At 61.0% G+C, this 115343-nt stretch carries 109 protein-coding genes and 1 other RNA gene (2 of these 110 running past the window's edge); 60 read left to right on the forward strand and 50 right to left on the reverse strand.

What is annotated here, in order from left to right; all coding sequences use genetic code 11:
• The 5 genes from PW792_02055 to PW792_02075 all read left to right on the forward strand — a co-directional run.
• Positions 1-1477, forward strand: the end of a protein-coding gene (locus PW792_02055; protein MDE1160709.1) for an FG-GAP-like repeat-containing protein. 1976 nt of this gene lie to the left of the window's left edge; 1477 of the gene's 3453 nt are visible here — the last part of the coding sequence; its start codon lies off the left edge, out of view; its stop codon occupies positions 1475-1477.
• 99 nt (positions 1478-1576) lie between these two features.
• Complete coding sequence (locus PW792_02060) at positions 1577-1933, forward strand: cytochrome c (GenBank protein MDE1160710.1); 357 nt, start codon at positions 1577-1579, stop codon at positions 1931-1933.
• A gap of 23 nt (positions 1934-1956) precedes the next feature.
• Complete coding sequence (locus PW792_02065; GenBank protein ID MDE1160711.1) at positions 1957-2343, forward strand: hypothetical protein; 387 nt, start codon at positions 1957-1959, stop codon at positions 2341-2343.
• A gap of 176 nt (positions 2344-2519) precedes the next feature.
• Positions 2520-3446: a lipoyl synthase gene (gene lipA, locus PW792_02070; GenBank protein MDE1160712.1), complete on the forward strand. Its 927-nt coding sequence runs from the start codon at positions 2520-2522 to the stop codon at positions 3444-3446.
• Positions 3447-3509: 63 nt separating this feature from the next.
• Positions 3510-3890 (forward strand): hypothetical protein, encoded by a 381-nt coding sequence (locus tag PW792_02075; GenBank protein ID MDE1160713.1) that lies wholly within the window; start codon positions 3510-3512, stop codon positions 3888-3890.
• Positions 3891-3910: 20 nt separating this feature from the next.
• Here the strand turns inward: PW792_02075 and PW792_02080 are convergent, their stop codons facing one another.
• From PW792_02080 to PW792_02090, 3 genes are read right to left on the reverse strand one after another with little or no spacing between them, the layout of a single operon-like run.
• A complete protein-coding gene (locus tag PW792_02080) occupies positions 3911-4285 on the reverse strand; it encodes an RNA-binding S4 domain-containing protein (protein MDE1160714.1) in 375 nt (124 codons plus the stop codon).
• Between the two features lie 12 nt (positions 4286-4297).
• A complete protein-coding gene (locus PW792_02085; GenBank protein MDE1160715.1) occupies positions 4298-5200 on the reverse strand; it encodes an SDR family oxidoreductase in 903 nt (300 codons plus the stop codon).
• A 51-nt stretch (positions 5201-5251) separates the two neighbouring features.
• On the reverse strand, positions 5252-7369 hold the full coding sequence (locus PW792_02090) for a molybdopterin-dependent oxidoreductase (GenBank protein MDE1160716.1): 2118 nt from the start codon (positions 7367-7369) through the stop codon (positions 5252-5254).
• 21 nt (positions 7370-7390) lie between these two features.
• On the opposite strand from PW792_02090, the gene PW792_02095 reads away from it, so the two are divergent.
• A complete protein-coding gene (locus PW792_02095) occupies positions 7391-7846 on the forward strand; it encodes a DUF4440 domain-containing protein (protein ID MDE1160717.1) in 456 nt (151 codons plus the stop codon).
• A gap of 37 nt (positions 7847-7883) precedes the next feature.
• Positions 7884-8657 (forward strand): ATP-binding cassette domain-containing protein, encoded by a 774-nt coding sequence (locus tag PW792_02100; GenBank protein ID MDE1160718.1) that lies wholly within the window; start codon positions 7884-7886, stop codon positions 8655-8657.
• A gap of 144 nt (positions 8658-8801) precedes the next feature.
• Here the strand turns inward: PW792_02100 and PW792_02105 are convergent, their stop codons facing one another.
• The 5 genes from PW792_02105 to PW792_02125 all read right to left on the reverse strand — a co-directional run bounded on the left by PW792_02105 (position 8802) and on the right by PW792_02125 (position 12479).
• A complete protein-coding gene (locus PW792_02105) occupies positions 8802-9218 on the reverse strand; it encodes a DUF971 domain-containing protein (GenBank protein MDE1160719.1) in 417 nt (138 codons plus the stop codon).
• Positions 9215-10000, reverse strand: coding sequence for a sulfite exporter TauE/SafE family protein (locus PW792_02110; GenBank protein ID MDE1160720.1), 786 nt, complete (start codon positions 9998-10000; stop codon positions 9215-9217). Before PW792_02110 ends, PW792_02105 begins: the two co-directional genes overlap by 4 nt.
• 135 nt (positions 10001-10135) lie before the next feature.
• The gene (locus tag PW792_02115) at positions 10136-10681 is read right to left on the reverse strand and encodes a TIGR00730 family Rossman fold protein (protein MDE1160721.1); all 546 of its coding nucleotides are present in this window, start codon (positions 10679-10681) and stop codon (positions 10136-10138) included.
• Between the two features lie 20 nt (positions 10682-10701).
• Entirely contained in the window at positions 10702-11970 is a 1269-nt protein-coding gene (locus PW792_02120; GenBank protein ID MDE1160722.1) for a glycosyltransferase family 4 protein, read from the reverse strand.
• A gap of 179 nt (positions 11971-12149) precedes the next feature.
• Positions 12150-12479, reverse strand: coding sequence for a hypothetical protein (locus tag PW792_02125; protein ID MDE1160723.1), 330 nt, complete (start codon positions 12477-12479; stop codon positions 12150-12152).
• A gap of 292 nt (positions 12480-12771) precedes the next feature.
• On the opposite strand from PW792_02125, the gene PW792_02130 reads away from it, so the two are divergent.
• Entirely contained in the window at positions 12772-15696 is a 2925-nt protein-coding gene (locus PW792_02130) for a UvrD-helicase domain-containing protein (GenBank protein MDE1160724.1), read from the forward strand.
• A 161-nt stretch (positions 15697-15857) separates the two neighbouring features.
• Positions 15858-16010, forward strand: a complete 153-nt coding sequence (locus PW792_02135; GenBank protein ID MDE1160725.1) for a hypothetical protein — start codon at positions 15858-15860, stop codon at positions 16008-16010.
• 77 nt (positions 16011-16087) lie between these two features.
• Here PW792_02135 and PW792_02140 read toward each other — a convergent pair whose 3' ends face one another.
• A complete protein-coding gene (locus PW792_02140; GenBank protein MDE1160726.1) occupies positions 16088-16468 on the reverse strand; it encodes a type II toxin-antitoxin system death-on-curing family toxin in 381 nt (126 codons plus the stop codon).
• Entirely contained in the window at positions 16465-16692 is a 228-nt protein-coding gene (locus PW792_02145) for a hypothetical protein (GenBank protein ID MDE1160727.1), read from the reverse strand. The genes PW792_02140 and PW792_02145 overlap by 4 nt, the downstream gene beginning before the upstream one ends.
• Before the next feature lie 168 nt (positions 16693-16860).
• Here PW792_02145 and PW792_02150 point away from each other — a divergent pair, with 168 nt between their 5' ends.
• Positions 16861-18408, forward strand: a complete 1548-nt coding sequence (locus tag PW792_02150; protein MDE1160728.1) for an amino acid permease — start codon at positions 16861-16863, stop codon at positions 18406-18408.
• Between the two features lie 9 nt (positions 18409-18417).
• Positions 18418-18816, forward strand: coding sequence for a ribonuclease E inhibitor RraB (locus PW792_02155; GenBank protein ID MDE1160729.1), 399 nt, complete (start codon positions 18418-18420; stop codon positions 18814-18816).
• Positions 18817-18829: 13 nt separating this feature from the next.
• On the opposite strand, the gene PW792_02160 is transcribed toward PW792_02155, so the two are convergent.
• From PW792_02160 to PW792_02170, 3 genes are read right to left on the reverse strand one after another with little or no spacing between them, the layout of a single operon-like run.
• Positions 18830-19297: an RES family NAD+ phosphorylase gene (locus tag PW792_02160; protein MDE1160730.1), complete on the reverse strand. Its 468-nt coding sequence runs from the start codon at positions 19295-19297 to the stop codon at positions 18830-18832.
• Positions 19297-19731: a DUF2384 domain-containing protein gene (locus tag PW792_02165; protein MDE1160731.1), complete on the reverse strand. Its 435-nt coding sequence runs from the start codon at positions 19729-19731 to the stop codon at positions 19297-19299. The genes PW792_02160 and PW792_02165 overlap by 1 nt, the downstream gene beginning before the upstream one ends.
• Before the next feature lie 42 nt (positions 19732-19773).
• A complete protein-coding gene (locus tag PW792_02170; GenBank protein MDE1160732.1) occupies positions 19774-20715 on the reverse strand; it encodes a catalase family peroxidase in 942 nt (313 codons plus the stop codon).
• 114 nt (positions 20716-20829) lie between these two features.
• Here PW792_02170 and PW792_02175 point away from each other — a divergent pair, with 114 nt between their 5' ends.
• The 5 genes from PW792_02175 (at position 20830) to add (ending at position 25656) form a co-directional block, all read left to right on the forward strand.
• Positions 20830-21504, forward strand: coding sequence for a Bax inhibitor-1 family protein (locus tag PW792_02175; protein MDE1160733.1), 675 nt, complete (start codon positions 20830-20832; stop codon positions 21502-21504).
• Between the two features lie 132 nt (positions 21505-21636).
• On the forward strand, positions 21637-22710 hold the full coding sequence (locus PW792_02180) for a Dyp-type peroxidase (GenBank protein ID MDE1160734.1): 1074 nt from the start codon (positions 21637-21639) through the stop codon (positions 22708-22710).
• Positions 22703-23506, forward strand: a complete 804-nt coding sequence (locus PW792_02185; GenBank protein ID MDE1160735.1) for a family 1 encapsulin nanocompartment shell protein — start codon at positions 22703-22705, stop codon at positions 23504-23506. Before PW792_02180 ends, PW792_02185 begins: the two co-directional genes overlap by 8 nt.
• A gap of 138 nt (positions 23507-23644) precedes the next feature.
• Positions 23645-24370 (forward strand): DUF2071 domain-containing protein, encoded by a 726-nt coding sequence (locus tag PW792_02190; GenBank protein MDE1160736.1) that lies wholly within the window; start codon positions 23645-23647, stop codon positions 24368-24370.
• 266 nt (positions 24371-24636) lie between these two features.
• On the forward strand, positions 24637-25656 hold the full coding sequence (gene add, locus PW792_02195) for an adenosine deaminase (protein ID MDE1160737.1): 1020 nt from the start codon (positions 24637-24639) through the stop codon (positions 25654-25656).
• A gap of 44 nt (positions 25657-25700) precedes the next feature.
• Here add and PW792_02200 read toward each other — a convergent pair whose 3' ends face one another.
• Both PW792_02200 and PW792_02205 read right to left on the reverse strand, forming a co-directional pair.
• A complete protein-coding gene (locus tag PW792_02200; protein MDE1160738.1) occupies positions 25701-26261 on the reverse strand; it encodes a hypothetical protein in 561 nt (186 codons plus the stop codon).
• Positions 26262-26561: 300 nt separating this feature from the next.
• Complete coding sequence (locus PW792_02205) at positions 26562-27581, reverse strand: VWA domain-containing protein (GenBank protein MDE1160739.1); 1020 nt, start codon at positions 27579-27581, stop codon at positions 26562-26564.
• A 209-nt stretch (positions 27582-27790) separates the two neighbouring features.
• On the opposite strand from PW792_02205, the gene PW792_02210 reads away from it, so the two are divergent.
• Complete coding sequence (locus tag PW792_02210) at positions 27791-28852, forward strand: purine nucleoside permease (GenBank protein MDE1160740.1); 1062 nt, start codon at positions 27791-27793, stop codon at positions 28850-28852.
• Between the two features lie 302 nt (positions 28853-29154).
• On the opposite strand, the gene aspS is transcribed toward PW792_02210, so the two are convergent.
• Positions 29155-30990, reverse strand: coding sequence for an aspartate--tRNA ligase (aspS, locus tag PW792_02215; GenBank protein MDE1160741.1), 1836 nt, complete (start codon positions 30988-30990; stop codon positions 29155-29157).
• 222 nt (positions 30991-31212) lie between these two features.
• Here aspS and PW792_02220 point away from each other — a divergent pair, with 222 nt between their 5' ends.
• Both PW792_02220 and PW792_02225 read left to right on the forward strand, forming a co-directional pair.
• Positions 31213-31629 (forward strand): helix-turn-helix transcriptional regulator, encoded by a 417-nt coding sequence (locus tag PW792_02220; protein MDE1160742.1) that lies wholly within the window; start codon positions 31213-31215, stop codon positions 31627-31629.
• A gap of 283 nt (positions 31630-31912) precedes the next feature.
• Complete coding sequence (locus tag PW792_02225; protein ID MDE1160743.1) at positions 31913-35299, forward strand: carboxypeptidase-like regulatory domain-containing protein; 3387 nt, start codon at positions 31913-31915, stop codon at positions 35297-35299.
• Positions 35300-35591: 292 nt separating this feature from the next.
• Here the strand turns inward: PW792_02225 and PW792_02230 are convergent, their stop codons facing one another.
• On the reverse strand, positions 35592-36914 hold the full coding sequence (locus PW792_02230; GenBank protein ID MDE1160744.1) for an RluA family pseudouridine synthase: 1323 nt from the start codon (positions 36912-36914) through the stop codon (positions 35592-35594).
• Positions 36904-37725, reverse strand: a complete 822-nt coding sequence (locus PW792_02235) for a prolipoprotein diacylglyceryl transferase (GenBank protein MDE1160745.1) — start codon at positions 37723-37725, stop codon at positions 36904-36906. Before PW792_02235 ends, PW792_02230 begins: the two co-directional genes overlap by 11 nt.
• 419 nt (positions 37726-38144) lie before the next feature.
• Between PW792_02235 and PW792_02240 the strand changes: the two genes are divergently transcribed.
• The 14 genes from PW792_02240 (at position 38145) to PW792_02305 (ending at position 52890) form a co-directional block, all read left to right on the forward strand.
• Positions 38145-39041 carry a cytochrome c3 family protein gene (locus PW792_02240; GenBank protein MDE1160746.1) on the forward strand — a complete coding sequence of 299 codons (897 nt, stop codon included), beginning with the start codon at positions 38145-38147 and terminating at the stop codon, positions 39039-39041.
• On the forward strand, positions 39038-42148 hold the full coding sequence (locus tag PW792_02245) for a TAT-variant-translocated molybdopterin oxidoreductase (GenBank protein MDE1160747.1): 3111 nt from the start codon (positions 39038-39040) through the stop codon (positions 42146-42148). The genes PW792_02240 and PW792_02245 overlap by 4 nt, the downstream gene beginning before the upstream one ends.
• Position 42149: 1 nt before the next feature.
• Complete coding sequence (gene nrfD / locus PW792_02250; protein ID MDE1160748.1) at positions 42150-43583, forward strand: polysulfide reductase NrfD; 1434 nt, start codon at positions 42150-42152, stop codon at positions 43581-43583.
• A 2-nt stretch (positions 43584-43585) separates the two neighbouring features.
• Positions 43586-44128, forward strand: coding sequence for a DUF3341 domain-containing protein (locus PW792_02255; GenBank protein ID MDE1160749.1), 543 nt, complete (start codon positions 43586-43588; stop codon positions 44126-44128).
• 29 nt (positions 44129-44157) lie between these two features.
• The gene (locus PW792_02260; GenBank protein ID MDE1160750.1) at positions 44158-44898 is read left to right on the forward strand and encodes a cytochrome c; all 741 of its coding nucleotides are present in this window, start codon (positions 44158-44160) and stop codon (positions 44896-44898) included.
• Between the two features lie 65 nt (positions 44899-44963).
• The gene (locus PW792_02265) at positions 44964-46286 is read left to right on the forward strand and encodes a hypothetical protein (protein MDE1160751.1); all 1323 of its coding nucleotides are present in this window, start codon (positions 44964-44966) and stop codon (positions 46284-46286) included.
• Positions 46276-46962 carry a hypothetical protein gene (locus tag PW792_02270; protein MDE1160752.1) on the forward strand — a complete coding sequence of 229 codons (687 nt, stop codon included), beginning with the start codon at positions 46276-46278 and terminating at the stop codon, positions 46960-46962. Before PW792_02265 ends, PW792_02270 begins: the two co-directional genes overlap by 11 nt.
• A gap of 102 nt (positions 46963-47064) precedes the next feature.
• Positions 47065-47940 carry an SCO family protein gene (locus PW792_02275; GenBank protein MDE1160753.1) on the forward strand — a complete coding sequence of 292 codons (876 nt, stop codon included), beginning with the start codon at positions 47065-47067 and terminating at the stop codon, positions 47938-47940.
• A gap of 8 nt (positions 47941-47948) precedes the next feature.
• Positions 47949-49001: a cytochrome c oxidase subunit II gene (gene coxB / locus PW792_02280; protein ID MDE1160754.1), complete on the forward strand. Its 1053-nt coding sequence runs from the start codon at positions 47949-47951 to the stop codon at positions 48999-49001.
• Between the two features lie 4 nt (positions 49002-49005).
• Positions 49006-50682 (forward strand): cytochrome c oxidase subunit I, encoded by a 1677-nt coding sequence (gene ctaD, locus PW792_02285; GenBank protein MDE1160755.1) that lies wholly within the window; start codon positions 49006-49008, stop codon positions 50680-50682.
• Between the two features lie 31 nt (positions 50683-50713).
• Entirely contained in the window at positions 50714-51463 is a 750-nt protein-coding gene (locus PW792_02290) for a cytochrome c oxidase subunit 3 family protein (GenBank protein MDE1160756.1), read from the forward strand.
• Between the two features lie 31 nt (positions 51464-51494).
• A complete protein-coding gene (locus PW792_02295) occupies positions 51495-51857 on the forward strand; it encodes a cytochrome C oxidase subunit IV family protein (protein ID MDE1160757.1) in 363 nt (120 codons plus the stop codon).
• A 153-nt stretch (positions 51858-52010) separates the two neighbouring features.
• Positions 52011-52457 (forward strand): DUF3224 domain-containing protein, encoded by a 447-nt coding sequence (locus PW792_02300; protein ID MDE1160758.1) that lies wholly within the window; start codon positions 52011-52013, stop codon positions 52455-52457.
• 10 nt (positions 52458-52467) lie between these two features.
• A complete protein-coding gene (locus PW792_02305) occupies positions 52468-52890 on the forward strand; it encodes a hypothetical protein (protein MDE1160759.1) in 423 nt (140 codons plus the stop codon).
• Between the two features lie 10 nt (positions 52891-52900).
• Here PW792_02305 and PW792_02310 read toward each other — a convergent pair whose 3' ends face one another.
• Together PW792_02310 and PW792_02315 are read right to left on the reverse strand one after the other, a co-directional pair.
• On the reverse strand, positions 52901-53677 hold the full coding sequence (locus tag PW792_02310; protein ID MDE1160760.1) for a TrmH family RNA methyltransferase: 777 nt from the start codon (positions 53675-53677) through the stop codon (positions 52901-52903).
• Between the two features lie 82 nt (positions 53678-53759).
• Positions 53760-55202, reverse strand: a complete 1443-nt coding sequence (locus PW792_02315) for an alpha/beta fold hydrolase (GenBank protein ID MDE1160761.1) — start codon at positions 55200-55202, stop codon at positions 53760-53762.
• Between the two features lie 64 nt (positions 55203-55266).
• On the opposite strand from PW792_02315, the gene dnaG reads away from it, so the two are divergent.
• Together dnaG and PW792_02325 are read left to right on the forward strand one after the other, a co-directional pair.
• The gene (gene dnaG / locus PW792_02320; GenBank protein ID MDE1160762.1) at positions 55267-57066 is read left to right on the forward strand and encodes a DNA primase; all 1800 of its coding nucleotides are present in this window, start codon (positions 55267-55269) and stop codon (positions 57064-57066) included.
• Positions 57067-57090: 24 nt separating this feature from the next.
• A complete protein-coding gene (locus PW792_02325) occupies positions 57091-59535 on the forward strand; it encodes a DPP IV N-terminal domain-containing protein (protein ID MDE1160763.1) in 2445 nt (814 codons plus the stop codon).
• A 174-nt stretch (positions 59536-59709) separates the two neighbouring features.
• Here the strand turns inward: PW792_02325 and gluQRS are convergent, their stop codons facing one another.
• On the reverse strand, positions 59710-60606 hold the full coding sequence (gene gluQRS / locus PW792_02330) for a tRNA glutamyl-Q(34) synthetase GluQRS (protein ID MDE1160764.1): 897 nt from the start codon (positions 60604-60606) through the stop codon (positions 59710-59712).
• An 80-nt stretch (positions 60607-60686) separates the two neighbouring features.
• On the opposite strand from gluQRS, the gene PW792_02335 reads away from it, so the two are divergent.
• Complete coding sequence (locus tag PW792_02335) at positions 60687-61256, forward strand: RDD family protein (GenBank protein MDE1160765.1); 570 nt, start codon at positions 60687-60689, stop codon at positions 61254-61256.
• 99 nt (positions 61257-61355) lie between these two features.
• Here the strand turns inward: PW792_02335 and PW792_02340 are convergent, their stop codons facing one another.
• From PW792_02340 to PW792_02355, 4 genes are all read right to left on the reverse strand, one after another.
• Positions 61356-62156: an alpha/beta hydrolase gene (locus PW792_02340; GenBank protein ID MDE1160766.1), complete on the reverse strand. Its 801-nt coding sequence runs from the start codon at positions 62154-62156 to the stop codon at positions 61356-61358.
• 100 nt (positions 62157-62256) lie between these two features.
• Positions 62257-63597: a DNA polymerase gene (locus PW792_02345; protein MDE1160767.1), complete on the reverse strand. Its 1341-nt coding sequence runs from the start codon at positions 63595-63597 to the stop codon at positions 62257-62259.
• Between the two features lie 116 nt (positions 63598-63713).
• A complete protein-coding gene (locus PW792_02350; GenBank protein MDE1160768.1) occupies positions 63714-64151 on the reverse strand; it encodes a carboxypeptidase-like regulatory domain-containing protein in 438 nt (145 codons plus the stop codon).
• Positions 64099-64323 (reverse strand): hypothetical protein, encoded by a 225-nt coding sequence (locus PW792_02355; protein MDE1160769.1) that lies wholly within the window; start codon positions 64321-64323, stop codon positions 64099-64101. Before PW792_02355 ends, PW792_02350 begins: the two co-directional genes overlap by 53 nt.
• A gap of 234 nt (positions 64324-64557) precedes the next feature.
• Between PW792_02355 and PW792_02360 the strand changes: the two genes are divergently transcribed.
• Both PW792_02360 and PW792_02365 read left to right on the forward strand, forming a co-directional pair.
• Entirely contained in the window at positions 64558-65379 is an 822-nt protein-coding gene (locus PW792_02360) for a rhomboid family intramembrane serine protease (protein MDE1160770.1), read from the forward strand.
• A gap of 124 nt (positions 65380-65503) precedes the next feature.
• Positions 65504-66454, forward strand: a complete 951-nt coding sequence (locus PW792_02365) for an aldo/keto reductase (protein ID MDE1160771.1) — start codon at positions 65504-65506, stop codon at positions 66452-66454.
• 77 nt (positions 66455-66531) lie between these two features.
• Here PW792_02365 and PW792_02370 read toward each other — a convergent pair whose 3' ends face one another.
• From PW792_02370 to PW792_02400, 7 genes are all read right to left on the reverse strand, one after another.
• Positions 66532-67782 carry an MFS transporter gene (locus PW792_02370; protein ID MDE1160772.1) on the reverse strand — a complete coding sequence of 417 codons (1251 nt, stop codon included), beginning with the start codon at positions 67780-67782 and terminating at the stop codon, positions 66532-66534.
• A gap of 125 nt (positions 67783-67907) precedes the next feature.
• Complete coding sequence (locus PW792_02375) at positions 67908-68453, reverse strand: carboxymuconolactone decarboxylase family protein (protein ID MDE1160773.1); 546 nt, start codon at positions 68451-68453, stop codon at positions 67908-67910.
• 101 nt (positions 68454-68554) lie between these two features.
• A complete protein-coding gene (locus tag PW792_02380) occupies positions 68555-69088 on the reverse strand; it encodes a peroxiredoxin (GenBank protein MDE1160774.1) in 534 nt (177 codons plus the stop codon).
• 110 nt (positions 69089-69198) lie between these two features.
• Entirely contained in the window at positions 69199-69582 is a 384-nt protein-coding gene (locus PW792_02385; GenBank protein ID MDE1160775.1) for a transcriptional repressor, read from the reverse strand.
• Between the two features lie 291 nt (positions 69583-69873).
• The gene (locus tag PW792_02390) at positions 69874-70959 is read right to left on the reverse strand and encodes an FUSC family protein (GenBank protein ID MDE1160776.1); all 1086 of its coding nucleotides are present in this window, start codon (positions 70957-70959) and stop codon (positions 69874-69876) included.
• Positions 70960-71189: 230 nt separating this feature from the next.
• Positions 71190-72509, reverse strand: coding sequence for a histidine--tRNA ligase (gene hisS, locus PW792_02395; protein ID MDE1160777.1), 1320 nt, complete (start codon positions 72507-72509; stop codon positions 71190-71192).
• 268 nt (positions 72510-72777) lie between these two features.
• On the reverse strand, positions 72778-73233 hold the full coding sequence (locus PW792_02400) for a hypothetical protein (protein MDE1160778.1): 456 nt from the start codon (positions 73231-73233) through the stop codon (positions 72778-72780).
• A gap of 92 nt (positions 73234-73325) precedes the next feature.
• On the opposite strand from PW792_02400, the gene PW792_02405 reads away from it, so the two are divergent.
• The 3 genes from PW792_02405 to PW792_02415 all read left to right on the forward strand — a co-directional run bounded on the left by PW792_02405 (position 73326) and on the right by PW792_02415 (position 75268).
• A complete protein-coding gene (locus PW792_02405) occupies positions 73326-74033 on the forward strand; it encodes a sigma-70 family RNA polymerase sigma factor (GenBank protein MDE1160779.1) in 708 nt (235 codons plus the stop codon).
• Positions 74033-74371: a hypothetical protein gene (locus tag PW792_02410; GenBank protein ID MDE1160780.1), complete on the forward strand. Its 339-nt coding sequence runs from the start codon at positions 74033-74035 to the stop codon at positions 74369-74371. Before PW792_02405 ends, PW792_02410 begins: the two co-directional genes overlap by 1 nt.
• Positions 74372-74923: 552 nt before the next feature.
• Entirely contained in the window at positions 74924-75268 is a 345-nt protein-coding gene (locus PW792_02415) for a hypothetical protein (GenBank protein ID MDE1160781.1), read from the forward strand.
• Between the two features lie 119 nt (positions 75269-75387).
• Here the strand turns inward: PW792_02415 and PW792_02420 are convergent, their stop codons facing one another.
• Positions 75388-75915, reverse strand: a complete 528-nt coding sequence (locus tag PW792_02420; GenBank protein ID MDE1160782.1) for a gamma carbonic anhydrase family protein — start codon at positions 75913-75915, stop codon at positions 75388-75390.
• A 166-nt stretch (positions 75916-76081) separates the two neighbouring features.
• On the opposite strand from PW792_02420, the gene rpsU reads away from it, so the two are divergent.
• Positions 76082-76279: a 30S ribosomal protein S21 gene (gene rpsU, locus PW792_02425; GenBank protein ID MDE1160783.1), complete on the forward strand. Its 198-nt coding sequence runs from the start codon at positions 76082-76084 to the stop codon at positions 76277-76279.
• Positions 76280-76510: 231 nt separating this feature from the next.
• Complete coding sequence (locus PW792_02430) at positions 76511-77011, forward strand: zinc-ribbon domain containing protein (GenBank protein ID MDE1160784.1); 501 nt, start codon at positions 76511-76513, stop codon at positions 77009-77011.
• A gap of 422 nt (positions 77012-77433) precedes the next feature.
• Here PW792_02430 and PW792_02435 read toward each other — a convergent pair whose 3' ends face one another.
• A complete protein-coding gene (locus PW792_02435) occupies positions 77434-78750 on the reverse strand; it encodes an MFS transporter (GenBank protein ID MDE1160785.1) in 1317 nt (438 codons plus the stop codon).
• Positions 78751-78839: 89 nt separating this feature from the next.
• On the opposite strand from PW792_02435, the gene PW792_02440 reads away from it, so the two are divergent.
• Positions 78840-79082 (forward strand): type II toxin-antitoxin system VapB family antitoxin, encoded by a 243-nt coding sequence (locus tag PW792_02440; protein MDE1160786.1) that lies wholly within the window; start codon positions 78840-78842, stop codon positions 79080-79082.
• Positions 79079-79474: a PIN domain nuclease gene (locus PW792_02445; protein ID MDE1160787.1), complete on the forward strand. Its 396-nt coding sequence runs from the start codon at positions 79079-79081 to the stop codon at positions 79472-79474. The genes PW792_02440 and PW792_02445 overlap by 4 nt, the downstream gene beginning before the upstream one ends.
• 304 nt (positions 79475-79778) lie before the next feature.
• Here PW792_02445 and pyrR read toward each other — a convergent pair whose 3' ends face one another.
• Genes pyrR through PW792_02460 form a run of 3 tightly spaced genes read right to left on the reverse strand, consistent with a single transcriptional unit; the run spans position 79779 to position 81861 of the window.
• Entirely contained in the window at positions 79779-80381 is a 603-nt protein-coding gene (gene pyrR, locus PW792_02450) for a bifunctional pyr operon transcriptional regulator/uracil phosphoribosyltransferase PyrR (protein MDE1160788.1), read from the reverse strand.
• A gap of 53 nt (positions 80382-80434) precedes the next feature.
• Positions 80435-81199 (reverse strand): hypothetical protein, encoded by a 765-nt coding sequence (locus PW792_02455; protein ID MDE1160789.1) that lies wholly within the window; start codon positions 81197-81199, stop codon positions 80435-80437.
• Between the two features lie 41 nt (positions 81200-81240).
• A complete protein-coding gene (locus tag PW792_02460; protein ID MDE1160790.1) occupies positions 81241-81861 on the reverse strand; it encodes a hypothetical protein in 621 nt (206 codons plus the stop codon).
• A gap of 517 nt (positions 81862-82378) precedes the next feature.
• Here PW792_02460 and tkt point away from each other — a divergent pair.
• Both tkt and rpiA read left to right on the forward strand, forming a co-directional pair.
• Positions 82379-84373 carry a transketolase gene (gene tkt / locus PW792_02465; GenBank protein MDE1160791.1) on the forward strand — a complete coding sequence of 665 codons (1995 nt, stop codon included), beginning with the start codon at positions 82379-82381 and terminating at the stop codon, positions 84371-84373.
• Positions 84374-84745: 372 nt separating this feature from the next.
• Positions 84746-85426, forward strand: a complete 681-nt coding sequence (gene rpiA / locus PW792_02470; GenBank protein ID MDE1160792.1) for a ribose-5-phosphate isomerase RpiA — start codon at positions 84746-84748, stop codon at positions 85424-85426.
• A gap of 92 nt (positions 85427-85518) precedes the next feature.
• On the opposite strand, the gene htpG is transcribed toward rpiA, so the two are convergent.
• Positions 85519-87402, reverse strand: coding sequence for a molecular chaperone HtpG (gene htpG, locus PW792_02475; GenBank protein ID MDE1160793.1), 1884 nt, complete (start codon positions 87400-87402; stop codon positions 85519-85521).
• 164 nt (positions 87403-87566) lie between these two features.
• Here htpG and PW792_02480 point away from each other — a divergent pair, with 164 nt between their 5' ends.
• The 3 genes from PW792_02480 to PW792_02490 are packed head-to-tail and all read left to right on the forward strand — an operon-like array spanning position 87567 to position 91197.
• The gene (locus PW792_02480) at positions 87567-88667 is read left to right on the forward strand and encodes a TonB-dependent receptor (protein ID MDE1160794.1); all 1101 of its coding nucleotides are present in this window, start codon (positions 87567-87569) and stop codon (positions 88665-88667) included.
• A gap of 4 nt (positions 88668-88671) precedes the next feature.
• Positions 88672-90009, forward strand: a complete 1338-nt coding sequence (locus PW792_02485) for a TonB-dependent receptor (GenBank protein MDE1160795.1) — start codon at positions 88672-88674, stop codon at positions 90007-90009.
• 27 nt (positions 90010-90036) lie between these two features.
• The gene (locus PW792_02490) at positions 90037-91197 is read left to right on the forward strand and encodes a PepSY-associated TM helix domain-containing protein (protein ID MDE1160796.1); all 1161 of its coding nucleotides are present in this window, start codon (positions 90037-90039) and stop codon (positions 91195-91197) included.
• 59 nt (positions 91198-91256) lie between these two features.
• On the opposite strand, the gene PW792_02495 is transcribed toward PW792_02490, so the two are convergent.
• The 3 genes from PW792_02495 to yiaK all read right to left on the reverse strand — a co-directional run bounded on the left by PW792_02495 (position 91257) and on the right by yiaK (position 94339).
• The gene (locus tag PW792_02495) at positions 91257-92165 is read right to left on the reverse strand and encodes an RluA family pseudouridine synthase (GenBank protein MDE1160797.1); all 909 of its coding nucleotides are present in this window, start codon (positions 92163-92165) and stop codon (positions 91257-91259) included.
• Between the two features lie 384 nt (positions 92166-92549).
• Positions 92550-93149 (reverse strand): HNH endonuclease, encoded by a 600-nt coding sequence (locus tag PW792_02500; protein ID MDE1160798.1) that lies wholly within the window; start codon positions 93147-93149, stop codon positions 92550-92552.
• Positions 93150-93328: 179 nt separating this feature from the next.
• Positions 93329-94339 carry a 3-dehydro-L-gulonate 2-dehydrogenase gene (gene yiaK / locus PW792_02505; GenBank protein MDE1160799.1) on the reverse strand — a complete coding sequence of 337 codons (1011 nt, stop codon included), beginning with the start codon at positions 94337-94339 and terminating at the stop codon, positions 93329-93331.
• A gap of 41 nt (positions 94340-94380) precedes the next feature.
• On the opposite strand from yiaK, the gene PW792_02510 reads away from it, so the two are divergent.
• Positions 94381-95784 (forward strand): metallophosphoesterase, encoded by a 1404-nt coding sequence (locus PW792_02510; GenBank protein ID MDE1160800.1) that lies wholly within the window; start codon positions 94381-94383, stop codon positions 95782-95784.
• A gap of 3 nt (positions 95785-95787) precedes the next feature.
• Here the strand turns inward: PW792_02510 and PW792_02515 are convergent, their stop codons facing one another.
• On the reverse strand, positions 95788-96297 hold the full coding sequence (locus PW792_02515; protein ID MDE1160801.1) for a cupin domain-containing protein: 510 nt from the start codon (positions 96295-96297) through the stop codon (positions 95788-95790).
• 69 nt (positions 96298-96366) lie between these two features.
• On the opposite strand from PW792_02515, the gene PW792_02520 reads away from it, so the two are divergent.
• On the forward strand, positions 96367-97674 hold the full coding sequence (locus PW792_02520; protein ID MDE1160802.1) for an NCS2 family permease: 1308 nt from the start codon (positions 96367-96369) through the stop codon (positions 97672-97674).
• Between the two features lie 238 nt (positions 97675-97912).
• Positions 97913-98338 (forward strand): OsmC family protein, encoded by a 426-nt coding sequence (locus PW792_02525; GenBank protein ID MDE1160803.1) that lies wholly within the window; start codon positions 97913-97915, stop codon positions 98336-98338.
• An 80-nt stretch (positions 98339-98418) separates the two neighbouring features.
• Here PW792_02525 and PW792_02530 read toward each other — a convergent pair whose 3' ends face one another.
• Positions 98419-99090, reverse strand: coding sequence for an epimerase (locus PW792_02530; GenBank protein MDE1160804.1), 672 nt, complete (start codon positions 99088-99090; stop codon positions 98419-98421).
• A gap of 37 nt (positions 99091-99127) precedes the next feature.
• Complete coding sequence (locus PW792_02535; GenBank protein ID MDE1160805.1) at positions 99128-100102, reverse strand: cation diffusion facilitator family transporter; 975 nt, start codon at positions 100100-100102, stop codon at positions 99128-99130.
• Positions 100103-100169: 67 nt separating this feature from the next.
• Between PW792_02535 and PW792_02540 the strand changes: the two genes are divergently transcribed.
• Positions 100170-100889: an MBL fold metallo-hydrolase gene (locus PW792_02540; protein MDE1160806.1), complete on the forward strand. Its 720-nt coding sequence runs from the start codon at positions 100170-100172 to the stop codon at positions 100887-100889.
• Positions 100890-100895: 6 nt separating this feature from the next.
• On the opposite strand, the gene PW792_02545 is transcribed toward PW792_02540, so the two are convergent.
• A complete protein-coding gene (locus tag PW792_02545) occupies positions 100896-102041 on the reverse strand; it encodes a Rieske 2Fe-2S domain-containing protein (GenBank protein MDE1160807.1) in 1146 nt (381 codons plus the stop codon).
• Between the two features lie 82 nt (positions 102042-102123).
• Between PW792_02545 and PW792_02550 the strand changes: the two genes are divergently transcribed.
• From PW792_02550 to hpnI, 3 genes are all read left to right on the forward strand, one after another.
• Entirely contained in the window at positions 102124-104034 is a 1911-nt protein-coding gene (locus PW792_02550; GenBank protein MDE1160808.1) for a glycosyltransferase family 39 protein, read from the forward strand.
• 73 nt (positions 104035-104107) lie between these two features.
• Positions 104108-104968, forward strand: coding sequence for a DUF1003 domain-containing protein (locus tag PW792_02555; GenBank protein MDE1160809.1), 861 nt, complete (start codon positions 104108-104110; stop codon positions 104966-104968).
• An 18-nt stretch (positions 104969-104986) separates the two neighbouring features.
• On the forward strand, positions 104987-106156 hold the full coding sequence (hpnI, locus tag PW792_02560) for a bacteriohopanetetrol glucosamine biosynthesis glycosyltransferase HpnI (GenBank protein ID MDE1160810.1): 1170 nt from the start codon (positions 104987-104989) through the stop codon (positions 106154-106156).
• 160 nt (positions 106157-106316) lie between these two features.
• On the opposite strand, the gene PW792_02565 is transcribed toward hpnI, so the two are convergent.
• From PW792_02565 to PW792_02580, 4 genes are all read right to left on the reverse strand, one after another.
• A complete protein-coding gene (locus tag PW792_02565) occupies positions 106317-107564 on the reverse strand; it encodes an ABC transporter permease (GenBank protein ID MDE1160811.1) in 1248 nt (415 codons plus the stop codon).
• 54 nt (positions 107565-107618) lie between these two features.
• Positions 107619-108008: a four helix bundle protein gene (locus PW792_02570; GenBank protein ID MDE1160812.1), complete on the reverse strand. Its 390-nt coding sequence runs from the start codon at positions 108006-108008 to the stop codon at positions 107619-107621.
• A gap of 72 nt (positions 108009-108080) precedes the next feature.
• Complete coding sequence (locus PW792_02575) at positions 108081-109307, reverse strand: ABC transporter permease (GenBank protein ID MDE1160813.1); 1227 nt, start codon at positions 109305-109307, stop codon at positions 108081-108083.
• A 216-nt stretch (positions 109308-109523) separates the two neighbouring features.
• A complete protein-coding gene (locus tag PW792_02580; protein MDE1160814.1) occupies positions 109524-111440 on the reverse strand; it encodes an NHL repeat-containing protein in 1917 nt (638 codons plus the stop codon).
• A 390-nt stretch (positions 111441-111830) separates the two neighbouring features.
• On the opposite strand from PW792_02580, the gene rnpB reads away from it, so the two are divergent.
• Positions 111831-112263: RNase P RNA component class A (gene rnpB, locus PW792_02585), an RNA gene on the forward strand.
• Positions 112264-112366: 103 nt separating this feature from the next.
• Entirely contained in the window at positions 112367-114286 is a 1920-nt protein-coding gene (locus PW792_02590; GenBank protein MDE1160815.1) for a hypothetical protein, read from the forward strand.
• 66 nt (positions 114287-114352) lie between these two features.
• Here PW792_02590 and PW792_02595 read toward each other — a convergent pair whose 3' ends face one another.
• On the reverse strand, positions 114353-115036 hold the full coding sequence (locus PW792_02595; GenBank protein MDE1160816.1) for a DUF4396 domain-containing protein: 684 nt from the start codon (positions 115034-115036) through the stop codon (positions 114353-114355).
• A gap of 74 nt (positions 115037-115110) precedes the next feature.
• Between PW792_02595 and PW792_02600 the strand changes: the two genes are divergently transcribed.
• Positions 115111-115343: the 5' portion of a glycoside hydrolase family 75 protein gene (locus tag PW792_02600; GenBank protein ID MDE1160817.1), read on the forward strand. 451 nt of this gene lie beyond the right edge of the window; only the first 233 of its 684 coding nucleotides appear in the window; its start codon is at positions 115111-115113; its stop codon lies beyond the right edge, outside the window.

A 115343-nucleotide genomic window follows, 5' to 3' on the forward strand; every position in this document is an offset into this window, starting at 1 on the left:
TCTCGGCAACGGCGACGGCACGTTCTCCGCACCTACCTTCACCGCGACCGGCACCGAACTCTACAAGATCGTACTCGGCGACATCAACAACGACGGCAAGCTGGATATCGTCATCGACGACGTCCCGTTCATCTACGGTTCGGGCTTCGAGGTCTCCACCGCTCTTGGCAACGGTGACGGCACCTTCGGCACGCCGAGCATCATCGTGCAGAACTACCTGGTGGCTGATGTCGCTGTGTCGGATATCAACAACGACGGCAACCCGGACCTCGTCATGAGCGCTGAAGAAGTTACCGGTACGAGCGTTTCCACCGGCGGCATCCTCACCGTCACAGGCAACGGCGACAACACCTTCAACTCCTCCAACATGATCGGTATGGGCAACTTCTTCTACGGTATCCAGGTCGCCGACATGAACAACGACGGCAACCAGGACATCGTGGCGACGCTCTACTCCACGGTCGCTCAGCCCGTGAACTACTATGGCATGGTCACGCTCCTCGGCTATGGCAACGGTCAGTTCACTGCTCCGTATAACTCTCTCGAAAGCCTCGGCAGCGAAAACCCGATCGTCGGCAACTTCGTCAACGATGCGGCTCTCGACGTCATCACGGCCAATGGGTACGGACCGGCACTCTTCATCGGTCAGGGAAGCTCCGCACTCACGCTTACCACCTCGGCTTCTTCCATCCCGTTCGGTACAGCGGAGACTCTCACCGCGGCACTGACCTCCAGCATGACCGGCCGCCCTGCAGCCACCGGCGCCGTCTCCTTCTATGACGGCACCACGCTGCTCGGGACCGGAACTCTCTCCTCCACGGGTACGGCGACGCTCACCGTCACCACGCTCGCAACCGGCACGCATGCGGTCAAGGCCGTGTACGCCGGAGACACCAACTTCAACCCTGCCACCTCCACCACGTCGTCGGTCAACGTCACGGCGGTAACCGCAGCCTTCACCCTCACCGGCACACCAGCCACCGTCAGCGTCAAGGGCGGAGCACAGGGCGTCGTCACGCTGAACCTCGCAGCAAACGCAAGCTTCAGCGGTGCGGTCACTCTCACCTGTGCGGGCATGCCGACCAACGGCACCTGCTCGATCAACCCCGGCAGCGTCACACTGACGGCTGGTGGTTCTTCGACGGCAACGCTCGTCATCGGTACGACTGGAACGCACGCTGCGCTGCAGCAGCGCTCGACCCCCTGGGAAGCTCCGGCAGCAGGCCTCAGCCTGGCCTCTCTGCTTGCTGTCTTCTTCGGTCGTCGCAAGCGCGTCCGCATGATCGCCGCTCTGGGTCTCGGCCTGGTGTTGTCGATGGGCGTCATGCTCACCGGCTGCAGCGATAACGGCAGCAACAGCAGCACTTCGTCGGCACCCACGGTGACAGCAGGAACGTACACCGTCACAGTAACGGCGACGGCAACCGGTAGCACTGCCACGGCACAGACCACCACGGTCAGCGTGACAGTTAACTAGCTTGCAGGGCTTTGCCTCCCGGGAGCCGGATCATCCGGCTCCCGATTTTTTTCCCCGAACCCCGAAAGTACGTCTTGATTTGCTACGCTAACGCCTAAGATGCGCTTCCGCCGCCTGATTCCGTTTCTGTCCTGTGCCTTGGGAGCGCTTGCGCTCTCCGGTTGCCATCGTCTGCCTCCGCCCAAGCCGCTCTCGCAGTTAAACGCAGAGGAGTCGCACGGCCATGCCGTCTTCCAGGCGCACTGCGCGCAGTGCCACTTCGACCGCTCCGACGGCTCGTTGCGCGGCCCCAGCCTGCTCGGCCTCACCAAGAAGCCCTACCTGCCCAGCGGAGCGCCTTCCAACGACGAACGCATCACCGCAACCATCCTCCACGGCCGCGACATGATGCCCGCCCAGCAGGACATCGACGACCTCGAAATGCACGACCTTCTCGCGTATCTGCACACGCTCTAGCCCGCGACCTACAATAGAAAGCGATGAGCACACCGCAAGAGTCCCAGCCGCAGCAGCCTCAGTTCCGCGTCCGTAAAGCCATCCTTCCCGGCATGGCCGCCATCGCAATGTTCCTTCTGCTGGTCACCATGCTCAACGCCTTCGCGGCGATGCGGGGCCTCTTCGGCACCGGCGCCCCCCGCGCAGGCATCCTGGGCGTCTGCACCTTGCTCCTGATCGGCATCTTCGGCCTGCTGCGTATGCGCCGCTGGGGATGGGCCCTGGTCACCGGTGGCTGCCTGGTCATCTCGATCGGCGACATTTACTTCTTCACGCACACGCACGCAGCCTTCTTCGTCGTCCGCGGCCTGCTGGAGCTCTGCTTCTTCCTCTACATGGTGCGTTCCGACGTCCGCGACCGCGTCAGCTAGAGCTTTTCACTCTGTCCTCCACCATCTTTGTCATCCCGAGCGGAGCCGCGGGCCCGCTTATCGCCCGCATAACCAGAACCACCACCCAGCCGCTACACGCTGGACCCTACCCCTAAACCTCACCTCTGCCGCTTACCGTACATCCCGCCCGTTTAAAGGCATAAAATAAGAGAGCAATGCTGCCAGTCGCCTCCGAACTCGTACAGATTGACCTCTCCCCGCGCAAGCCGCAGCCGAAGCCCGAGTGGCTGAAGGCGCGTGCGCCCATGGGCGAGACCTTTCACAATCTGAAGAAGCTGGCCCGCGAGCTCAATCTGCACACCGTCTGTGAGTCCGCACACTGCCCCAACATCGGCGAGTGCTGGAACCACAAGACTGCCACCTTCATGATGCTCGGCAACCTCTGCACGCGCCGCTGCGGCTTCTGCGCGGTGCCCAAGGGCCGCCCCGAACCCATCGACCACAGCGAGCCCGAGCGTGTTGCCTACGCCGTCGCTTCTCTCGGCCTCAAGCATGCCGTCATCACCAGCGTGAACCGCGACGACGACAACATTGGTGCGGCCTCTGCCTTCGTCAAAGTCATCGAAGAGATCCGCCGCCAGGCACCCGGCTGCCAGGTGGAAGTCCTCACCCCTGACTTTCAGGGCGTCGAAGAAGCGCGCCGCATGGTCGTCGCTGCCCGGCCCGAAATTCTGAACCACAACATCGAGACCGTGCCGCGTCTCTACCGCGTCGCCAAATCCGGCGGCCGTTATGAGAAGTCGCTGCACTTCCTCGATGCCGCCAAGAAGGAATCGAGCGAGCACCCTGACGGCCCCATCGTCACCAAGACCGGCATCATCGTCGGTATGGGTGAGGAGATGCACGAACTGCTCGCCGTCTTCCGCGATCTCGCCGACCGCAAGGTCGACATCCTCACCGTCGGCCAATACCTCCGGCCCTCGCGCGACCATCTCCCGATGGCTCGCTTCTACACTCCGGACGAGTTCGCCTTCCTCAAGCATGAAGCTTTAGGCATGGGTTTCCGCCACGTGGAGTCCGGTCCTCTGGTACGCTCCAGTTATCACGCTCACGAGCAAGCGCAGTCCACGGGCCTCGCGTAAAACCATTCCCCCGGCATCATCCTTCACGGCATGCCGTGTTGAAGGATGAAAGAAGGAGTTTCCATGCGTCGTGCCCTTCCGCTTGTACTGGCCTTTGCCGCTCTCGCTCTCACGGGTTGCCGTCAGCACACCACCGGCGACGTCACTCTGCGCGACCATAACAGCGATGACGTGTGGGATAAGCACGTAGACGACTGCCACCTCGGCCCCAACGGCCAGATCGTGCTCTACGAGAACCAGAAGCCGCTCCTCACGGTTTACCCCGATCAGCACGCCGTACTGCATGCACCGCAAGGGGATATGAACTTCATCCCCGCACCCACGGACGTCTACATCTCAAACCTGACCGACAACGGCGAAGGCCTGCACGGCCATCTCTCCGTTGTCTTTGAGCAGGGCAACGACCGCCTCTCCGCGGGCATTCTCATCAAAGGTTGCAAGTAGCAAACGACCGCAGATAGCGGCTAGCCACGTCCGCGAAAACGATTCAACATCCTGCGATCGCGCCCCGTCGGTTTCTCAACCGGCAGCTCTTCAAACTGGGCAAAGACCTTCTTCTCTGCCGCCAGCTTCATCCGCGCGTCCTTGCTCTCGTCGAACTCGCGATAGAGCGTCTGCGCCACGGCTGCAGGTCCACGCACTTCGCTCACCTGCAGCACTTCTACTTCAAAGAGCCCGGCGTCATTCGTAATATTCAAACGATCGCCCACGCGCACTTCGCGCGCGGCCTTCGCCAGCGCTCCGTTGGAACGAATGCGGCTCAACTCACATGCCTTTGACGCCAGAGCCCGCGTCTTGAAGAACCGCGCAGCCCACAGCCATTTGTCTATTCTTGCCATCGCCTCTTCAGGTTAGCCGACTTCAAGTCCACCCGTCGCACCATACACCTCTCCTGTCACATAGCTGGACTCCTGCGAGGCCAGCAGAACATACAGCGGAGCCATCTCCACCGGCTGTCCTGGTCGCTTCATCGGAGTCTCAGAGCCGAATGCGGGAATCTTTTTGCCAGGCTGTCCTCCGCTGGTCTGCAGCGGCGTCCACACAGGTCCCGGAGCCACACAGTTCACGCGGATTCCGTCTTCTGCCACCTGTCGTGCCAGTGCGCGCGTAAACGCCAGAATCGCTGCCTTCGTCGGTGCATAATCCAACAAGCTCGGCGACGGGTGAGTCGCTTGAATTGAAGCGGTTGTGATGATCGATCCACCTGGCGGCATCAGCTTCAAAGCCTCCTGGCAAACCCACATCAGCGAAAACACATTCGTCTCATACGTCTCCACCATCTGCTTCGTCGTCAGGTCGGCAATCTTGTCCACCGCGTGTTGCTTGCCCGCCACCACTGCCAGCACATCGAGTCCCCCAAGCTTTTTCGCTGCCTTCTGTACCAGCGACCGGGCGAAGCGCTCATTGCGCACATCCCCCGGCATCGCAAAGGCCCTCCGGCCTTCGGCTTCGATCAGCGCGATCACTTCCTTCGCGTCAGCCTCTTCGCTGGGAAGGTAGTTGATCACAACGTCCGCACCTTCGCGCGCAAACGCAATCGCCGCAGCACGTCCAATGCCGCTATCGCCACCAGTGACAAGCGCCTTTCGCCCAGGCAGACGTCCACTTCCGCGATAGCTTGTTTCGCCATGATCGGCCAGCGGCCTCAGCTTCTTGTCCAGCCCCGGAGCGCTCTGCTGCTGATGCTTGAACTTCGGGCGTGCGTACTGCTTCGTCGGGTCCTGCAGTGCGTAGATGTCTTTGATCGCAGCCATATGCTTCTCCTCGTTCAGGTCAGATGCACATCGCTCTCCACGCGTCGACGACTACGCTTTCGCCACCTCAACAAGCGTTGAGTAAAACGTCGCACCGCCGCCAATGTCGGTCAACCGCTGGCTTGTCAACGCATTCACGTTCTGCCCATCCTGCGACAGCTTCTGCCAGTCCAGCCTTGCCGCCACCACACCCTTGCCCACCTGTTCCTCAATCTTCGCCACAAGCTGCATCCTGCCGCGCTCGTTCCACACCCGCACCGCATCGCCGTTGCCGATCCCGCGCGCAGCCGCATCGTCCACATGCATCTCCAGAACGCCAGCGGTCTTGCGCTCCATCTTCTGGTGGCCTTCCAGATTCGCAAACGTGGTGTTCATGTAGTTGTCCGCCTTGCGCGGTAGAAACTGCAGAGGAAACTCAGCCGTCGCGTTCACATGTGACTCCACCGGCGCAAACCATGCAGGAACCGGCAGCATCTCTGCCTTGCCGTGCGACGTCTGAAACCACCGTGCGGAAGAGTAGGGGAGCGCATCCTGCTCGAAGCCCAGAGCCACGTGCCCTTCGCTCTCCAGCCGCTCCCTGTCGATGCCCGCCATCAGCGAGTTCTTCACGCTCAGGGCCTCATCGATCAACGCATCTTCGTCAACATCGAAGAGCTCCGCCTCAAATCCCATCCGCAAACCAAGCTGTCCAAACAGCCACACATTCGACCGTGCTTCGCCCAGCGGCTCAATCGCACGATGCGACATCTGCACATACCGGTGTCCATACGATCCCATCAGCTCTTTGTGCTCGAGAAACGTCGTCGCTGGCAGCACGATGTCGGCATAATCCGTCGAGTCCGTGAAGAACTGCTCATGCACCACCGTGAACAGGTCTTCGCGCTTCATTCCCGCCAGCACCTGCGTCGAATCCGGAGCCACCGCCGCCGGGTTGCAGTTGTATACCACCAGTGCCTTTACCGGTGGCCCGTCCAACTTCGTCAACGCATGGCCCAACTCGTTCATGTTCACCATGCGGGCCTCGCGTCCCAGCGAACTCTGCTGCATCAACTCCGGCCGCTGCAGCTTCGCTCCGTTGAACGCAAACGCTCCACTCATGGATAGCAGCACGCCGCCTCCACGCTGCTTCCACGCACCTGTAATTAGAGGCAGCATCGCAACCGCACGCGCCGCATTGCCTCCGTTGTCCGAACGTTGAATCCCGTAGTTCATGCGGATCACCGCAGGGCGGCGCCCATCGTGTCCTGCAGCTCCATAAGCCTTCGCCAGCCGCTCAATCGTCTCCGCATCAATGCCGACAATCGCAGCTGCACGCTCCGGAGCATACTCCGCCTGCAGCGCATGTTCGCGCAGCTCTCGCCACCCATGCGCGCACTCTTCGAGATAAGCCTCATCGTGCAACCCATCGCGAAACAGTACATGCATCAGGCTCAACGCCAGCAGCAGATCGCTCCCTGGCTTCACCACCAGGTGTTCATCCGCCAGCGCCGCGGTACGCGTGCGATAAGGATCAATCACGATCAACTTCGCTCCACTGCGCCGCGCCTCTTCGATGAACGGCCACAGATGAATGTTGTTGCCGTGGATGTTCGCGCCCCACGCGATGATCAAACCTGCATGGGCGAAGTCCTCTGGAGCCGGCCCAATGCGCGTGCCGTACACAAGGTTCAGCGCCTCCGCACCCGCGCTCGCGCAGATCGTGCGGTCAAGCTGCGAAGCTCCCAGCCGATGAAAGAACCGCCGATCCATCGAGCCATATCCAAGCTGCCCAATCGTCCCCGCATAGCTGTACGGCAGCACGCTCTCCGGCCCATGCTCACTCGCAATCGCGTGCAGGCGAGCGGCAATTTCGTCCAGCGCTTCGTCCCAGCGAATACGCTCAAAGGCCTCGACCTCTCTGCCTTTTTCCAGCGGGCCTTTCGCTACGCCACGCTTACGCCGCATCGGGTACAGCAGGCGTTCGGGCGAGTACACGCGCTCCAGGTACCGCGCCACCTTGCCGCACAGAAAGCCGCGAGTCACCGGATGCGCCGGGTCACCCTGCACCTTCGTCGCACGTCCCGTCGACTCATCAATCGTGACGAGTACCCCGCACGAGTCCGGGCAATCATGCGTACACACCGCGTGTATCTGGCGACTGGGCATACCATTGATTGTATGTCGCCCCATCTCTCGTCACGAGGCTCCAACATGCTCCGTCGCCTGCTTCTCGCGTTCTTCTGTACGGCACTCGTTGCGCTCCCGGCGTTCGCGCAATCTTCCGACGCCGAAGCCATCAAGCAGGCGATGACGAAATCCGCCGCAGACTGGAACCGCGGCGACCTCGACGCCTTCGCCACCAGCTACAAGAACTCGCCCGACATCCTTTTCATCGGCCACAAGATCAGCCACGGCTACGCCGGCATGCTCGCGGGTTACAAGTCCGCCTATCCCACGCCTGCGAAGATGGGCAAGCTCACCTTCACCGACATAGAAATCCAGCCGCTCGACGCCCACTTCGCCACCGCCACTGGCTGGTTCCATCTCCTCCGCAGCGACGCTGACGGGGGCAACCAGAACGGCTACTTCCTGCTCGTCCTCGAAAAGACGCCGCAGGGGTGGAAGATCATCCGCGACGACACCACGGCCGTTCCCTCAAAGAAGTAGTAAGCGCCGGAAAGCGCTGCCGCAAACCCCAAGCCTCATGAACGAAGTCTTTCTCGAAGCTCGCAATCTGGTCAAAGAGTACGGCGCCGCGCGCGTCGTCGACAACGTCTCGCTCACGCTGCATCGCGGCGAAGCCCTCGGCCTCGTCGGCGAATCCGGCTCCGGCAAAAGCACCGTCGCCCGCATGGTCCTCCGCCTCATCGAGCCCACCGCAGGCAGCGTTGTCCTGCATCGCGAAGGCCAGTCGCTGGACATCCTCGCGCAGAGGCCACGCGCCCTGCGTGCCCTCCGCCGCGACCTCGCGATGGTCTTTCAGGACCCGTATGCCGCGCTTGATCCACGCATGACCGTCCAGCAAACCCTCGCGGAACCCTTCGCCATCCACAGCGTCAAGCCTGCCGAAGGCCTCAAGCCAAAGCTGCACGACCTGCTCCACGAAGTCGGTCTCGACGCCTCCGCGCTCTCACGCTATCCGCATGAGTTCTCCGGCGGCCAGCGCCAGCGCATCAACATCGCCCGCGCCCTGGCTCTTTCGCCCTCACTGCTTGTTCTTGACGAACCCGTCAGCGCGCTCGACGTCTCCGTCGGCGCCCAGGTCATCAACCTCCTGCGCGATCTGCAGCAGCGCCGCGGACTCACCTGCCTCTTCATCTCGCACTCCATGCCGCTCGTGCGCTACTTCTGCCAGCGCGTCGCCGTCATGCAGCGCGGCAGGCTCGTCGAAGAAGGCACCTGGCAACAGGTCTGCGAATCACCGCGCGAAGAGTACACCCGCAACCTCCTCGCCGCGACCCCGGAACTCCCCGCCTAAGCCCTGCTCCCTCTTCTAAGCGCAGCCACGACAACCGTCGCGTAGCTCGCGCTCATGGCGTCAAAGCTCCTCGCCACTACAAAAAGCAAAAGCCGCCGCACACACGCGCGACAGCTTTTCTACGCTCTACCCTCTACGCTGTAACTACTTCTTCCGCTGCTCATCGCAAACGTTCCGCAGGTAATCCCACGAGTACAGCCCCGCCTCGTGTCCATCGTTCCACGTAAAGCGCACCGCATACTTGCCCACCGGGGTCACTTCACGTGGCTTCGCCGGCTCTTTGTAAACCGGAAACAACGCCTTCGGCGCGGGCTTCGGATCACCTGGCTCTAGTCCTTCAGCCTCGCGGGCTTCATGGCAGGTCGCACACGGGCAGGCATCGCGCAACCAGGTAAAGCTCCACGCGCTCTTGTGCCCATCGCGCCACTCAATCTCCATCCCCGTGCCGCCAGTCTTGTCGATCCGCACCTTCGCGGGCTGAATCGCCGTTCCGGTCAGCTTCACCAGTGACGCCTCGTGGGCTGCTTCTTCTGCACTTACAAACTTAATCTCGTGGCTCATGCTGCGTACTGTCTCCAGAAGAAGTATGCGGCAATCACCGTGCCGGTTGCCACCACGATGCCGCGAAGAATGTCGCCGTTCACGCGTTTTGCAAACCGCGCCCCTACCCATCCACCAGCCGCCGCAAAGACCATCGAGATCAGGCAGTAGTGCCATAAAATCGCGCCTTTGACGATGAACGTCACAATCGCCAAGAGGTTCGAACTCGTCGCTGCGACCACCTTCATCGCGTTCAGTTCGTGCATGTCTTCCATGCCGAACAGCGCCAGGATCGTCATCACCAGAAACCCGCCACCGGCCCCGAAGTAGCCGATATAGAAGCAGACAGGGAAGAGCGACAACGCCAGCGGCAGCCACGGAATCGGCCTGTCAGGATGGTGCTTCGCTGACCTCTTCTTCATCCACCGTGACAGTGGCCCGCTAATCCCAAACAGACTTGTCCCGATCAGAATCAACCACGGAATCAGATGCAGAAACGTCTTCTGCTTTGTGTGCAGCAACGTCTCCGCGCCCAGCACCGCTCCGAAGAGGCACGTCCCCAGCACCGTTGGCAACAGATCGCGCCGCACGTCGTTCCGCAACGTTGCGAGTGAGGTCAACTGCCCCGGCCACAGCGCCACCGTATTGGTCGCATTCGCCTGTACCGGCGGAACACCCATGCCCAGCATTGCCGGGAAAGAGATAAACGATCCACCACCAGCCATCGCGTTCATGATGCCCGCAATCGTAGAGGCGGCTACCAGCCAGATGTAGTGGAGATGCGGGATTTCATGGAAATTCATGCATCTCCCATTCTACGAGCTCTCGTAGAGCTCCTGCTCCTGCCACTCCCATCGCTTTTACCGTTGTCCAAGCGGCTCCTCTGCAAAGGGAAAGGGCTGTAGCCAATAGCCACAGCCCTTCTAACCCTTTCCGCTCTACCCCTCCACTCCGCAAAGCTGCAGAGCTTCTTCCACCGTCGTCGCCACAAGCAACCGATGCCGATTCCCGCGTAGCATTCCTTCGCGGTCGCACACATCCAGAAACTCGAGCATCGTGTCATAGAAGCCCGCAACATTCAGCAACACCACCGGCTTGGCGTGGATCTTCAGCGTCTGCCACGCCAGCACTTCATAAAGCTCTTCCAGCGTGCCAAAGCCTCCCGGCATCACCAGGAACGCATCCGACCGTTCTCCCATCAGAGCCTTGCGCGTATGCATCGTGTCCACCACATGCAACTCGCTGATGCCTTCATGCGCCACTTCCATATCCACCAGCACATGCGGAATCACACCCACCACATGCCCACCATCGGCCAGCGTGGAGTTCGCCACCGCTCCCATCAACCCAACCGTAGCTCCGCCGTACACCAGCCCGATCTTTCGCGCTGCCAGCGCCCTGCCCAGCTCTTCCGCCACCGCGCGATACTCCGGGCGCACGCCATCCGCCGCCGCACAAAACACTGCAATGTTCTTGGTTGTCATGCACCCAGCTTACCGCGCGTTTAGCCCAGCAGAAGGTGAAGAAACGACCGCACAGCTTCGCTCGATGGCCCAAACTGCTCCCGCGCCAGCCGAACCGCACCCTGCTCCAGCGTCTTCCGGCGTTCCGCAGAAAGCAGCAGCGCAATCACCTCGTCGGCAAACGCTTCGGCCGTATCCGCCACCGCGATCGTGCCGTCGGTCAGCCCTTCCAGCCCCTGCACGCCTACGCTCGTCGCTACACACGCCTTGCCAAAGCTCAACGCCTCCAGCAGCTTGATCTTGATCCCGCTCCCCACCACCAGCGGCACCACGCACACGGCGGCCAGGTTGTACTCGCCCTCCAGCCTCGGCACGCGTCCCAGCCGCACCACGCCCGGCTGCTGAAAGCCCGCAAGCTCGGCCTGGCCTATCGTCCCCGCCACCACAAACTCGGCATCCGGCACGGCCTGCCGCACTCGTGGCCACACCTCATCCAGAAAAAACGCCATCCCGCTCACATTCGGCAAAATATGGCCGCCCACAAACAGGCAGCGATGTGGCGTCACCTCTTGCGAAGGCTCCTGCAGCTTCATCACAATCGGCTGCGTCATCACCCGCGCCTGCAACCGCTCCCGCAGATACGTCGCCTCGGTATCCTGCGCCGCGAGCACAACATCGGCAGCATTCAGCCACTGCAACTCTTCGGCTTCACTAATTTGTGGGCAATCCAGCGAATCCCCTGCCGCCAGCATCCGCTCCACCCGTGCCGAAAGCAGGTCATGCGCCATGATGATCTTCGTCGTCTCCGCTGGAAGCTCCGCAAACAGCGGAGCCCAGATCGCGTAGTTGGCAATCACGCAACTCGCGCCAATCCTCTCGGCCTCGCGCTTTGCCACGCGCAGCTCCTTCGCGGTCGGCAGCGTCAGGTCCCACGCGTTTGTATACAAACGGTCGCCGTACATCCACTCCATCAACAGGCAAAGTGGTCGAAACAAAGCCACTTTCGTGCTCGCGCGACAAACATCCCGAGCCCACGCCTTCAGCGCAAAGCTCCGCAGCAGTATCCCCGCAGCCTGCACGTAACCCGGCGCACGATAGCGCACCCCTTCAGGCAGCGGCACTCGCGCCTGAAACGCCACTCGCGGCGACCGGCTATACGCCAGCGTCGACAGCACAGTCACCTCGCACCCCTGGGCTCGAAGCAGCTCCAGCAGGGTAAGGATGAGCGTTGTGCTTCCGCTGGTTTCGCGAACTACGGGGTTGCGCGTAACAAACAGCACCGTAGGTCGCACAGGAGTCTCTGAGGACATCCACCATGTATACCAACGCTGCAGCCTGCCGGCACAAAACGAATGAAAAATTCTCCTGAAGCCGGATACGATCCGTCACTCCGTTCACCAGTAAAAGGCTCACAAGCAAAACAAGGAGAGCTGCGACTCAAATCGCAGACTCTCCCTTGCTTCAGCAGATTCTTATTTGGGGGCCGGAGTTACTTCAGCGTGATTGTCGCGTCATTGAACTGACCATCGACGCTGTTCAGCACGACTTCGCCATTGGACCGGGTGATCTTGTCACCCTTCGTCGCGGCAACCTTGGCGCTTGCGCCTGCGGCAACGGTTACAGAGTTTGCACCGACCTGGATGGTCAGAGCTTCGCTGGTAGCGTTCTTCAGCGTGATGTTGACGGTCTTCGAAGACTTGAACAGCATCGCGTTGACGGGCACACCCACATGTGTGGAAGCGTGTGCAGCAACGGTTGAGGTGGAGGCAACGATGGCAGCAGCCATCACCATGGAAGCGGAAAGAAGACGACGGGTCATAGCAATTCTCCTCGTTCGAAAACGAAAGTTAGTTTTGTTCGAGTAGCCCGCCATGGATCAGGCCACTCGACGCATGTTGGACTACGCAGATGGTTCTTGGTTAGTTCCCCAAAACACGAAAAAATCTTCTCGTAACAAACGAAAAAAGAAACCTCATTTCCCTGCAACAAACTGCATCCGTAACCCACCGCGCCAACGTATCTCTATCTCCCCTCGCCTGCTTTCCTCGCCTCTTCCCGCCTTCCTCAGCCTCCCCCGGTAAAATGAACTTGTGGCCGACCTTCTCGCGAACATGAATCCGCAACAGCGCGAGGGCATCGTCTCCGTCGACGGCCCTGTGCTTCTCCTCGCCGGCGCTGGCTCTGGCAAAACACGCGTCATCACGCACCGCATCGCGTACCTCATTCAGGAACGCGGCGTCTCGCCTGACAACATCCTCGCCGTCACCTTCACCAATAAAGCGGCGAAGGAGATGGAGGAGCGCGTCGAAAAAATCATCGGCCACTCTTCGCTCGCCCGGCCGACCATCGCCACCTTCCATAGCTTCTGCGTCCGCGCTCTTCGTCGCGATATCGAAGCCCTCCGCGTCGGTGGCAAAGGCCTCACGCGTTCGTTTGCCATCTACGACGAAACCGACCAGCAGGCCGTTGTAAAGACCGCCCTCAAGCGCCTCGCCATCGACGACAAATCACTCAAGCCGCGCGTTGCGCTCGGCCGTATCTCCTGGGCAAAGAACCACATGATTGACCCGCAGGAGTACTTCCTCGCCTCGGCCAATCCCATCGAAGAGAAGATCGCCCACATCTTCAAGATCTACAAAGACGAGCTCTTCAAAGCCAACGCGCTCGACTTCGACGATCTCCTCCTCGAAACCGTTCGCCTGCTCAAGAGCGACGCCGCCATCCGCGAGCGCTACAACCGCAAGTACAAGTACCTCCTCATCGACGAGTACCAGGACACCAACCGCCCGCAGTACGAGCTCATGAAGCTCCTCGGCACGCACACCAACGTCTGCGTCGTCGGCGATGAAGACCAGTCCATTTACTCCTGGCGCGGCGCCGATATCCGCAACATCCTCGACTTCGAAAAAGACTTCGACAACGCCAAGACCATCCGCCTCGAGCAGAACTACCGCTCCACGCAGATCATTCTTGAGGCGGCCTCCGTCGTCGTCGCGCAGAACACCCAGCGCAAAGGCAAGAACCTCTTCACCGAGCGTGAAGGCGGTTCGCTCATCGGCTTCTACGAAGCCCCCGACGGCGAAAACGAAGCGCTCTTCGTCGCCGACCGCATCGCCAAATACATCCGCGAGGCTGACCCCGCTGCGCCCGCGCCTCCGCGCTGCGCCGTGCTCTACCGCACGAACTCCCAGTCGCGACTCGTCGAAGAAGCACTCCGCCGGTATCAGGTCAAGTACCACATGGTCGGCGGCTTCAGCTTCTACGACCGCTCCGAGGTCAAGGACATGCTCAGCTACCTGAAGCTTGTCCAGAACCCACACGACTCCGTCGCCCTCGGCCGCATCGTCAATTCGCCTCCACGCGGCATCGGCAAAACCACGATGGACACGCTTGAGAACATGGCGCTCAGCACCGGCATGAGCTCCTGGGACGCCATCGCCCGCGCCATCGCAGACAAGCTCCTGCCTGCCCGCGCTCTCACTGCGCTCGGCAACTTCCGCCGCCTCATCGAAGACGCCCGCGCCATGCTCGGCGCAGAGTTCCTCGCAGCTCTCAACGCCGACATCGCCACTGCCGTACAGCCCGCCGTGGCAGCTCCCGTAGAAGACGACGGCTACTTCGACAGTCTCGCTGCCTCTGCCGACACCGCAGACGACACCGGCTTCGACTTCGGCTTCGGTAACGACGCGGCCCCCGCCGCCAGCGAAGACACCAGCTTTGAATTTGCTGCAGAAGAGCCTGCTCCGGCCACCATCGCAGCCAACGACGCCAACACCTCCTTCGACACGAGCTTCAACTTTGACTTCGACTTCGGTCCCAGCGAAGAGATCTCCACCATCGCCCCCGAAAACGCCGCAGCCCCGCTCGACCTCTTCGGCAACGACACGGCCAAGAAGGCTTCGCTCGACTTCAACCCCTTCGCGCCCGCGCCGTTGAAGTCCGCCAGCGACTCCGTCCGCGACAAGAATAAGTCGAAGCTTGACCGTATCGTCGACGCCCAGGGCGGCTCTCACGAAGAAGCCAACGAAAAGGACGAGCGCGCCTTCCGCAAGCCCGGTGACCCCGCCACGCTCCCCGAACTCATCAAGTTCCTCAACGAGCGCTCCGGCTACATCCGCGCCCTCGAAGACGAGGCCACGCCCGAGTCCTTCTCGCGCATTGAAAACCTGAAGGAGCTCGCCAACGCCGCTCAGGACGCCAGCTCCCGTGGCGAAACCCTAGCGGAGTTCCTCGACCATGCCGCCCTCGTCTCCGACGCCGACCAGTACTCCGCCGACGCCCGCGTCACGCTCATGACGCTCCACGCCGCCAAGGGCCTAGAGTTCCCCCTCGTCTTCCTCTGCGGCATGGAGGAAGGCCTCTTCCCGCACTCCCGCTCCATCATGGATCCCACGCAGATGGAAGAGGAGCGCCGCCTCTGCTACGTCGGCATGACCCGCGCCGAAGACACCCTCGTCATGACCCGCGCACGCTACCGCCGCCGCTACGGCAACGACATGCCGGAGGCTTCGACCGCTTCACGCTTCCTCGAAGAAGTCCCGCAGCGCCTCGTCGAAGACCTCGGCTCGCCCGGCGGCGCACTCAGCTTCGGCCACGGCGGGGCCTACGGCTCCCGCCGCCGCGGTGGCGACGATGATTACTCCAATGATTCCGGCTACGACTACGCCGACGAATCGCAGGACCCCAGCTCACGCCCGGCCAAACAGTACGCCTCCCAGCGTTACGGCAGCTCCGGCGGCACCAAGTTCGGCTCAGGCCCCCTCGACAATACCGCCAAGTTCTTCGGCAAAACCGGCACAACTCCCGGCTTCCGCCCAGGAGAAAGCAAGTTCGGCGGCAAGCCGAAGATGACCGTCGCAAACCCTTCCGGCAAGACCGGCAACGCCAAGGGCCAGCGCGTTCGCCACCCCAAATACGGCGAAGGCATCATCTTCGCCCGCGAAGGAGACGGGGATGACGCGAAAATCACGGTACAATTTACTAGCCACGGCATGAAGAAGCTGGTCGAGAAGTTTGCCCAGCTTGAGAAGCTGTAGGGAAGTGCAGAAGAAGGTAGGTCAGGGCTTCCGTCCTGGCAATGGTTCAACCTGACAACGCGGCTTTAGCCGCTGCGGCAAGGTTTGGCCTCTCACCGCACTCACCCGAGCAACTCCCAGCTCTCGCCGCGCAAAATTTTCCGAAAGAGATATCTACAACAATGGCAAACACAAAGAACCTCGAAAAGACCGAGCGCAAGGCAGCTAAGCGCAAGAGCCGTTCCGCAGCTCCTGCACTGGGCGAGCGTGACTACCCGCGCGGCAGCAAGAAGCAGAAGCTCAACAAGCTGGTCCGCGGCCAGTCCAAGCGCTAGTCTCTAGCATCAACAACAAAACGGCAGAGCCTCGGCTCTGCCGTTTTGCTTTTGGCCTCTGCTTTTTGGCTTGCGGCTCAGGGAGTCACGAACTCCGTATGCTGCCTCAGCCACTCTTTGAGCCGCCCAAACTCGAACGTGCCCTCCGCATAAAGCCCCAGCACAAAGACCTCAGCCTCCCGGCTCTTCGCCGTCAGGCTCACTCCGTTGAGGTAGAGAAACGTGTACATCGCTGCGAACGCCGTACGTTTATTGCCATCGACGAACGGGTGGTTCTGCGAAAGGCTCTCCCACAGCGCCGCCGCCTCTTCGATCAGGTCCGCGTAGTATCCCGTCTGCGGGCGAAACAGCGCCGCCTCCAGCAAACCCGGATCGCGAAGCCCATGAGCACCGCCGTAGCGTCCGATCTGGTCATCGTGGATTGCCAGCACTTCCACCACCATCAGGTAGTCGGTCACTCTGCCAGCTTCCGATAGAGAGGCGCAAACTCCTCATGACTGCTCTGATACGCCGCCATCACATAGGCTCTGGGCCGTCCCTGCCGACGCTTCTCCAGCAGGTCTGTCAAAGCCTCATCCACCAGCGCTTGTAGCTGCCGGCCTTCGCTCTCCGCCAGGTCACGTACGGAGCGCAGAACCTCTGAGTTCACCTGTGTAGCAAACTTCTCCCGCGTTTGCGCCATAACAAAACCTCCGTCGTTCTCTTCTGGACACTATCATGACAAATCATGAAGTATCAAGATAAACGTCGCGACAGCGGGCGCCACTCTCGTACCCAACCTCAGAGAGCTTTCGCCGCTACAATCATCACAACCCCGTAAATTACTCTCCGACGGAGCCCCGCGACCACTTTGCCCCGCCAAATCTTCCGCACCAAGTCCATCGACAAGCTGATCGCCGAGAGCGAGAACCCCAACCACGCCCTCAAGAAGACCCTCGGCCCCGTCTCCCTGACGGCCCTGGGCATCGGCGCGGTCATTGGATCGGGCATCTTCACGGTCATCGGTACCGCCATCGGCGGCAATCCGGCCACGCTGGCCAACTGGAAAGAGTCGCCGGTCATCGACCTCATCCTGCACCACGGCCACATCGCGGGTCGCCCCGGCGCAGGCCCCGCACTCGCTCTTTCGATGATCCTCGTCGCGATCGTCTGCTGCTTCACCGGCCTCTGCTACGCCGAACTCGCCAGCATGATCCCCATCGCCGGTTCGGCCTACACCTATACCTACGCCACGCTCGGCGAACTCGTCGCCTGGATCATCGGCTGGGACCTCATCCTCGAGTACGCCTTTTCCAACATGAGCGTCTCGGTAGGCTTCGCGGCCCATTTTGTCGACCTGCTCGACTGGCTCGGCTTCCATCTCGATCCGAAGTGGCTCTCACCCGCCTATCTGCCGCTCGGCCTCACCGACCTGCAGGGCAATACGATCTACGCCAACGGCTGGCACTTCGGTTTCAACATCCCGGCCTTCGTCATCGTTCTGTTGCTCACTGCTGTGCTCGTGCGCGGCATCCGGGAGTCCGCCCGCACCAACAACATCATGGTGCTGGTCAAACTGGTCGCGATCATCGCCTTCATCGGCGTCGGCGCCCACTTCATCCACCCGTCCAACTACCACCCCTTCTCGCCCAACGGCTGGTCAGGCGTCCTCGCGGGTGGCTCCATCATCTTCTTCACCTACATCGGCTTTGACTCCGTCTCGACCGCCAGTGAAGAGTGCCGCAACCCGCAGCGCGACGTCCCCATCGGCATCATCGCCACGCTCATCGTCTGCACCATCCTCTACATCGGTGTCGCACTGGTGCTTACGGGCATCGTGCCCTGGCGCACGGTCATCGGCGACGCTGCTCCGGTCGTCAACAGCCTCAAACGCCTCACCCTGCAGACCGGCTCCCCGCTACTGCACTGGACGCGTCTCGTCGTGCTGCTCGGCGCCATCATCGGCATGGTCTCGTCGATTCTGGTATTCCAACTCGGGCAGGCCCGCGTCTGGTTTGCCATGAGCCGTGATCGCCTCCTGCCGGACGTCTTCTCTTCGCTTCACCCGAAGTTCCGCACCCCGGCGTTCGCCACCTGGTTCGCGGGTATACTCGTCGCCATCCCGGCAGGCCTGTTTGACGTAGGCACACTGGCTGACCTCTCGAACATCGGCACTCTCTTCGCCTTCGTTCTGGTCTCGATCGGCGTCCTGGTCCTCCGCAAGAAGCAGCCGGACCGCCGCCGCGGCTTCCGCGTCCCTGGCGGCCCGGTCTTCCCGGTCCTGAGCGTGATCTTCTGCGTCCTCCTAATGGCGGGCCTCCCAGTCCGCACCTGGGAACGCTTCTTCATCTGGCTCATCATCGGTCTGGTCGTCTACTTCTTCTACTCCCGCAAGCGCAGCGAGTTTTACGAAAAGTAAGGACGTGGCATGACGCTCCGCAAGGAAATCCATATGCTCATGCCGTGGACGCGAAAGGGCTATGAGCTACTTGATCGTTATGACTCATCATCCCCAGCGACAGGGGACCTAAAAGTACTTGAACAGATGCGTGCTCATGGAGCGGATCTCTCAAAGCCGCGCCATGTGGTGCACTACTTCTACTTTCCTAACGATAGTGCGCGCACAAAAGCAGAACAAAAATTGCTTGCCCTAGGTTATGAAGTCAGCCATAGCATTGAGAGCGAGGGCTCTGAGCCCACGTCGCTCATCGCGGAACGAGTAGGTCGCGTAGACGAACATACCGTGTCAGAAGAACGTGACAACCTGACGGGGATCGCCGAAGAACAAAAAGGCGAGTACAACGGCTGGGAGGCCGCGTTGGACTGATGCTGCCTCTACCCTAAATTCTGCCGCTGAACATACGCGGATCAAATCGAAACGGTCTCGTCTGCACTATCTTGATTTGCGAGGCATGGCTATGTTTGGGATTGATCAGAACATTCCATTCCACATCGATCAGCACAGAAGGGACGCGTACCGCGAGCGACTGCTGCGACTTCGCCCATGCGTCCCCTGTTCGCTGCGATAGATCCGTGTGAAAACGCCATTCCTTCGAGAGCTTCTTCGTTGCCAGAAGGTTAGAGCTCAAACCCACCGGAACCTCCGCCTGAAGCGCGATCAGATCCTCCGGTGCTGCATCCACCGGGCCAACGTGCACGAAGAGTTCCAGTGCTGCCAGCGCAAGGCTATCCGAGGTGTAGACCATTGGGGTTCCTGCGGAGTTCCAACGCCCTCCAAGCAGGCGTGCGCCCTCGCCGGTAAATGCCGAAGCCGCATGTCGCTCTCGGCATATCCGCCAAACCAGCATCAGCTATACACTCCGTAATCGATTCGGAGAAGTATGGTCTCTACGCTCTTCGCACCGGCATCCGTATCGAGAAGGTCCAGCGGCACCTCGTCACCGAGGGTCAGATTCGGATTGCTGAGCCATCGCGCGGCAGCCTCAGAACCTCCAAACGTATCCTCAGCCTTTGCAAACACTCTCGCCAACCGCATCATGCGGTCGCTCTCTTCTGCGGAAAATCGCGAGTTATTCGCAAGCCTTCGGCTCAGTGTGCGATCGCTGATCCCGACCACCTTTGCCAGCGCCTTCCGTTCCACCGAGAGCCCTGCAGCAAGAAAAGGCAAGGTGCCAACCGGCAGACCTTCGCGTGTCATCACGCGAAGGTCCGTATCGGTCTCCACCTTGCGCTTCAGGATCTTGCGCCCGCCCAGGACTGTCGCGATTGCCGTAGCCGTCATGCGCCAATTGTCCGCTTTTATCCGCCAAATGGCAAACGCTGTCTAAGCCGCCCGCCGCTTCCGTCCACTCATCAGATAAATCGCCGCCCGCAGCTCCAGCAAAGGATCATCGCTCGGCTCGATCCCTTCCGTACGCGGAATCGGATCGAAGATAATCTGCTTCTGCTCCGTCGCCGTGTCTGCCACAGGAGCCGTCAACGTCAGCGTCCCCAGTTCGACGACCGGGCGGTTCGCAGGCCAGTGAATCGTCGCATCGTCCACCACATCGCCCTCGCCCGCAAGCTGCACTTGCACGCTGAAGACCACCGGCGTCTTGCCCACTCGCTCCACAATCTCATCGATCAGGAAGTCGGCGGCCTTGTCCTTCAGCGTCGCCTCATCGGCAAACTGATTGCCTGTCGCCGGAACCACGCGATACCGCCCAAACTGTTCCTTGCCCTCGGCATCGACGAACTTCATCGCCGTCACGCCAAAGTAGGTATCGGTCGCAAAGCTCGCCGGAGCAGGCTTCGGAGCTTGCACAAACGCCAGCGCCGCCGGGTGCGAACCCAGAAACGCCTCCAGCGGTGACCCGCTCAGGTTCGCCGGATCACTCGCCGCCAGCGCACGCAGAAACTCCAGAAACTCCGCGCCCGTCCGCGTCGGAAAGCCGTCAATCGAGTGGCTCACGATGTCCGTGTGCACATGCTCGGCGAGCATAAAACGAATCGCAAACCCACGCGGATTCGCGTTCGGGTCGTTGTCCGGGATCAGCGGCAACCCCGTCGAGTTCGAAAACCTCACCACCACCGGCGTCGACGGCTGGTTCAGGTGCTTTGCCTTCGAAACCCCCGCCGCGGCTGCGGAAGGCACAAACTCACCCGTCAGCATGATGCCCTTGGCGTGCGCCGGGCGAAATCCCGGATACTCTCCAAAGATTTTGTGAAACTGGTCAATCAGATCCTGGCTCAGCGCGAGCAGCTTCTCATCGGTCGGTAGCGGCATGGGTTTTCTCCTGAGATCGTGGTGCGGGTAGCCATACTCTCGCACAACCGCCTGCGGAACGCGACCACAGAGCCGCAGCAGCGTCTAATAAACTGTGTAGGGAAGGGAACTACCATGCGAACCATCGACGTAACCCGCGGCGTCCGAGTTGTTGACACCCGCTCCACCGCCAGCCTCCTCAGCCAGGTTCTCTGGATCACCGCAGCCGGCTTTGTCACCACCGCCGCCGGAGCCTACGTGGCTCCCGCGCTGCTCGGCGGCATCGGCTTCGGCGCGCTCATGCTTGCGACCATCGCGCTCATCTTCGGCGTCAACATCGCCTCGCGCCGCTCGCCCGGCCTCGCGCTTGTGCTCTTCTACGCCTTCACCTTCCTCATGGGTGTTGAAGTCGGCCCGCTCATCAAGGCGTACCTGCACGTCCCAGGCGGCCAGCTGGTGGTCTTCCAGGCGGCAGGAACCACCGCGCTCGGCATGGCCGTCATGGCTGCCATCGCTCAGGTCGCCAACTTTGACTACCAGCGCGTCGGCCGCACCGCCACGTGGTGCCTGCTTGGCCTCTGCCTCATCGGTGTGCTCGGCATGTTCGTCCACTTTGTCTCGCCGGGCTTGTATGCGTGGGCTTCGCTGGCCATCTTCAGCGTTCTGCTTCTAGTGGATTTCATGCGACTTCGCGACGGTGCCCAGGGCTTGCCCCCGGTCGTCATGGCTCTCAGCATCTATCTCGACGCGTTGAACATATTCATCGCTCTCCTGCAGATCTTCGGCGGCAACTCCCGCTCGCGCGATTAGCAACTCCCGCTCGCGCGATTAGCAACTCTTTGCACAACGCCTGCGCTCGCCCTATCGCGAGCGCAGGCGTTTTCTTTGCAGCAGGGTGCGATACTTGAGACGATTCCTCCTGCAGTTTGCAGCTTGAACGTTATGGACACACCCAACGAACTCAACGAAGTCGTTCTTCCGCAGCCGGTCGTTGGCCCGCTCACGCGCTCGGCCATCTTCCTTACGCTCTGCATCCGCAACGACGACGCGGCTTACGACGCCGTGCGCGATTTTCTGCCCGGGCTCTCCGGCCTCATCCGCGCCATCGAGTTTCGCGACGTCGAAGCAGGCCTCACCTGCATCGCAGGCTTCGGTTCCGGCGCCTGGGACAAGCTCTTCGGCGCTCCTCGCCCCGCCGAGCTGCATCCCTTCAAGGAGCTTCGCTCCGCAGACCGCATCGCCCCGTCCACGCCCGGCGATCTCTTCTTCCACATCCGCGCCAAGCGCATGGACCTCTGCTTCGAAATGGCCACGCAGCTCATGGCCGCTCTCGGCTCCAGCGTAGAAGTCGCAGACGAGGTCCACGGCTTCCGCTACTTCGACGACCGTGATGTGCTCGGCTTCGTCGACGGCACCGAGAACCCGCGCGCCCGCGCTGCTACCGAAGCCGCGATCATCGGTACGGAAGACCGCGCCTTCTGCGGCGGCAGCTACGTCATCGTGCAGAAGTATCTCCACAAGCTCGACGCCTGGAACACGCTGCCCACCGAGATGCAGGAGAAGATCATCGGCCGCAAGAAGCTCTCGGACGTCGAACTCTCCGACGCGGAGAAGCCCGCCTACGCGCACAACGCGCTCACCAACATCGAAGAGAACGGCAAACAGCTCCAGATCCTGCGCGACAATATGCCCTTCGGCCGTCCTGGCCACGGTGAGTTCGGCACCTACTTCATCGGTTACTGCCGCACACCGCGCGTCACGGAACTCATGCTCGAAAACATGTTCCTCGGCAACCCGCCGGGCAACTACGATCGCATCCTCGACTTCAGCACCGCCATCACCGGCGCACTTTTCTTCATGCCCACGGCAGACTTTCTCGACGCCGTCTCCGCCGAAACCCCGAACCCCGCAGCGACCATCGCCCCACCTGCTGCATCTACACCAGAGCCCACGCCCACCAGCGTGCCCGACACCTCACTCAAGATAGGATCACTGAAGGGAGCCAAGGATGAATAACCTTCACCGCGAGCTTGCACCGATCTCCGACGCCGCCTGGGCCGAGATCGAAGAAGAAGCGACACGCACACTCAAGCGTTACATCGCCGGCCGCCGCATCGTCGACGTACCCACCCCCGGTGGCATTGCGTTGCCCGCTGTTGGTACCGGCCATCTGCAGCAGATCGCCGCACCCGGCGAAGGCATCCTCGCGCGCCAGCGTGAGGTCAAGCCGCTCGTCGAACTGCGCGTCCCGTTCACACTCTCTCGTCAGGCCATCGACGATGTCGAGCGTGGCTCCGAAGACTCCGACTGGCAGCCCGTCAAGGACGCCGCGAAGTCCATCGCCTTTGCTGAAGATCGCACCATCTTCGACGGCTACGCCAGCGCCGGTATTCAGGGCATCCGCGAAGCCAGCAGCAACCCCATCGTCTCGCTGCCCGCTGACGTTCGCGACTACCCCGACGCCATCGCCCATGCCATCAGCCAGCTTCGCCTCGACGGCGTCAACGGCCCCTACACTGTCGCTCTCGGAGCGAAGGAGTACACCGAACTCGCCGAGACCCGCGACCACGGCTACCCCGTGCTCGAGCATCTGAAGCGCATCGTGAACGGTGAGCTGATCTTCGCTCCGGCCATCGAAGGTGCTTTCGTGCTCACCACGCGCGGTGGCGACTTTGAACTCACCATTGGCCAGGACGTCTCCATCGGCTACCTCAGCCACACGGACACTACCGTCCAGCTCTACCTGCAGGAAAGCTTCGTCTTCCGTGTTCTCACCACAGAAGCCTCTGTCGTACTCTCTGCAGCGAAGTAAGCAAGAGCCTTCCAAAAAGCCACGGCCCTATAGAGCCGTGGTTTTTTAATCTTCTGCAGCACTGCTCTGACGAATTCCGTTGAACCAAGATTTCAGTTGAACCAAGACGGTTGCTCCTGCATCTTAGGTAGCAGACCTATGTCGACCTTCCTCACAGCCGAGTGGCGCAAGCTCATCATGGCGCAGTACGAAGTCGCGCCCGAGACGCTGACCCCGTACCTCCCCGCCGGGGTGGAGCTCGACCTGTTCGAGGGCAAATGCTTCGTCTCCGTCGTCGGATTTCTCTTCGACCACGTTCGCCTGAAGGGCCTGCCCATCCCCGGTCACACGTCGTTTGAGGAGATCAACCTCCGCTTCTACGTGCGCCGCCCGGAAGCCCCCGACGGCCAGCCCCGCCGCGGCGTCGTCTTCCTCCGCGAGTTCGTCCCACGCTCCGCCATCACCTGGATCGCGCGCGCCTTCTACGGCGAGCCCTACTCGACCATGCCGACGCAGCATCACATCCGCGGCAACGACCACACCCTCTTCGTGGAGTACGGATGGAAGCACCACGGCCACTGGCAGAGCCTCGGCGTCGAAGCCGAACTCGCCCCCCGCGACATCGTCCCCGGCAGCATCGAGGAGTTCATCACCGAACACTACTGGGGCTACACCCGCCGCAAGGACGGCAGCACCTGGGAGTACGCCGTCCACCACCCCAGCTGGCAGGTCTACCCCATCAAACGCTTCGACATCATGGCCGACTTCGGCGACCTCTACGGCTCCTTCATGGCAGGCATCGACCCCAAGCAACCCGCCAGCGTCCTCCTGGCCGAAGGTTCCCCCGTCAGCGTCGAATCCCACTCCGGCGAACGCCTCAAATAAGGCAGAGCGTGGAGGATAGGGATAGGGAGTAGGAAAAGCAGGAAAGTAAGCCCCGGCGTACTCCCGACTCTTCACCACACCTACGCACTGCCATCCCGAACGCCATGGGGAACCCGCGTGTCGCTGACAAGCCATGCTCTCTTCCCGTCCACAACTTCCTTCGCGTCTCCTTTGCGTCCGCTGCGACCTTTGCGTCGAGGCTTTCCTGCTCCCGCACAAACGCCACGCTCTACCCTCTACTCCTCTAAACTAAAGGCATGGCGCGCATGCAAGACAAGATCGACAAAGCCGAATGGCTTCAATGGCTTCCGAAGGCCGAGCTTCACCTCCACCTCGAAGGCTCCATCACGCCCTCCACGCTCGTCGAGCTCTCGCACCGTAACGATGCCGTCCCGCTCACCCTCCAGCAGGCCGCAAACATCTACCAGTACCACGACTTCCCCAGCTTCCTGATGTCCTTCAAAGGCGTCACCGAACGCCTCCACACGCCCGCCGACTACGAGCTCATTACCTACAACATGGTCCGCGACCTTGCCCTCCAGGGCGTCCGCCACGCCGAGGCATACCTCTCCATCGGCATCCTCTACCGCTTCGCCCGCCTCGACGTCGACGACGTCATGCTCGCCGCCGAACGCGGCCGCAAGCGCGCCGAGCAGGAGTTCGGCGTCTCGCTCCTCTGGATCATCGATGCCGTCCGCCACTTCGGCCTCGAAGAGTGCCGCCGCGTCTTCCTCAAAGCCGCTGAGCTCAAGAAGGACATGCCCTCCATCGTCGGCATCGGCATCGGTGGCGACGAAGCCCGCGGCCCCGCACACGACTTCCGCGACCTCTACGCCGAAGCCAAAGCCAACGGCCTCCACCTTACCTGCCACGCCGGAGAATCCACCGGCCCCGAAAGCGTCTGGTCTGCAATCAACATCGGCGCCGAACGCATCGGCCATGCCCTCACCGCGATCGACGACGAGGACCTCATCGACGTCCTCGCCCGCAGACAGATCCCGCTCGAGCTCAACGTCACCTCGAACCTCCGCACCGGCTGCTGCAAAGCCCTCGACCTGCACCCCGTAAAGCGGTACTTCGAAGAGGGCCTGATGATCACGCTGAACAGTGACGATCCACCCTTCTTCGGCGCCAACCTCCTCGAGGAGTACCTCCTCGTCGAGCGCGAGTTCGCCTTCAGCCTCGAACAGATGCGCGAGCTCGCCGCAAACAGCGTCGAAGCCAGCTTCCTCCGCCCCGACCGCAAACTCCAGCTACTCGGCGAAATCGAGCAGTACGGCTTCTAGCCAGAGCGCAGAGGGCAGGATGTAGAGCGTAGAAAGGCTACCCTCTACCTGGGCGCCGGTACCATCACCGCCCCAGGATCGACCTTCGGTATCCCGAAGTGCCCGCTCAGATGCACCAGATCCAGCGGCCTTAGCATCCCGCTTACTTCGATCAAATTCATCTGCTTCGGCCCGCGAATCAGCACCGTAATGTGATCAAAGTCCGCGCCGTTCATATGCATCCAGAGATCGGTGATCGGCTTATTCGGCTGCGCACTTTGCCCGGGAGTCGTACTCGCTTCCACCAGGTGCTTCCACCCGGCAGCGTTGTACGCATCCACAATCGTCTTCATGCTTTCGGGGAGATAGAACGCGGGTTCGTGAAAGCTGTACCGCTCAAACGTGATGCCAGTCAGCGCCGCAGGCGGCAAACTGCCATCGCCTAGAAACGCATCGAGCATATCCCGGTCCAGCGTAAACGCCGTATGTGTAGACGGTTGCGAGCTGATCCCGGCCAACGCTTCGGCCACTCCAGGCGGCTGCTTCTGGGCGGACGCACTCGGCATCACCGCACCAGAAAAAGACGTGACAGCAAGCAACAAGACAGCGAGCAAACTCTTTCGCATGGGCAAACTTCTCCCTCGCCCCGTTAGACCCCACTTCTCCCACAGAAGTTTCGGCCTCTTCATCGCCCGCTCCCGCGCGACCAACTCCCTTTGCATACGTAACGCCTGGACTTCGCACGAAAGCCTGGCCCTACGCCAACGCAGCGCCCTGCCAGAGATCTCCTCTGCATTCTCTCCGTGCCGTTCTCCGCGCCCTCTGCGTTCCCGCTTTCAGGCGCGGCATCCAAACGTAAAGCGGCCGCGGCAAACCTCACCGCGGCCACTCCTTACTCTCTACCCACTAACCCTCTACGCTCTGCCCTACGGCTCGGCCCGGGGCGCAAAGTACCCCTTCTTGGCCCTCACCTGGTACCCCTGATACCTCGGATCGGCAATCTGCAGATAGATCGTTCGGAACGACCCATCCTGCTTGAAGTCCGACGGCACATAAATCAGCGAGTACTGGCTGCGCAACTCCACTTCGATGTTCTGGAAGCCTAATGCAATGTCATCAATCTTCGTCGGATAAAACGCCTGTCCACCTGTCGCATCGGCGATGCGCTGCAGCACCTCGTCACCCTTGCCGCGCGACGGTCCCGTGTTCGTCGAGATCGTATACACAATCGTCTCTGCACGCTGACACATCTTGATCGCTTCCGACTCTTCCACGCGCGAGTAATCGTCGTCGCCGTCCGAAACCATCACAATCGCTTTACGAACGCTGATGTCCTGGCGCAGCGTCAGCATCTGGTCGCGGCACGTCTTGTACAGCGCATCGAACAAGCTCGTTCCGCCACCGGGACGCAGCTTGCGAATACCCGAACCCAGCATGTCCACGCGGTTGGTAAAGTCCTGTGTCACGTTCGTCTGCACATCGAAGCCTTCGACAAACGCACGATCATCCGGATGCATCACCTGCAGCAGGAAGTCCGTGGCAGACTGCAGCTCGAACGTAAAGCGCTGGCGAATGGAGCTCGACGTATCGATCATCAAACCCACGCGCAGCGGCAGGTTCGTCTGCTGCTTGAAGCTCAGCACGCGCTCCGGTGGACGACCATCGTCCAGCAATCCAAAGCTCTGCTGCTGTAATCCCGTGGCGAACTGGCCCTTATGATTCGTCACCGTAAAGATCAAATCGACTTCTCGCGTCGTCACCTTCAGCGGCTCGTCGGTAGAGACCTGCTGGTTCTCGACCGAACCGTTCGCCGGCGCGGTCTTTGTGGGAGGAGTCGCGGTGGGTTGCTGCGGAGCAGCCTGCGCAGGAGTTTGCGCATGCATCAGTGACGCGGAGGGCACCAGCGCAGCCAGCATCAGCAGGCGCGCGGACTTCAGGAAGTTCATGCTGCCTATGGTATCAACCGCAGCCCTCTCGTGGCACAACCTCGTTCCCCAGCCGCCAACCCCACCCCGCACCCACCTCGCCAGCCTCTTTCCAACTTGCCATCCCGAACGCAGTGAGGGACCCGCATCTCTCCCCGTCAGATCCCCCTGGCCCCTCCCCCCGCACTGTAAACTGAACTCCCAACGGAACCCTTTCCGTTGGAGCCTCCATGCCTCTCCGCCGTACTCTTCTCGCGTTCGCCGCGCTGACAGCCGCTCTGCTTGCTCTCCCAGCCCAGGCCCAGAAGAAACCCTGGCCCATCCGCGCCGTCATCGTCACCACCTACGAGCCCGGCAACGACACCGGCGACCAGCCCGGCGAGTTCCAGTTCTGGGTCGAGCGCGAGCACCTCGACGAGGTCATTGACTGGCCCGGCGGCCCCCGCGCCATCCGCGCCAATCACGACCACACCGTCCTCGGCATCGTTTCCGGCATCAACCTCGTCAACAGCACGGCATCGCTCATGGCCCTCGGCCTCGACCCGCGCTTCGACCTCACCCACGCCTACTTCATCATCAACGGCATCGCCGGCATCGACCCCAACGCCGGCTCCGTCGGCTCCGCTGCCTGGGCACGCTACGTCGTCGGCGACTTCATCCGCTACCTCGACCCTCGCGACGCCCCCAAAGACTGGCCTTACGGCTGGTTCCCCATGGGAGCCCTCAAGCCCAACCCCGACGTCATCCCCGAATCTCCCACCACCCGCCGCTCCAACCTCTACACCCTCAACATTCCCTTCGTGAACTGGGCCTACCAGCAGACCAAAGACCTCAAAATCGCCGACGACCCCAAGGTCGCCGACTTCCGCAAAGCCTTCAAGGAGTACCCCAACGCCGACCACACGCCCGTTGTGATGGAAGGCGACGACTTCGCTTCGGACTTCTTCTGGCACGGCGCTGAATCCAACAAATTCGCCGAAGACTGGGTCAAGCTCTGGACCAAAGGGAAGGGCACTTTCGTCATGACCAACACTGAAGACTCCGGCTTCATGAACGCCGTCGAGCGCCTCGGCCACATGCACCGCATCGACCCCAACCGCGTCCTCGTCCTGCGCACGGCCAGCAACTTCACCATCCCGCGCCCCGGCGAGCCGGCCGTTTCTTCGCTGACGGCCCCGTTCATCGGCGGCCGCATGGCTTTTGAAAGCGCCTACCTCTGCGGCAGCACGGTCCTGCACAAACTGCTCGACAACTGGAAGACCACCTACAGCACCGTTCCCTCAGCCAAATAGCCGGGCAGCGTCACCAACGCTGCATCACGAACGCCGCATCGCAACCCGAAGAGCGCCACGTTTCGTCCACTCCACCTTGGCGAAACTTGGCGCTCTTCGCGTCGCGGCGTCTTCTTTCCCTCGCGCCACCATAAGCCCCCGCATAGCCACAACCTTCGCGTACGTCGCGCTTAAGCTTTGCGCACTTCGCGTTAAGGCCTTCTCCCCCTCGCCACTGGCCAACGTTGAAGCAGAAAAGGGCACCCCCAAACAAAAAAGTGCGGGCCAGTCATCATGACTGACCCGCACTTTTTGAAAAGCTGTTACGACTTGCGCACAACCCGTAGGTTCAACTCCCGCAGCTGCTGCTCGTTGGCAAGCGACGGCGCATCCACCATCAGGTCAATCGCCTTCGCCGTCTTTGGGAACGCGATCACCTCGCGCAGCGAGCTCGCACCCGCCAGGATCATCACAATGCGATCCAGACCCAGCGCAATGCCGCCATGCGGAGGCGTGCCATACTCCAGCGCGTCCAGGAAGAAGCCGAAACGCTCCTTGGCTTCCTCATCGCTCATACCCAGCGAGCGGAAGATCTCCGCCTGCACATCCTGCCGATGGATACGGATCGACCCCGAGCCCAGCTCCGTGCCGTTCAGCACAATGTCATACGCCAGCGCACGAACCGAACCCTTGTCGTTGTACAACGCACCCGACTTGATGTCCTCTTCATGCGGCGACGTGAACGGGTGATGCGCCGCATCCCAGCGCTTGTGCTCCTCGTTCCACTCGTACATCGGGAAGTCCGTCACCCAGAGGAACTTGAAGTCCGCAGCCGTACCGGTCTGCTCAAAGAGCTTGTGCTTGTCCGCATACTTCTTCGCCAGGTCGAGACGAAGCTGACCCACACGCTTCGGAATCCACTGCGTGTCGTAGTTCCACGCATGCGGCGTCTCCGGCTTGGCCGTAACCACGACGATCAGATCGTCCGTCGTCAGGTTCTCGCCGTTGAACACCACCTGCTCCGCATTCAGCTTCGCTGCAAGCGCTTCCGCCAACGGCTGGAACGCCTCACTGGTGCGCAGACGAGCGACATCCAGCAGATCGAGCCCGCTCTCGCCAAAGCTCGTACGAACCTCCGCAAGCAAAGCCTTACGCGCCGAGCCCGAAAGCTCACCCACGCGAGGAATCGTGAAACCATACACCGGAAGCGTCGGATCAACCTTCAGCGTCACGCGCAGTTCAGGCGTGAGCACTTCGCTCAGGTTCACCATCGCGGGCAGACGCATATCCGGCTTGTCGATGCCGTACTTCTCGATGGCATCGTCATAGCTCATCTTGAGGAACGACTCTTCCGACAGCGTGATGCCTGCAGTCTTGAACGCCGCGCGCAGGAAGCCTTCCGCCACAGCGAAGATCTGCTCCTGCTGCGGAAACGTCATCTCCAGATCGATCTGCGTGAAGTCCGGCTGACGATCCGCGCGAAGGTCTTCATCGCGGAAGCAGCGAGCAATCTGGAAGTAGCGATCGAAGCCGCCGATCATCAGAATCTGCTTGAAGATCTGGGGCGACTGCGGCAATGCGTAGAACTCACCCGCATGAACGCGCGAAGGAACCAGGTAGTCGCGTGCGCCTTCGGGCGTCGAGCGCGTCAGCAGCGGCGTCTCTACTTCGAGGAAGTCGTTGTCAGAAAGGTACTCGCGAATCGCGCGTGAGACCTTGTGGCGCAGCACGAAGTTGCGCTGCAACTCCGGACGACGCAGGTCGAGATAGCGATACTTGAGGCGTACTTCCTCGTTCGTAATCGGCGCATCGTCCGCAATGGGGAACGGCGGCGTCTTCGACTCGTTCAGCAGCCAGCACTCTTCGGCCAGCACTTCGATGTCGCCTGTATCCATCTTCGGATTCTTCAGGCCTTCGCCGCGCTCGCGCACCTTGCCGCGAACAGCCACAACGAACTCCGGGCGCGATGCCTCGGCCTTCAGATGAGCTTCGATGGAGTCGCTCTTATCGAACACCACCTGCGTAATGCCGGTGCGGTCGCGAAGGTCGAGAAAGATCAGATCGCCGTGATCGCGACGGCGGTTCACCCAGCCCATCAGCGTTACGGTGGAGCCAGCGTCGGATGCGCGCAGTTCGCCCAGCTTATGCGAGCGTTGCAGATTGCCTAGAAAATCGAGTGTCACAATCTTTCCATTGTACGGAAAACAATTCCTTTTGGCCGTTTTGCCCCTCGTTGCACAACAGTCCACCCTGATTGGCAGGTCAACTGTTTCTTTCTTGCCGTACGGAGCTTCGCTCGTTGCGCAATGGGTGGCTGCTCTCGCCAGATGGAATAATTTCTTTCTTACCGCAGACATCCTTGCTCGTTGCACAATGGGTGCATGAGCCCGCAGACCCCGCTCTTCACCCCGCGCGAAGCCGCGCACATGCTGGGAATCAGCTACCCCACCATCAAGCAGTGGATTCTCAGCGGCAAGCTGAAAACCGTCCAAACCCCCGGCGGTCACCACCGAGTCTCGGCCACGGCGATGAAGCCCTTCCTCGCCAAAGACGCCGCCAAACCGGAGACCGAGAGCCGCCAGCGCTTCCGCCGCGTCTCCGGCCGCAATCAGTTGATCGGCCACATCGTCAGCGTCCGCGTCGAAGGCCTCATGGCCCAGATCGTCGTCGCCGTCGGCGAGCAGGAAGTCTCCAGCATCATCACGGCGGACGCCGTCCGCGAACTCGGCCTGAAAAAGGGCGATCAGGTCGCCGCCCTCGTCAAATCCACCGACGTCATGATCGAACGCGTCGACTAACGCCCTCTCAGCGTTCAGTCAGTCTCTGCCACAGTTCAATGTGCCGTCTCCAACGCAGTGAGGAACCTGCTCGCCTCCCGGCGCGCCACGAATCCGCGCGCACCTGCCTCCTTCGCGTACTTCGCGCTTAAACTTCGCGCCCTTTGCGTTAAAGCTTTCTCCCTTTCGCCCCAAATCTCCGCCGCTCAGCGCTCTTGCCTTTGAACCACCGGCGGCCCAAGCCCCACCCTCATCACAAAACATTTCCATTTCCCTAACGACTCGAATCGTATAGATTCGCTGAATGCCTTTCGTATCTATCGGTTCCCGCCAGAAATATCTGCTGGCGACACTTCTCGGCGTGTGTGCAACCCACGCCTCCGCGCAGATCCTCGCCGAACTAAAAGGCCACGTTGCCGACCCCACCGGCGCAGCCATCGCTGGCGCCCAGGTCACCTTGACGGACGCCGCCACCCACACCGCGCTGCACACCGTCACCACCAGCGCCGGCGACTTTGACTTCTCGCAGCTCAACTCCAGCCGTTACACCGTCGCTGTCTCGGCCCCGGGCTTCACCACCTTCGTCCGTAACGACGTCACGGTGAACACCGGCAACACCGTCCGTGCGGACGTCTCGCTCAAACCCGGCAGCGCAGGGGAGACCGTGACCGTCAACGAAGACCTCCCGCTGCTGCAAGCCGCCACCAGCGACATCGCGACGACGATCCCCGGCCACCAGGTCCAGGCCCTCCCGCTCAACTCGCGCAACTTCATCCAGCTCACGCAACTCGCTCCCGGCGTCGCTTTGCCTCCCGGCCAGCTTCTTCCGCGCATCAACGGCGGCCGCCCCCGCACCAACGAGTACCTCTACGACGGCATCTCCGCTCTCCAGCCGGAGCCCGGCCAGGTCGTCTTCTTCCCCATCCTCGACGACATCGCCGAGTTCACCGTCGCCGCCAACAACGTCCCCGCCGAGTTCGGCCGCTTCAACGGCGGTGTCGTCAACGTCGCCACCCGCTCCGGTTCGGCAGACTTCCACGGCAGCGTCTACGACTACTTCCGCCACGAAGCCCTCAACGCCCGCAACTTCTTCGCCCGCACAGGCGCAAAGCCGGAGTATCGTCGCAACCTCTACGGCGCCACGCTCGGCGGTCCTGTTCTCAAGGAAAAGCTCTTCTTCTTCGCCGACTATCAGGGGCTGAAGCAGCGTATCGGCGTCCCCCGCGTCTCCACCGTGCCCACAGAGGCCATGCGCTCCGGCAACTTCTCCGGCGTGGCGAAGATTTACAACCCCTGCTCCACCGTCGTCAGCCTCGCGGGCGTGGTCACGCGCACCGAGTTCACCAACGACACCATCACCGCCGGGCAATGCGCCTTCGACGCCCGCGCGCTCCAGATTCTCAACCTCTACCCGCACCCGCAGAGCACCGCCACCGCCTCCAACTACACCTTCGTCAACAATGACGACGACCACCAGAACCAGTTTGACGTTCGCCTCGACGGCAACTTCAGCGCAAAGGACCGCGGCTTCGTCCGCTACAGCTACTTCGCCGACGCCGAAAAGCCTGCCGACTTCATCCCGCTCTACGGCGGCCTCATCAGCTCCTCCGCTGCTGTCGTCGGCACCGGCAACGTCACCGGCGTGACCAACGTCCTCGGCCAGCAACTCGTCCTCAACGAGACCCACACCTTCACCTCGTCGCTGCTCAACGACTTCCGCCTCGGCTACACCCGCCGCGGCAACTCTGCCCTCGGCGCGCAGTTGAGCGGCAGCGCCAGCTCCGTGCTCGGCATTCCCAACATCCCCGCCAACTCGGCCTACGCGAACACCATGCCGCAGTTCACTTTCACCGGCTACCAGCAGCTTGGCTCGGCCTCCAGCGCCTCGGGCCGCTACCAGACCGCCGTCGGCGAACTCGTCGACACCGTCGTTTGGGCCAGGGGCCCGCACACCTTCAAGTTTGGTGCCGACCTTCGTCGCTACGAACTCAACGCCTTCGCTCCGCCCAACCCGACCGGCAGCTTCCAGTTCACGACCACCGGCACCAACACCACCAGCGGCACCGGCGCAACCACCGGCGGCAACGCCTTCGCCAGCTTCCTCCTCGGCCAGGTCGACACCTTCAACATCGACCTGCAGCAGCGCACCATCCGTCCCCGCGACTATATCCACGAGTTCTTCGCGCAGGACGACTGGCGCATCTCCCCCTCGCTTACCGTCAACGTCGGCGCACGCTGGACACTGCACATGCCCTCCACCGAAACCCATAATCAGGGCGCCGTCTTCAACCTCGCCACGCAGCAGCTTGACTACCTCGGCGTCAACGGTTTCTCGCGCTCTGCCCGTGAGCTGCACTGGGCCAACGTGGCTCCGCGCATAGGGTTTGCCTACTCGCCCAACGCTCGCTCCGTCGTTCGAGGCGGTTACGGCATCACCTTCATCGACCAGAGCGGCATCACCACCCCTTTCACCACGCCGCAGTACCCGTTCATCCAGAACGTGCAGCAGAAGACCACCGACAGCTACGTCTCGGCCTTCGCGCTCGCCAGCGGCCCCAGCGCGATTACACCCATCTCCGCGACGCCCGACGCCGGTCTCGGCCAGAGCGTCTACACCGCAAACCGCAAGATGGGCTCCGGCTACTCGCAGCAGTGGAACCTGGCCGTGCAGCAGGCTTTCACCCCGAACCTCTCGTTTGAGATCGCCTACATCGGCTCGCACATCGTGCATCTCGGTATCCCTGACCAGAACCTCAATCAGCTCACCGACGCACAGATCGCCAGCGGCCTCGCCGGTGGCACCGCCGCAACCAATCTCACCGGTCAGGTCACCAATCCGTACTTCAACGTGCTTCCACGTTCCAGTCAGCTTGGCGCTTCAGCGAAGATCGCGCACGCGCAACTCCTCAAGCCCTACCCCGAGTTCCAGAACATCGCGATCTATCGCAACAACACCGGTTCTTCGGTCTACAACGGCCTCAGCACCAAGCTGGAGCAGCGCACCAGCCACGGCCTGACCTTCCTGCTTGCCTACACCTGGTCGAAGCTCATGGACCCCGCATCCAGCGTCTTCTCCTCCACCGTGCTCAGCTCTCCGAACACCTCTTCGCTCATCATGGCCGACACCTACCGCCCGTGGCTTGAGCGCGATCTCTCCAACGGCGACATGACCAACGTCCTCTCCGTCAGCGCCGTCTACGAGCTCACGAAGTTCAAGGGCCACGGCGTCTTCACCCCCATCCTTGGCGGCTGGACGGTCAACGGCATCCTCACCATGCAGAGCGGAATGCCGGTCGCGGTAACGAACAACACCAACAACAACGCCTTTGCTGGCATCCCGCTGCAACGCCCGAACCTCATCGGCAGCCCTGTCCTGCCCTCTGACCAGCGCAACTATCTGCACTGGTTCAACACCGCAGCCTTTCAGGCCGCACCGCAGTTCACCTTCGGCAACGCCCGCCGCAACCCCGTCCGCGGTCCGGCCTATCGCGACCTCGACCTCTCGCTCGCCAAACACACCCAGCTAGGCGACAAGACAGACCTCGAGTTCCGCGCCGAGGTCTTCGACATCACCAACACCCCGGCCCTGGGCTCTCCCAACGGCTCAGTTGGAGCAGCAGCCTTCGGCCAGATCACCTCAACGGTCACCGACCCACGCGTCGTGCAGTTCGCCCTACGCCTGCGCCGCTAACCCCGTATCCGATTTGCCATCCCGAGCCAAGCGAGGGATCTGCATGTCGCCCGCTGCGCCACCCATACCCGCGAGCCACTACATCCCTTCGCGAACTTCGCGCCCAAACTTTGCGCCCTTAGCGTTAATCCGTTGCTGTTGCTGTTGCTGTTGGAGTAGAGGTGGGCTTCAGCCCACCGTCCCACCACGGCCACAAAGGGGGCTTTAGCCCCGGCCCAGCCACGAAAAGCGGGCGACAGCTTTCGCCATCGCCCGCTTTCTAAACCCTAAACCCTACGCCCTACACCCTCTTCTACCCCTGCAACTCTTCCAGCAACGCCGTCAACTCTACCGGCAACTCTGCTCGCAGTTCCATCTCTTCCCCTGTCTGCGGATGCACGAAATCCAACTCCGCCGCATGAAGAAAATGCCGCTCCGGCTCAATCACCGGCAGGGAAGGGTTCGCCGGCTTCAGCGCGTGAGGAGCGCCATACGTCGGGTCGCCCACGACCGGATGCCCCAGCGCCTGCAGGTGGACACGGATCTGGTGCGTCCGTCCCGTTTCGATGTGCAGTTCGACAAACGTGAACTTTCCGTACTCGCTCTCGAAACGTTTCAAAACGCGATAATTCGTTCGCGCCGTGCGTCCTCCGGGACGCTTCGTGGTCATGCGAATTCGACGATGCAAATCGCGTGAAATCGGCAAATCGACAGTGCCAGCGTCCTCGCGGAGGTGTCCATGCGCCAGCGCGAGATACACCTTCCGCAGGTCGCGCGTCGCGAACATTTCGCTCAACTTGCGGTGCGTTGAATCGTTTTTTGCGACCACGATCAACCCGCTCGTCTCCTTGTCCAGACGATGCACAATTCCCGGCCGCACCGGGTCCCCCGAGTTCGCCAGGGCCTGCTCGCCAAAGTGATACAGCAGGGCATTTACCAGCGTTCCGCGATTGTGCTCCACCGAGCCCGAACCCGCATGAACAGTCATCGCGGCAGGCTTATCGATCACCGCCAGATCATCGTCTTCAAAGACCACGCGCAGCGGAATATTCTCCGGCTCCGCCCGCAACGGCTCAAGCTGAGGCTCCCCTTCAATCTCGATCTGCTCGCCGCCCTTGAGCTTCGTCTTGGCCTTTGCGATCACGCCATCCATCTGCACCTGGCCGTTTTCGATCAGCAACTGCACCCGCCCGCGCGACACATCCGGCAGCGCCTTTGCCAGATAGGCATCGAGGCGCATTCCTTCGGCCACGGCCGGGGCCTTCAGCGAGCGCACGCCGTCTTCTGCTTCTAGTTCGTCGAGCACGGGAATGGCTTCGCGATCGCTCTCCAACAGCTTCAGCCCCTCGTAGCGGCGCCCGTCTTCTGACTGAATCTCGTTGCGCGTACCGATCGGGTTGGTGATGATCAGGTACGGGTTCGACGGATCGACCGGGGCCTTTGCGGCCTCCATCATCTCGTCTACGTCGTAGTAGTCTTCGCCTGCGCCTGCATCGTCTTCCGCGACCATGTCGGCGAAAGGATTCTCTTCCGCCCGGCGGACCTTTTCGTCCTCCACCTGCGTGCGGACTTTACGGTACTCGGCTTTTACTGATTTGCGACGCTTGCCCTTCGGCAGCATGTTCTTACTTGGCATGGTCGAACTCCTGATATCTCTGGTGGCCGGGCAAACGCCCGTTGGCGGAAGGGTTCGTGCGCGCGGTCCAGAACCACAGCGCGACCCCCACCAGCGCTCCAGTCAGCGCGAAAAACTGCCCCGGGTCGAGCGGCAGTGTTAACTCCTGTGATGCTGGCTGACGGAAAAAGCCAAGCAGAAAACTTCCCGTACTCCCGAGCAACAACCCCAGCGCGGCCACGGATCCTGCGTGCGAGCGGGGCAGCTTCAGGCGCCCCCAAAGCAGCCCTAACAGCAGCAAAGCGCCTGCAGCGGCATAGAGTTGCACCGGATGCGTATGGCCCAGCATCGTGTCGCCTGTTGCCACAATGCCCCAGGGTAGGGTGGTTGGCATTCCGCCCTCCGTGCCTTCGAAGAAGTGTCCCACGCTCAAGAATGCACAGCCCAAAGCCACGCACGGGGCCCACGCATCGAGTGCGCGAAGCAGCGGAACACGCTTCCAGCGCAGCCAGAGCAGCGTTGCGGCCGCTGTCAGCAGCAGTCCGCTATAGGTGATGGAAGGCAGTTGCAGTACCAACATAGGTACCGCACGAAAGATGTCCAGATGTCCCAGGACCAGCAGGAGGCGGGAGATCACAAACGCTGCCGCGACGGCAAAGACGCCCGCATCCCACAAGCGATTGCGGTCCACCCCGGCCAGTGGAGCAGAGCGTTGGGAGCCCGCCAGCCCGGCGATCAAGCCTGCCGTGGCAAAGAGAGCAAAGAGGGGGAAACGCAGCGGGCCAAAGCCGATGGTTCCTGGAAGTTCGGTCTGTAGGTGGGGTGCAAACATCGTAAGCCTTCTCTTGAGGATAGCTGCTCCGGCTGAAGCATCGGCAAGAGCGAACGGACGCGTCGTGAACTTAGATAAAAGTGAGGTGAATTAGTGCGGATTTATTCGGTTTCTAATTCGGACTAATTTGGACGGAATTTACGTCACCGTTTTGCGGTAGCAAAATGGGAGAACAAGGTTCATAGCCGCATAAAACCTGTACCTCTACGCACACCGCGAGACTGCGCGTTCGCAGAGAATACATTCAAGGTTTTATGACGGCGCGAGTATCGCACTGCAGTGACGCCGATCACTCAAAGCGGCGTTTTGTGACTGCTATACTCAAGTTCTCAAAAGCATGTTTTTCTTGGGTCGGTAAGAGTTCTGTACGGCCCAACCCTTTTGATTCAGGTTTTCGAAGAGGAAGCAGGAACGCACTCATGGCGCAAGTTTTTGACCGCAGTTCGAACGCACTGGCTCGCGCGAGCCTGGTGTTGACGGGCTTGATCGTCATCGCGCTCGGTGTGGCACTCGACCAGTTGCAGCGCTCCCCCTGGGTGACGCGTCAAGGTCAGAGGGCCGACCAGCCCGTCCCGTTCAGCCACAAGCACCACGTAGAGGGGCTTGGGCTCCAGTGTCAGTACTGCCACACGTCGGTAGAGAAGAGCTCCTATGCGGGCATTCCTCCGACGAAGACGTGCATGAACTGCCACTCGGAGATTTGGACAAACGCCGAGCTCCTTGAGCCGGTTCGTCATAGCTGGGCAACCGGCGAGTCGATCAAGTGGATTCGCGTCCACGATCTTCCGGACTATGTTTACTTCAACCACGAAATCCACGTGAACAAGGGCATCGGCTGCGCAAGCTGCCACGGCCGAGTGGATGAAATGCCGTTGATGTACGAAGAGAACACGCTCCAGATGGAGTGGTGCTTGAACTGCCACCGTAACCCGGCCAAGAACCTTCGCCCCACCAGCGAGATCTACAACATGGCGTGGGCTGGTCCTTCGAGCTCCAATCCAGTTTGGTGCACCACGACCGGCAAGGCGGGTCCCACGGCTGGCGCAGTCAACTGCGTGACCAACGACCCGGCGGTTGGTAAAAACCCCGAGATCGCGATGCTGCAGAAGACGGCAGGTTCTCCGATCATTGGCGGAAACACCAATCCCATCCCTGAGACTGGTGTTGGCGAGACCTTCTCCGATGCACCGCAGCTCGCGCTGCCGGCCAGCTATCAGAAGTTCACCAACCAGATTGACCTTGGCCACTACCTGATGGACAAGTACCACATCCGCACAGCGAACGAGCTTTCGAGCTGCGAGGTGTGCCACCGATGAGCGACGGAATGAACAAAGCTACAGTGGTAACGCACATTACGCCAGCCAACAAGATGACGCTCGCGGAAGTGCGCGCCAAGCTTGACGGACAGCGCGGCAAGCGCTTCTGGAAGAACCTGGATGAGTTGGCGGATACGCCGGAGTTTCAGGAGCTGATGCAGGAAGAGTTCCCGCGCCAGGCAGGCGCTGGGGAGTGGGTAGACTCTGTCTCCCGCCGCGGCTTCCTGAAGGTGATGGGTGCGAGCTTCGCGCTCGCTGGTCTCGCCGGTTGCACCAAGCAGCCCGACGAGCAGATCTTCCCCTACATCAAGCAGCCGGAAGACCTCGTCCTCGGCAAGCCGATGTACTTTGCCAGCGCGCACCCCTTCCCAACCGGTGCAGTTCCGGTCCTGGTGAAGTCGGATGCGTTCCGTCCCATCAAGCTCGACGGTAACCCCGAGCACCCGATGTCGAAGGGCAAGACCGATGCGTACACGCAGGCCTCGCTGCTCGACATGTACGATCCTGACCGTTCGCGTGAAGTAAAGTTCCGCGGCGCCAGCTCGTCGTGGGGCGCTTTCCAGGAAGAGTTTGCCAAGGCTGTCGCGGCAACTTCCGGCGGACAGGGCGTTTACTTCCTGACCGAGACGTTTACCTCGCCGACGCTGGCAGCTCAGTGGAAGCAGGTATCGGCGAAGTACCCGAACGCCAAGCTTGCGGTCTATGACCCGGCTATCGGTGACTCGACGTTTGCTCTCGACGCGCAGTACAAGCTCGAAGCAGCCGATGTGATCCTCTCGCTCGACGCTGACTTCCTCGGCGGTATCGCGTTCCCTGGCTTCCTTCCTCTCTCCGCAGCATGGGCTGAAAAGCACCGCTACGAAGAAGGCAAGGGCATGAACCGCACCTACGTCGTCGAAACGATGCCGACGGTGACCGGTTTCAAGGCAGACCATCGTATCGCTCTCAAGCCGTCGGATGTGGATGTTCTCGCCTCCGCTCTGGCTGGTGGCGCTGCTCCCTCGGACGCCGAGTCGCAGAAGTTTGTGGCTGCTGTTCTTGCCGACCTGAAGAAGGCTGGTTCGAAGGCTGTTGTGATCGCTGGTCCTCAGTCCAGCGCGGTCTGCCAGGCTGCAGCGAAGACGCTGAACCAGCAGATTGGTGCTGTCGGCACCACGGTGGTGTACGGCTCCTCGATCTCCGAGGTTCCGGCCGGCACGATCGACCTCAAGACCCTCGTCGCTGACGCGAACGCGGGCAAGGTTCAGTGGCTCGTTGCTATGGGCGTCAACCCCATGTACAACGCTCCGAAGGACCTCGAGTTCGCCACGGCTTTCGACAAAATTCCGAACACGGCTCACCTTGGTTCGCACCTCGATGAAACGGGCTTCTACTCGGTGTGGCACGTCAACCAGGCGCACTTCCTGGAGAGCTGGTCCGATGCCCGTGCCTATGACGGCACGATCAGCATCATTCAGCCGATGATCGCTCCGCTTTACGGCGGTTTGACCACGCACGATATCTTCCAGGTTTTGCTCGATCCGTCGATGTCCGCCTACGACGCAGTCGTCGCTACGGCCAAGACGTACATCAAGGGTGACTTCGCTACCGCATGGAAGAAGTCGCTGCATGATGGCTGGGTCGAGGGAACTGCAGGAACTCAGGTTGGCGTCGTCAAGACGGTTGCAGCTACCAAGCTGCCTGCGGGCGACCTCGAACTCCGCTTCCTCACCGATCCTTCGCTCTATGACGGTCGCTATGCCAATAACGGCTGGCTGCAGGAGCTGCCCAAGCAGGTCACGAACCTGAGCTGGGACAACGCTGCGCTGATGTCGCTCTCGACGATGGAAAAGTACGGCGTCGAAGAGAACATGGCGGTGGAACTCGAGTCCAACGGCCGCAAGATTATCGCAGGCGTTCTCATGGTTCCCGGCCACGCGCCGGAGACGATCACTGTGCACCTCGGCTTCGGCCGCCGTGCAGAGGCTGGTCGTGTGGGTGCGGGTGTCGGCTTCGACTCCTACTACCTGCGTACCGACGCTGCGGCTCACTCGGCTGCCGATCTCAAGCTGACCAAGACTGCAGGCATCTACGATCTCTGCGTCACCAAGGTGCACAACATTGAGCACCGCGGCAAGTTCGCACAGCAGGACCTCGAACACAAGCAATTTGACACGCAGGGTACGTTCTCGCTGGCCGGACACGAAGCCAACGAGCGCGGCATCATCCGCTATGCGACGCTTGAAGAGGCAGAGAAGGACGCGACCTACGCGCATCACTCGGTCGCTTCCGGCCTCACGACTGTCGATAAGGTTGGCTACAACCCCGAAGGCGAAGATCCGGAACACTCGGACAGCTTCTTCCCGGATGCGTGGCGCTACGATCGCAAACAGCCGATCGGCAAGGGCTACCAGCTCCAGTACAAGTGGGGCATGTCGATCGACCTCAACTCCTGTGTCGGCTGCAACGCCTGCATCGTGAGCTGCTACGCCGAGAACAACATTCCGGTCGTTGGTCGCGAGCAGGTCAAGGTCGGCCGCAACATGCAGTGGCTGCGTATCGATACCTACTTCGAAGGCGACCTGCACGCTCCCAAGGCGTTCATGCAGCCGATGACCTGCCAGCACTGCGAAAACGCAGGTTGCGAACAGGTCTGCCCGGTAGGCGCTACGGTGCACACGCCGGAAGGCATCAACACGATGGTTTATAACCGTTGCGTCGGTACCCGCTACTGCTCGAACAACTGCCCGTACAAGGTTCGCCGTTACAACTGGCTGCTGTTCTCTGACTTCGATACCGAAAGCCTCAAGTTCATGCGCAACCCGGATGTTTCGGTCCGCTCGCGCGGCGTGATGGAAAAGTGCTCCTACTGCATCCAGCGCGTTGAAGCTGTAAAGATCGAAGCCGACAAGGCAAACCGTGCTATCGAAGACGGCGAGATTCTGACAGCCTGCCAGCAGGCCTGCCCGACCGACGCTATCATCTTCGGCAACCTGAACGACCCGAATAGCCGCGTCGCCAAGCGTAAGAGCAGCGAACGCAACTATGCGGTGCTGGCGGATTTGAACTTCCGCCCGCGCACGACCTACACGGCCGGCGTCATCAACCCGAACCCGGAGCTTGCTTAGTATGGCGACCCACGGACCGCTGCACGATCCAGACATGGTCGATCCGCGAACCGGCGAATATGCCGTCGTCGCGCCCGGCCACAACTTCACGAGCGTAACGCAGAAGATCGCGGGCATCGTTCTGACGGCGAACACCCCGATCGCTTGGATCGGCGGCCTGCTCTTTGCCGCTACCATCGCGCTGGGTGTTGTTGCCGGCGTGACGTGGCTGGTGCTCAAGGGTGTCGGCATCTGGGGCATCACGATGCCCGTTGCCTGGGGCTTCGCGATCATCAACTTCGTTTGGTGGATCGGTATCGGCCACGCCGGTACGCTGATCTCGGCGATTCTGCTGCTCTTCAAGCAGACCTGGCGTAACTCGATCAACCGATTCGCGGAAGCGATGACGATCTTCGCCGTATGCTGCGCTGGTATCTACCCGCTGCTGCACGTCGGTCGTCCCTGGCTGGGTTACTGGCTGCTGCCGTATCCGAACACCATGAACATGTGGCCGCAGTTCCGCTCGCCGCTGGCATGGGACGTCTTCGCGGTTTCCACCTACGCGACGATCTCGGTAGTGTTCTGGTACATCGGTATGGTTCCTGACTTTGGCACGCTTCGTGACCGCGCAGTGAACCCGATCGCCAAGTACTTCTACGGCATGCTGTCGCTCGGCTGGCGCGGTTCCACCCGCCACTGGATCCGGTATGAGACGGCTTCGCTGCTGCTCGCTGGCCTGTCGACGCCACTGGTGCTCTCGGTGCACACCACCATCTCCTTCGACTTTGCGGTCGCTGCGATGGCTGGCTGGCACACCACGATCTTCCCGCCCTACTTCGTAGCCGGCGCTGTGTACTCCGGTTTCGCGATGGTGCTCACCCTGGCCATCCCGATCCGCAAGTTCTACCACCTCGAAGACCTCGTCACCGAGCGTCACCTCGACAACATGGCGAAGGTCATGCTGGCGACGGGTTCCATCGTCGCCTACGGCTACGGCATGGAAGTCTTCATGAGCTGGTACTCGGCATCGCACTGGGAGTTCTTCATGATGTGGAACCGTATGTTCGGGCCGATTGGCTGGGCGTACTGGATGCTCATCCTGACGAACATCGCTATCCCGCTGACGACGCTCTGGTCGCGTAAGCTTCGTACCAACGTGCTGTACCTGTTCATTCTCAGCTTCATCGTGAACATCGGTATGTGGTTCGAGCGCTTCGTGATCGTTGTCACCACGCTGTACCGCGACTACCTGCCCTCCAGCTGGGGTACGTACCGCGCGACGAAGTGGGATTACATCCTCTTCATCGGCACATGGGGTATGTTCACGGTTCTGTTCCTGCTCTTTGCCCGCATCGCTCCGATGATCCCGATGTCGGAAATCAAGATGATTCTGCCGCAGACCAAGGTGAATCATGGCGGCACGAACGCAGAGACTGTTGTTGAGGAGACGATCTAGCCATGCCAGTCAAAGAAGGTATCTACGGTATGATCGCCGAGTTCAACACTCCGAGTGAGCTCGTGCATGCTACGGAAATGGCCACCCGCGAAGGCTACAGCCGGATGGAGTGCTACACGCCCTATCCGGTGGAAGAAGCCGCAGAAGCGCTGGGTTTCCACAAGAATCGAGTTCCCTTGATGTGCCTCATCGGCGGCATCATGGGTTTGCTCACCGGCTACGGCCTTGAAGTGTGGCTGAACGTCTGGGCTTATCCGCTCAACATCGCAGGTCGTCCGCTGTTCTCGTGGCCCGCGTTTGTTATCCCGGGGTATGAGTGGACGATTCTCTTCGCGGGGCTTTCGACCGCGTTTGGAATGCTGGCACAGTGCGGTCTTCCGCAGCTGTACCACCCGCTCTTCAACGCTCCGAACTTCCGCAGCGGTGCACTGAACGATAAGTTCTTTCTCTGCCTGGAAGCCTACGATCCGAAGTTTTCTCCAACCGCAACGCGTGAGTTCCTCGAGAGCTTCTCGCCGGTTTCGGTGGTGGAGGTAGATCTGTAATGCAGGCAAGAGGGAAACAGGGAGACGCAATGCAGGTAACCCGCCCAGCAACGGCTCTGGTGGCAATGACCGCGATCCTCGCGCTCGCTGGCTGCCGCCAGGACATGCACGATCAGCCGAAGTTCTTTCCGCAGCGCGGAACGAGCTTCTACGCTGACGGCCGCTCGGCCCGCCCGCAGGTGGAAAACACCGTCGGTCGCGATGAGTTGCACGATTCGTACTTTGCTACCGGTTTGATCGATGGCAAGGAAGGCGACGGCCTGCCGATTCCGCTCACCCCGCAGACGATTGCGCGCGGTCAGGAGCGTTACAACGTGTACTGCACGCCGTGCCACTCGCGTGTTGGTAACGGTGAAGGCATGATCGTTCAGCGTGGCTACCGCCCGGCAGGTGATTTTCACACCGACCGTATGCGGAACGCTCCGCTCGGCCACTTCTTCGCTGTCATGACGAACGGTTACGGCGCAATGCCTGATTACGCCGCACAGGTTTCGGTGCAGGATCGTTGGGCGATTGCAGCCTACATCCGCGCGCTGCAGTTGAGTCAGGATGCCAAGCCTTCGGACGTTCCGGCAGGAGAGCACGTGCAGGATCTGCATGAACTCGCCAAGGAACAGGGGATGCCTCCGGGGTTTGCGGATAGCTGGGAGCTGCCGAAGACTGCGGTGTACGGTACGCCGAACGGTCAAGACAACGGTATTCCGGGGCAGGGAACGGCAAAAGCTGCCCCCGCTGAAGCTACGGCTCCGGCAACGGGCGCAGCAAAGTAAGCTGCCTCCGGTTTTGGGATTGGATTTGAACGCTGAGAAGCTGAAACAGAAAGCGACGACGACGCATGGCTCATGAACTCGGACATCACGAAGCGCAACACCACGGCCCGCGTGCCTTGCCGGCAACGCTGACGGCGCCGCCGGTGGTCGCCGCCTGGCGCACGCGCGCAGCGATCGTTGCTGCGGTCTTTACGCTGGCCTCGCTGGTCTTCCTTGTGCTGCCTGGGCAGCGCATGCACCTCCTCCGCGCCTACCTGGCGGGCTTTATGCTCTGCTTCAACCTGCTTGGCGGCGCAATGGCTTTCCTGATGGTGCAGTACGTCTCCGGCGGTAAGTGGGGCCACATCCTGCGCCGTCCGCTCGAGGCCATGACCCGCACCTGGTGGTTGATCGCGGTCATGATCCTGCCCATCATGTTCTTCATGAAGCACCTGTACCTGTGGGCGATGTACACCACACCTCAGGCCTCGATGAATGCCTGGCACAACGGCTGGATTACGCAGGAAGAGCACCTCGACCTCAACTACCGTCATGTCATGCTGGCACGCACGTCGGCTATCGTGCAGACGGTTATTGTGCTCGGCTTCATGGGCCTCGTAATCTTCCTGCTCAACAAGTGGTCGATTGATCGCGATGCCGACCCCCAGGCTGGTACCCCCGCAAGCTACAAGCGCTGGCGCATCAAGTTCGAAAACCTTTCCGGTCCCTCGATCCTGCTCTACGTCATTCTGATGACGGACTTCGTGATCGTCTGGGTCAAGTCGCTTGATCTGATCTGGGCTTCCTCAGTCTTTGGTCTGCAGTTTCTTGTGGCTCAGGGCTACGCGGTCCTCGCCGTCGCAGTTCTTACGCTGCTCCTGCTTTCGAAGTACGAGCCGATCAAGACGCTCTTCCGCATGACCGAACAGCATGACATCGCCAAGCTGATGTTTGCGTTCACCATGCTGAACATCTACCTCACGTTCGCCGAGTTCCTGATCATCTGGTCGGGCAACATCCCCGACGAGTTGTACTACTACCTGAAGCGCATTCATGGCGGCTGGTGGACGATCTGCACGGCAGATGTCATCCTGCACTGGGTCATCCCGTTCTGCCTGCTGCTAGGTCGCGACATCAAGCGCAATAAGGGCAAGCTGAAGTGGGTTTGCATCATCATGCTCACGGCTCGCCTGGTAGACATTTTCTGGCTGATCTGCCCGTCCTTCAAGGACCAGGCTGAGCACCTTCGTCTGGCCGGTAACCTGGGCATCCTCGCCTACGTCACCGTCCCCGTCGGCATGCTGGCAATCTGGATGACGCTGTACCTCACCAATCTTATGCAGCGCCCTCTGTTGAACTTGAACGATCCGCATACGGAAGAACTGTTGGAGCCGGAACATGCCCACTAAAGGACACGAAGGACACGACGCAGGCAAGCCGGAAGGAGTGGTCGCTCATCCGCAGGACCCTTATGTCCGCGATTCCGACCACCCCGGCTACGAAACTCAGGACGTCAACGTCAGCGGCATTGCAACATTCATCGCCGGCATGGCGGGCTTCATCTTCGTCTTCTTCATCTTCTGCTTCTTCATGGGCAAGGCGATCAACTACGCTCTGCAGAAGCAGGACGGCCCTCGCGACAAGTGGCACCAGTCGCACGGCAACATGGGCGAGACGCCAGCCGGTGAGAAGCGCGAGAACCTGAAGGCAAACGCAACGATGGAGCAGGAACAGCTTGCTACCGTAGCTAAATCCTTCCCTGGTCCCCGTCTTGAAACCGACGACGGCAACCAGGATACGGCTGACCTTCACGCACGTGAGGACCTGCTGCTCGAGAACTACTCGTCGGCAAAGGATCTTCCCGCCGGCGCAGTTCGCATCCCGATTGACCGTGCAATGCAGTTGATCGTGCAGCGTGGATTGCCGAAGGCAGCCAACATGCAGGGCCCGCACAAGCTGATGGTGGGAGAAGATCCCCACACCGTTCAGGCTCCTTTGACCGATGGCTTTGCCCGTACCGGTTACGAGCTGGACACCATCAAGTCTCGCGAGCAGAGGCTTGAGTTTGAGCACGCAGAGAAGTAAACGTAGCAAGCTGTACCACCAGGCAGGAGAGTAAAGATGTTGAGCATGAGCACAATTCGAAAGAGGATCGGTCGACAGCTTGTCGCTGGCCTCGGTGCGCTCATGCTGGCAGCTTTAGTTCTTCCTGCTGCGGCGCAGGTAACGGGATACGCTGATAAGTCCATGGGGGAAAACCGTGGAGACCAGCTTCCGAATATCCTGCAAAAGGTCGCTGTCACGCAGCATCTGAATGGTCAGTTGCCGCTCGATGCCAAGATGGTGGACGATCACGGCAAGGATGTAACGCTTGGTCAGTACTTCGACGGTAAGCACCCGGCGATTGTCACGACGATCTATTACAACTGCCCGATGCTTTGCTCGGAAGAGTTGGATGGTTTGGCTGCAGCGCTTGAGATGGTTCATCTGGTTCCTGGGAAGGACTTCCAGATCGTGGTCGTTTCCATCGACCCGAGTGAAACGCCTCAGACGGCAGCGGCTAAGAAGGCGTTCTACCTCAAGCGGTACGGTCATCCTGAGACGGCAGACGGCTGGCACTTCCTGACAGCACAGAAACCTGCGATCGACGCCATGACCAAGGCAATCGGTTTTGGTTATGTCCGCGTCCCCGGACCGGATGGCCGTCTGACGCAGTTTGCTCATGCAAGCTCTATCGAAATTGCAACGCCGGAAGGCAAGTTGGCCCAGTACTACCTTGGCGTGGAGTACTCGCCCAAGGACATACTGCTCGGGCTGATCGATGCCAGCGGCAACAAGATCGGGTCACCGGTAGCAAACATTTTGACGTACTGCTACCACTATGACCCGTCAATCAACAAGCACTCGCTCATAGTGGCGCGAGTGGTCCAGCTGGGCGGCATGATGACAGTCGCTGGCTTAGGTGGATTCATGTTTGTCATGTTTCGCAGAGACCTGAAACTGGGTCGCGAGCAGGATCAAGATCTACCGGACGATGAAGAAAACAAACGGCGGAATGGATAAGGCGAACGATGGGAATTAGTCCAGTACTTTGGCAATTTTTGGTGAATTGGCTGCACAGCTCAGCGTTATTTCCGACTGAGGCATCCACCATTGCGCCATACACCGACGCGCTCTACTTCTTTCTGATTGGAATGACCATCTTTGGTGTCGTTCTGGTCGGAGCGCTGGTCACTGTCTTCTCGCTCAAGTACCGTCGCGAGAAGCATCCTGTAGCTGTGCAGATTGAAGGCTCCACGTTGCTTGAAGCAACCTGGACCATCATCCCGCTGGCCATCTTCCTCGTCACGTTTGTGTGGGGTGCGCTGCTGTATTTCCGCATCTACAACCCTCCTGCAAACTCGATGAACATCTATGTTGTCGGCAAGCAGTGGATGTGGAAGGCCGAGCACCCGGGCGGGCAGCACGAGATCAACGCGCTGCATATCCCCATCGGCCAGCCCGTACAGCTCACGATGATCTCGCAGGACGTTTTTCACTCGTTCTCGATTCCTGACTTCCGCGTCAAGCGCGAAGTGATCCCGGGCCGTTATACGACGGTTTGGTTCCAGGCTACGCAGACCGGCAAGTTCCACATCTTCTGCACGCAGTACTGCGGAACGCTCCACTCGGGCATGATCGGCGAAGTAACAGCGATGACCCCGGCGGACTACCAGAAGTGGCTCTCTGAGTCGACCTCCGGTATGAGCCTTGCGCAAAATGGTGAGCGTCTCTTCGCTTCGCTTGGTTGCATCCAGTGCCACAGCGGCAACGCAGCTTCGCGCGGTCCGAACCTCGCTGGTGTCTACGGCTCCAAGCTCACACTCACCAACGGCCAACAGGTCACGGTAAACGATGCATACCTGCGTGATGCGATTTTGAATCCGAGCGAGCATGTTACCGCTGGCTTCTCTCCCATCATGCCGACATACCAGGGACAGGTTTCCGAAGACGGTCTGATCGATCTGGTGGAATACATTAAGAACATGCAGTCCAATTACCGGGTTCATCAGACTCTGATGACGTCTGATAGTGATAAGGCTGCCCCGACAACGCCCACCACGGGCACAACGCAGGAACGGTGAAGCCATGAGCGCGACCACAATCGTCTCTTTACCTGATCAAGCTACGGCGCAGATGCCTAAGCGTAGCTATCTAAATAACGAGCATGGACTCCTGAGCTGGCTGCTGACCGCTGATCATAAGCGCATCGGTATGCTGTACCTGCTCTCGATCACGTTCTTCTTCTTCATTGGTGGTGCGTTTGCTGGCCTGATCCGTCTGGAACTGCTGACTCCGCAGCCCGATCTGGTTGCTTCGGACACCTACAATAAGTTCTTCACCATGCACGGCATCGTGATGATCTTCTTGTTCCTGGTTCCGTCGGTTCCGGCGACGCTGGGTAACTTCCTGCTGCCGATCATGATTGGCGCGAAGGATCTTGCGTTCCCGAAGATCAACCTGCTGAGCTGGTACCTGTACATGGCCGGCGGCATCTTCACCCTTGCCAGCCTTGTGCTCGGTGGTGTCGATACCGGTTGGACCTTTACCACGCCGCTCTCGACGCACTACCTGAACACGCACGTGCTCACCACGGCGACGGCGATCTTCATCGCGGGTTTCAGCTCCATCTTCACGGGCCTGAACTTCATCGTGACGATCCACCGTATGCGCGCTCCGGGTATGACCTGGTTCCGTATGCCGCTCTTCTGCTGGTCGCAGTACGCTGCTTCTTTGCTGATGGTGCTTGGTACGCCGGTTCTCGCTATCGCGATCGTGTTGCTCGCACTGGAGCGTCTCTTCGGTATCGGTGTCTTCGACCCTGCAAAGGGCGGCGATCCGCTACTCTTCCAGCATCTCTTCTGGTTCTACTCGCACCCTGCCGTGTACATCATGATTCTCCCCGGCATGGGCGTTATCTCGGAAGTGATCTCGACGTTCACCCGTAAGCGCGTTTTCGGCTACACGGCTGTGGCCTTCTCCTCGGTCGCAATCGCGCTCTTCGGCTTCTTCGTCTGGGCTCACCACATGTTCATCATGGGTGTGTCGAACTACTCGGCGCTGGTCTTCTCCCTGCTGACGATGCTTGTGGCTGTTCCTTCCGCTATCAAGATCTTCAACTGGGCGTTCACCATGCAAAAGGGCTCGATCACCTTCGAGACCCCGATGCTCTACGCGTTCGGTTTCATCGGCCTCTTCACCATCGGTGGTTTGACGGGCATCTTCCTCGGCTCACTCGGCATGGACGTGCATCTCACCGAGACCTACTTCGTTGTGGCCCACTTCCACTTCGTCATGGTCGGCGGTATGTTGATGGCGTTCCTCGCGGGCATCCACTTCTGGTGGCCGAAGCTCACGGGTCGTATGTACCCTGAGTCGCTTTCGAAGCTTGCAGCCGTTGTTACCTTCATCGGTTTCAATCTGACCTTCCTGCCGCAGTTCGTCGTCGGCTACCTCGGTATGCCGCGCCGTTACCACGCGTACCCGGCAGAGTACCAGGTGCTCAACGTCCTCTCGACGGCTGGTGCAACGATCCTCGGCGTAGGCTACATGCTGCCGATCCTGTACCTTGGCTGGTCGTTGAAGTACGGTGCGATCGCTGGAAACAATCCGTGGCAGGCAACTGGCCTCGAGTGGCAGATTCAGTCTCCGCCGCTCACGGAAAACTTCCTTGAAACACCGATCATCACGCACGAAGCGTATGACTACGAGTGGCTGGAAGAGAAAATGAAGCTTGAGAAGCAAGAGGTGACTCACGTTGGCTAACGCGAACTCCATCGCATCGACTGAACCGCTGATGCCCCGCGAACATGCCGTCCACGATGAGCATGATGAGCACCACTCTCTGCCGCAACTCCGTCATCACTTTGAGACGGAGGAGCAGCAGCGTGAGGCGGGCAGCTTCGGTATGTGGCTATTCCTGCTCACCGAAATCATGTTCTTCGGTGGCATGTTCATGGCCTACCTGCTTTACCGCAACTGGTACTACCCGGCGTTTGCGGCTGCTTCCAACCAGCTGAACGTTCCTCTTGGCGCGATTAACACGGCCATCCTCATCACCTCGGGCTTCTTCATGGCTCTTGGCGTGTGGGCTGCTGAAGTTCGCAAGAAGAGCACGCTGGTCCTCATGCTTGTTCTCACCGCCGTCTTCGGTCTCGCCTTTCTGGGCGTGAAGAGCGACGAGTACTACGAGAAGTATGAGAAGCATCACATCCCCGGCAACAGCTTCAACATCTCGGAGTTCGTTAACCCACCGATCAATGCAAAGACCGGTAAGCCGACCGAAGAGCCGTTGATGCCGGATATGGCGCAGAAGACACAGGTGTTCTTCTTCCTGTACTTCGCCATGACCGGAATGCACGCTTTCCATATGATCATCGGCCTGTTCCTGCTGGTATGGCTCATCTGGCGCGCGCAACGCGGTGACTTTACTTCAGGGTACGTTGCCCCGATTGAGAACTTTGGCCTTTACTGGCACTTTGTCGATATCGTCTGGCTCTTCCTGTTCCCGTTGCTGTATCTGATCAACCGACACCCGTTCAAGTAAGCCAGCGGCAATCAAGTTTTCGAGGTCTTTTATGTCTCATTCGATTCACAGCGACGTCCATAGCGAAAAGAACGATCCGCTGAACGTGACCAACCCGGAGCACGCGGAACATCACATCGTCTCGCCGGTCCAGTACATCATGGTCTACGCGACGCTGCTGATCTTCACCTTAATCACAGTGGGTGCTGCCTACATTGACATGGGTGCCTTTAACCCTGTCGTGGCGTTGGCGATCGCCACCTTCAAGATGATCATCGTGCTGCTCTTCTTCATGCATGTGAAGTACTCTTCACGCTTGATCAAGATGACTATCAGCTGCGGTTTTGTGATCTTCCTGGTGCTGATCACCATGACCCTCACGGATTACATGAGCCGTGCCTGGGGCCGCTGGTAAAGTACTCCTTCTAACCTCCACAAACGCCTCGCAGACTCTGCGAGGCGTTTGCTATTTGCATGGAACACTTCACGATCAGGTAAAGTGGAGCGCATGCGCAAACGCCTCATCACCACCGTGTCTGGAGTTCTATTGCTAGGAGTCCTCTTGCTCATGGGTACGCTCCATGCGCAGCGAAAGGGAACCGACACGATGCATCATGCAGCAGGTAGCTTTGAGGCCAAGCTTGTTCCCGCCGATACGCCTGAGATTCCCAAGGCCGCAGGGATTGGCGCGATGACGATCGACAAAACCTGGCACGGCGATTTGGAAGGTACAAGCCAGGGCGAGATGCTTCATGCGGCTGAAGCCACGACGGGCGCGATGGCCTACGTCGCTCTTGAACGTGTCACCGGCAAGCTTGGTGGCAAGAGCGGCAGCTTCCTGTTCTCGCACACAGCGTCCATGCTGAAGAGCAATCCCGCGGCAGCCGAGTTGAGCGTTACAGTCGTCCCGCATAGCGGCACGGGGGAGCTTGCCAATCTCAGTGGTTCGCTGAAGATCATCATCGACGCCAAGGGCGCTCATACCTACGAGTTCGACTATCGCTTCGACAACTAAGAGGAGACTTATGCCGTCCCCAAACCCCCGCGTATCCTTCGCTCCGCTTGCCTCGATCGTTGCAGCCTTCGTTCTCGTCATCGCCGCAGCGATGGTCATCCTGCCTGCCTACCATCGCTATCAGGCACGTCAGGACGAGACCAACATCATCGCGATCAACGAACTGAAGATCCAGCAGACGGCGCAGCTTGTCCAGGTGGAAAAACAAAAGGCCGAGATCCGCGTCGTTGAGGCGCAAGGCATCTCGGAAGCGCAGCGCATCATCAACACCACGCTCACCGATCGCTACCTTCAGCACGAAGCTATCGGTGCGCAGGAGAAGATGGCGAACTCGCCAAACCATACGACGATCTACATTCCGTCCGGGCAGAACGGCATCCCGCTCGTTCGCACCGTCGACGAACAGCCCACCTCGGCCTCGCCTAAGGATTAGCTCGTTCGCTTTATTTGGCTTGCTTCGGTGCCACGTTGCGTTCGATGTGCCGCAGCAGGCCTAGCCATGTCGCCGCCTCATCGCGGTTTTCGCCAAGCTGCTGCACCAAGTGACGAACAACGGTTTCCCGTGCGTTGGCAGGGAAGCGCTGATCGTATCCCGTAGCCTGCATCAGGCTTTGCAGCCGCTCGAAGAGGAGGTCGCGATGTTGCTCGGTTGCGGGCGCGGGAGCGTGCGTTGGCAGCGCGCGTGACTGCTCAAAGCCCTCGCGCGTCAGCTCATACAGGCATACGCCCACAGACTGCCCCAGGTTCATCGAAAGATGTCGAACGCCTTCGGGCTCGAACAAGGGAATGGTCAGAAGTCTCTGGCAGTGGGCAAGCTGTTCGTTGGTCAAGCCTGTCTTCTCTGACCCAAAGAGCAACGCCACTTTCGCCTCTGGATGCTCCAGTGCTTCGACCATCTTCGGGGCGGTGGCCTGCAGCGTCGTCACCTCGCACGCCAGTTCGCGATTGCCCAGAGCGGTCGTGCCCACGATCAGCGTGCAGTCCGCGATGGCTTCGCGGAGATCGCTGAAGCGTCGCGCTTCCTGCATGATGTGTGACGCACCGACAGCCGATTTGGCCTCAAGCTGAGCAGCTTCGAACGGTGGAGCAAACTCGTTCACCACGCGCAGGTCGCTGAAGCCAAAGTCCTGCATTGCGCGCGCGGCCGCGCCGATATTATGCGGATTCCGTGCTCCAACAAGCACGACGATAAAACGCGAACGGGCAGCAGCAGAGAGCATCGTCTTCGATTGTAGGCGTTACTCGTGTGGCCTCGGCGCGAGACGAAAGAGCCGAACGCAAAGTTCTTTGCCCGAGAAAGATTTACTTCGCGGCTGCATGCACAGGCGGTTGAGCCAGCAGCCAATCGCTGACCTTCGCGAGCACCTCGGGAGACATCGTCTCCTCTATTGTGGCGTACTCGGTTGGCGAGCCGCTCTCGGCGTGCTGAAAGAGGTGGTTCAATCCTGGCATCTCCACGGCTTCGACGTGATGGTTCCCACCTGCCTGCAGTGCTGCGCGAATTGCGGCGAGGTTCGGCGCGGCAACTACCTGCGCATCCAGCGAGCCATCGAGTGCGAGCACTGGACACTGCACGCGGCGCAGCGTTGGTGCGGGATCGTAGGCGATGTAGTACAGAAACCACGGCGACGTAAGCTGAGCGATCGCCCCGGCGATCTGCTCGGGCCCGCCTTGTCCGGCCAGCACTGCCTCCAGCGCCGCACGCCTTGCCTCCGCGGTTGCTGGCTTCATGTCGATCGCCAGCATCTTGCGTTCTTTTTCTCCTACGGCATCCACCTGCTCTTTGTTGGCTCCGCCTGATCTGGTGATTGCCTCGACCTGCGTGGAGATCACCTCCGAGCCTTGCAAACCGGGGCCCGCAAGGAGCACGATCGCGTTGATCTCCTGCGGATGCTCTGCCGCAAGTATCGGCGCAATCACGCCACCTTCGCTATGACCGAGCAGCGAGATGTGCGTCGTCTCAATCTCCGGCCGTGAGCGCAGATACGCCAGGGCTGCATCGGCATCGCTGGCAAAGTCCTGCGTCGTGGCGCTCCTGAAGTCGCCGGTGGACTTGCCCGTACCGCGCTTGTCGTAGCGCAGAACCGCGAAGCCTCGTCGGGTCAGCGTATCTGCCAGCAAAGCCATGGGCTTGTGGTGAAAGATCTCTTCATCGCGATGCTGCGGCCCCGAGCCTGCGATCAGAAGTACCGCTGGAAACGGGCCTTTGCCCGGCGGAAGTGTCAGCGTCGCGGCCAGCGTGTCCCCGGCCGTTGCGTTCGTGAAGCTGACATCCTCGGCGCGATAGGGGAAGGGCGGCTTCGGCGTCTGCGGGCGGTTGGGCCCGGTGAGTTCGGCCTTCGTCGCGGGAAGCAGTTTCAGCGACAGATCCTGGCCGCCCTGCGTCAGCGTCCCGTCGATCACGGTGTGCTCGGCGTTGAAACGGCCTGTGTAGCGAATGCCCGGCTTTGGCGCGTCGATGGTGATCTTCTCGCCTTCGAGCGTCGTAGAGGCCGTGGGCAGGCCGGTCGCACCCTGGTCCGGGCTGTCGAAGGTCGTCGTCAGCGCCGACGGCGTTCCGGCGATATGGAAGACGAGATGAATCTGAATTCCTGCTCCAGACAGCACGCCGATCCATACGCCCGTGACGGCGCCTGTAACGGGTGCGCCGCTGGCTTGCGTTGCTGTCGCGGCGGGCGTTTGCGCTGTGGCTGCGGTGAAGGGAACAGCAAGGCTCAACGAAAGGGCAACCGCAGCAATCTTCATACGCTTCAGTGTGCTCCGGTTTGGGCGCGCGGGCAAGCAGGCATCTACACTGGAAGCAGGCAGCATGTCCGACAACTTCGCCCAAACCGTCAAAGCCCAGACCGATATCATCCGCATCGTGGGCGAGTATCTGAAGTTGCGCAAGAGCGGCGCGAACTGGTCCGCGCTCTGCCCCTTTCACAAGGAAAAATCCGGCTCGTTCTACCTCTACCCGCAGACCTCCAGCTTCTACTGCTTCGGTTGCCACGAGCACGGCGACGTCTTTACCTTCGTGATGAAGATGGATAACATCAGCTTCCCGGAGGCTGTTCGCGCTGTCGCTCAGAAGATGGGCATCGCGCTGCCGCAGCGTCAGTTTTCGTCGCCCGAAGAGCAGCGTCAGGCCGGCATCCGCAAGCAGCTTATCGACGCGCACGAAGCCGCAACGCAGTACTTCCAGCAGAACCTGAACTCGCCCGAAGCTTCGCGGGCTCGCGAGTACATGACCTCGCGCGGCATCACGCCCGAGACCGTGCAGCGCTTCCGCATCGGCTATGCGCCGGAGAGCTTCAACGACATGCGCGAACGGCTGAGCAAGTTCTTCTCCGAAGAGGTGATGCGCGAAAGCGGCCTCTTCAGCTGGAAGGAGCAGGAGAACGGCGCGCCTGGCCAGATGTACGCGCGCTTCCGCAAGCGCATTACCTTCCCCATCGCCAACGAGCAGGGCAAGATCATCGCCTTCACCGCCCGCGCTCTCGACTCTGATGAGAAGAGCGGCCCGAAGTACATGAACTCGCCCGAGACGCCGCTCTACACCAAGGGCAACGTCCTCTTCAACCTCGACAAGGCCAAGCAGGCAATCAAGGATCAGGATGCTGCCGTGCTCGTCGAAGGCCAGATGGACGCGATCTCGCTCTTCATGGCGGGCGTGCAGAACGTCATCGCCACCAGCGGTACGGCGTTCACTGAGGCCCAGGTGCGAATGCTCTCGCGCTTCACCAAACGTGTCTGGCTCAACTTCGATCCCGACAACGCTGGGATGAACGCTGCGGAGAAAACGCTCTCCGCACTTGTCGAAGAAGGCTTCGAAACCCGTGTCGTTACGCTCGATGGTGGTCTCGACCCCGATCGCTACGTTCGCGAGCGCGGCGTGCAGGCGTATGCGCAGTCGGTTCGCGATGCCGCGCGCTACGCTGACTTTCTGATCGCACGTGCGCAGCAGCTTTACCCGGTCAAAACGCCAGAGGGCAAAGTGAAAGCGATGAACTTTCTGCTGCCTCACATCAAGCGCATTCCCAACGCGATCACGCGCGTCGACTTTGCAAACAACGCCGCGCAGAAGCTCAGCATCGACTCCGCGCTTATGCAGCAGGAGATTCGACAGGCCGCGCAGCAACGTCTCGAAAGCGTCCGCGCCCCGCAGGTTCGTTTGTCTTCGCTGGAGCGTGTGCTGCTCTGTGCGCTCGTGCTGCCAGACGCGGACTCGGCTCGACAGCTTGCCAGTGAAACCCTCGCGGCCAACCCGGACTGGTACGCCGAGCTTCCCAGCGCGGGCATCATCGATGTGCTCGCCAGCGGCCCGGCCCCGGATAACCCGCTCGAAGCTGCGCCGGACCAGACGTCGCGCGTGTTGCTTGCAACAGCGATGCAGCAGGGCATCGTCGAAAGCGAAGACGGTCGTGAGAGTCTGCACACGCTCGTGCAGAAGTCCTTGCGGGCGTTACAGATCAAACGGCTTGAGCGCCGCGAGCGCGAACTCCGCGTACAGATCGCCGAAGCCAGTCGGCGTGGCGATGACGCGATGCTGATGCAGATGGTGCAGGAAAAGCAGCACGTTTCGCAGGAGTTGCTCCGCATCGAACGCGAAATGACGCGCACGATGTAGCGCCTCCGCGATACCCTTGTGCTCATGATCACGCGTTGGCGTTTTGCAGCACTTTCCCTCCTCACCGTGGCTTCTACCGTTGCCTCTGCGCAGCGGGCTTACACCGATCACGACTACGCGCAGGCTGAGCGCTGGATGAACTACAACGTCCGCTCGCTTGTGCACCACAGCGTCAGTGAGATCACCTACCTGCCCGACGGTCGCGTCTTCTATCGCGACCCCACCGCGGAGGGCTTGCGGTACTACATCGCTGACCCCGCCAATGGCACGAAGGCTCTCGCTTTCGATCACACCAAGCTTGCGGCCGCGATCAATCTGCACACCAAGGTGAAGGTCAGCGCCGACCACCTGAGCCTCAGCGAGTACAAGCCCGAGCCCAACGGCTTTGCGTTTGCGATGCGCGGCCAGACCTTTCACTGCGATACGGCCATCACCGCCTGCCGTGTCGATCCTCCTGCACCGGAGCCGTTTGAAGCTGCGGCCAAAGCTCCATCAACCACCGCTGCGCAGACGAAGGCAAAGCCTGTCGCCATCAAGCCGCCGCTGGCGATGGCCAAAGGCCGCCGCGGTCGCGTGCCTGAGAACATCTCGCCAGATAAAAAGCTGGCGGCGTTTATCCGCGACAACAATCTCTGGGTGCGCACCGTTGCCACCGGCGAAGAACGCCAGCTCACCTTCGACGGTATCGCCGACTTCGGCTACGCCACCGATAACGCAGGTTGGCAGCATTCCAACGCCGCCATCCTTACCTGGTCGGCTGATTCAAAGAAGATTGCCACCTTCCAGCAGGACCAGCGTAAGACCGGCATGATGTATCTCGTCAGCACGACGAACCGCCACCCGCAGCTCGAACAATGGCGCTATCCGCTCGTTGGAGACAAGGACGTCACGCACATCGAGCCGGTTATCCTCGACGTCGCGAGTGGTCAGCTCACGCGCCTCAAGACCGAGCCGCTCGAGCATCGCTCCATGGAGTGCGATGACATCTCCTGCGACGGTGATGGTCGCTGGAGCGACGTCGAGTTCTCGCCCGACGACAAGCACCTCGCCTTCGTCGCCACCTCGCGCGATCACAAGGACGAGTGGGTGAAGGTCGCCGACACCACCACCGGCGACGTGCACGAGGTCTTCCACGAGCACGTTCCCACGTACTACGGCTGGCAGTCGAAGGTCGACTGGAAGTACCTGCCTGACTCCAACGAACTGCTCTGGGTCAGCGAGCGCAGCAACTACGCGCAGATCTACCTCTACAACCTCACCACCGGCAAGCTGAAGAACCAGGTCACCCACGGCGACGGCCCCGTCATCGATATCCCGTTGATCGACGCGAAGCACCGCGTCATCTACTTCCTCGCAGACGGAAAGGTCGCCGGTACGGACCCCTATCTGCGCCAGCTTTATCGCGTGGACTTCGACGGCAAGAACCAGACGCTGCTCACCGACTCCAAGCTCGACCATGCTGTGACCGTTGATCCCAGCGGCGCAACTTTTGTGGACGCCGCTTCGGACGTCACCACGCCGCACGTCTACACGCTGCGCGACAACGCCGGCAAGCAGGTTGCCCTGCTGGCCAGCGAAGACATCTCCGCGCTGAAGGCTGCGGGATGGAAACCTCCGATGCTTTTCAGCGTGAAGGCTCGCGACAACAAGACCGACCTTTGGGGTATCGCGTACCGCCCAACGGACTTCGATCCTGCGAAGAAGTATCCGGTGGTCGACTACATCTACCCCGGCCCGATTGGTAGTTCGTGCAGCGGTGATCACAGCTTCTACAGCGCGATGCATGACTTCGGATCAGTGGCTGAGCTTGGCTTCGCGCTCGTCTGTATTGACGGGCAGGGCAACGCCTTCCGCTCCAAGAGCTTCCACGACGCGCACGCTTCTACCCCCGAAGAGATGGGCGATGACACCATCCCTGATCAGGTCGCAGGCATCAAGGAGCTCGCTCATCGTTACCCGTGGATCGACATCGATCGCGTCGGCATCTGGGGCCACTCCGGCGGCGGCAATGCCACCGTTTCGGCGATGTTCCATGCCCCTGAGTTCTTCAAGGTTGGCTGGGCCGAGAGCGGCAACCATGACAACCGCGAGTACGAAGACGACTGGGACGAGCGCTGGGCGGGTCTCGAAGTCATCGACAGCAACGGCCATAGTAACTACGACGTCCACGCTAATCAGATCTACGCCGACAAGCTGCAGGGCAAGCTGATGCTCGTGCACGGAACGATGGACGACAACGTGCCGCCGTCCAACACGTTACTCGTCGTGGACGCACTGATGAAGGCCAACAAGGACTTCGACATGCTCATGGTTCCCAACGCGCACCACGCCTACGGAGAGATGACGCAGTACATCATGCGACGTCGCTGGGATTACTTCGTGAAGAACCTCGCAGGCGGCATTCCTCCGAAGGACTACAAGCCGAAGAGCTACGACGACGTCATTCGCATTCTCTACGCCGACCGCTAAACCGAACGCACGAACGACGAAGGCGTGGCCACAAGCCACGCCTTCGTCGTTCGTTGAGTTCTCTGCGTCTAAGCGTGCCGTCGTTCATGCATTCATCGAAGCTCCCAAATCCCTCTGCGCTCTCTGCCTTCCCGCTGTTGCCTTCGTCTTTGCCCATTGGAGTAGAGGTGGGCTTTAGCCCACCGTTCTGTCCTCTCCACGAAAGGGCTTTATCCCCGGCCTGCTTTGCGGCCACGAAAACATCGCCCGCACATCTTCTGCAGAAACACCCTGCTCCCGCAGAGCCCGCAGGCTCAACGCATCATGCCTCTTTGCCAGCCTTACTCCATCCGCATCGCGCATTAGCTCGGTATGAAAGTAGTCAAGCGTCGCCAGCCCCAACGCTCTCTGCAGCAGCATCTGCCGCGCCGTCGACTTCAGCAGATCGCGCCCACGCACGACCTCCGTGATCCCCTGAAACGCATCGTCGACAACACAAGCCAGTTGATAGCTTGGCAACCCATCCTTGCGCCACACCAGGAAGTCGCCGAAGTCCGCCTCGGGTACGCACCCGGCCACAAACACCTGCGCCCCGCAGTGCCCATCGACAAACGTCACGCTCTCACCATCGGGCACGCGAAAACGATAATTTGTCCCTGGCTGCAAGACTCCACCATTCGTGGAACGGCAGCGTCCGGTATACACCGGTTCGTCATCCGTATCTTCATGTGGAGCGGCCACGGCCTGCTGCAAGTCCTTCCGCGAGCAGTAGCAGGGATACGCCCACCCCTTCGCCAGCAGAGCCTCCACCGCCGCGCGATACGCTCCCACACGCTCGCTCTGCACCACTTCGCCATCCCACGCGATGCCCAGCCACGCCAGGTCTTCGCGCATGGCGTCGACGAACTCCGGCTTCGCACGCTGGCTATCGAGGTCTTCATTTCGCAGCCACAGCCGCCCACCGGCAGCTCGCGCACGCTCATAGGCGATCCAGAACGTCCTCGCATGTCCCAGGTGCAGCAGCCCGGTCGGCGACGGTGCAATCCGTCCGCAGTACTCCCTCGCCGCTGCCGCTTCCACGCTCACACCCATGAGCCTAGCGCATTCGCTTGTCCTCTCACAGTCCCGCCACGATACAGTGAAGAGCAACCGCACATTCAGGAGACGCCCCGATGCCAAAGCTCTGGCGAGGCAACCGAGCCTTTCACGCGCACGAAACCGCCCGCATGGACTCTCTTAACGGCTTGCCGCTCGCCAGCTTCAAGAGCCGGGCCATCGCAATCGCCATTGACGTTCTCCTCATTGCTGTCGCTCGACACATCCTTGGCATGGGGAGCCATGAGGTCAGCGAGCAAAATAGGGGCTCGTTCGGCTGGTTTGTTCTCGAAGGAGAAGAGGCCGTTCGCCATCTCATCGAATCGACCATCTACTACGCTGTCGCGCTCAAGGTCGGCAACGGCCAGACCTTCGGTAAATGGATCATGAAGATTCGTGTCGTCTCGCTGACACACCACGGCATGGGCTGGTGGCAATCCATCGAGCGCGCACTGGGCTACGGCGCGTCGCTGCTTGAAGGAGGCTTCGGTTTCCTGCAGTACTACATCAATCCCAACCGCATGTGCGTTCACGATCGCATTGCGGAAACCATCGTCATCGACCTGCGCGCGTCGCGTGCAGAACCAGCCCTCAAGCCCGACCTCGAAGCTGAATCCGCACTGGAAGTTGATCCCATCGCAGGCTAATCAGCAGCCACGCTGCAAGGCGCAGGAGTGATTGTTTTTGCGCGGTAAAGGGGCCCTAGGGCCCTTTTACCGTGCACGAAAGCAGGGCCTCAGCTCGGCCTAACGGGCTTTCAAATTCGTATCCAGAAATACCACCAGGGCCTCGAAGTTCGCCGCACGATAGCGGCTCTTCTTCCAGTAGTTGTGTCCACCGCCTCGCGCCACAAACGTCGTCACCTGGTTGCCGTTCTTCTGCATCAGCTCAATGAACGTCGTCGCCTGCGAGTAGGGGATCTGGTGATCGCTGTCGCCATGCCCCACAAAGAACGGAACTTCGTGATCGCCAACATGGTTGTCCGGGGAAGCATCGTCGCACACCTTGCCGATGTGTTCGCAGTCACCGCCCATATATCGCTTCAGCAGCCAGGCCTTCGGATGTAGATCGTACCCTCCGTTCAGCACGACTGCCGCCTGTACCGGTACATCATCATGCGTAATCCGCATCGGCGGATCGGCTGGCCCTGTGGGCTCCAGCGCAGTCAGAGCCACGATCTCCGCCCCGGCCGAAGAGCCAAGCACCGCCACACGATCCGGGTCCAGGTGGTACATGATCGAACGCAGCCGAACAAAGCGCACCGCCTCGCGCGTCTCTATCCACGACTGCGGAAACGAGTGCCGGTGCTTGTCATAGTTGATCGCAAACGAAGCATACCCACGCTCTGCCAGTTGCTGCGCAATCCGCTTCATCTCGTGCTTGGAACCTGTCCGCCACGAGCCACCGTGCACCAGCACGACCACCGGAAAGCCCTGGGCCCCGGCGCCCGCCGTGGGGAGACACAGATCGCCCTCATAGGCCCCGGTACGGTCCACGGTATACGCCATCGTCCGCTCGGTGAAGCGCGGAGTTTTAGCATGGGCCACCCCGGCACCAGCCAGAGCAGAAGCAACAAACAAACAAGCAAGACGAGTTACAGCGCAGCGAGAAATCACAGAAAATTGGATGAACAAAACATCTTGTAGGTTACATGTAATCGACGCCGTACTCGACCGGGATCTGTGTAAACGCGATTCGCGTCGGTGCGGCCTCTCTCGCAGGCAACATTCCGGCAAAGTGCAGCGTCGTATGGCCGTACTTTTTATTCAGCTTGTCCATCGTGGCTGCAAGTTCTGTGCGATTTCCGGGCTCTTCGAACAAGGCTGTCTGCATCTCGTCGTTGCGCAGCAGGTTTCTCATCGTTACGCCTATAAAAAACGGTTTCTGCTGATCCAGCCCTTGCGGCCTCTGCGCCCATATCCCGCGCAGGACCTCCAGCAGCGACAACGTGTCCTGGCATGGACGAAACTTCGCCTCCATGCCCCAGGCCGTCTGCGTAATGCCGCTGGTGTGCTTCTTGACCTTGCCGCTCGCGCGCTCCTGCTGCTCACGCGTCAGCGAGTACTTGATCGTTACCGCCAGCGTCGTCGTGTGGAAGTGCTCCATGCGCAGCCGCATCGCGGCTTTGTGCAGCAGCTTGTGCGCGACAGCCCATGCGCCTTCCTGCGTGCGATGCTCCGGCCCCAGCACATGCGAGTGCCCCAGAGATTTCTGCACATCGCTCGATACCGGGGCTCCATCGTCGCCCGTGTCATGGCCGCGCAGCCAGTGGTAGATGCGGGCACCCCACACAGAATCCCAAAGCTGATACATGCCGTGCACATCCAGCGCCAGCAACTGCGGCATCGTGCGAATACCCTTCGCGTTTAGCCGCGCCTCCGTACGCGCTCCCACCCCGGGCAGGTCGCGTAGCTCCAGGTGAGCAATCGCCCTCGGTAGCTGCGACGGCAGCAGCCCAATCAGCCCATCCGGCTTCTGCATATCGCTGGCAATCTTCGCGAGATAACGGTTTGGCGCCATGCCAATCGAGCACCGCAGCGTCGAGCCCACGTCATCTTTGATCGCCTGTTTGATCGCCAGCGCAATCCTGCGCGCGTTCGCCGGCTCCCGCTCCCGCCCGATCAACTGGCACGCCACTTCATCGATCGAAGGCACATGCGCCACCGGGCAGATGCGCTCCACGGCCTCGGCCACCTTGTGCGAGATCTTCGCGTACTCCGTATGCGAGCCGTTCACCAGGATGATGTCCGGGATCTTCGCCCTGGCCTCGGCGACCTTCGTGCCCGTCTTCACGCCCACGGCTTTGCACTCATAGCTCGCTGCGATCAGCGTCCCCGTATCGGCCATCGTGCCCACCACGGCCGTAGGCTTACCGCGATACTCCGGATGCAACTCCTGCTCGACCGACGCAAAAAAGCTGTTCAGGTCGACGTGCAGGAAGCCGAAGTAATCTTCCGTCATCGCGGGTTGGAGCTTCACTTCGGACACCGGCGAGACTATCCTCTCGCTCTATTATATTCGCCTGATATTCGCTTTACGGTGAATCGATATACACAAAAATGCCCCGCCGTAAGTGGCGAGGCATTTTCTGTCGACTGTTCCAGCTAGTCTTCCACCTTCAGCGTGTACGTCAGCGTTGTTTTGCTGTTGAACATGCTGATGCTGTGCGTTTTCGAGCGTTTGCCGTTCAACTCCGCCCACACGTCGTAGTCCGAAGACATCGAAAGCTGGGTGAAGTGGAACTCGCCCTGATCGTTCGTCAGGTAGCTCTTCACCGAAAGCGTCTTCGTGTCCTTGATGTAGACCACGGCGTTGTCAATCGGCTTGCCGCTCTTGTCCTCCACCGTTCCGGTCACCGTTCGCACCGTGGGCTCTTTTTTGCCTTGGGCGAACGCTGCTGACGGCGAGACAGCAGCGGCTACGATGCCGCCGACTCCGAACAAAGCAACAAGCGCCAGCGTGCCGGAGCACGCTGCACGCCGAGCTGCTTTACTCGTCGTCGTCATCATCGTCATCATCATCGTCGCGGAGGTCTTCGTCATCGTCGTCCTCTTCGTCGTACTCGTCGTCACCAGCCGGAGCAAGCTCCAGCGGGTCGGTTGAAACTACTTCCAAGTCTGTTCCGCATTCGTCGCAGGTGAGGGTCTGACCCTCTTCTACTTCTTCTGCATCGATATCTAACGGGTTGTCGCACTCTGGGCATGCTACTGACATAAACCCTTGTCCTCCTGAGAAAGTTTTGGCCCACCCTTGTAGCATGGACTCAAGGTGCGGCGCTCCTTCCTCTGTTCTAACGAGGCTCGCCGGACTCGTCAACTTGGGACGCAGGAAGTGTGTCGTTGGTTTCGCGATTTCACACAAATCTTGTACCAATTTTTGTCGCGGACCGCGACAGTTTGCCCCGTATGTGGTGCAGACTCATGTTCGCAAGCAAGGGAGTTTTCGCTGATGGCGCGCTCATCCATTCCGTTCGCTCTGCCGCCGTTTCGCGGACTCACGCGACGTATTGTTCTGCTGGTACTTGGTTTCTGGTTGCTCGTTTTTCTCATTTCTCTGCGCAACTCCGAAGCCGCGAACCTGCTGACGTTGAAGTTTTCAATGCGCCCGGACGAGACGCTTGGGCGGCAGATCTGGCAGCCGTTTACCTACTCGCTGGTCTACCTCCACAGTGAGTTTCTTTCCGTTCTCTTTGGTGTCTTGTCTTTCTGGTTCTTTGCCTCGGAGCTCGAAAGCGAACGCGGCTCGCGGTGGCTGGGTGAGTTTCTCGGCATCGCCGCGGTCATCGGCGGCCTGCTCGCCGCGCTCCTCACCCGGTTTGTTTTTTTCCCGCTCACTGGAATGGTTCCCACGGACTACATCTGGGGGCTTGGGCCGCTGAACATCGCCATCATCCTCGCCTACGCGCGCTTCTACCCAGACCGCGAACTGGTCTTTAACTTCCTGCTTCGGCTCAAAGCGAAGTACCTCGCCGCTATCTATGTGCTCATCTACATGGCGAGTTCGCTCACCACGGGCCATCGCTTTGACGCTCTGGTGGCGGTCTGCGTCTCCGTTTTGCGGATTCGCTTACATCCGCTTCGCTCCTCGCAAAGGCATGCGTTCTCTCTTCTCGGAGCGTTGGTACGGTCTCCGCAACGCCTTCTACCGCAACAAGCGGCGCCGCGCGGCCAAGAAGTTCACCGTCTACATGAAGAAGCAGGGCAAGGATGTGAACCTCGACGCCAGCGGCCGCTACGTTTCGCTCGAAGACGAGCAGCGCGACCCGAATGATCCTCGCTGGCGGAACTGAGCGGGCGAAAGTCTCACCCATCTCTCCTGGAGATGGGTATCCCGGAAATATCCGGAGCATCGCCAGCTTTCGCAAGCGAGTCTAACCCTGCAGGAGATATCTCGTATGCAGAAGCGCTCGCTCGGTAAGAGCAACCTCGAAATCGTACCGTTGGTTCTCGGTGGCAACGTCTTTGGCTGGACCGCCGATGAGGCGACCTCGTTCCGCATCCTCGACGCCTTCGTCGACGCAGGCTTTGACGCCGTCGACACCGCCAACATGTACTCTGCCTGGGTTCCCGGCCACAAGGGCGGCGAGTCTGAAGCCGTCATCGGTAGGTGGTTCGCGAAGAGCGGCAAGCGCGACAAAGTCGTCCTCTTCACCAAGGTAGGCAACCCCATGGGCGACGGCTCCAAGGGGCTGAAGAAGGCTTACATCCTGCAGCAGGTCGAAGACTCGCTCCAGCGCCTCCAGACCGACTACATCGACCTCTACCAGTCGCACATGGACGACGACACCACGCCCTTCGAAGAGACTCTCGAGGCGTACCAGACGCTCATTCAGCAGGGCAAGGTAAAGGCCATCGGCGCTTCGAACTACAAGGGCGCGCGCCTCGCCGAGGCGATCGAGCTCGCGCAGCAGAAGGCCCTTCCCACCTACGTCTCGCTGCAGCCCGAGTACAACCTCTACGACCGCGCAGCCTATGAGGCTGACCTTGCTCCAGTCGTCGAAAAGTACGGCCTCGCGGTCATTCCGTACTGGCCTCTGGCCTCCGGCTTCCTGACGGGCAAGTACAAGACGAAGGAAGACGCTGCAGGCGCAAAGCGCGCCGGCATGGTGGGCAAGTACTTCGATGATCGCGGCCTGAAGATCCTGAAGGCCCTCGCTGAGGTGGCCGAAGAGTCCGGTGCGGAGCAGGCCACGGTTACGCTCGCGTGGCTGCTCGCCCAACCCACCATCACGGCCCCGATCGCCAGCGTCAGCAAGCCCGAGCAACTCGACGCTCTCCTCGCCTCCGTCTCGCTCAAGCTCACGGACGCACAGGTGAAGAAGCTCACCGACGCCAGCGCGTACTAAGCTGCCACAGGCAGTTATCACCGTCAAAAGTGAAGGGCATGGTTCGTAACCATGCCCTTCGCTTTTGAACTCCGTTTCTACATTCTCTCCAGCGGCACTGGATCAAGCCGTTCCGCTATCGGCACCCAACCAAAGAACGCCGTCATACCCGACACTGCGATCACCACGGCGATCATCGCGACGCACCCCGGCCAACCTGCATGTCGCCAGGCCACGCCCGGCAGCATGCCTCCGACCGTCCCACCCACGTAGTAAATGCAGATGTACAAACCTGTCGCTGAAACGCGTCCACCCGCAGGTGCGGCGTCGCGGATAAAGCTGTTCGCACACGTCTGCGCGATGAACACGCAGGAGCTCGCCATTGCCAGCCCCGCCGCCACCAGCACCAGCGAGTGCGACAGCGTCGTGAGGATGCCCACCACGCCGACAGACGTCGCAATCAACATGCCGATGCGCAGCCCGATCCGCACCAGGTAGCGCCCCATCACCAGCGTCGCCACCAGCCCGATCAGGTACACCGCAAACAGGTCGCTCAGCTTCTCTGTTGAGAGCAGGAAAGGCTTCTCGGACAGATAGAACGTCACGAAGTTGAACGTCGAAACCAGCGTAAATAACATGCAGAATCCGATGAGGAACGTCGCCAACAATCGCGGGTTCTTCATGTGCCCCAGCAGCGGAGCCAGCACGGAACTCTTCTTCTGCTCATGCTGATGTCGAGGCTTCGGCAGCAGCCATGCGGTCAATCCCGCTCCCACAAATCCACCCACCGCCAGCACTGCAAATACCTCATGCCAGCCCATCCGCGCGGCAATAAAGCCGCCGAGGAATCGCCCGAGGAAGCCGCCAAACACCGTCCCGGCCACATAGCTGCTCATCACCCTCGGCACGTCCAGCGGAGGAAACTCATCGGTGATATACGCAATCGTCAGAATGAAGATTCCGGGCGTCGAAAGCCCCTGCAGCATTCGGCACACCGCCAGCGTATGCAGCGACTGCGCAAAGCTCGTCAGCAACGTTAGAACTGCCAGCGCGACCATCGAAATCACAATCGCTTTCTTGCGCGGCAACCGCTCGCCAAACAGCGCCAGCAGGAACGACGAAATCGCCACACCAATCGTCGCCGCGCTCACCGTCACGCCCACCTGCGTCTCGGTTACGGAGAAGACGTGCGCCAGCATCGGCAGCATCGGCTGCGTGCAGTACAGGTTCAAAAACGCCACAGAGCCGCACAGGAAAACCGCGAGCAGCTTCGCCGTGCTGGCTTGTTGAGGAGAACGTTGCAATCGACTGTCCGCGTCGGTGGAAGGTGTTGTTGCCAGGAAACCCATGATCTTTATTAGATGGTACGCGGAGTGCCCTGACTCATAGCTTCTCCGCATGAACGCCGACGGCCCCGTCGATGCTTCGACGGGGCCGTTGGGGATTGCGCAGGCAAATTACAGAAACAATAGCGTTACGCAGCCGGTGTCGGCGATGCTTTCTCCGAATCCAGCACCACGCCGATCGCGTGAACGACAGACGTCACACGAATCGCCGCATTCACCAGCTCTTCGGTCACACCCTTGCTGCGCAGCACGGCTTCATGCGAAGCCACGCACTTGCCGCACGCGTTCACGGCAGAAACCGCCAGGCACCACAGCTCGAAGTCGTTGTGGTCCACGTTGTGGCCACGCAGAGCGTTCATGCGCAGACGCGCAGGCAGCGTCGCATACTTCTCGTTCTCGGTCAGGTGGTGGAAGCGGTAGTAGACATTGTTCATGCCCATAATCGCCGCCGCAGCCTTCACCGCGTCGATCACGTTCGGTTCCAGCAGCTTGCTCGCTTCTTCAATCGTCGCAGCGGTCAGCTCGGCCGAACGCGTCGCAATGGCAGAGGCAACCACCGTCCCCCAAAGCTGCTGCGGCGTCAGCTCTGTGTTCTGCTTCACAAGAGAAGAAAAGTTCAGCTTCAGGTCCTTGGCATAGCCAGGAAGACCTGCAATCAATTCATCCAGAGACATTCCAAAATCCTTTCGTTCCGCTTCGAGTGGGTCACACCCAAAGGTGCAAGAAAAGGTGGCCGCCGCTCGCTGCGTGGCCACCTTCCCTCAGCTTTCTTTCATTAGACAGCGAGCGTCGACTCGCCCTTCTGCCAGTTGCACGGGCAGAGCTCATCGGTCTGCAGCGCATCCAGCACGCGCAGCACTTCCTGCGGGTTGCGGCCCACCGAGCCAGCCGTCACGTACACGAACTGGATCTCGTTGTTCGGGTCGACGAGGAACGTCGCACGCTGTGCCACGCCGTCTGCGCCGAGGATGCCAAGCTGACCAACGAGGTCGCGCTTGATGTCCGAGAGCATCGGGAAGGGGAGTTCCTTCAGGTCGTCGTGGTTGTTGCGCCATGCGAGGTGAACGAACTCGGAGTCGATCGAGCCGCCGAGAATCTGGCAATCACGGTCGAGGAAGTCCTGGTTCAGCTTGCCGAAGCCAGCGATCTCCGTCGGGCAGACGAACGTGAAGTCCTTCGGCCAGAAGAAGTACAGCTTCCACTTACCGGCGTACGACTCGTTCGTGATCGTCTCGAAGGCCTTGCTGTTGTCGCGGCTTACGGTTGCAGTCAAAGAGAATTCAGGAAAGCTTTCGCCAATTTGCAGCATGGGGTGTATCTCCTTCTGGTTTTTAGGTAACAGGTTCACTGCATGATCCGAAGCAGGGGCCGCGGACCGGAGAGTTGCAAGATGAAGTTGTCGCGCTGTCTTTCTGCGCTCTAGTTCACCGGACCCTTTGCCTGGCACTGCCTGCAAAGTCCGATGACGTCCACGGAGTACCGTTCCACCAGGAATCCTCCGGGAAGCTTTGTTCGTGTCGGCAGAAGCCCAAGCTCCTGCTCCTCGATGTCGGAGATGCTTTTGCACTCCGAGCAAACCATGTGATGGTGTGGCCGCGCGTTCAACTCAACCCGCCGCGTGCCGTGGTGCAGACTCACTTCGCGAAAGATGCCGCAATCTACAAACAGGTGAATGTTCTTGTAGACGGTCGCGAGCGAGATGCTGGGCACCGTCTGGCGCACGATCTCGTAGACTTCTTCCGGCGAAGGATGCCCATGCATCTTCTGCATCACCTCAAACAACACCTGCCGCTGATGCGTCACAGGGATGCCGTGTTCCTGGCAAAGCTCGCGAAATGTGTCTTGAGAGATCACTTGCTAAAAGCTATTAGATGATAAGAATTATCATCCGTCAAGCAGGTCTGTCCTCTGCCTGATGACGCGTCAACCGGAGACTCTACGCTTTCCTGATCTACGTACTCTTGCAGAATCGCAGCTTCTTACAGAATCGCAGCCTTTTACAGGATTGCAGACGAGTCGGAGTAGAGGTGGCCTCTAGGCCACCGTCAGGGAAGCCGATTTCAGGGGCTTTAGCCCCGGCAGCAGGCGCCACCCCTAAAACGGCGTCTCCACCCTGGGCTTCATTCGTCCGTACACCCAGGCCACGCTCTGCCACACGCCATCGATCAGCAACGCCAGGGCTCCGCCAATCGCCGTATTCATCAGTCGAATATGCGCTGCCTGCGTTTCAGAAAAGCCACCGAAGCGGAAGAGGAACACGATGTACAGCGTCATGCAGAGCGAGAACAGCGCATAGTTCACCGCCTGCAGCGCATAGCAGCCCAGGCACGCGAGCATGATCATCGCCGCCAGCAGAGCCACGGGCCAATGATGGACACTATGCGCCAGGAGCAACGCAATCGTTGCGCCGGCAATCGTTCCCGCGACACGCGCAATCGAGCGCGAAAGCGTGCCTGTCCACTGCTGTCGCAGGCAAAGCAGCGCGGTCATCGGAATCCAGTAGCCGTTGCGCAGGTGGTAGTGCCGATAGACCGCTGTCGTCAGCACAATCGTCGTCAGCAGCCGGGTCGAGTACTCCAGCGTGCTCGATCCCCAGCTCATGTGATGATGCAGCCGCTGGCAGTAGTCCTTGGCCCGCGTGACCACAATCGCCTTCGCTGGAGCTTCCTGCCTGCGCAGCTTCGGTAAGCGAACCGCCGCGTGGACACACCACTGCAGCGTCCCGCCCAGCAGCATCGCCGCTGCGCGTCCTGCCGCCTGATGTGGTCCGTTCGGGAAGTAGGTTGCAATCACGAGGTAGACTCCCGCCTGCAGGCCCATCCATCCCGCGCTCGCGCCCAGACCCGACAGCAACCCGTAGTTCAACCCGGCCACCGCAACGACGACGAGCACCACCGGCGTCCACTGCGCGGCAAGCGAACCGGCAAACGTAGCTGTCGTTAGCGCGAGCGTGGCCAGAGCCATGCTGATCAGCGGAGACTCCAGCATGGGATGAAATACTGCAAAGCCTGCGGTGAACGCTCCACCCGCCGCGATCGCTCCAGCCGCTTCATGCCCGGTCAACCGCCCGACAATCAGGCAGCAGCCAATCGCCAGCATCGCCAGCAGCCCTTCATCCACAGTCCGCTGCTCCCACGGAGTAGGCAGCGTGTCGGCGGAGATCGTTTCAAACTCAAACATGAATACAGATCGTTAGATGCAAGAGATACTAGCTCACGGCAGAGTACGTTCTCTGCCCCGTCTGTACTGTCATTCCGAGCGCAGTGAGGGATCTGCTTGCCGCCCACCGCGGCAAAAATCACGCTCAGCCTCATCGATCGTGGACTTCGCTCTCAAACTTCGCGCACGTCGCGTTAGGGCTTTTGCCACCCTTCTACGCAGAAGCCGGGGCTTTCACCCCGGCTTTCCAGCTAACCCCGCAGCTTCGCCACCAACTCCGCGCGAGCCACCTTCACCTGCGCGCCGTCCACAAACGTCTTCACCGTGAACGCATCGCTCGCCACTTCGTCTTCGCCTACCAGCACAATCGCCCGCGCCAGCTTGTCGGCGACGTCGAAGCTCTTGCGCAGCTTGAAGCCGCCATCGCCCACGTCGACGCTCAACCCGGCCGCGCGCAGATCATGCGCCAGCTTCAGCGCCGCCGCATTCTGTTCCTTGCCCAGCGGAGCCACATAGGCATCCAGCTTCGGCTCAGCAAGCGTCGTGCCCGCTGCCGCAGCATCGGCCTCAGCCTGCGCCTGCAGCGTCAGAATCAAGCGGTCTTCGCCAATCGCAAACCCGATACCCGGCGCACGAGGCCCGCCCAGCATCTCGCTCAACCCGTCATAGCGTCCACCGCCCAGCAGCGCATTCTGCGTGCCCAGTCCGGTCGTCACGGTGAACTCAAACGTCGTTCGCGTGTAGTAGTCCAACCCGCGAACCAGCCGGGGATTGATCGTGTACGCCACGCCGCAGGCGTCCAGCGCGGCCTTCACCTGCTCAAAGTGCTCGCGCGACTCGTCGCCAAGATAGTCTGCGATCTTTGGCAGAGCGTTGATGATCTCCTGGTCGTTCTCGTCCTTCGAGTCCAGCACGCGCAGCGGATTCAGATCCGCACGCCGCTGATTGTCCTCGCACAGCAGGTGCTTCACCGGCTGCAACGCCTCACGCAGCGCCGCGTTGTAGCGAGCGCGATCATCGGAGTTGCCCACCGAGTTCAGCTCAAGCTTCCAGCCGCGAATTCCCAGCTCATCGAGCATCGTCGACAGCATCTCGAGAATCTCCGCATCGCGCAGAGGCGACTCCGCCCCCGAGCTCTGCGGCCCGATCACCTCAGCGCCAATCTGCCAGAACTGCCGATAGCGCCCACGCTGCGGACGCTCCCGTCGAAACTGCGGACCGATGTAATAAAGCTTTTGCAGCGCACCGGTCTCGCCCAGCTTGTGCTCGATATACGCGCGCACGACACCAGCGGTATTCTCTGGCCGCAGCGTCAGCATCTGGGCCTTTTCGCTGGCCGCCCGAGCGCGGTCTTCCCACGTAAACATCTCTTTGGAGACGATGTCGGTCTCCTCGCCCACACCGCGAGCGAAGAGTTCGGTGGTTTCGAGCACCGGCGTACGAATCTCGCCAAAGCCATAGCGCGCAAACACGGCGCGCGCGGTCATTTCCACGCGGTTCCACAGCGGAGTCTGATCAGGAAGAAGGTCGCGGGTCCCACGGACCGCTTTCAAAGTTACATTGCTTGCCATCGTTCCCAAGTTTATCAACCACTGACTGGTCTTTGCTTTCGCAGGAAGCAGGAAGCAGGAAGCAGGAAGCAGGAAGCAGGAAGCAGGAAGCAGGAAGCAGGAAGCAGGAAGCAGGAAGCAGGGCTGGGATCGCAGCAGGGGATCGGGTGGGGGCTGTAGGCGGAGGACCGCGGAGGCTCACTCTTCGGCAATGGACTTTGCTACTTGGAGTAGAGGTGGGCTTCAGCCCACCGTCCAACCCAGGCAGAAAAGGGGCTTTAGCCTCGGCCTACTCCGGCACCTTCAGACCGCTCTCATTCACTTCGTCAATCTCTTCCGTCTGCTTGCGCACATCCCAAAGAAATCCCAATCCCATCGCCAACGGAATGACTCCAGCCGCTGCGCCGCAAAGAACATTCCGCACCTGCAGAATCGACGCCAGCGCTATAAAGAAGACGATGACGCCCCCCGCGCTCGCCAGCAACACATACGCCGTCAGCCGCAGGTTGGCCCGGCGACGCATCTGCGTCTGCGCAGGCTTGCCATGGATAATCGCCAGCTCTTCCTCCGTCGGCGGTACCGGCACGCCGCGAGCAATCGCCGCCAGCCGTTCCTGGCTCTGCAACTGACGCTTCCGTACGTCCGACCAGTAACTCGCCACAGACATGCCCAGAATCATCGCGCATCCTGCTACCGGAACAACAAACGGACTATCCACGCTCGTATGCATCATCTCCATCAACATCTCGATCTCTCCTCTTCGGCACGGTGGGCCGGTCATTCTTCGATTACGCTGCGCTTGGACTGCACGCCGAGGCGAAAGTTTCAGTCACCTGGATGAAACTTTCGGCCTCCTCCGCAGTCATAGCGCGTACAGTGTTGCCAACCCGCACACGCGCCTCGCCCATGCCCACGCCGTACACATCGCCGGAAGCCTTCACCATGCTGGTGCGTGAGCATCAGCAGTCTGTCTTTCGCACCCTCACCCGGCTCACCGGCCCCGGGCCGCACGTTGAAGACCTCGCACAGGAGGCCTTCCTCCGGCTCTACCGCGCACTGCCCGAGTTCCGCGGCGACGCAGCCATCAGCACCTACCTCTATCGCATCCTCGTCAACCTCGCGCAGGACGAGTGGAAGCGACGCCGTCGTGAGCGCACCGTCCTCGGCTCCGCTCCCCTCGACGACGAAGACCCCGACGACAATGGCTCGCAGTGGCTCGAAAACCAGCCCGGCGATCACTTCGCCGAGCACGCCCGCACGCCCGAGCAGCAACTCGCCGCCTCCGACCTCCAGCGCATCACCGAAGAAGAGCTCAACCTCCTCTCGCCCACAGAGCGCGCCGTCCTCGTCCTTTACCACCAGGAAGAGCAGACCTACGAAGCCATCTCCACGGCGCTCGCGCTGCCCATCAACACCATCCGCACACACCTCCACCGCGGGCGCAGACGCCTCAGCGACCGCATCCGCGCGCGTCTTGGAGTACCCATTCCCGCGGAGCCCGGAACCGCAATTCCTGCAGCCATAGCCACCGAAGGGAGAGCCTGATGTTTTACGCTAAAGAAGAGATGGAACCGATTCGTCAGGACGACTTCGAAGCCCGCATCGTTGCGGCGCTGGAGCACGCTCCTGCCGCGCCGCCCCCCGCAGAGTTCGCCGCGCACGTTGCTCACCAGCTTCCTGCGCCGCGCCGCCATACGCGCCACCTGCACGTCGGCCGCACGGCCTCGGCTCTGGCAGCCGTCATGCTCCTCGCGCTCATCCTCTGGCTCGCTCCCCGCGCGACGGCCAGCTTTCTGAACCTCGCCTTCGACCTCGAACTTCTGGCGATCACGGTCCTCGCGCTCCTGGCCTGGCTCCTACCCCGCCACTGGCGCGAAGTTTAGCCTCGCACCACTTTGTTCCAACGTCTTCTTGGAGTCGTTCTCCGTTCGACACAGAGTTGATCGAAGCTGTATCAGAGAACTCACGAAGATGGCATCAGGAAACGATTTGTTTTCCCGAACGCAGTGAGGGACATGCAAGTCGCCCGCTGCACCTCGCCGTCCAGCGAGCCACGAAACCCCTTCGCGAACTTCGCGCCGAAACTTTGCGCCCTTAGCGTTCATCCGTTGCTGTTGCTGTTGGAGTAGAGGTGGGCTTCAGCCCACCGTCCCGCGCCGCCACAAAAAGGGGCTTTTGCCCCGGCATCCTCACCACAAAGAGAAAGGGCCGCTCCTAAAAGGAACGGCCCCTATTTGTTGCCTGCTGCAGTTTCGCGAGCGTCACAACAAAAACCTTTACGCCCTACGAAACAAACCTGTTTCCGGCGACAACTCTTCAGATGCGCCTCCCGTAGGTCCCGGTTGCCTCACCTCCGCGAGGCAGCGCCTGCGCACGCCCCGGCATCCAAACCCTTGTCGGTGCTGCTACGAGCGCGCCTCCGTGAAAGGGAATCGATGAACAAGAAAGCGATGTACGCTGCTGCCGCCATCCTCGCCTACTCTGGCATTACGTACGCTCAGGCACCGCCTGCTGCGCCCGCTCCGGGAACCCCCGCTGCTATCTCGCCTTCGCAGCAACCCGCCACTCCCTCCAAAGCAGACCCCACCGCACCCACTGCGGCTCCGACCAAAGACCAGTTAAAGGCGCAGGAGAAGCAAGCCAAGCTCAACGAAAAATCTGCTAAAGCACAGGCGAAGTCGGCCAAGCAGCAGCAAAAGGCGCTCAAGCAGCAGGACAAGGCTCAGGACGCCGCCAAAAAGGCCTCCGAAAACTCCAGCACCCCGCCGCCCCAGCAGTAGAATCCTCCGCCCGAGCACAGCAAATATCTGACAGCAATAAGGGCGGCAGTAGGGTAGGGCTTTAGCCCTGCCGTGCGGGCATATTTCCGAAAAAGTGGCTTCAGCGCGGGGATACGCCTCTAGCCACGCTCCACCCCATCATCCTCGCGATACTCCCGCGAGTACTCCACATAGCCCGCCGCATATTTGCGAATTCCCGCAAGGTCCTCCGCTCCCAGGGTCTTTCGAGCCTTCGCCGGAACTCCCGCCACCAGCGTTCCCGGCGGAACTTCCACGCCCTCCAGCACCAGCGCCCCGGCGGCCACCATCGACCCCGCTCCGATCCGCGCTCCGTTCAGGATCACCGCACCCATCCCCACCAGGACATCGTCTTCCAGCGTGCATCCATGCACCGTGGCGTTGTGCCCAATGGTGCATCGATCGCCCACAATCGTCGGGTGCAGGCCCTTCATGCCATGCAGCACCGCTCCATCCTGCACGTTGGACTCTTCGCCGATCCGGATAAAGTGGACATCGCCTCGTAGCGTCGCATTCGGCCACACGCTCGACCGTGCCCCGATCGTTACTTCACCGATCACTGTCGCTTCGCAATCTACGTAAGCGTCCTCGGCAATTTCCGGTCGCCGACCCCGATGTATCCGTATCATCGAATATTTCCTCTTGAATATTTACCAGGTCAAAACATGGAAATCGGGCAAAAAGCTTGCATTTCAAGGCGGAGCTCATTTTTCCCAAGAAAAACTGTGCAAAACGTCCGTCTTAGCGATATTCTATTAGCTGTAGCCAAGCAGGCCAGGTTTGGAGGTGTTTACTCTGGCAGAAGTACGAGTTCAGGAAGGCGAGCCCCTTGAGAATGCACTGCGTCGTTTCAAGCGCAAAGTGCAGACGGAAGACATTATCAAGGAAGTGAAGCGTCATTCCTTTTATCTGAAGCCGGGCGAAAAGAAGCGTGTAAAAGAAGCGCTCGCCCGTAAGCGGAACCGTAAGAAGGTTCGCAAAGAGCAGGACTAATGTAGGCGTGGCAGAGGAGAGACTTCGGTCCCTCCTCTGTCGCGCAGACTCTCCCCGCAACACCTTTGGTAGAACCGTATTTGAGTCTCGTCTGACGAGCCTTACGGAGCTGCCCTGTACGTTCTCAAGTTCTCGGGCCCGCACCTAACGCAAAAAGGTTGGCACAAGTCCCGCACAGGCCTCTGGCTGGCGGTTGTCCCATCCCGATCCCGCACGATGGGAGAAGGCGCTATGGAATTCGTCGACAGAATCCTGAAATGTTCAGATTGCGGCAACGACTTCGTCTTTACAGCAGGCGAACAGATTTTTTTCTACGATAAGCAGTTCAAGAACGACCCCAAACGTTGCAAGCTCTGCAAGGCGAAACGTGCCGGCATGGGCCGCAGCAACTCGAGTGGTGTCGCTGCACTGCCGCTTTCGCGCACGGAAACCCGCACAGAATGCTCTGCCTGCGGCCTCGAAACCACCGTGCCCTTCAAGCCCACGCAGGGTCGCCCTGTCCTTTGTCGATCCTGTTTCCAGTTAAAGCGTGTCCCCTCTGCGGTAGCGTCTGTGATCGCGATGGACTCTGCCGAAGCGCAGATTGAAGCCCAGACCGAGGCTCTTGTGCAGGAGTTTGCCGCGCAGGTCGCATCTTCGAATGACCCTGTCACCGGCCTTCCGCTGACACTCTCTTCGGAGCAGGACTCCGCTCCGCTCGAACTGGTCGCCGCCGAACTCCCCCAGGCCTAGCCCCTTTGCCTGAACCGTTTCAGGTTCAGGCAATTTTCCTCGCGCAGCAGCTACGCCCCAGCCTCTCTCCAATTTGTCATCCCGAGCGCAGCGAGGGGAGCAGTTTGTCGTGCATCAGCCATACGCCACCAGCGCGTCAAGACTCCTTCGCGAACTTCGCGCCAGAACTTTGCGAACTTAGCGTTAGGCCGTTTCCATTGCCTTTGCTGCCGTCGTTGCCTTTGGAGTAGAGGTGGGCTTTAGCCCACCGTCCCGTACCGCCACGAAAGGGGCTTTAGCCCCGGCGCTCTTCGCCGAAACTCACACCGCGCCCTTCTCCGGTTTGTCATTCCTAACGCCGCGAGCGGCCTGCTTGTCGCCCACGAGGCCACGGACATTCGCCAGGCGTATCTGCCTCCAGCTCTCGCAGCCCACCCGCAGTACTACATACTCACGGCGCGCTTCTTCTGCATCCACCGCCCGGCGATCAGCAGCACCACCATCAACCCGGTGCACAGCCCAAACACACCGCGAATGCTGATGTGGACGGTCAGAATTCCGCTCAGAATCAGCCCCGCAATCTGCGCCGAGAAGATTGCCGACATCATCGTAGAGCCCACGCGCCCCATCATCTCGTGCGGAGTTTCCTGCGCAATCAGCGTCTGCGACGGCACAATGACCGCTGCCGCTGCAATGCCGATAATCACCAGCGCCAGCAGCGCCACCGGTAGCATCGGAATCGCTGCCAGCAGCAACGTTCCCAGGGCAATGCCCGCCAATCCGCAGTAGACCATCGTCGTCTTGCGTGCGTTCTTGGCCTTGCTGTTCAGCACGTTCACGCCGAGCAACATTCCCAGCCCGATCATCGCGCTCGTCAGGCCGAAGATCAGGCGCGACGCATGCAGCGTATCGCGCACATAGATCGCGATCAGCGGGCCAAAGCATCCCAGCACAAACATCGCCGCCGCCAGCGCCATGATGACGAACGAAATGCCCGCATGGTGCACGATGAAGCCCGCACCCTCTTTCATGTCGAGCACGATCTTCCGTACGCCCGTCGGCCCGTTCACCACGACAGCCGAGCCGTCCGCCTTGCTCTCCTCTGCCACCACGGCAGACTTTGCCGGAACGGACAACGCGAGCGTCGCGATCAGGCAGCCCGAAGCCAGAAAGCTCGCCGAATCCACCCAGTAGCAGCACTTCGCCCCGGCCCACGCCACCAGCGACGCCGCAATCGGTCCGCCGATGATGCGCATGATGAACATCACCTGCTGCAGCAGCGCCTGGGCCGAGGGCATTCCATGCCGCGGCACAGCCGTGCGAATCGCCACACCTTGTGCGGGCGAGAAGAAGCTCGACACCACGCTGATCGCGGCCAGCACAATATAGAAGCCCCATGCGCTATGGACGAGCAGCAGGCAGAGCACGAGTCCCGCACGCAGAAAGTCGCTCGCCACCAGCGTCGGCTTCACCGGCCAGCGGTCCACAAACACGCCGCTCAAAATGCCCAGCACCGCAATCGGGCCGAGGTACGCGATCTGGATGCCGGTCACCTGCTGCGCGGTGGCGTGCAGGTTGAAGGTCATCACCGTAATCACGGCAAAGAGCGCGAGAAAGTCTCCAAACGTCGACACAATCTGCGCATACCAAAGCCGCCGCATCACCGGAATGCGCAGCACCTCGCCCATGCTCATCGGCTCGGGGACAGGGGAGGGAATCGGAATAGCTTCGGTCGCCGGAGTCTCTGCGTTTGCGGTCATAGGGGTTCAGGTTTCAAGACGTTTCTGCGCGCAGAATATTGCATCCATACACACGGTTTGTGCGATTCTTACACACGCGGGGTGAACCTATGCGAACAAACATCGACATTGACGACAAGCTCATGCAGAAGGCCATGAAGGCCAGCAAGCTCGAAGTAAAGACCAAAAAGGCTGTCGTGGAAGAAGCCTTGGAGCTCTATGTGCAGATCAATGCACAAGCGACCATCCGTGGTCTGCGTGGCAAGGTCGAGTTCGACCCCACCTATGACCACAAAGCCCTTCGAGGAGGAGAGTCAAAAACTCAGCCTCGCTCTCGGGCTCGCGCTGCATGACCCTCGTCGATACCAGCGTGTGGATCGATTATCTTCGCAACCGTTCGACGCCTGCAACGCAGTGGTTGGACTCGAACCTTGAGCGGCAGCGCATCGGCCTCACAGACCTAGTATTTCGCGAGGTTCTTCAGGGGGAGCGTACCCTCGACGGCATGAGCACGCTGGCAGAAGCTTTCAACGGTTTTGAGGTGCTCACGACCGGGGGGCGAGAGCTCTCGCTCGCCTCTGCAAAGAACTACATCACACTGCGCAACCGGGGTATTACGGTCCGCAGTACTATCGACTGCCTGCTGGCAACGCACTGCATCCGCGAAGGCCATCGCCTTCTGCACAACGACCGCGACTTCGACGCTTTTGAAAAGCACCTCGGCCTTGCGGTGGTTCGCCCCTAGCGGAGCTCTACCGCTCCGCTACTTGCACCACCTTCATCGGGTTTGTCCTCCCGAACGCAGTGAGGATCCTGCATGTCGCTGGCCGTGCCGCCTCGGCCCGCGAGCCACTACACCTCTTTGCGAATTTCGCGCCCAAACTTCGCGCCCTTAGCGTTAATCCATTGCCGTTGCCGTTGGAGTAGAGGTGGGCTTCAGCCCACCGTCCCACCGCCCCACAAAGAAGGGGCTTTAGCCCCGGCCTCGCACCAACAAAAAGCAGAAGGCCCCACAAGGGGCCTTCTGCTTCCGTACCTGTCATTAAAAATCAGTCGACCAACTCAACCAGCAAGACCTGCTCGTCGCCATCAATCTCGCGCAGCTTCACTTCGATAATCTCGCGGCGGCTCGTGGGGATAATGCGTCCGATGAACTTCGCTTCGATCGGCAGCTCGCGATGTCCGCGGTCGATCAGCACCAGCAACTGCACGCTCTTCGGTCGGCCGTGATCAAACAGCGCGTCCAGCGCCGCGCGAATCGTGCGACCCGTGTACAGCACATCATCCATCAGGATGATGTCTCGGCCCGTCACATCAAAGCCAATCTCGGCCTGCTCGACCACCGGACGCACATCGCGCGTCGAAAGATCGTCGCGATAGAAGCTGATGTCCAGCGTGCCTACATCCACCGGCTGCTTTTCGATGTTCGTGATCAGCTTGCCCAGGCGCTCTGCCAGCGGCACGCCGCGGCGCTTGATGCCCACCAGGCCAACGTTCGCGGAGCCATTGTTGCGCTCCACAATCTCGTGGGCCAGGCGCACCAGCGTGCGCTCAATCTCGGAGGCCGACATCAGCCGGCTTTTTTCGCGCAGCTTCGGGTTCTTCGGCTTGACTGCGGTTTCAGACGTCTGCGGAGTGTTCGCTTCGCTCATTGTTCACACAGGATAACAAGCGTCGGCCCGCGAGCGTTCTTTCCTGCCTGCGATTAGCGAACTTTGCGCGAACGTAGCGCCCCGGCAAACGCTCCGCCGACCGCTGAAAACCCGAGATAGCTCAGGCAGAACAGCGCCATCGACGTCAGCAGCAAACCTGCGCGAAACTCCGGCTGATCAAAGGTATGGGCCACGCTCATCACCGTTGCGGCATCCGCGCCCGTCGTGCTCTGCATCATCGCCGCGCGTATCTGCGCAAACATCGCCTCAAGCTGTCCATCGACGCGCCCGGCGTTGTGCCACACATAGCGCTGCAGCAGCATATCCACCGTATTCACCGTGGACATCGCCATCATCACCAGTAGTCCGGTCAATATGCCCAGCCGCGCTCCAAAGCCCGAGCTGAGTACCGTCTGTTTCGATAGCGAGACATAAAAGCCCAGCGCCGCTACCGGAGCGCCAACCGCCCACAGAAACGCCAACAGGCTTACAGCAGGCAGCGGAAGGCTCACAATCGCCAGCACCAGCGCGATGCCAGCGCAGATCGCCGCCGCCTTCACGCCATGCCGCCACGTCCTATCTGCAGCCACAGGAGCACTTGCCGAAGTCGTTGCCGCCACAGAGCCATCTGCCGCCAGAGGAGGAGCTTCCGCCCGCACCGCTTCGCCCTCTTCCAGGGCTGCGCGCTCCGTGGCAATCCGGTCAGCGAGTTCTTCCGAGAGCCGCACCTGCGGCATTCCGCAATGTGAGCAGTAGGTCAGCGATCCGTCTTCATCGCTCTGCACGGCGTACGTGCAGCGTGGGCAAAGGTGTTGCATGCAGTCCTAGGGTACAGGCAGCGGAGCCTCCGCGTCCCGCTTTACTGCTCGTTGCGGTCCTTGTCGCCGTCATGGAAGCTCACCGACCCCGGCAGATCCAGCGCCACCAGGCCAATCTTCGTGCCGCCACTCTTGGCTTCAATCCCCGCAATATGCTGGTGCTGAGGAGACCCCGCCCGCAGCTCGATCTTGCCGTCGCCCGTCTCGATCACATGCACATGGCCTGAGTTCTTCTCGTCGTTGTCCTTGCACGTCAGCCCCTGCTCCGTACGCACCGGTGCGCCGATCGTCGTATCGCCCTGGCACTTGATCACCGCACCATACTTCGACAGATCTTTGCGATAGAAAGCCTCTACCTTGGACGGCACATCTGTCGTTTGATACGCCGCCGCCACCACGCCCAGGTGGAAGTCGCCAAAGTCGAGATTGACGTTGGCGGCCTGCTTGTCCTTGCCATCTTCATGCACCACGCTCGCGCCCGGATACACGGTAAGGCCAAGGTTCTTCGCCACCTTTGCGTCATCGGTCTTCACATGCACAGAGCCGAACGGCGTACCGACATCGACGCTCTCGTTCTTGCCCTCTCCATGCTTGGAGACGTAGCAGCCGGTCAGCGCACTCAGGGATACAGCAGCAAGCAAAGGAAGAACGTAACGAGTCATAGCGAAAAACCTCTCCAGGGAAACTTTGTGAAAGAGCATACGCTGGCCTCCGTCAAAAGGTTCCCTGATTCTCCCACCCTGCTTTTCGTCTCCATTTTCTCGTCCCCACTTTTACCTTCGCTCCAGTCATACCCTCGAGCCACGAACCCCTTTGCGAACTTTGCGCCGAAACTTTGCGTCCTTAGCGTTAATCCGTTGCCGTTGCCGTTGCCGTTGCCGTTGGAGTAGAGGTGGGCTTCAGCCCACCGTCTCGCCGCACCCACGAAAAAGGGGCTTCAGCCCCGGCCCCTGGCCCCTGGCCCCTGGCCCCTGAGCCCTGGCCCCTCGGCCCTCCAAACTCCCACCACCTCAAAAACCACCGTTCATCTCCCTGATAACCAAAGCGCGGCGCAAGACTGTACACTGAACGTCAGCAGTGGCGTTCGCCATGGGCGAACCTGCAGGCGAGGCATCGTCTCCCGCTGCTCCTGTTTCTTGTCTAAAACCCTTAGAAACCGACAGAAGGACTCCAAAGCGCATGAGCGAACTTTCGCAACAGGAACTTGATCAGCTTTCCATCAACACCCTCCGGCTTCTCGCCGTCGACCAGGTACAGAAGGCCAACAGCGGCCATCCCGGCGCGCCCCTCGGCTGCGCCCCCATTGCCTACCTCCTCTTTCATAAGTTCATGAAGTACAACCCGAAGGAGTCGCTCTGGAGCGACCGTGACCGCTTCGTTCTCTCGAACGGCCATGCTTCGGCGCTGCTCTACGGCACGCTCCACCTCGCGGGTTTCAAGGTCTCCATGGACGACCTTAAGCAGTTCCGCCAGTGGGGTTCCATCACCCCCGGCCATCCCGAGTCTCACGAGACCGACGGCGTCGAAGTCACCACTGGCCCCCTCGGCCAGGGCTTCGCTGAAGCCGTTGGCCTCGCCATCGCCGAAAAGCACCAGGGCGCTGTCTACAACAACGACAAGTACAAGATCGTCGACCACTACACCTACGTCCTCTGCGGCGACGGCTGCCTGATGGAAGGCATCTCGCACGAAGCGTCCTCGCTCGCTGGCACCCTCAAGCTCAACAAGCTGATCGTGCTCTACGACGACAACCTCATCTCGCTCGACGGCCCCACCGACCTCTCCTACACCGAAGACGTCACCAAGCGCTTCGAAGCCTACGGCTGGCACGTTGAGTTTGTCGCCGACGGCAACGACCTCGATGCCATCTCCAAGGCCATCGAAGCCGGTAAGTCGCAGAAGGAAAAGCCCACCCTCATTCGCGTCCGCACCGTCATCGGTTACGGCGCACCCAAGGCAGGCACCAAGTCCGTCCACGGTGAGCCCCTCGGTGTCGAAGGCACCAAGGCGGCCAAGACCTTCTTCGGCTTCGACCCCGAACAGAGCTTCGTCGTTCCCGATGCTGCCCTCACCAACTGGCGCAAGGCGGAAGAGAAGGGCGCAAAGGCTGTTGCCGAATGGCACGAGCGTTTTGACGCTTACAAGAAGGACTTCCCCGAACTCGCCGCCCAGTACTCGCGCACCTCGGAAGAGAAGCTTCCCGAAGGCTGGGAAAAGGCTCTGCCGGTCTTCCCGACCGACAAGGGCGTTGCCACCCGTAACGCCGGCCAGGTCGTGCTGAACAAGCTCGGCGCGGTTCTGCCGGAGCTCTTCGGCGGCGCGGCGGATCTCACCTCGTCCACGAAGACCATCTTCAAGGACTCCGAGAACTTCCACGACGACCCCAAGGGCCGCAACGTCTTCTTCGGCGTCCGCGAGTTCGGCATGATGGCTGCGGTCAACGGAATCTCCGCCCACGGCGGTCTCTTCCCCTTCGGCTCCACCTTCTTCACCTTCTCGGACTACTGCCGTTCGGCGCTCCGCATGGGTGCGCTGCAGCACTCGCGTTCGCTCTACATCTTCACTCATGACTCCGTCGGCCTGGGCGAAGACGGCCCCACCCACCAGCCCGTCGAGCACCTCTCCGCTCTCCGTGTCATCCCCGAACTCACCGACTTCCGCCCCGCGGACGCCAACGAGACTTCGGCCGCATGGGGCCTCGCGATGGAGCGTGGCGGACCGGCCTGGATGGCTCTCTCCCGTCAGGACCTCCCGGTCCTCGATGAGAGCAAGTACAAGGTCTTCGCAGGCGTTCGCAAGGGTGCGTACATCCTCGAGAACTACGGCACGGATCTCGTCCTCGTTGCCACCGGTTCGGAAGTTGAAGTCATCCTGAAGGCTGCAACGGAGCTGAAGGCCGCCGGTATCGGCGTCACCGTCGTCTCCATGCCCAGCTTCAAGATCTTCGAAGAGCAGACCGCAGAGTACAAGGACTCGATCTTCCCCAAGACCACGAAGGTGATCTCGGTGGAAGCGGCAGCCACACAGTCCTGGTACAAGTACGTCGGCCGCGACGGCTACGCGATCGGCATCGACCGCTTCGGTGCTTCGGCTCCCGGTCCGCTGGTTCTCGAAAAGCTCGGCATCTCCGTCGCCCACGTTGTGGAAGTGGCGAAGAAGCTCACCGGCAAGTAACCCCTCATCCCTGTACCTGCAAGGATTTAGGGCACAGGGTGTAGCAAGCAAACGCGCTCCGCACCAATGTGCAGCGCAGATTCACAAAGAGCGAGCGGCTTCGGCCGCTCGCTCTTTGTTTTCACCGCCACGTACTTCTGCTGATCTCGACACTGCACCCCGTCACTCATCTCCGGTTTGTCATCCCGAGCGCAGCCGACGGGGGCCTGTGTCGCCAGCCGCGCCACTCAAGCCCGCGAGCCACGAAACCCTTCGCGAACTTCGCGTTAATCCGTTGCCGTCCCGCGCCGCCACAAAGGGGCTTCAGCCCCGGCCGCATCCTGCCCCCGCAAACCCCTACACCCCGCGCCCGAAACCCTATACCCTGTCTCTATGACGCAGGACGAAGCAAAGACACTCGTAGGCAAACGCGCAGCGGCGATGGTCGAAGACGGCATGGCCGTCGGTCTCGGCACCGGAACAACCTCCGTGCAGTTCATCAAGGCTCTCGGCGAACGCGTGCAGCAAGGCCTCAAGATCCGCTGCGTCGCCTCCAGTGAATCCAGCGCCGACCTCGGTCGCTCCCTCGGCATGGACGTCACCACGCTCGAAGATCTCCCCCAGCTCGACCTCTACATCGACGGCGCCGACGAAATCGCCCCCGGCCTCGCGCTCATCAAGGGCGGCGGCGCCGCGCTGCTCCGCGAAAAGATCGTCGCCAGCGCGGCCAAACGCTTCATCGTCGTCGTGGACGAGTCCAAGATCGTCTCCCAGCTCGGGAAATTCCCGCTCCCCATTGAAGTCGTCAAGATGGCCCGCTCGCTCGTCGAACTCAAGCTCCAGGCCATCGGACTCAAGCCCACGCTGCGCATGAAGAAGGACGGCTCCGGCCCTCTCCTCACCGACGAGCAGAACTACATCCTCGACTGCCACGACGTCATGATCACCGACCCCGAAAAGCTCGCCGCCGAGATTCGTTCCATCGTCGGCGTCGTCGAGCACGGCATCTTCCTCGGCATGGCCGAGTACGCCCTCGTTGCAGGCGAAGACGGCGTCCAGGAGTACCACGGCTAACCCGCCTCAGCTTCAGAAGTAGCAGTGGCTTCAGGCCTCAGCCTCACGCAAGAACGCCTCCCGTAAGGGAGGCGTTCTTGCATCCGGCCGAACTAAATCGACTCGTTCAGCACCCGGTTCAACCGTTGCACAAACGCCGCAGGGTCCTTCAACGCGACGCCTTCCAGCAACAGCGCCTGGTCAAACAACAGCCACGCGGCATCCTCCACCTTGCTGTCATCCGCCATCAGCTTACGGATGATCTCGTGGTCAGGGTTCACCTCCAGCGTGGGTTGCATCTCCGGCATGCCGGTCTGTCCCATCGCCTGCATCATCTGCCGCATCCGTGCGCTCGGCTCGTCCTCATCGGACACAATCACCGAAGGGCTGTCCGCCAGTCGCGACGACGCGCGAACGTCCTTCACCGACTCGCCCAGCGCCGCCTTGATCTTCTCCAGCAGCGGCTTCAACTCCTCCGCCTTCTCCGGCGCGGACTCATCCTTCAAGTCCTCCGAAGTTGCCGACTTGTTCACCGCCTTGAAGTCGATCTCGCCATACTTCTCCACCGTCGAGAACACAATCTCGTCGATGTCGTCATCGAGTATCAGCACCTCGATGTCCTTCTTTTTGTAGATCTCCAGCAGCGGCGACTTCCGCAGCATCGCCTCCGACCCGCCGGAGATGTAATAGAGCGCCTTCTGCTCCGCCTGCATCCGCTCCTTCGCCTCAGCCAGCGACGTCAATCCGTCCACCTTCGTCGACTTGAATCGCACCAGGTCCAGCAACGCTTCGCGGTTCGCATAATCGCCATACAGACCTTCCTTCAGCGGACGGTTGTACTGCGTAATGAACTGCGCGTACTTCTCTTTGTCGTTCGTCGCAATCGTCTTCAGCTCGGAGAGAATCTTCTTCACGCTCGCCGTCTTGATGCTCGTCAGCACCTTGTTCTGCTGCAGAATCTCGCGCGACACATTCAGCGGCAGGTCTTCCGAATCGATGATGCCGCGCACAAAGCGCAGGTACTGCGGCAGCAGGTCCTTCGCATCATCCAGGATGAAGACGCGCTTCACATACAGCTTCACGCCGCCCTTGTAATCCGCCTGGTAAAGGTCCAGCGGTGCCTTCGCCGGAACGTAGAACAGCGTCGTGTACTCCAGCGTGCCTTCCGCATGGGTGTGGAACCAGAACAGCGGGTCTTCCCAGTCACCGGTCAGCGACTTGTACAGCTCCTTGTAATCCTCGTCCTTCAGCTCTGACTTCGACCGCCGCCACATCGCGCTCGCCGCGTTCACCTGCTCGGTCGTGCGCGTCTTCACGGACTCTTTCTTCTCTTCGTCCCAATCGCTCTTGTCGTACGTCAGAAAGATCGGGAACGCGATGTGGTTGGAGTACTTCTTCACGATCTCCTGCAGCCGCCATCCGTTGGCATACTGCGCGCCCTCGTCGTTGAAGTGGATCAGCACCGTCGTGCCCGCGTTCTCGCGAGCCTCCGCTCCGCTTACCTCTTCAATCTCGAAGCCCGTCTTGCCATCGCTCGTCCACTTCCAGGTCGTCTCCTCGCCAGCCTTGCGCGAGAACACCTCGACCTGATCGGCGACCATGAACACCGAGTAGAACCCGACGCCAAACTGCCCAATCAGGTTCGAGTCCTTCTTCGCATCGCCCGAAAGCTGCGACAGAAAGTTCTTCGTTCCCGACCGCGCAATCGTACCCAGGTGCGCGACGAGATCTTCCTCGTTCATGCCCACGCCCGTATCGGAAAGCTTGAGCGTCTTGGCGGCTTCATCCAGCTCCAGATCAATACGCGGCGCGGCAATGCCACGCCCCACCATCGCCTTGTACGTCTCATCGGTCAAGCTCAGATGCCGCAGCTTATCCAGCGCATCCGACGAGTTGGACACCAGTTCGCGAAGAAAAATCTCCGGGTGAGAGTACAGCGAATGAACGATCAGCTGAAGCAGCTGCGAGACTTCGGTTTGAAATTCCTGTTTCGACATATCACTGCCTATTATTCCTGAAACCAGCGCCAGACTAAAGCCGTCACACCAACCGAACAGCGCCCGCCCATGAGGCCGCCAACACTAAGAGCTACATAGGAATAACGCAACCCCAGCTAATTAGGACTATAATAGTCGTAATTAGTTCGGAGGTCTCGTTTCAAATGTTTGCCCCTGCTGTTCCGCTTCTCTTTCTCCTTCTCGGAGGCTCCCCTCTTGCTGCTTCTGCTGTTCCCGCTCCTGGCACGCCCCGCGCTCACTTGAGCGGCTTTGTCAGTGATGCCTCTGGTGCTGGCGTTCCCAACGCCGCCATCACCCTTGAAACCCAGGACGGCCAAAACGTCGCCGCCACCGTCTCCGACGCAACCGGCCACTATCGGCTTGAGTTCACCGTCCGCGCCGGAGTTCACTACAGCGAGCGCGTCATCGCAAAGGGCTTCCACACCTCCGTGCAGCAGGACGTTCCGCTTCTCGAAGGCGTAGATCGTGTCAACGACATTCATCTCAGCATCGGCTCCGCCTCGGAGACCGTCACCGTAACCCCTACGGAGTCCAAGGGCAACGGCGAGCTCGGCACCGTCGCGCAGGCAGGCATCCTCGGCACCCTCAGCCTCGACGAGATGCCGTACTCTGCCACCAGCTATACCTCGCAGATCGTCCTCGACCAGCAGGCCCAGACCGTCTCCGACGTCCTCCGCAACGAGGTCGGCATTCAGGAAGGCAACGGCCGCTACTCTGAGAACCAGTACCTCACCCTCCGCGGCTTCACCCTCGAAGTTGGCCAGGCGCTGTACAACGGCATCCCCGGCCTCGTCGACGCGCGCAGCCCGTCGATTGAAAACATCGACCGCTTCGAAATCTTCAAGGGCCCCAGCTCCTTCCTCAACGGGGCCAGTCCCTACGGCGCTCCCGGCGGCACCGTCAACATGGTCACCAAGCGTGCCGGCGAGCAGCCGTACTACCGCTTCGACGGCGGCTACTCCTCAAACAGCGAGAAGGAAGGTCACATCGACCTCGGCCGCCGCTTCTTCGCCAACAACGCTCTCGGCGTCCGCGTCACTCTCGGCGGCCGCGCAGGCAACACGCCCATCGACAACCAGGCAGAGAACGTCGCCGACGGCGCCATCGGCCTCGACTACCGTGGTAAGAAGTGGCACGGCAGCTTCGACCTCAGTGATGAAGCCCGCAGCATGTTGGGCTCGCGCGACGCCATCTACTTTGACTACGTCACAGGCAACGTCCCCCAGGCTCCCAAGCTGACGTAACAACATCTTCGACCACTCTTCGACCTACACGCACCACCAGCTTTCTCTGCTGGCCAAGGGCGACTACAGCCTCACCGACAACGTGCAGATCTTCGGCGCCTATGGCTATGCGCACGGCATCGAGTCCTACACCGGTCCCGGCCTCAGCTACCTCGAAAACGAGCAGGGCGACGCCACCGTCTACAACCTGCCCGACACCTCAGACATGCACACCAGCGTCGGTCGCGTCGGCGCCCACATCACTGCAAAGACCGGCCCCGTCCGCAACGAGATCACCGTCAACGGCGATTATCTGCAGATCCTCGCTGGCTACTTTTACGAGTACGGCGACTCGTACAGCACGAACATCTACCACCCCATCGCGCTCACGCCGCTTGTTCCCAAGGTCGCTGGCCTCAAGAACATCCCCAACACCAACCTCAACCGTCTTTCGAGCGTCGCGATCGCAGACGTTGCCACCGCCTTCAACGGCAAGCTCATCGTCATCGGCGGCGTGCGTGGGCAGTGGGTCGGGGAGAAGGAGTACTTCTCCGAGATCGATCGCGGATCCAACAACACTCCCGTCGGCGTAGCCTGCACGGAAAACTGCAGCTACAACAAGGGCGTCGCCAGCCCGTCCATCGCAGCCATGTACCACCTGCCCAAGGGCTTCTCGGTCTACGGCAACTTCATGCAGGACCTCCAGCAAGGGCCCACCGCTCCCGATGGATCGGCCAACCAGAGCCAGGTCTTCGCTCCCTACGTCGCTAAGCAGGAGGAGGTCGGAGCCAAGTACGAGCACGGCTCGCTGCTCGCCACCGCCGCCCTCTTCCAGATCACCGAACCCAACGGCGTCCTCAACCCCACGACGAACCTCTACGCCGTAAACGGTGACCAGCGCAATCGTGGCCTCGAGCTCGAAGTCTCCGGCAACATCGTGCCCAGCATCCGTGTGAACGGCGGCATCAGCTTCATCGACGCCCGCCAGAGGAACACCGGCGTCACCTTCGAGAACGACTCCAACGACACCGGCGGTACCGACGGCAAGCGCGCCCAGGGCATCCCCGGAACGCAGAGCAACCTCAACGTCGAGTGGACCGTCCCGAAGCTCCGTTCGCTCAACCTCGACGCTCGCGTCGTGGCCTCCAACGGCCAGTGGGGCGATACCGCCGAGCAGCTCCGCATCCCCGCCTGGGCACGCCTCGACATTGGCGGACGCTATCAGATCAAGACGAAGTATCCTATCGATCTTCGTGTGAACATCGACAACGTCACCGGCAACAACTACTACGAGTCCGGCCTGCTCGGTCTTAGCCTCGGCGCTCCTCGCGCCCTGCGCATCTCCTCCGGCATCCACTTCTAAACCCCACAGAGAGCAGAGCACCCAACCGTGAGTTTCTTCCGCGATCTCCTTCACCATCCGCGCAGGCTCTTCCTGCGCCGGATGGTGTTTCAGGTCCATCTCTGGCTGGGCGTTCTGCTCTCGCTCTATCTCGTTCTCATCTCTCTCTCGGGCGCGCTCCTGGTCTACCACGACACGCTCACCCGCCACACGCTGCCCTCCGGCCTCGCGCCGTACCGCCCCGCGCAGACTGCCAGCATCCCCAGCGTGATGGCCTCAGCCCACGCCGCGTTCCCCAACGCCGCGGTCTCCTACCTCAACACCCCGTCACCGCGTCTGCCCGCCTTCCAGCTTGAGCTTCGCGACCGCACCGGCAAGCCCTTCGAGGTCATCGCCGACCCGCAGACCGGCCACGTCTCCCTGCTGCCCCGCAGTTGGGTCAACGTCGTCTATGACTTCCACACCGAACTCCTCCTCGGCTCCGCGCACGGCATGCAGTGGAACGGCGTCGGCGCTGCCGGCCTGCTCGTCCTCACTCTCTCCGGCATCCTGCTCTGGTGGCGAGGCCTTCGCAGCTGGTGGCACGGCCTCCGCATCTCCTTCCGCCACAACTGGCGACGCCTCAACTTCGACCTGCACCACGCCATCGGCTTCTGGACGCTCTTCCTCGTCTCCTGGTGGGCTCTCTCCGGCCTCTACTTCGCCTGGGACAAGCCCGTCACAGCCGCCATCAGCGCGCTCTCTCCACTCGTCGGCATGAAGACCCCGGACGCGATCAAGCCGCCCGCTACTACCCCTCCGGCAACGCTCGCCACGGTGCTCGCGGCCGCCCACTCCGCCGCTCCGCAAGGCCATCTGAGCTACCTCGTCAACCCCGGCCTCACACCCGACGATGACGTCTACGCCTACATGAACCTCCGCTCCCCCGAGGACTTCGGCCACGCCGACATCGTTCGCCTCGACGCCCGCACCGGCACCGTCCTCAGCACCTGGCACTACGGCCAGAACCACACACTCGGCGACTGGCTCCTCTGGGGAATGCAGCCTCTGCACTTCGGCACCTTCTGGGGCACAGGGATACGCGCCCTCTGGTGCGCCTTCGGCATCTCCCTCGCAGCCCTCACCCTCACGGGCCTGCTCATGTACTGGAACCGCTACCTCCGCCACCGCTGGCGCACCCTCTCCACCACTCAGCCCTCAATCCCATGAGCCACGAACGGTAGAGCAGGGCTTCAGCCCTGCCATTAACCCGCAGCCACAAGGCGGCTCTAGCCGCTGAGGCCCACATCCTCAACACCCGTCCACGGCACCACCGCCTCAAGACAAATCTCTTCGCCGCTAACTGGGTGTTCGAACCGCAGAAACTGCGCATGAAGAAAATACCCTCCATCGCCCGGCAACCCCGGCAGCGTCTCAAGAGGCAGCCCCGTCGGGCCATACAGCGGATCGCCCACCAGCGGATAGCCAATCGAAGCCAGATGGATTCTTATCTGATGAGGCCGCCCCGACCCCAGGCTTACCTCAAATGTCGTCGTACTCGCCGTCCGCGCCATCACCTTCGCCAACGACTTCGACGCCTTGCCCCCCGGGCTCGCCGCCCACACCGACCCGATCAGCGGATGCGGCACCAGTCCAATCGGCGTAACGATCTCATACACCTCACGCTCTGCAACCCCCTGGGCCAGCGCGCGATAAATCTTCTGCACCTTCGACGTATTCCAGTTCGCGGTCAGCGTCGCGGCAGCCTGCGCCGTCTTCGCAAAGAGCACAACGCCCGTCGTCGCTCGCCCCAACCGATGCACCGGGTTCGCTTCAGGACTCCGCGCCTGCACCAGGCGCAGCAGCGTGTTCTCCAGAAAGCCACTGCCCGGCAGAGTCGGCAGCCCACCGGGCTTGTCGACAGCCAGCAGATGCGCGTCTTCAAACAGCACCTCAAAGTGCCGCGGAGCCTCCGGCTCTATCCACGGTGGCCGCTTCCACACCAGCACCTGTCCCGCCCGCAGCAACTCACTCCCGCCCGCGAGCACGCCATCAACGGTCACCTCACCTTGGTCCAGTTTCCGCTGCCACTCTTCGACAGAGGAGTGCGTATACAGGCCTGCCAGATGCGTAAGCAGAGGGCATCCATCGTGTTGGCGACCGATGAGGGTGGTGTAGTCATAGCCCCGATTGAGCATGTGGTTCGAGTGTAAGCGACGTCCACGGCCTCTCGTCCCCCGGCAGATGGGCAGATGGCAGTCGAGCACTCATCCGTGCACCCTGCTTTGCCCTCAGAGAGAATGCCCAGTCATCCACGCCCTCTGTCCTTCGCCATGCCATCCATCGCACGAGGCAAGAATCGAAGAGTCAAAGCTTCAGCCTGCCACCAAGCCGCCACAACTCAAAACGGCTTCAGCCGCTGAGGTACGTCTAGCCAAAGCCTGCTTCACCATAACTCCGATATGCCGACATATGAGGAGTGATATGACTCATTTTCGCTCGTGGCTAGGATTTTCGCGAGCAGGTCATGACCGTCGAACATGTCTACCTGTACATGTTTCAAATTTCTCGTCCAGCCGCTGCTATTTTAGAAGTCTCTCCAAGCCATCCCAACCGCTCCGAACTGGTTGCCGCTTCCTTGGATCGTCGAGACCTAGTTCTTCGATGGTGAACTCCATTCGTCCGAAGTTACAAGGGGCGCAGGCGACGACTACATTCTCAAGGTCATTGCTTCCACCACGGGCGTGAGGAAGGACATGATCGAATTGAGCCCACATTGCCTGAAACGCCGCATGCTGAGATTGGTTTGTCCGTCCCCACGGGAGCGCCTGCGGGTATTGCTTGTGCATAAGGTTTCGAATCTCGGCTCTGATCACGGGAACACCGCAGAAGCGGCAGCGATGACAGTCACGCTTGAGAAGTCTTAGCTTTTCCGCGAGTACGGGCATTCGCACCTGTACGCGAAGCTCTTTGGATAAGATGTTTGGTGCGTCCTCGACCACGCGCAACAATCGATATGGACTTACTTTGCCCCATAAGGACTCAGTCCAATCTCGCAGTTCAGGCATATCAGCCCGAATGAGCAATCTTGCCGCCTCCTCGCCTTTGCCAGATAAGTGAGCGTCGGCCGCATCATTGAGGTACTCCGCTGCAATAGCGATCTCTGGAATCGGCGTTCGCATACATGGGCGAGTTGATCCGAGGATTTCCATACTCCCATTTTAATCCGTCGGCAAGAGGCCTCGGATAACCCTTCGCTCTGCGCCTAGAGCCTTGGCAACTGAGAACTCCAACGACTGTAGAAGCAACAATCGAGCATCAGTACCTATAAACGCCATTAGCGAAAGCTAGCCCCACTCACTTACTCCAACCCCACAAACGCAGCCCACGTCGCATCCTCCACGGCTACACCCTCTGCCATCGCTTCCTTACGCAACCGCAGCGTGCTCTCTCCGGGATACCTCGGCCGCTCACCTTCGCGCAAAGGCCGCGCGCCATGCAGTGCCTCGACCGCCCGCGTCGCAATCGCATCCATCTCGGCAAACGCCCCCACCGCCTGCGGAGCAATCGCCAGAAACACCTGCGACAGCCCCGTCTCCTGCAACGCCTCGGGCGCAACCTCGGCCGTAAGTCGTCCGCCTGAAAGCATCGCCGCCAGAGCGTCCAGCACGAAGCTCAACCCCGAACCCTTCCACAACCCAATCGGCAACGCACGATACGTCGCCTCAATCGCCGCCGGGTCTGTCGTCAACTCACCCTCCGCATCCCAGCCGCCGGGGAAAGGCAGTGGCTCGCCGCGCTGCCGATACTTCGCCAGCGTCCCATACGAAAACTGGCTCATCGCAAAATCCAGCACCAGGTGCTCGCCGTTCGAGCGCGGCGCCGCCATCACCAGCGGATTGTTCCCCAGCGTCGGCTCCGAACTGCCCCACGCAGGCAGATTCGGCATCGTGTTCGTCCAGCACATCGACGCGCATCCCGCATCCGCCGCCTGCCAGCCATAGCTCCCCGCCCGCATCCAGTGCGTCGTGTCGGCCAGCGCCACCAGCCCCAGCCCATGCTCCTTGGCCAACTCGCACGCCCGGGCCATCGCGGCGTAGGCTGCCAGATTTCCCGGCCCGCGATGGCCGCGCCACCGCTCCAGTGCGCCAAAGCTCGCCACACGCTCCGGCACCGCGTCCAGCGCCACCGCGCCGTTGCGACACATCTCCAGAAAACGGGGCAGTCGCGCAATGCCATGCGTGCGCACGCCGTCGCGGTCAGCCTCTGCCGTCAGCCGGGCGCTCAACTCCGCGCGGCTGGCTTCCATCCCTGCTTTTTGAAGCACTGCGGCCACGCGCGTTTGTAATTCTGCGAAAGTGATTTTCACCATACTGTTCGAGAGTACGCCCGGCCGTTCTACAGTGGTTGTTCATGCAATTTCGCCGCCTCCCCCTGCTGCTAACGTTGCTCTGCTCGCTGCTGGTCGCTGCCCACGCGCAAAGCGTACCCGTGCTCATGCTCTCGGACATCCACCTCGACCCCTTCCGCGACCCTGCGAAGTTCGCCGCGCTCTCCACTTCGCCCGCCACCGCATGGCCGAAGATCCTCAACGCGCCCGATAGTGTCACCCAGGCCGCTGACTTCGAGAAGCTCACCACCACGTGCCCTTCGCGCGGGCTCGACACCGACTGGCCGCTGCTTGAGGCCTCGCTCAAAGCCTCGCATCAGCAGATACCGCACCCGGCCTTCATCACCGTCAGCGGCGACCTCATGGCCCACGTCTTCGACTGCCGCTATCGCGCCCTCGGCGGCAAACCGGAGCTGTATCCGGCCTTCGCTGCGAAGACCGTCGCCGTGGTTGCCGCAGAGTTGAAGCGCACCTTCCCGAAGACCCCGATCTATGTCGCGCTCGGCAACAACGACTCCGGCTGCGGAGACTACCGCGAGGATGCTGGCAGCAAATTTCTCGTTGCAAACTCCACGACGCTCGCCGACCTGACGCGCTCGAACAAGCGCAAAATTGCGACCGAATCGTCCCGTCTTGGCGACTGGAGTGTGACTCTTCCTGAACCGTTTCAAAACGCTCGATTACTCGTTTTGCAGGACATGTTTGAGCTGAAAAATGGCGTCGGATGTGACGGAAAGCGTGATTTTCACGCCGAAGAGGAGCAGATTTCCTGGCTGCGCGAGCAGCTTGAAAGCGTTCAAAAGCACCACCAGCAGGCCTGGGTCATGGCCCACGTCCCCCCCGGCGTGGACTCTTACGCCACCCTTTCTCACGGTATCGACGTCTGCTCCGGCAAGCCGCCGATCATGTTCACGGCCAACGACGAACTCGCGAAAACACTGGTTGAATACGCCGATGTCGTACGACTCGCGCTCTTCGCCCACACCCATATGGACGAGATGCATGTGATCGGCCACGGCGACCACACCGTCGCTATCCGCATGGTGCCGTCGATTTCACCGGTAAACGGCAATCACCCCGCGTTTACAGTGTCAGAGGTCGATCCGAAGAGCTTCACGCTGCGTGACTGGACCGTGTACGTTGCGCCAAATAAGAACGGAACAGGTGTGTGGAGCGAGGAGTATCGCTTCTCGCAGACGTATCATGAGCCCGCATTTGACGCGGTTTCCGCACGCAAGCTGCTCGATGGCTTCCGCGCCGACAAGGGCAGCGAGGCCGCGAGCACGCAGGCCTACGAGCACAACTTCTTTGCCGGCGACAGCGGCAAGTTCGCGCTGGTGATGCGCTTCGGCTGGCCGATGTACTCATGCGCCGCGAACGCGACGACGGCGGATGAGTACAAGAGTTGCGTGTGCCCCGCGAAGTAACGCTTAGCGTTGTGTGAGCGCGCGCAGAAGCTCTGGCTCCTGCGGCCAGCGGGCGATGAGCTCGTCGTAGGCTCCGCTGCTGTAGTCCTCGAACTCAAAGCCGGGTGAGACGGTGCAGCCGAGCAGGGCGAAGGCGTTCGGCTGCGCGGGACGCAGCAGATGCGAGCCCTGCCAGACGCCGCGCGGCACAACGAGTTGTGGCTGTTCGCCGTGTTCGATGTCTTTGCCGATGAGGTGGCGCGTGCTGTTGCCGTTGGGATGAAGCTGCAGCATCTCGACCGGCGAGCCGAGGTAGTGGTGGAAGATCTCGTCGCTTTCGAGCATGTGCATCTCGCTGAAGGTGTCTGGTTCCAGCAGATAGAAGATAGCTGTGCTGGTGAAGCGCGGGCCGGGGTAGCGGTCAAGTGTGATGTGCTCGGCGCTTTCGTAGGTGCGGTGAAACCATCCGCCTTCGCGGGGGTGTGGCTTCAAGCCGAGCAGTTCTTTGACGCGGGCTGCAGTGAGTTCGCTCATTCACGTTATTCTGAAACGAATTAACCAGAGCAGCAAATGAACCGTTGTGAAGGAGTGTCCGCCACAGACATGCGCAGCCGCCTCGAACGCTATTTTCAATTTGCCGAAGTTGGCGCCACATGGCGCACCGAGGTGCTGGCTGGTGTGACGACGTTTGTCACCATGGCGTACATCATCTTTGTCAACCCATCGATCCTGGCACAGACCGGGATGCCGCTGGCCGCGGTGACGACGGCGACGTGTTTGTGCGCGGCGTTTGGCTCGATCATGATGGGTGCGCTGGCGAATTATCCGCTGGCTCTGGCCCCGGGCATGGGGTTGAATGCGTACTTCACCTACACGGTGGTGAAGGGGATGGGCGTTCCGTGGCAGACCGCGTTGGGCGCGGTCTTTTTGTCGGGCGTTATCTTTCTGCTGCTGACGTTTGGCGGCATTCGCCAGCGGCTGGTCGCGGCGATTCCGCACCAGCTTCACGCGGCTGTGGCGGGCGGCATCGGGTTGTTCATTGCGTTTATCGGGCTGCGTGAGTCGGGCATCATTGTGCCGAATGCTGCGACGACGGTGACGCTGGGCAACATGCACTCCCCGTCCGTTCTGCTGGCGCTCTTTGGCATTGCGTTGATCGCGGTGCTGGAAGCGTACAAGGTGAAGGCGTCGATGCTGATTGGCGTGCTGGGCACGATGCTGGCAGGCATTCTGTGCGGGCAGATGCACTGGCATCCGAGCACGCTGAACCCGATGGCGATCCGGCAGACGGCGTTTCATCTCGACATTCGCGGCGCGCTGCATATGAACGCGTTGGAGATCATCTTTGTGTTCCTGTTTGTCGACCTCTTCGACAACATTGGCACGCTGGTCGCCGTGACGGAGCGTGCGGGGCTGATCGCGGAAGACCATACGATTCCGCGGCTGGACAAGATCTTCCTGGCGGATGCGACGTCGACGGTGGTGGGTTCGCTGGCAGGAACGTCGACGGTGACGAGCTATATCGAAAGCTCGGCGGGGGTGGCTGCGGGGGGGCGAACGGGTGTGACGGCGATCGTGACAGGTCTGCTGTTTTTTGCCGCGCTGTTTGTCGCTCCGCTGGTGGGTGCGTTGCCGGACTTTGCAACGGCCCCGGCGTTGATTCTTGTGGGCGCGCTGATGGTGGCGGGTGTGGCGCGGATTGACTGGCATGAGCCGCGGGTGGCGATTCCGGCGTTCCTCACGCTGATCATGGTGCCGCTGACGTATTCGATTGCAACCGGGTTGAGCTTTGGCATCATCAGCTTTGCGGTGCTGGAGATTGCGATGGGGCGTGCGCGGAAGCAGCATTGGATGCTGTATTTGCTGGCGTTGCTGTTCATTGCACGGTTTGTGTGGCTGCACGCAGGGTAGAGAGCCGGGGCTAAAGCCCCTTTTTGCCTGTGCCTTGACGGTGGGCTGAAGCCCACCTCTACTCCAAAGGCAAAGGCTAAGTGCGCGAAGGGGATTGGGGCAAGCTGTGCGGTGGCGGTTTGGCAGGGAACCTGATGTTCACTTGGAACGTCGGAGCTGGGTTTAGCATCTCAGTCCATAGGCGAGTCTGCATGGTGCGGGTTCTGCCATGTTTTCGAAAGTTAAACAGGAGAGTGTGATGGATCGCAGCGCATCGGCAGTTTGGACGGGAAGCCTGAAGGAAGGCAAGGGTTCGATCAGCATGCAGAGTGGCACGCTGAAGGACGCACAGTACAGCTTCAAGACACGTTTTGAAGACGGCGTGGGAACGAACCCGGAAGAGTTAATTGCAGCCGCTCATGCAGGCTGTTTCACGATGGCGTTGAGTGCGCAGTTGACCTCAGCCGAGCATGTGCCGGATGAGTTGAGCACGACCGCTACCGTCACGATGGAGACGACCGAAGACGGTCCGACCGTGACGAAGATTCACCTCGTGACCAAGGCCAAGGTGCCGAACATCGACAAGGAAAAGTTCGACGAGCTGGCGAAGAAGGCGAAGGAAGGTTGCCCGATTTCGCGGTTGTTGAAGGCGGCGGAGATCTCGCTGGATGCGACGCTGGTGTAAGTAAGTTGTAGATGGAAAAGGCCCGCCTTCAAGGCGGGCCTTTTTTGTTTGAACGCGAAGTGTGCGGCTAATGTGTGTGGCTAAGGCTTGGCCAGGGAGTTGAGGTCGGGGACTTCGAGCACCTGCTTGCCGTAGCCTTCCTGGGCGATGCGGATCATGGCGCGGCCGATCTGCGAGAGGGTGCTGACGCTGCTGGGCAGGACGAGCCGGAAGACAGGGTAGAGCGTGCCGATGATCTTCATCATGCCGGGTACAAAGCGCTGGTGAGGCGAGGGGCGCATGGCTCCAGGGCGCAGGTTGTATGCCGCGCGAAAGGGAAGGCGTGTGAGCGCGTTTTCGGTGCGGCCTTTGACGCGTGCCCACATGCTGCGGCCCTGCTCGGTGGGGTCGGTGTGCGCGCCGGAGACGTACTCGAAGACCATCTGCGGGTTCAGGCGGGCGAGGGTTTCGGCGAAGTGCAGCGTGGTGTCGTAGGTGATGCGGGTGTACTCGGCTTCCTTCATGCCTACGGACGATATTCCGGAGCAGAAGAAGCAGGCGTCGTAGCCTGCGAGCTGCTCTTCGACGTCGTCGAGCGAGAGGAAGCTGGGGACGATGAGTTCTTTGAGCTTGGCGTGGGTGTAGCCGGAGGAGCGGCGGACGACGCTGAGGACACGGCTGACGTTGGGGCTGGCGAGGCATTCGAGCAGCACGCCTTCACCGACCATGCCGGTGGTGCCTGTCAGGATGACGCTGATCGGTTGTTGGCTCATGCGGTTTTAGATGCAGACAGAGAGGCGCCGGTGCTGGTTAATGCGCGTGGGCGTGATCGTGGCCGCCGGGGCCGTGGTGGTGGTGCGAGTGGCCGTCGACGACTTCGGGGAGCGGCGGCTGGCAGCAGTCTTCGGCGGTGGCGGAGCAGTCGAAGACCTCGAGCTGAATCGTCGTGTGGTAGATGCCGTGATGGTCGCGAAGCTCGTGGTTTAGCTTGTCGAGGATCTGCTGGGTGCTGGCGAGCGGCATCTCGATGACGCGGACGTGCGCGGCGAGAGCGTGGCTCTTGGAGGTGAGGCTCCAGACGTGCAGGTCATGCACGCTGACGACGCCGGGAACCTTCTTCATGGCGGTGCGAAGCTCGTCGAGGTTGACGGAGCGCGGTGTGCCTTCGAGGAGGATGTGCAGCGATTCGCGGATGATCGACCAGGAGCTGAGGACGATCATGGCGGCGATGATGAGCGAGAGGACGGGGTCGATCCACTGCCAGCCGGTGAAGCGGATGGCGAGGCCGCCGAGGATGACGGCGGCGGTGGAGATGGTGTCGCCGAGCATGTGCAGGAAGACGGAGCGGATGTTGATGTCGCCGGAGAACTTCCAGAGCAGGGTGGCGATGATGCCGTTCATCAGCACACCGGCGGCGGCGACGTACATCATGAGGTCGGCCTGCACGGTGACGGGGTGCGCAAAGCGGCGGAGGGCTTCGAAGGCGATCCAGAGGGAGAGCAGGAGCAGGGAGAGTGCGTTGAGGAAGCCGGCGAGGACTCCGGCGCGCTGGTAGCCGAAGGTGCGGGCGTCGCTGGCGGGGCGGGTCTGGAGCCAGACGGCGGCGAAGCTGAGCGCGAGCGCAAGGAAGTCGGAGACGTTGTGTCCGGCCTCGGAGATGAGCGCGAGAGAGTGCGCGCGCATGCCGTAAAAGAACGTCGCGAGGACGTAGAGCAGCGTGAGCGCGAGCGAGAATTTGAGGATGCGCTGGACGGGGGAGGGCGCGGCTTTTACGGAAGACGCCATACTCTTAGTGTACGCTCGCCGTGGTCGCAGGCGGATGCATCTGAAGGGAACAGAGTGAGGGGTGGCGATGAAGGTTACGCAGATTTCTGCTTATGGGTTTCAGCTGACTAAGTTCGGGCTGGTGAACAGTTACCTGGTGCGCGAAAGCGATGACTGGACGCTGATTGATACGAACCTGGGCGGGAGTGAGAACGACATTCTGCAGGCGGCGCGGAGCGTGGGCGCAAAGTCGATTGCGCGGATTCTGCTAACCCACGCGCATGTGGACCATGTGGGGTCGACCGACCAGTTGATTCTGAAGCTGGGGGCGGTGCATCTGGCGGTGGGGAGGCGCGAGGCGAGGATGCTGCCGAAGCCGCCGGATCAGGATTTGTCGCTGGACCCAGACGAGCCGCAGTGCCCGATGAAGGGTGGATTTCCGGGGATCGAGTCGAGCCCGACGCATTTTTTGAGTGGCGGCGAGCTGTATGGTTCGTTGCGGTGCGTCGCGACGCCGGGACATACGACGGGTCACATGAGCTATCTGGATGAGCGCGATGGAACGCTGTATGCCGGGGATGCGATTGGGACGCTGCGCGGGCGGACGACGGTGAGCGGGTGGGCTCCGTGGTGGTTTCCGGTGCGGGCGACGTGGCACCGGCCGACGGCGCTGGAGTCGGTGAAGGCGCTGGCGGAGCTGCCGGTGAAGACGCTGGCTGCAGGGCACGGTCGGCTGGTGGAGAACGGTGCGGAAGGGCTGCGGGAGGCCGTGAGGGCGGCGGAGGCGAAGCCTGTCGGCGGGTGTTGAGGACGGTTAGCTGCGCCAGTGGAGTTCGACGGGGCCGGGCAGCGGATGCTCGCCGGTTCCTTTCAGGCGGCGTTGCTTGAGGGCGAAGTACCACTTGGCGGGTTTGTCGGCGTCGTCGATCAGCATGAGCGCGGGGTTGGAGCGGAGGCCGCGGGCTTGCTCGACCATCGTCTGCTGATCCTGCTGGACGAAGCGTTTGCCGAAGTGGAGGGCGATGGGCTTCACAAAGGGCAGGTGGTAGGCGATGTCCCAGGCCGCGAGGACGTCGATGCGGCAGGTGCTGGCGGTGACCGGTGTGACCGTTGTCAGCGAGGTGAACCAGCGGACCTTGCCGTTCTTTTCGGCCTTGATGGTTTCGTAGCGGCGGTTGGGCAGCACGAAGTCGATGGTGGTGGTGGGTTTGCCGATCAGCTTATAGGGCGCGGAGTTGGAGCTGGGCGTGTGGGGGCTCATGCGGAAGCCTGCGTTTCGCCCGCCGTTCTCGAGGTCTTCCAAAGGCTCGTAGAGCTTGGTCTTTTCGTGGATGCTGGCGGCGCTGCGCCACCACCAGGCGCGGTGGACGAAGGGGCCATGGGCCGGGTCCATGAGGCCGATGATGCCGTGATCGACGTTGCAGGGCAGGTCGGCGGTGATGTGCGCGGAGCGGTAGCGGCTGGAGAATTTGGGGAGTTCGGGGATCGGGGGCAGGGAGGATTCGGCGGTGAGGCGGCCTGCTCCGGCTTCGGGGACGTAGACCCAGGCGTAGCCGTCCTGCTCGACGATGGGGAAGCTGTTGGCGAAGATTTTGGAGGGCTCGAGGGCGTCGTGCGAGGTGAGCGAGGGGATCTCTTCGCAGCGGCCGGTGCAGGGTTCGAAGCGCCAGCCGTGGTACTTGCACTGCACGGTTTCGCCGTCGAACCAACCGGCTGACAACGGGATGCCGCGGTGGGGGCAGAGGTCGCGCAGGGCGAAGAGAGTGCCGTCGTTTTTGCGGCCGACGAGCATGGGGATGCCGAGCAGGGTGGTGAGCGCGGTCTTGCCGCGTTTGATCGGGGCTGAGCGCAGGGCGGGGTACCACTCGCCGAAGATCATGTCGGCGGGCGGGCCGGGTTTGGCCGCAGAGGTGATCTCGACCAGCGGGCTGGTGTGGTCGGCGGCGCGGATGGGGCTCATGCGAGGCATCGAGGATGAGTCTAACGGATGCGCTGGTTTGTGGGAGTGATGCGGGGCACAAGGCATCTACACTGGGAGCCGAATGTCTTCTCTGCCGAAACGATCCCGTTCGACGACGCTGGCCTTTGTGCTGGTGTGGGTGGTTGTCTATGCGAGCTTTGCGTTGTGGTGGCCAGCGCTGCTGGATGACGCGGACTCGGTGCACTCCGAGGTGGCGCGCGAGATGCTGCTGCGGCATGACTGGGTGACGCTGTATGCGAACGGCATACGGTACCTGGAAAAGGCCCCGCTGATGTACTGGCTGATGGCGGTGGCGATGAAGGTCGCCGGGCTGCTGGGGGCTACGTCGCCACGGGCGATGGCTGCGGCGGCGAGGGTGCCGATTGCGGCGAGCGCGCTGGGGTTGGCGTTTGCGGTGGAGGCGTTTGCGCGGCGGGTGTATGCGAGCGCGCGGGCGGGTTTGAACGCCGGATTGATCGTGCTGTCGAGCGCGGGAGTGTTCCTGTTCACGCGCATCACGCTGCCCGATGCGTTTGTCTGCCTGTGGATGGCGCTGGCGATGTATGCGCTGCTGCGGATGGAAGAGAGCGATGACGCCCGGTGGTTCGATGGTGTCCTGTTCGGCGTGGCGTGTGCGCTGGGCGTGTTGTCGAAGGGGCTGATCGGGCTGGTGTTTCCGGCAGCGGTCGCGGCCCTGTATCTGCTGCTGGCGTATGGCTGGCGCGGTGGATGGCGGCGGCTGGGCGCGCTGCCGTGGGGCGTGGCGCTGGTGAGTCTGCTGGTGGTGGCTGCGCCGTGGCATGTGCTGGCGGGGATGGCGAACCCGACGGTGGGGCAACCGACACCGTTTCGGTTTGTGAACGGGCATTGGAAGGTGCCGCTGCCGACGGATGGCAATGTGCGCGGGTGGTACTGGTTCTACTTCATGAACGAGCATGTGCTGCGCTACTTGAACCTGCGCGTGCCGCATGACTATGACACGTCGCCGCTGTGGCTGTTCTGGGGGCTGTGCTTTGTGTGGATCATGCCGTGGTCGGCGTTTGTGTTCAAGGCTGTGGGGGCGGCGTTGCCGGTGCGAACGGCGGCGTGGCGAGCGCGTTTTCAGGCGCGGCAGTTGAGCCTGAGCGAGCGCGGGCAGATGCTGGCGGTGGTGTGGGCCGCGGTGGTGCTGGGGTTCTTCACGCTGTCGACGAGGCAGGAGTATTACGTGTTGCCTGCGTTGCCTGCGCTGGCGGTGATGATCGCCGGTTGGCTGGCGGTAGAGAGCGAGGCGCGTCGCAGGAGCGCGGTGCGATGCGTGGCCGTTGTGGCCGTTCTGGGTGGGCTGTTTGCGATGGGCAGTGTGTACTTTCTGCTGCATACGCGGAGGCCTGCGCCGAACACGGACCTGGCCAGCCTACTGGCGACGAACCCCGGGGATTATGCGCTGTCGATGGGGCACTTCCTTGACCTGAACGCGCAGGCACTGGGGTTGTTTCGTGTGCCTCTGGCGCTGGCTGCGGTGAGCCTGTTTGGTGGACCGTTGTTGGCGCTGCTCTGGCTGCGGCGGTCGCGTGTGCCTGCGGCGGTGCTGGCGCTGACGGTGGGCGCGTGTGGGTTTCTGGTGGCCGCGCATCTGGGGCTGCAGACGTTTGCGCCGGTGCTGAGTTCGGCGCAGCTAGCGGAGCAGATTGCGCCGCAGGTTCACGCGGGCGATCTGGTGATGATTCACGGAGAGTATGAGGCGGGCTCGACGCTGGGGTTCTATCTGCGGCGGAATGATGTGCACATTCTCGAAGGGCGCAGTTCGAACCTTTGGTATGGAAGCTTCTTTCCGGATGCGCCGAAGATCTTCGAGACGCCTGCGAGCGTGGCGGCGAAGTGGAGCGGGTCGCAGAGGATTCTTATGTGGCAGAGTTTGACCGATCCGCCGAATCACCTTCCGGTCGTCACGGGGCCGGTGTATGTTGTGGCTCGGGGTGGTGGGAAAGAGATTGTAAGCAACCAGCCGTAGTTGCCGCTATCTGCATCCCAGAGAATAGGTGCGCCCCATAGAACTTGTATTTGAGAGAACGAGGAACTGACCCATGTCCTGCAGTCAAGAAGAGCTTCGCCACGCCCCGTTGTTTTCGCTGCTTGATGACGATGAGATCGCTGTGCTGGCGGCGCAGGTCGAGGTGCGCGACTTCCCCGCGAACCAGCGCATTTACAAGGCTGGCGATGTGAGCGAACGGGCGTACGTGATGCTCGAAGGCGCTGTGCGCGTGACGCTGATTGATGAAGATGGGCAGGAGGTGTTGTTCTCCGAGCCGAAGCATGGCGACGTCTTCGGCTTCGCTTCGATGCTGGAGTACACCGAGCACAAGACGACGGCGTATGCGGTGGCTGCGAGCCGGTGCATCGAGGTCGACCGCAACGATTTGTCGGTGCTGCTGCGCACGAAGCCGATGGCCGGGATGGACATGCTGACGGTGCTGGCGCGGGAGATTCACCAGACGCAGCAGATCGTGCGGACAAGATCGGCGAAGAGCCCGAACGAACTTATCGACGAGAAGGAAACGTTCGGTGCGAGGATTGCGGACCGCGTGGCCGGTTTTGGCGGGTCGTGGACGTTCATCATCATGTTTCTGTCGGGGTTGGTGATCTATACGCTGATCAACATTGTGCTGGGGCACAAGGCGTGGGATCCGTACCCGTTCATCCTGCTGAACCTGTTCCTGTCGATGCTGGCGGCGATCCAGGCGCCGGTGATCATGATGAGTCAGAACCGGCAGGATGGAAAAGACAGGATGCGTTCGGAGCTGGACTTCCAGGTGAACCGGAGGGCCGAGGTGGAGGTGAAAGAGCTGGGACGACGGCTTCATTTCATTTCAGAACAGCTAGGTGATATCGAAGAACGCACTCGAGGTATGGGCAAGCCGCAGAGTGGTGGCGAGTTGGAGCCCTAGACCTTTTACACTGTGGACATGGGTTCCCTGGAGTGGGTTGCGTTCGGAGCAGAGGCCTTTACCGGGCTGGTGACGATATCGGGTGTGGCTTATGGCGCGTTGGCTCTGTGGGGAGCGGGCGCTTACTCGCGAGATGTGCGAGCGTCGCGCGCTGGCGTGGCGTATGCGCCGCCGGTAACGATTCTGAAGCCGGTGAAGGGCGTTGACCCGCGGATGTATGCGGGGTTTGTGAGCCATTGCGTGCAGCAGTATGAGAACGCGTTCGAGATCGTTTTCGGCGTGAGCTCGCTGGAAGACCCGGCGGTGGCAGAGATCGCACGGCTGCGTGTGGAGCACCCCGAGGTGCCGATCCAGTTGATCGAATGCAGTGCTCGGCTGGGGGCGAGTGGCAAGGTTTCAAACCTGGTGCAGATGCTCCCCTATGCTCGCTATGAGCATGTGCTGGTGAACGATGCGGACATCGTGGTGGGGCCGCGATACCTGGCTGAGACGATGCGCGGCTTTGGCGATGCGACGGTGGGGCTGGTGACGGCTCCTTATGTGGGCGTGGCCGAGGGTACGGTGTGGAGCAAGCTGGAGGCAATGGGGATCAGCACGGACTTTATGCCAGGGGTGCTGACGGCGCGGAAGCTGGAGGGCGGCATCCGCTTCGGTCTGGGGTCTACGTTGGCGACGACGAAGACTGCGCTGGCGAGCATTGGCGGCTTTGAGGCGCTGCTGGACCAGCTTGCGGACGATTACGAGATGGGTGTGCGGCTGGCGGCGAAGGGCTATCGTGTGGAGCTTGCGGGCGAGGTGGTGGAGACGACGGTACCGGCGTATGGAATGCGCGGGTTTGTCGATCACCAACTGCGCTGGGCGCGGTCCACGCGGGATTCGCGGCGCGGTGGGTATGTCGGGCTGGGGGTGACGTATGTGCTGCCGTGGGCGGTGCTGGCGGTACTGGCCAGCGGGGGGGCGTTGTGGAGTCTCGCGCTGTTGAGCCTGGCGCTGTTTGTGCGGGTGACGGTGGCGCTGTCTGTCGGGGTGGGACTGTTGCGCGATACGCAGGTGTTGCGCGATCTGTGGCTGCTGCCGGTGCGGGATTTCTTCGGCTTGTTCCTGTGGGCGTGGAGTTATGCGGGCAACACGATTGTGTGGCGTGGGGAGCGGTTTCGGCTGCGGCGTGGAGTGTTGGAGAGGGTGTAGGGGAGAGGGTGTAGGGCGTAGGGCCCAGAAGGCGGATTGTGAGCCGGGGTTTGCGTCCGGTGGGATGCCTGGGGTTTCTTGGGGGCGATTGACGGTGGCCTGAAGGCCACCTCTACTTCGAGAGCGAGAGTCAGGTGTTGATTCTGGCTCGGGTTGTGGGTTATTCGTAGCGCAGGGCTTCGATGGGGTCGAGGCTGGCGGCTTTCCAGGCGGGGTAGATGCCGAAGATTAGCCCGATTGCGCAGGAAGCGACGAAGGCGAAAGCCATCCAAAGCACCGAGATCTGGCTGGAGAGAAGCAGCTTCAGGATGAGCGCGATGATGCCGCCGAGCGAGATGCCGATGAGGCCGCCGATGGCGCAGAGTACGACCGCTTCCAACGTGAACTGAAGCATGATCGTGCGGCGCGTGGCGCCGATGGCTTTGCGGACGCCGATCTCTCGCGTGCGTTCCGTCACTGAGACGAGCATCACGTTCATGACGCCGACGCCGCCAACCATGAGACCTACGGCGCTGAGGCCGAACATCAGAAGGAAGAGCGAGCTGGTGATCTGCGTCCAGAGGCGCGTGATGGAGTCTGAGCCGAAGATGGCGAAGTTGTCGTCGGCTTCGTTGCGAACTTTGCGGCGACGGCGGAGGAGATCCCGCATCTCGTCTTCGACGAGAGGCTTGTACTTCTGGTCGTCGAACTTGGCGGAGAGCCAGTAGTCGAGCACCTCGGGGTGCAGCTTGTGGAAGGTTGTGATGGGGAAGTAGGCGAAGCTGTCCTCCGGGTTTTTGCCGCCGCCGAAGGCGCTCTTCTGCTTGTCGAGCACACCAACGACGGTGAAGAGGCGACCGGCGATGGTGACTTCCTTGTTGAGCGGATTTTCACCGCCGAAGAGGTCTTCGGCGGTGTCGTGGCCGAGAACGGTGACGTCGGCGGCGCGGTCCTGCTCACCCTGGGTGAAGTAGCGGCCTGACTGGATGCTCCAGTCGTAGACCTGCTGGGAGCTGACGGTGTCGCCTTCGAGGGAGACGTTTTCTACCTTGTGCCCGTTGTACTTGGCGGTGGTGGAGCCGGTGTTGAAGGTGAAGTCCTGATAGCGCAGCGAGGCCGAGGCCGCGGTGACGTGGGGAAGCTCGGCGATGGCGAGCATGTCGTCGTAGGTGAGCTGCTTGCGGGCGAGCATCTCGGCGGTGGGGCGAACGCCGATGACGGGGAAGCGGAACGCCCAGAGGACGTTGGTTCCCATGGCTTCGACGAGGCCGGAGACGCTGCTGTTAAGGCCGTTGATGACGGAGGAGATGGCAATGACCGTCATGACGCCGATAACGATGCCGAGGATGGTCAGGCTGGAGCGCATCTTGTTCGCGCGCAGGGTGTCGAGGGCCATGCGGACGGCTTCGCGTTGGTCAGTGGCGGTCATAGGGGCACGGGTCCGGTGGGTGAGGAGGCTAGCGAGACATGAGACAGGAAGACATTAGACATTAGATTTTTGAGCGCGGCGCATGGTGGTGATGGACGCATTGAGGATTCGGATGATCTCTTCAGCGAGATCGTACGCTTCGTTCAGGTCGGTGGGGTGGCCTTCACCGATGGTCTCAGCGACCTCGAGTTGTGTCTGGACTTCCATGGCGGAGCCTCGGGCCATGCCGAAGAAGTGAATCATCTCGCCGCGGGTGAGGCGGCCTTTACCTTCTGCAATGTTGCTTGGGATGGAGACGGAGGCGCGGCGCAACTGATTGGTCAGACCGAAGCGCTCGTCGGAAGAAAACTGCTTTGTCAGCTGGTAGATGACGGCGCACAACTTCATACCCTTCTGCCAAGCGGCAGATTCGCGGTGTGCGCCTGTCCTTTGTCGACTCAGCAAAAGATCACCTCTACGGTCTAATGTCTTCGTGTTTCATGTCTTGCTGGCGCTAAAACGAACCTTGTTGAAGCCTCAAAACTCACTGCGCAGGGCCACGATGGGGTCGAGGTCAGCGGCTTTGCGGGCGGGGTAGACGCCGAAGAAGATGCCTACGCTGGCAGCGACGAAGAGGCCGGCGAAGACGCTCCAGAGAGCGATGGTGGAGGGGAAGCTGAGGAGAATGGTGATGGCTTTGGCGACGCCTACGCCGCCCAGTACGCCAATCGCTCCGCCGATGATGGCCATCGTGGCGCTCTCCATCAGGAACTGGCGGAGGATGTCGCCACGCCTTGCGCCGAGGGCCTTGCGGACGCCGATTTCGCGGGTGCGCTCGGTGACCGAGACGAGCATGATGTTCATGATGACGATGCCGCCGACGACCAGCGAGATCGCTGCGATGGCGACGGCGACAGCCTCAAAGCTGCCGGAGATCTGCTTCCAGAGGCCCATGAGCGTGTCGCTGGTTTCGAGGGTGAAGCTATCCACCTCACCGGGACGATCGTGGCGGATGCCGCGCATGAGTACGCGGACCTCGTCGCTGGCGGCCTCCATGGCTCCGGGGCCGTTGCCGGCCTTGGTGTAGATGGTGACGGACTTCGCGGTGCCGTAGGTCTTCTGGTAGGCGGTGAGGGGGAGGGCGACCCAGTTGTCCTGGGACTGTCCGAGGGTTTTCCCCTGCTTTTCGGCGAGTCCGACGACGGTGTAGGGGACGCCGTCGACGCGGATCTCTTTGCCGATGGGCGAGTCGTCGCGGAGGAGGTTCTCCTCGATGTCAGAGCCGATGATGGCGACGCGGGCGGCATGGTCTTCATCGGCCTGGGTGAAGTCACGGCCTTCAACGATGCCGAGGTTCTGCATGCCGGCCATTAGTGAGGTGTAGCCGCGAATGGTGGTGTCGGTGGAGCTTTGGGTCTTGAAGACGATCTTGCCGGTGGTGGACTGCAGGGCGCCGACCTGGAGGCAGCGCTGGCAGTTTGCCTGGACGAAGCGGTACTGGTCGAGCGAGATGACCTTGCGCTTGCCGTAGCGGATGTAGTCCGCGTAGCTGGTGGTGAAGGCGGGCTGCTTGGAGACGGTGAAGACGTCGGCACCGTAGCGGTTGATGCGCGAGGCGACGTAGACGTTCGCTCCGTTGACGAGCGTGACGACGGCGATGACGGAGGCCACGCCGATGACCACACCGAGCAGCGTGAGCACGGTGCGGAGTTTGTTTGACCAGAGCGCGTCGAGCGCCATGCGGAATGCGTCGCGTGTGTCCATGGCTGAGGTAGGTCTAAGTCTACGCTGGAAGAAACGAAGACTTGCATGGAGATACGCAGGAATTGAGTTGCAGGTTCCCTGGAGTCTTATAGATCCGAAGGAACCTGCAGATGGGTGACCGGCTTTGCCTCGAAATGCATAACGAAGAGCCAGCGCAAGGAAGCTTTGGGGCTGCCTGCGCTGGCTCTTCTTATGTGTTTGCTGCTGTCGGAGTCGTTACGGTTTGGTGCCTGCGGCGTAGCCCGAGGAGGCCGCGAGGGAGAGCGGTGTGACGACCGGGGTGGAGGCCCCGATCAGTTCGACGACGCTATTATTGCCGCTGTTGGTGATCCAGAGGTTGCCGGAGTTGTCTGCCGCGATGGCCGAAGGCGTGGAGTAGGCGGTGCCGTCGGAGACGTAGCCTGTGGTCGGAGAGACCGCCACGCCTGCGTTCGTGAACTGGCTGACGCTGTTGCCGGTGGAGTTTGCTGTCCAGGCCACGCCGGCACCGTCGATGGCGAGGCCGCGGACGTCGCTCAGGCCGCCGCCGCTGTAGGCGCTGGTGGTGATGTAGCCGTCCGCGTCGGTGAGGGCGGTGAGCGTGTTGTTGGAGTTTGCAATCCAGATGTTGTTGGCGCTGTCGAAGGCCACGGCCCAGCCGTCCTGTGCGCCTGCGCGAGTGTAGGAGAGGTTGGCGGCGCGCGGCGTGTTCTGCACGACGGTGATACCGATGCCGCTGCCTGCGACGCTGTTGGCGATGTAGACGTCGTTGCTCCGGCCGGTGCTCGCGTAGTTGTCGAAGGCCAGGGCTACGGGAGAAGAGAGCAGCGTGGAGGTTTGTGCGCCGCTGCTGCTGGCGGTCAGTGTGCCGGTGCTTGAGATCTTGTAGACCGCGTTGGCGCTGCTGGAGGCCCAGATGTAGCCGCTGCCGTCGATGGCGATGCTTGTGAAGGAGCCGGTGCCGAGGGTGTACTGGGTGGGCGTACCCGACGAGAACTTCGTGACGCTGTTCGTGCCACTGTTAGAGACCCAGGGGTTACCGCTTGCGTCGATGGCGATGCCGGAGGGGCTGCTGAGCGAGCCGGTGAAGGTGGTGGGAACGCCCAGCGGCGAAAGCTCGGTGATGGAGTTGCTGCCCTTGTTCGCGATCCAGGCGTCGCCGCTTGCGTCGATGGCAACTGCAGAGGGTGCGCTGATATTGCTGTCGGTGTAGCGGATGGCTACGGTGAAGTCGTTGGGCTGCGAGGAGAGGCTGGGCGCATACGGCGGCGTGGATGTGATGTTGTCGTAGACCGTGGAGACGGCTACGCCGGGGTTATGCGCGATGTAGATAGCCTCAGTCGCGGTGTCCGTAGCTGTTGTGCCGGAGGTGCCTGCGCTCTTGACTGCGCCAAAGAGCGCGGTGCCGCACGGGTAGGAGTCTGCGCCGGTGGAGTTGACGCAGGCCGCAAGCGTGTTTGCCAGGGAGTTGATCAGAGTCTGGGGGACGACGCCGTTCCCGTTGGGGGTAACGCTGCGCGCACCATTACCATTGCCGCCGCTGATGTCATAGAGCAGGCTGGAAGCTGCAAAGGCGCGGGCGAGGGCGGCGGTGGCTGGCGCGGAGGTGGCTGGCGCTCCGATGTGGGTGGAGTCGACGGCGAAGCCTGCAACGGCGTAAGCCATCGCTACGGTGGAGACCTCGCTCATGTAGACCTTTGGCGTTACCGAAGCCATGGTGCCACTGCTGGGGCAGGTGCCAAGCGCAGCCATCAGGCCGGCGTTGTCGTTGGTCTGATCGGTGGTGGGCTCGCCGCCGAGAGAGTAAATGTAGACCTGTGTCCCTGCCGTGCAGGTGTAGTCGCCGGTCACGCTGAACGCGCCGCTCTGGTTGGTGAGAACGTAGTAGTTGCCGTTGCTGTCGGCAGGGTTGCCGGTCGCACTGGTCATCAGCGACGTGGAGGCTCCACCGTAGGCCGTCGTGCTTGCTGCGTAGATGTAGATCTTCGCGTTCTGGATCGGCTGACGGCCGCCGAATACGGAGCCCTGAATGGTTCCGAGGGCCGTTTGGGTTGTGGCGGCGGGGATGGAAGAGTTCCCGAACGCGCAACCAGCTAAGAGCGCAGAGGCAGAATAAGAGAGAACGAGCAAAGACAACGACTGGAGTCGTTTCATGTGTAGGCGCACCTTGGGAGAAAATGCGCGACCCTTCCGCTAAAAAGGCGGTGCCAGATAGCTTCGAAGGTGAAGACGACGTTCATGCGTCGTCTTTCTGCTTCGGGAGCGTGACGGAGGAGGCGCGGTAATTCTTTGTGACTTTAGGAAGCGTGGGGGGCCCGAAGTATGAACTTTCGCCAATGCCTGGAGGTGGCAGGCCGCGACAGGAATATTGCATGCTGTCGTTCTTGAATATTTGACATAACTATATCGCAAAAAGAATGTTTTTCTGTAGTTACTACTTTTCTTACTTGATCGGAGTGATGCTCCTCTTTTGGCTATGTAGTTCTTTCTTCGATCAGTGCTCCGAAGTGCCTGAGGCGGAGGAACCGGCTATGATGGAGAGGTGCAGGCGGCCGGATGATCGCTGCTCCTCGCGCTTCGGTGTCGAGGAGGGGAGGAAAGTCCGAACTCCGCAGGGCAGTGTGCCGGATAACGTCCGGGACGCGAGCGTGAAGGCTCGTGGACGGCAAGTGCAACAGAAAGCAAACCGCCATCTTGTGCAAACAAGAGGGTAAGGGTGAAAGGGTGGGGTAAGAGCCCACCGCGTCGGCAGTAATGCAGGCGGCACGGTAAACCCCACACGGAGCAAGACCAAATAGGCAGGGAGATCGAGGCCACTCTTCAAGGCGCGATCACGTGGCGGCCCGTCACGTCCAGGCGAAGAGACGTCGCAAGACGAGCCGGAACCTGCGGGTAGGTTGCTTGAGCCAGTCAGTAATGGCTGGCCTAGAGGAATGATCGTCTAAAACAAAATTCGGCTTACGGGCCGCCTGCACAGTTACTAAAATGGACTTAGGTAACTTTTACCGTGTTACTCGATTTCCAGATGGTTTCAACGGGTGGGTGCGTTGGTGCCGCGGCTGGAATATAACGAAAATAGTATGTTTTTGTTGGCTGGAAAGATGAAGCCGTCGCGTAGAATCGCGGTAATTATGTTCCTTTCCATGCTGCAAATTTCCAGGCGAACGCTTGTTCCGTTGCTTGCCCTCGGTCTGTCCGTCTTTGTGGTTACGGGCTGCGGTATCGGTCCCGTGACAACGTCTGTGCCTGAGCAGTCGCTGAGTCTGCAGGGGCATGTGCATGGTGGAAACCAGCCTGTGTCGGGCTCTACGATTCAACTGTTTGAGGCGGGATCGACGGGAAATGCGTCGCAGGCTACGAACATTCTGACCTCGCCGGTGAGCACGGATGCGTATGGGGCCTTTCAGCTTACGGGGAAGTACAGCTGCGCGAGCAGCACCGACCAGATGTATCTGACGGCGACGCAGGGGAACCCGGGGCTGGGCTCTGGCGGCAACAATCCGGCGCTGGTGATGATGGCGGTGCTGGGTGACTGCGGCGCGTTGAATGCGAACACCTTCATCAATGTGAACGAAGTGACTACGGTAGCAGCAGCGTATGCTCTGGCACCGTTTGCGGGCGACTATGACCATATTGGCGCTTCGTCCACGAACCTGACCGGACTGCGGAACGCGATGCTGAATGTACAGCTGCTGGCGTCCACTGCGACGGGGCTTGTGCCGACGACGTTGCTTTCTACGCAGGTGATTGAGAGCGGCAAGCTTTATGCGCTGGCAGATGCGCTGGTGACATGTGTGAACTCGGATGGTGGAGCTGGCTGCACGCAGTTGTTTACGGCAGCAACGCCGTCGGGTGCGGCGACGCCGACGACGGTGTGGGGCGCGGTGATGAACATCGTGAAAAATCCCGGCAGCAATGTGGGAGATGTCTTCGACATTATTCCGCCGCAGGTGCAGTTTCCCACGACTCTGACGCAGGCGCCGAACGACTGGACGATGACGTTGACGGTATCTAATACGGGCTTTCTTTCGCCAACCGGGGTGGGCATCGATTCACAGGGTTATGTGTGGGCGGCAGGTTACAACGGGCAGGTTGCGGGCTTTACTCCGCAGGGCGTGCCGTTGACGGGCTCTCCCTACACGGCGAGCAACTTCTACGAAGCGTTCGCGCTTGCCATTGATCCCTCGGACAATGTGTGGACGGTATCGGAAGAACTCCCGGCGCATGGTTCGACGAAGGGGAGCGTTCTGAAGTTTGCGGGGGCGCAGTCGTCCTCGCCGGGAACGTTGCTTGCGCAGAGTTCCGATGCGAACCTCGACTTTCCTGAGTCCATTGCGGCCGATACGAATGGTTGGATCGATGTCGGTAACTATGCGAACGCTACGGTCACGATTCTGAATAGTGATGCGTCGACGCTCTACGCGGCGCTTGGTAGCGGAGTGTCTCCGGCAGCAATCTACCCTGTAGGGATTATTCCGGATGCAAATCACAATGTCTGGGTCGCGAACCAGTCAAGCTCGTTTGCTACGCATCTGAGCCTGGATAACACCGTGTTGTCGCAGCCAAGTTGCTGCGCGGGTACGGATGGAGTTGCAGAGGACGGCGCTGGGAATGTGTGGCTGTCGAACTTCTGGAACGGTTCGTTGAGTGAAGTTGCGCAGGATGGCACCGTGCTGGTTCGGCAGGCTGCTTCCGGTGGCCTGGTATCTCCGGCGGGGCTTACGGCGGATGCGGCGGGCAATGTGTGGGTGGCGAACTTCCACGGAAACTCCATATCGGGCATACACGGCAGCATGGACACAACGTACACGGCGGGTACGGGAATTTCTCCGTCCACTGGGTTCGGTCTGGATGCGTCTCTGGATCAACCGTTTTCGACAGCGGTGGATGCAAGTGGCAATGTCTGGGTATCGAACGAATATGCGAGTACCCTGGTGATGTTCTTTGGTCTGGCAACGCCAACGAAGACACCGCTGCTTTCGTATCGCACGGCGCCGTAGACGCTGTTCAACGCAGGATGAGATCGAGGCTGACCAGTTACTGGTCAGCCTCGATTTTTTATTGGCCTACATCGCTTCTTTGAGGCCCAGGCGAATGAGCCATGCGTTCATGGGCAGGCTCGTGGCGAAACCGCAGATCATGGCGGCCTGCATGGAGAGCCAGAAGCGCGGATCGAAGGCAGTGATACCAGGGATGAGTTTGCTGTGTGCCCAGGCCATCCACGCGTACATACCAATCTGGAAGGCGAGGATGGAGAGCGTGTCGGCCTTCATGGCGGCGACGATCACCTGTGCGGTGGAGAGTTCCTGTCTCATGGGGCGGATGGCGAAGTACTGGAACGCGATGCCGATGACCCATGCGGCGATGAAGTCGAGCGTAAAGCTGGTGAGCAGGGCAGAGCCGAAGAGGACAAGGCCTGTGGAGGCGAGGGCGAACTCGGAGAGGACGTCGGCGACGGTGCAGCCTGCGCCGCAGTGCGATGTCCCGGTGGCAACGGAGGCGAACGTGAGCTTTGGTTTGGCACCATGTGAAGGCATCTGCATTTCGCTGTGGTCCTGCCTGTGGCTGTGGGCGCGCTTGCGGCCGAGCAGGAAGTAGGCAGGCAGAGCCAGAACGCTGAAGTACAGCGCGGTGAGCGGCCAGACGATGTTCATCACTCCCATTGGCTGCGGGTGGCGGAACTCATCGAACGCAATGATGGCCGCGGAGAGTACGGCGAGCGAAAGAGAGATCCACGCGAGCGTAATCATGTGCATACCTTTGGTGTGATGCATACGAAGGCCGAGAGAGGTGCGTCTAATGGGCAGAGATGCTGAAGCGCTGCATGATCGTAGTCGCGATGCTGATGTCTGGTTGTGCTGACGTTTCTGCACAACATCGACCGGCCGCGCCGTTTGTGCTGCAGACGCACCGCATGGACGTGGATGTGGATGGCGCTCCGCGAGCCTATGGGCCGCCGGGGCTGGCGACGCTCGATACGTTTGAGGATGCCCACGCGCAGCGGCGCAAACACGCGCCGATTGTGGGCTATCTGACGGAGCATGGGGAGCCGGTGGT

This window comes from Acidobacteriaceae bacterium (genome assembly GCA_028283655.1).
Taxonomy (GTDB): Bacteria; Acidobacteriota; Terriglobia; order Terriglobales; family Acidobacteriaceae; genus Granulicella.

Excerpts from the sequence above, each read along its gene's own strand:
- PW792_02060 (MDE1160710.1), top strand. The coding sequence starts at position 1,577 with ATGCGCTTCCGCCGCCTGATTCCGTTTCTGTCCTGTGCCTTGGGAGCG.
- PW792_02065 (MDE1160711.1), top strand. The coding sequence starts at position 1,957 with ATGAGCACACCGCAAGAGTCCCAGCCGCAGCAGCCTCAGTTCCGCGTC.
- lipA (MDE1160712.1), top strand. The coding sequence starts at position 2,520 with ATGCTGCCAGTCGCCTCCGAACTCGTACAGATTGACCTCTCCCCGCGC.
- PW792_02075 (MDE1160713.1), top strand. The coding sequence starts at position 3,510 with ATGCGTCGTGCCCTTCCGCTTGTACTGGCCTTTGCCGCTCTCGCTCTC.
- PW792_02080 (MDE1160714.1), bottom strand. The coding sequence starts at position 4,285 with ATGGCAAGAATAGACAAATGGCTGTGGGCTGCGCGGTTCTTCAAGACG.
- PW792_02085 (MDE1160715.1), bottom strand. The coding sequence starts at position 5,200 with ATGGCTGCGATCAAAGACATCTACGCACTGCAGGACCCGACGAAGCAG.
- PW792_02090 (MDE1160716.1), bottom strand. The coding sequence starts at position 7,369 with ATGGGGCGACATACAATCAATGGTATGCCCAGTCGCCAGATACACGCG.
- PW792_02095 (MDE1160717.1), top strand. The coding sequence starts at position 7,391 with ATGCTCCGTCGCCTGCTTCTCGCGTTCTTCTGTACGGCACTCGTTGCG.
- PW792_02100 (MDE1160718.1), top strand. The coding sequence starts at position 7,884 with ATGAACGAAGTCTTTCTCGAAGCTCGCAATCTGGTCAAAGAGTACGGC.
- PW792_02105 (MDE1160719.1), bottom strand. The coding sequence starts at position 9,218 with ATGAGCCACGAGATTAAGTTTGTAAGTGCAGAAGAAGCAGCCCACGAG.
- PW792_02110 (MDE1160720.1), bottom strand. The coding sequence starts at position 10,000 with ATGAATTTCCATGAAATCCCGCATCTCCACTACATCTGGCTGGTAGCC.
- PW792_02115 (MDE1160721.1), bottom strand. The coding sequence starts at position 10,681 with ATGACAACCAAGAACATTGCAGTGTTTTGTGCGGCGGCGGATGGCGTG.
- PW792_02120 (MDE1160722.1), bottom strand. The coding sequence starts at position 11,970 with ATGTCCTCAGAGACTCCTGTGCGACCTACGGTGCTGTTTGTTACGCGC.
- PW792_02125 (MDE1160723.1), bottom strand. The coding sequence starts at position 12,479 with ATGACCCGTCGTCTTCTTTCCGCTTCCATGGTGATGGCTGCTGCCATC.
- PW792_02130 (MDE1160724.1), top strand. The coding sequence starts at position 12,772 with ATGAATCCGCAACAGCGCGAGGGCATCGTCTCCGTCGACGGCCCTGTG.
- PW792_02135 (MDE1160725.1), top strand. The coding sequence starts at position 15,858 with ATGGCAAACACAAAGAACCTCGAAAAGACCGAGCGCAAGGCAGCTAAG.
- PW792_02145 (MDE1160727.1), bottom strand. The coding sequence starts at position 16,692 with ATGGCGCAAACGCGGGAGAAGTTTGCTACACAGGTGAACTCAGAGGTT.
- PW792_02155 (MDE1160729.1), top strand. The coding sequence starts at position 18,418 with ATGACGCTCCGCAAGGAAATCCATATGCTCATGCCGTGGACGCGAAAG.
- PW792_02160 (MDE1160730.1), bottom strand. The coding sequence starts at position 19,297 with ATGCTGGTTTGGCGGATATGCCGAGAGCGACATGCGGCTTCGGCATTT.
- PW792_02165 (MDE1160731.1), bottom strand. The coding sequence starts at position 19,731 with ATGACGGCTACGGCAATCGCGACAGTCCTGGGCGGGCGCAAGATCCTG.
- PW792_02170 (MDE1160732.1), bottom strand. The coding sequence starts at position 20,715 with ATGCCGCTACCGACCGATGAGAAGCTGCTCGCGCTGAGCCAGGATCTG.
- PW792_02175 (MDE1160733.1), top strand. The coding sequence starts at position 20,830 with ATGCGAACCATCGACGTAACCCGCGGCGTCCGAGTTGTTGACACCCGC.
- PW792_02180 (MDE1160734.1), top strand. The coding sequence starts at position 21,637 with ATGGACACACCCAACGAACTCAACGAAGTCGTTCTTCCGCAGCCGGTC.
- PW792_02185 (MDE1160735.1), top strand. The coding sequence starts at position 22,703 with ATGAATAACCTTCACCGCGAGCTTGCACCGATCTCCGACGCCGCCTGG.
- PW792_02190 (MDE1160736.1), top strand. The coding sequence starts at position 23,645 with ATGTCGACCTTCCTCACAGCCGAGTGGCGCAAGCTCATCATGGCGCAG.
- add (MDE1160737.1), top strand. The coding sequence starts at position 24,637 with ATGCAAGACAAGATCGACAAAGCCGAATGGCTTCAATGGCTTCCGAAG.
- PW792_02200 (MDE1160738.1), bottom strand. The coding sequence starts at position 26,261 with ATGCGAAAGAGTTTGCTCGCTGTCTTGTTGCTTGCTGTCACGTCTTTT.
- PW792_02205 (MDE1160739.1), bottom strand. The coding sequence starts at position 27,581 with ATGAACTTCCTGAAGTCCGCGCGCCTGCTGATGCTGGCTGCGCTGGTG.
- PW792_02210 (MDE1160740.1), top strand. The coding sequence starts at position 27,791 with ATGCCTCTCCGCCGTACTCTTCTCGCGTTCGCCGCGCTGACAGCCGCT.
- PW792_02220 (MDE1160742.1), top strand. The coding sequence starts at position 31,213 with ATGAGCCCGCAGACCCCGCTCTTCACCCCGCGCGAAGCCGCGCACATG.
- PW792_02225 (MDE1160743.1), top strand. The coding sequence starts at position 31,913 with ATGCCTTTCGTATCTATCGGTTCCCGCCAGAAATATCTGCTGGCGACA.
- PW792_02230 (MDE1160744.1), bottom strand. The coding sequence starts at position 36,914 with ATGCCAAGTAAGAACATGCTGCCGAAGGGCAAGCGTCGCAAATCAGTA.
- PW792_02235 (MDE1160745.1), bottom strand. The coding sequence starts at position 37,725 with ATGTTTGCACCCCACCTACAGACCGAACTTCCAGGAACCATCGGCTTT.
- PW792_02240 (MDE1160746.1), top strand. The coding sequence starts at position 38,145 with ATGGCGCAAGTTTTTGACCGCAGTTCGAACGCACTGGCTCGCGCGAGC.
- PW792_02245 (MDE1160747.1), top strand. The coding sequence starts at position 39,038 with ATGAGCGACGGAATGAACAAAGCTACAGTGGTAACGCACATTACGCCA.
- nrfD (MDE1160748.1), top strand. The coding sequence starts at position 42,150 with ATGGCGACCCACGGACCGCTGCACGATCCAGACATGGTCGATCCGCGA.
- PW792_02255 (MDE1160749.1), top strand. The coding sequence starts at position 43,586 with ATGCCAGTCAAAGAAGGTATCTACGGTATGATCGCCGAGTTCAACACT.
- PW792_02260 (MDE1160750.1), top strand. The coding sequence starts at position 44,158 with ATGCAGGTAACCCGCCCAGCAACGGCTCTGGTGGCAATGACCGCGATC.
- PW792_02265 (MDE1160751.1), top strand. The coding sequence starts at position 44,964 with ATGGCTCATGAACTCGGACATCACGAAGCGCAACACCACGGCCCGCGT.
- PW792_02270 (MDE1160752.1), top strand. The coding sequence starts at position 46,276 with ATGCCCACTAAAGGACACGAAGGACACGACGCAGGCAAGCCGGAAGGA.
- PW792_02275 (MDE1160753.1), top strand. The coding sequence starts at position 47,065 with ATGCTGGCAGCTTTAGTTCTTCCTGCTGCGGCGCAGGTAACGGGATAC.
- coxB (MDE1160754.1), top strand. The coding sequence starts at position 47,949 with ATGGGAATTAGTCCAGTACTTTGGCAATTTTTGGTGAATTGGCTGCAC.
- ctaD (MDE1160755.1), top strand. The coding sequence starts at position 49,006 with ATGAGCGCGACCACAATCGTCTCTTTACCTGATCAAGCTACGGCGCAG.
- PW792_02290 (MDE1160756.1), top strand. The coding sequence starts at position 50,714 with ATGCCCCGCGAACATGCCGTCCACGATGAGCATGATGAGCACCACTCT.
- PW792_02295 (MDE1160757.1), top strand. The coding sequence starts at position 51,495 with ATGTCTCATTCGATTCACAGCGACGTCCATAGCGAAAAGAACGATCCG.
- PW792_02300 (MDE1160758.1), top strand. The coding sequence starts at position 52,011 with ATGGGTACGCTCCATGCGCAGCGAAAGGGAACCGACACGATGCATCAT.
- PW792_02305 (MDE1160759.1), top strand. The coding sequence starts at position 52,468 with ATGCCGTCCCCAAACCCCCGCGTATCCTTCGCTCCGCTTGCCTCGATC.
- PW792_02310 (MDE1160760.1), bottom strand. The coding sequence starts at position 53,677 with ATGCTCTCTGCTGCTGCCCGTTCGCGTTTTATCGTCGTGCTTGTTGGA.
- PW792_02315 (MDE1160761.1), bottom strand. The coding sequence starts at position 55,202 with ATGAAGATTGCTGCGGTTGCCCTTTCGTTGAGCCTTGCTGTTCCCTTC.
- dnaG (MDE1160762.1), top strand. The coding sequence starts at position 55,267 with ATGTCCGACAACTTCGCCCAAACCGTCAAAGCCCAGACCGATATCATC.
- PW792_02325 (MDE1160763.1), top strand. The coding sequence starts at position 57,091 with ATGATCACGCGTTGGCGTTTTGCAGCACTTTCCCTCCTCACCGTGGCT.
- gluQRS (MDE1160764.1), bottom strand. The coding sequence starts at position 60,606 with ATGGGTGTGAGCGTGGAAGCGGCAGCGGCGAGGGAGTACTGCGGACGG.
- PW792_02335 (MDE1160765.1), top strand. The coding sequence starts at position 60,687 with ATGCCAAAGCTCTGGCGAGGCAACCGAGCCTTTCACGCGCACGAAACC.
- PW792_02350 (MDE1160768.1), bottom strand. The coding sequence starts at position 64,151 with ATGACGAAGACCTCCGCGACGATGATGATGACGATGATGACGACGACG.
- PW792_02355 (MDE1160769.1), bottom strand. The coding sequence starts at position 64,323 with ATGTCAGTAGCATGCCCAGAGTGCGACAACCCGTTAGATATCGATGCA.
- PW792_02360 (MDE1160770.1), top strand. The coding sequence starts at position 64,558 with ATGGCGCGCTCATCCATTCCGTTCGCTCTGCCGCCGTTTCGCGGACTC.
- PW792_02365 (MDE1160771.1), top strand. The coding sequence starts at position 65,504 with ATGCAGAAGCGCTCGCTCGGTAAGAGCAACCTCGAAATCGTACCGTTG.
- PW792_02370 (MDE1160772.1), bottom strand. The coding sequence starts at position 67,782 with ATGGGTTTCCTGGCAACAACACCTTCCACCGACGCGGACAGTCGATTG.
- PW792_02375 (MDE1160773.1), bottom strand. The coding sequence starts at position 68,453 with ATGTCTCTGGATGAATTGATTGCAGGTCTTCCTGGCTATGCCAAGGAC.
- PW792_02380 (MDE1160774.1), bottom strand. The coding sequence starts at position 69,088 with ATGCTGCAAATTGGCGAAAGCTTTCCTGAATTCTCTTTGACTGCAACC.
- PW792_02390 (MDE1160776.1), bottom strand. The coding sequence starts at position 70,959 with ATGTTTGAGTTTGAAACGATCTCCGCCGACACGCTGCCTACTCCGTGG.
- hisS (MDE1160777.1), bottom strand. The coding sequence starts at position 72,509 with ATGGCAAGCAATGTAACTTTGAAAGCGGTCCGTGGGACCCGCGACCTT.
- PW792_02400 (MDE1160778.1), bottom strand. The coding sequence starts at position 73,233 with ATGTTGATGGAGATGATGCATACGAGCGTGGATAGTCCGTTTGTTGTT.
- PW792_02405 (MDE1160779.1), top strand. The coding sequence starts at position 73,326 with ATGAAACTTTCGGCCTCCTCCGCAGTCATAGCGCGTACAGTGTTGCCA.
- PW792_02410 (MDE1160780.1), top strand. The coding sequence starts at position 74,033 with ATGTTTTACGCTAAAGAAGAGATGGAACCGATTCGTCAGGACGACTTC.
- PW792_02415 (MDE1160781.1), top strand. The coding sequence starts at position 74,924 with ATGAACAAGAAAGCGATGTACGCTGCTGCCGCCATCCTCGCCTACTCT.
- PW792_02420 (MDE1160782.1), bottom strand. The coding sequence starts at position 75,915 with ATGATACGGATACATCGGGGTCGGCGACCGGAAATTGCCGAGGACGCT.
- PW792_02430 (MDE1160784.1), top strand. The coding sequence starts at position 76,511 with ATGGAATTCGTCGACAGAATCCTGAAATGTTCAGATTGCGGCAACGAC.
- PW792_02435 (MDE1160785.1), bottom strand. The coding sequence starts at position 78,750 with ATGACCGCAAACGCAGAGACTCCGGCGACCGAAGCTATTCCGATTCCC.
- PW792_02440 (MDE1160786.1), top strand. The coding sequence starts at position 78,840 with ATGCGAACAAACATCGACATTGACGACAAGCTCATGCAGAAGGCCATG.
- PW792_02445 (MDE1160787.1), top strand. The coding sequence starts at position 79,079 with ATGACCCTCGTCGATACCAGCGTGTGGATCGATTATCTTCGCAACCGT.
- pyrR (MDE1160788.1), bottom strand. The coding sequence starts at position 80,381 with ATGAGCGAAGCGAACACTCCGCAGACGTCTGAAACCGCAGTCAAGCCG.
- PW792_02455 (MDE1160789.1), bottom strand. The coding sequence starts at position 81,199 with ATGCAACACCTTTGCCCACGCTGCACGTACGCCGTGCAGAGCGATGAA.
- PW792_02460 (MDE1160790.1), bottom strand. The coding sequence starts at position 81,861 with ATGACTCGTTACGTTCTTCCTTTGCTTGCTGCTGTATCCCTGAGTGCG.
- tkt (MDE1160791.1), top strand. The coding sequence starts at position 82,379 with ATGAGCGAACTTTCGCAACAGGAACTTGATCAGCTTTCCATCAACACC.
- rpiA (MDE1160792.1), top strand. The coding sequence starts at position 84,746 with ATGACGCAGGACGAAGCAAAGACACTCGTAGGCAAACGCGCAGCGGCG.
- htpG (MDE1160793.1), bottom strand. The coding sequence starts at position 87,402 with ATGTCGAAACAGGAATTTCAAACCGAAGTCTCGCAGCTGCTTCAGCTG.
- PW792_02480 (MDE1160794.1), top strand. The coding sequence starts at position 87,567 with ATGTTTGCCCCTGCTGTTCCGCTTCTCTTTCTCCTTCTCGGAGGCTCC.
- PW792_02495 (MDE1160797.1), bottom strand. The coding sequence starts at position 92,165 with ATGCTCAATCGGGGCTATGACTACACCACCCTCATCGGTCGCCAACAC.
- PW792_02500 (MDE1160798.1), bottom strand. The coding sequence starts at position 93,149 with ATGCGAACGCCGATTCCAGAGATCGCTATTGCAGCGGAGTACCTCAAT.
- yiaK (MDE1160799.1), bottom strand. The coding sequence starts at position 94,339 with ATGGTGAAAATCACTTTCGCAGAATTACAAACGCGCGTGGCCGCAGTG.
- PW792_02510 (MDE1160800.1), top strand. The coding sequence starts at position 94,381 with ATGCAATTTCGCCGCCTCCCCCTGCTGCTAACGTTGCTCTGCTCGCTG.
- PW792_02515 (MDE1160801.1), bottom strand. The coding sequence starts at position 96,297 with ATGAGCGAACTCACTGCAGCCCGCGTCAAAGAACTGCTCGGCTTGAAG.
- PW792_02520 (MDE1160802.1), top strand. The coding sequence starts at position 96,367 with ATGCGCAGCCGCCTCGAACGCTATTTTCAATTTGCCGAAGTTGGCGCC.
- PW792_02525 (MDE1160803.1), top strand. The coding sequence starts at position 97,913 with ATGGATCGCAGCGCATCGGCAGTTTGGACGGGAAGCCTGAAGGAAGGC.
- PW792_02530 (MDE1160804.1), bottom strand. The coding sequence starts at position 99,090 with ATGAGCCAACAACCGATCAGCGTCATCCTGACAGGCACCACCGGCATG.
- PW792_02535 (MDE1160805.1), bottom strand. The coding sequence starts at position 100,102 with ATGGCGTCTTCCGTAAAAGCCGCGCCCTCCCCCGTCCAGCGCATCCTC.
- PW792_02540 (MDE1160806.1), top strand. The coding sequence starts at position 100,170 with ATGAAGGTTACGCAGATTTCTGCTTATGGGTTTCAGCTGACTAAGTTC.
- PW792_02545 (MDE1160807.1), bottom strand. The coding sequence starts at position 102,041 with ATGAGCCCCATCCGCGCCGCCGACCACACCAGCCCGCTGGTCGAGATC.
- PW792_02550 (MDE1160808.1), top strand. The coding sequence starts at position 102,124 with ATGTCTTCTCTGCCGAAACGATCCCGTTCGACGACGCTGGCCTTTGTG.
- PW792_02555 (MDE1160809.1), top strand. The coding sequence starts at position 104,108 with ATGTCCTGCAGTCAAGAAGAGCTTCGCCACGCCCCGTTGTTTTCGCTG.
- hpnI (MDE1160810.1), top strand. The coding sequence starts at position 104,987 with ATGGGTTCCCTGGAGTGGGTTGCGTTCGGAGCAGAGGCCTTTACCGGG.
- PW792_02565 (MDE1160811.1), bottom strand. The coding sequence starts at position 107,564 with ATGACCGCCACTGACCAACGCGAAGCCGTCCGCATGGCCCTCGACACC.
- PW792_02575 (MDE1160813.1), bottom strand. The coding sequence starts at position 109,307 with ATGGACACACGCGACGCATTCCGCATGGCGCTCGACGCGCTCTGGTCA.
- PW792_02580 (MDE1160814.1), bottom strand. The coding sequence starts at position 111,440 with ATGAAACGACTCCAGTCGTTGTCTTTGCTCGTTCTCTCTTATTCTGCC.
- PW792_02590 (MDE1160815.1), top strand. The coding sequence starts at position 112,367 with ATGTTTTTGTTGGCTGGAAAGATGAAGCCGTCGCGTAGAATCGCGGTA.
- PW792_02595 (MDE1160816.1), bottom strand. The coding sequence starts at position 115,036 with ATGATTACGCTCGCGTGGATCTCTCTTTCGCTCGCCGTACTCTCCGCG.